The organism is Shewanella sp. BF02_Schw (assembly GCF_014596695.2).
Lineage (GTDB): Bacteria > Pseudomonadota > Gammaproteobacteria > Enterobacterales > Shewanellaceae > Shewanella.
In genome coordinates this window covers 114380-229722 of record NZ_JABKAW020000005.1, presented here as the reverse complement: position 1 = coordinate 229722, position 115343 = coordinate 114380, and the positions used below count along the sequence as shown (strand labels likewise).

Here is a 115343-nt window from a genome sequence, read left to right as displayed (position 1 = left end):
TATCTGATGGCATAAGCGAACAGCATCTATTTGCGCTCTATAAGCACTAATTAATTGAGCTCGCTGCTGGCAAAGCGATTCTATTATCTTAACTTCAATAATTTCATGCATTGGATTACCTCGTTTAAAACTGAGTCGCAATCAGCTTTTCAAACACTAAACCTGGCCATTCGTTTCTATAGTTAGAATTCAGTGTAGTTATGACATGTGCCAGAGGACTAGTCCTCTAGGCGTATAATTTCAGCGATTAACTGAATGAGTGAATTAGAGTGTGACATTCACAAAGCAAACAATCAATCCTTAATTGATATATTAACACACTAATTGACACCGGTGCAATTATATGTAAATCTGTTGCATATAATAAAATGTTAAGGCGAGATGAAATGACTAATCGTGCAATAGATCCAGAAACAGTTATACGCGGAATAACAATCAACCAAACTAGTGATGTCTGTGGATTAAGAGTTTTAGCCGAGGAAATCCAAATGGATCTGAGTCATTCACCAGAAAATACCAATTTTAAAATCGAATTGGCGTTAGTTAAAGAAGCCATTGCAGGTTGGGACCGTTGGGCCAGAATCAATTAATAGGCCAAAACCGCGATAATAAATATCACTTTAATCATCAGGAACGTTTTCTATGACAAATTCACTATCAGTAAATGCTGCTAAAGAGTTAATCGATTTTATTAATAATACTAATTACCAATTGGCGCCCTTTTGTGACGGGGCGTTTTCGTCTAAATCTGAGGCTATAGCCTACGTTGAAGGTGCTGAATACAACAGTGAAGAGCCTTTGAGTATTTGTTTTAATACCAGGCAGGGAAATTACTGGGATAGCGCTCAAGTCACCTTTAGTGATTCAGAATGGTTTATTGAAGACCAGGCTATGGGTGGTAAGTGGTCTAAAGGCGAAAGTATACAAAAAGCCATTGAAGCATTCAGACTTCTGCATAATCCAACATGTAATTATTACCCTGATGAATTGATTTTTAATGCACATTTATTCCAGTAAAAGCTTATCATTAGCATAGAAATGGAACTTAATTCAGGCCATCTAAAGGTTGATATAATGCGATCTACAATCATTCCCACTTACAATGAAGCCATCAGTTTTGAAGATTATGCTACGTTAATGCATGATTGGACAAAATGGGCTAATCAACATGGTTGCAAACTATCAACCGGTGAAAACATACCGATAACATTTTGGTTTGTTATGGTCGGTGGCACAAGGCAGTTACATCAAAGCATTCTATCGAATAAAAGGGCAAACAGCGGCTCAGTAACTGCGAACATAGCCAAAGTTGTCTATTACCTATCTGTCTTATCAGATGATCAATTCCTTGCGGAAATACATAAACATGTCGGTTATTTTGAAGCCAAGGTAAATGATGAAAATAAGCTAAACATAGAACGTCAAAGGTTAACTCACCAACTAAGCCATCAAGCTGCAAAGATAGCTTATGATGCTGGTGGCTTTGTTAAAATGTCAGACATTGCTAAGAAATTAGATATAACTGAATCAAGAGCGAAAACCGTCATTAATAACGTTCTAAAATTTGCTCAGTATGATGCGATACTCGATGCATCAAAGACAAAGCTAAAAGTAAAAGGCATAAGAAGTTAATGAGACTAATTGACAGTATCAATCGAATCAGCCTCGCGAATTAGCGAGGGTTTTATTTTCAGGTAACTTACTCAACGTTACCTTTATCAGCTATTAAGCTGCCTTATCTTGTTTTGGTAAGTGATACAGACAGTACGACAATGCACAATCATTATTGGTCCAACATAGTAACTATCACCGAATGTAGCTATACAAAAATAAGCGATTCCAAGGATCTGACAAACTTTAAAAGCTCATGGTGTATGTGCCTATCCAATTCCTATTTAACGCCCCTTCATAGACACATTCAGCGGGCTCACAGTTATTAATAATAATTGTGGCATTGTCAGTATGCAATGGAGGCGATAGGCCTACAGATTCCGGCATCTGATATAAACCCAGAATGGCCCCAGAATGACAGCTATTTTTAATCCCTAAAATATATGCTCAATCATATTTGTATCTCCTAAAACGCAATTTTATTATTGGGATTTGTGAATATTACTTGAGGTAGGCAATGCCAAAATTGTTTCGGATTATTCACCTTCACACTGGCCAGATAACAAAGAGTAAAAAGTTTATTTAGCTGCTCAATGGACGTTGCCATTGTGAGATACGATGAACAACTCGGATTTGGATTTCGTGTGAACTTGACTGGTTCGCCTATTGCCATGGCATGCAAGTAAATGGATTCTGCTACGGAGAAGACTGATAAGCTGAAATCGTTGATTGCATCAAAGCTTAATAATTTAGCGTTTATTAATAAAGTATCGATGTGAAATCTTAGCCCTTCTATTCCACCGATGAAATCATCGGATTGGTTAACGCCATCATCAAACCATTTGCCAGCAACACATATGTAATTTTCGATATCTGTTTCAGTGCCTATATAGTTGATATAAGTCTTATAGCGCACTGGATAGTCGTTGATGGCACGAGTTCGACTTAAAACCACATACAAGTCTTCACTAGCAGATGCGTTCATTAGGTTTGGTGGCAGTTTGAAAACTGCGAAGTTGTTAAAAATATCAGCGCTCATGGTGTAACCTCGTTTAATAATGTGAATGTATAGCGTTGTCGCAAACTCTATACACAAAATTATACTCAATACCCCTCATCACCAAAACCCTTAGCTGATATATTTGTTAACCTATTTCCAATGGCCCTTTAAACTTATCAGTAATCTCGCTAAACGCAGTACAAGCTCTATTAATATTCGGATAGGCAATAAGGTTTCCCAGTTTTGCTTGTGCCTCGGTCTGTGTTAGGCCTTTACTAAAAACGAGCATAAACACTTGTAAATAAGCATCTTTTGGTGGGCGCTTATGCAAGACGCAAATTGCATCAACAGCCGTTGAGCTTAGTTTGCCACTCAAATCACAAGCTTTGAGTGTCTGAATGTTTTGATATTTAGTGATAAAAACATTGAATGCTTTCTTAACATATTTGCTCATCGGATAGCGGATCTCGTTTAGGTCAATATCGCTACCTGTAGAGAATGCTTTATCAATAATATCGGCGCATTGCTGGTCTCTTGATTGAGTGATGAATTCACGTACAAACTGAATTTGTTCCTGTGATAATGCCGGTACTGTATTTTTTAAAATATCCACATAAACCTCTATTGTTCGTTAACCTGCTGTTAGCAGATTATTAAATTGATTGATATTACTCTTCATCAGTAATGCAAGCTTTGATGATTTCACTGAAGCATTAAGCTTAGTTTTAGCAGCACCGCAACCCTTCTCTGGATTGAACGCAATCATGCTGGTAAAGCATGAGTGAGTATCTAACTGACAAGCATTTTCCCCGACGCTCAACATGCTCATACTTTTAAGAAACCGGTTATGTTTCTTTACCTTAGTGTTTGCCATAGAAATGTCAGAAACAATGCCGTGTCCCAGGTAATCGCAATTGCCTGCATAAGCTAACACTCTCGTTAATTGCGCTTCCACCAGATAGAAGTTAGCCCGGTCAACATGCTGACTAATTAGTTGAGCAATTTCGGTTACCATGGTGTTAGTGCTTCCACCAGCAAAGTAACTGTTATCTTCTGAGCGTAGGCTTAATGCACATTCATGCCCCATTAAAGCCAGTGCCTTGATGTTATTACACGGTAGTTTACCAAAATTAAGTAAAGTTACTTTAATCATGTTGATTTTGTCAGAGTAATGCTTAATAAAGAGGCTAAAGTCATCAAAACTAGACATGATTTCATCTGCTTCTTGCTTAGTTGACAGCATTTTCAGCGCCGCATTAGGGTCTGATACGACATTTGAATATTCATTAAGCCAAATACTAAGCTTAGCGGCCCTTAATTCAGCCTCTGGGTTAAAAGAAGCAAAGATTTTTGCTGCGATAAAGCTTTTGCTGATATCAATGTGCTGGGTCACGAACTGATTAACTCTGTCAATAACATCCACAAGCGCTAGATTTGAGTTGAATGTATTGAGCTTATTATTCATTTCGCTTCGCTGAACGTTTTTTATAAAACGTATGGCCAGAAGATGATTAACTTTCTGTGCCCGATGCTTTTCCATACTAATAACATTAGGCATCTCAAGTAACGAACTACGGTCCATATTTGCAGCATTAAATAGCCCCGCTTGGTGAAAAACTTCAGTGCGTCGCAGTGTGCTGACAAAGTTTGTTTCTAAGCGCTTACTCACAGCTAGGCCTGTCGTGTTGGTGATCACATATACCGGTGCCGTCCCATAAAACTGACGAATAGGTTTTCTGTCTTGAATTCTGCTCGTTAACACAGCATCGTGAGTCTGTAATAAACGTTCTATGCCGCCGTCATCTAACCACATCTGGTATAGGTAATCATCAAAGATGAAGTTTAGAGCATTATCATTAACGTCCAATTCCGCGGTACCAACATTAACTGATTGCGTTAAAGCATAATCAGGCAACCAATAACTTATTGTGTTAATCCGCTGCTCCAATTCTAACGCTCGCTCATACGCGCTGTACATCTTCAGTGATGCTCTACCCGCAACATATGAACCAAGAGCTTTTACATACGTGCGCTTTCTTTCAGAAAACTGTCTTGTTTTAGACGCTCTAGCTCGTTTTTGTTGGCTATACGTAACTATTGGACTTGTAAACAACACCTGGTCTGACAATTCATGGTTTGAAATTAAGAAAAGCTGGTCCCTATCAATTTCAGCATTAGATGAGTTTTTATCAAAATTATCTCTACCAAGAGAAATAAACAACTCCTGCAGCTCAGGGTTGCCGTCTAAATCAATAGATTTGGCAAGTCCAAGGCATTTTGCATGTACAGTTTCTCGTCCTGTTATCGTGTTTACAGAGTACGTCAACCGTACTTTTCTAGTATTAGCACTAGCGCTATAACTCAATAACTGAAGGTCATGTTGCTGAGTAAGTTGCACTGATGCATTCACCCAGTAATCGGATAAAGTAAATGGCAGTAATTCCTGTAAATGTTTAGAACTTAATGACTCACCATGTTCTGCTTTCAATTCAGCAAAAGACTTTTTAGATGGCGTAAAAATTTGAGCTACTACAGCATCAGGAATTGATTGTGTTTTAAGTTCATCTTGGAATGAAATAAGGCCTTGCACAGCACGCTTAGCGTTCAATTCATTATTAGTTAATGGGTAAGGTATACGCTTCCCATTATCAACAGCATTAAAAATCGCAAGCGGGCGGTAAGGCAATGCTGTGATCCCATGTAAAGACCAAAGCAATGAAAGCAATACACCATGCTTGTGGCTGAATAATTCAAACATCGGCCCTTTAAGCATTCTTCTTTGGTACATAGCGATATACTGTTGGCGAACACTGGCCGTTAATGACTCATCGTTTTGAATATCGATAATGCCAATATCTTCGTGAGCTTTACCCATTTGATGTAATTTCACAAAGTCATCATGGGTTTTCTTACTATCTACGCTAATTTGAGATGCATACCAAACCAACTTTTCTAATACAGAGGCTTTGAGGACATTTGGCTGAAAGAAGACGTTATTATTACCACTGCGGTCATATGCTCTCGCGTGAAATGCTCTACAGTTAACATCATCACTTACACGAGTTAAATAATCTCGAAAGCGCAGTGTAGAATCACCGAAACGAGCCCATCTAAGGTATTCGTTTAACTCTTTTGCACTTTTATCTTCAGAGACCATCCCGCAAGTGACACAACCAAAACGTGCAATTTTGCCGCAACCGGTTTGTTTAGGCTTTTCATCTTCAGAAGCTACGATTTCACAACGCTCATTGCTTCCTTCACCATATATGGCAAGTAAAAGACCAAAGTTGGGGCTATAACATTTAATTTCAGTTCCTAGAGCACCTTTAGCAAGTGGTCTGTCTCCGGCGTGAGTTAAGTAAGTCATGACATCTTCAATTGTCCAATCGCTGATAGGCGCAAATCGATACACCTTACCAGGAAGCGATTCTTGCTGGATTAGAGCCAGTAAAATATCAGCCTTAACAGATTTGACGCCTTGTTTAGTCATATTGGCACTACGACGGGTTGATTCCTCGGAACGTTGCCCAGCAACCGAAACCCAAGTCGCTTGTTGATACTTGATGGCCAAGCTAGATTTAATTCTCTTTAAAGCTCTAACACTCGTGTCGACCTTAAAAATTTTTGAACAATCCGCTGAGCGACCAGAAGATGCAGTAGCAAATAGTTTCTGGGCATTGGCAAACAGGATCATTAATTGATGGTGAAATGGTGGCGCCACAACTTCAGCGTGAAGATTTATTCCTAATTCGTGGCAACGTTTTTCAATATCTAAATGAGCTTCATCAACATAACATTGGATAGGTTCTGGCTCTAAAAGTGTGTCTACGGTCAATATAACCAATGGACGTTCTTTTTCGACAAGGCCCAGTGCTATCGCCCTACCCATGGCTTCAATTGCAGAATTCGTAATTGACGTCGAATCTTTACCACATGATGTGGCAATCTGAAGGCAAAATCCTGCACGAAGTAATGTTAAATACTCAGCGATTAACCGTTCGCTCAGTAGATAGGCATTATTCGCTGACTCTGCTTTATATGATCCGATATCAAAAAAATTCATTTTTATTCGCCGTGGTTACCTGATGTAAAAATAGTATCACTATCAATTAAAGGTTGCAACGCAATTCAACCTTTAATTGAATTTAAATATCAACTAAAGGTTGTGCTATTTAGCGTGGTGTATTAGTATCAATTGAAAGTTGAACGTTAAACTAAACTAAAATTGAATTAAGAGAGTTATTTTATGGATGCATCAAACCAAGAGTTACACATTCCACAGTATTGCATTACCGCAAAAGACGACTTAACTATGGTGGTAATGGAAGGTATTGAGGGCATTGGCCGAACCTACAGCACTAAGCTAACCTATGCGCAGTGTGTTGAGTTTATTGATATCGAAGATGAAACAATCCCTGTGAGAGAGCGACTTCAGCGAAATGCTGACATGGCTAGGGTCAAGGGCGTAGAGGAATACCTACTGAATCGAGACAATACATTTTTCCCAGGTGTAATCCTTGTTGTATCTAAAATGGATTTAGAACCTCTAAACATTGGTTTTGGATCTGAGAAATTATTTCAAGCTACCCTAAAAAGCAACGCAGACCGACTAATGATCGACGGTCAAGGTCGGTTAAGTGGGATTATGCGAAGTCTGAAGTCAAAGCCAGCGTTAGCAAGTTATCACTTGGACGTTAAAATCATTGTCGTTAACACTGCCACAGTAAGAGAGTCGACAAAGTTTGTCACTCAGATCTTTGCTGACCTGCACTTGAATCTCAAGAAGCCCAACGCATCTCAGTCCATCTGGTTTGACAGTGAAAGTCATCTAAGCCGGTTGTCAAACGATGTCCTTGATACTGTTGAAAAGCTCAACATCCCTTTTGCAAATGCTATTGCCGTTAATGGTAAGTTAACCACTGGCCAGATTTATACTCTAGCTAATGTCACTGATTTTATATCCATCATTACAGCATCAAGTTCAAGCAAAAAGGCTGTTAATCTGGTTTTAGCTAATAAAGATAACTACGACCTATATAAGGTGTTAATCGCCCAATATATCATGGCTCTATATAATGTGGTTGCATTTGAAAAAATTCAAAACGCCAACATTACTGAATGGAAGCAGGAATTGAATACAAATATTTTTACCTGCGCTATTGGTTTGAAAGCATTGGCTTGGGTTGGTCGGTCAATCATTGAAGATGCCCTAGAGAACGAGTTGCCTGAGTTGAACTTCGCACCATTAGAAAAACTCTTAGATTTACCATTAAATGATAAAACCAACGATTTATGGTTCAAGAAGGAAATTTTTCACAAAATAGACGGCAAAGTGAAAATCGTCAAAGCTTCAGAAAAAAGGCTAGCTGCAGTGATATGTCAATCAATTCGTTTGCTACCAGCTGCGGAGTTGGTTTAGGAGAATATTATGGAGTTATTTGACTTAAAAGCATCACGATGTCCCGACGCAATGATTTATGTTCGCAGGGCTATAAGCGCTGCTGTGTCGGGTGATTTTAATGGTGATGTAGAAATTAGAACTATAGAAGGTTCAATGTTGCGGGATTTACCCCACTATCTAGCTCAAGTTGAAAATGTCACAATTATTGAGTCAACCAGCGTGATACTCACAAATGCGACCAGGGAGGATTGGGTTGCGAATGGTGAAGCGATCGATGATGATTTGATAAATATAAATCAACAATTAGTTTTTAGAATTAACATAAAAACGACTGCCTGCTCGTTACTAACATCTAAGTAATCCATCAAAGCACCTTCCCTGGCCTCTACATTGGACGGCCAACTAAACTTTAAACCAACATAATTGCTTAATAGCAATGATTTACTTCTTCCATGACTGAATAATCACCCCACAGTTTTTCGTTAAATTAACAATTTAGCTATCAATTAGTATTAGTACGAGCACTAGTTGACTACAAATGGGCTTGATCTGGCGCACATATTCATAACAATTTTGATTAAAAAATGCTTTTAGCTAACAATTAATGTACTTTGAAAGAAGTAGATAGATACATTTGGTGATAAGAAATGGCACAGGCGCACTTAAAATTAAAGAGAAAGCATGGTTCTGCCATAAAGGGTTTGATTGCCTTCTTCACACAGTCGCACTTAGTTTGTTTTGCTAAGTTGGCAAATAAGGACAAAACGATAGGGGTTTTATTTGGCCGTATTAGGTATTGTCGTCACTTGTTCGATGGTGATATGACAAAGGAAAATTATATTCGTAATTGGTATTTAGTGAGGCATTCACTGGATAAGCTGGTGGTCCTCATAGCGTCTATGAATAACACACAGTATGTCATTAACTTGCTTAGTGCAGTGATTAAGATTTATAGCGACTCTGAGCAGAATATAAAATCTGATATGAGTGAAGTACACTTGAAAAATGAATGGTTAACAATGAAAAAATCTCTATCAGAGATTTTAATCATGGAGCCCAGTGAATCTATGGACCTTGCAATACAGCACCTTAAGAAGATTCAAGTTGATGAAACTCAATTCTTTAAGCTTAATTATTTAAAGTTATTTTAGTCGTGTTCAATTGGATGTAGGCCACGACTAAACTCTGTTAGAAGTAGGAATGCTCTATAGCTAAACATTTAGGTGGAAGTGTCTTTTTTAGTGCTAATATTGTTTTAATGATGGGCGAAAGAACATCCCTCGCTACACATTCAAATACTCCTTGAGCCTGTCGGTAATCGACACCTTGGCCGAGCCCTTGGTAAGCTATTGTCGGAACAACCCCATCAATTAGATGAAGTGGAACGCTCTGCGCCTTTGCCAGTTCTTGCACAGTAAGCAATCTCGACAAATTATTGGGGCCAGCAATATGGCATTCAGTGGCACGATTTTTATTATAACCCTTTCCGCAAACCCCAATCTTAGACACAGTAGGTGAAACAAGGTTAAAGGCAAAGTTTTTGCCATTTGTTTTGTTTAACGCTGCTTTTCGTACTTTTTCATCTGATGATTTCCACATCTTATGTGCATAAGGTATGGTCTCAAGAATTGATGACAGATGTTGGTGAACTCTTTGGAATACCGGGAAGTTTTCGAGGTCAGGTATCGATAGCCCTGCTGAAGTTGCAACGAACCAATACCTTTCTCGATTTTCGATTGAGTGCGTATGGGTCGAATTAAGGACTTTCTCTGTTACGTTATAGCCATAGATTGCCAATAAGGATTTTAATAAAACATACGTGGCTGACTTCACAGCACCAACAACATTTTCACTGACAAGAATAGAAGGCTGACAGCGTTCTATCAATTTTACTAATCCAAATATCCCTGTCGCATCAGTTGAGTGCTCTTCAGGAATATCGATTTTGTTTTTTGCTTTACCGCTCGACCCCATTCCGGTGCAGGCTAAGCTGAAGGAAATGCAGTCTACAAAACCAACAAGCTCCGGCTCCATTTCTTCAAGAGTAGACTCAAAGATGACCGTTGAATCATCGATTGAATGATTATTACTGGAAAGTACATCTAAATATTGGCGTTCACGGTCTACAACAAATTCAGTACGACATTTAAGCCCAGATTTTGTTAGTACATCGTAACCAGCTGCAGCACTAATACCTATGCCAGCACATAAAACAGCTTTTGTAATAAAACCATTAGATAGGTTTTTTGCTAAGCGAGCTTCTCTTTCTTCAATTTTTTTATCTAAATGATGAATCGAAATATGGATTTCATTCTCGTAAAAATCAGCCCTAACTCTAGTTGATAAACCAGTAATTGTTACAAGTTCACTATTAGACAGCTCAACAATAGGTGTGAAGCTATCAAAATTGTGACGTTTACGACCAGAAACACACCGGCAATTGTCCACTACTTTATCTAATAACTTTAGAATAATTGTGCGATTAGTAACATTCAAAATAACAGTATACGGACGGCCTTTGATGAAATTAGATGCAAGCAAGCCGGCGCCTTGAAGCCAAATTCTGGGTAACCCTTTTGAAGATGTGCCAATTTTGTAGTAACGATGTTCAATAGCATTCATTAGAAATTCCAAAGAGTTGTCGAAAAACATAGAGGCATTATAAATTAACTTTCAAAATATATCAACTGAAGGTTGCGAGTTATCCAAAATATCTTACTTATAAATTTAAATATATGAATTTATATGACATATTTTTTAAGGGGGGAGTTGTTGATTTAATGAAAAAGAATGTGGCTATCATAAAAAGGGGAGAGAAACTTAGACAGCCACAATAAAATAACGATTTTAATTCACTTTACATATACATGATAAGTGATAGGATTTTGAAGTCAAGAAATTTCGATTTGGACTTGGTTTTTGAGGTTAGTGAGTGAATGGCTGCAGGGCAGGAAAATGTTTGCGACACCCTGCCCTGCATTGCTGGAATAAACGAGGTTTGAATGCCAGCAGGTTGATCATATTAAACAATTATAAATTGCGCAACTCTTATCGAATATTGGCTAATGCAACGATTTTTGATGATTTCATCAAAAAACGTAGCAAACGCAGCAAATAGTTGTTGCCAAGTTAATCGTAGTTAACTATATTATCTGAAATAATGCTGAATTTTATCCGTTTGGGGAAATAATGAAAAATAATACGCAACAAAAATTAGATGCATTGGCTAGAAAGTTTTCTCAAATAAGTGCTGATGATGTTGACGTTTATGGCAATGGAGATGCCCCAAATGGTAAATACTATCGCACATATAACCAGCGAGAAGCCTTAGCAGCAGTTCCTGAAGCCAAAACTAATAGAATCATTAATCGTATTTGTGATGAGCTCAATATTGATTACAAGATTGGGAACACTTGGAGAATCAACCAAGTTTACCTTAACCAAATTAAGCATTACCTCAATAAAGAACGAAATAAAGAAGCTCCCATCATTTCGAGAATTGCATCGGTTGTAATGATTGGCATCTTAAAAGGCGGGGCTGGTAAAACATCTGTTGCAACTATTTTGGCAACAGGAATGGTTTCACAGGCGAGCCGAATGTATAAGGTATTACTTATTGACTTAGACCCTCAAAAAACGGCTAGCTCTCAATTAGTACCCAACATCAGCAAAAAAGATATTTCAATTGGCGACCTAATGATCCACCAGGGTACTAACGCTGAATTCAATGACAAACTTAAACTTGCAATTAAAGAAACTAACTTCCCTAATTTGAATGTTATTACTGCTGCTGATAGAGATCGTCAATATGATATCTTTGTAAAAGAGCAAGAAATTGCAGCTGACAAGAAAGGCGAGAATTATAGTTGTTACAAAGACCTAGAAAGAGTAATCAAAGCAGTTGAGAATGATTACGATCTTATTTTGATTGACACGCCACCGCACTTTACAGCTTCTAATATGTCAGCCCACTTTGTCGCTGATAACATTGTTATGCCGGTTAAACCATCTGAGCTAGATTGGGATTCAGCTGGTATGTATATGAGCTTTCTGAGCCGTACTTACGATGTTTTTCAATATTTAGGACACGAAGGTTATAAAAATATTAAATTACTGATTTCTGCACAATCTCCAAACAGTAACGCAGAAAGCCGCTTAGCACACAAACTCCGAATGGCCGCGGGAATGGAGCATTGCTTTGTCACCTCAATACCACGTTCCGATGCGATTCTTGCAACGGCTGAACAACGCTGCACAATATTTGATATGTCTGTATCAGAATTTTCTGGTACCAAGACATCATTACGTAAGGCTCAAGAGTCAGCAAACGCATTAATCAACGAATTTGAATTGATGATAAACGAATAAGAGCGAGGATATATCAAATGAGCGGTTTCGTAATTCCCGGTGTGAACCAAGCACAATTAGATAAAATTAAAACTGAGAGTGAATCAAAACCAAACCAGAAAAAATCATCTGGCAATGGACGTCCTTCACCAAAAAATCGAGATTACACAAGCGTAATTAACCGAATAAGTGAATCTACAGTAACGGAATTAAAAGACGCTTCTGAAAATACTGTTAGTGAAGATAGCGATACAGACAATCATATTGATGTGAAAACTATCACGCTAAAATCAGGTGCTGAAATCGACTTTTATAGAGTGTTTATACCTCATGAAAAGTTGAAAGAGTCTGTGGTAGTTACAAACAGTAATAAGCGAAAGCAAGCTCTATTGTCTCGCAATAATACCTATAAATTAGCTCAAAGTTTAAGGCAAGAAGGCCAGCTGTATGACTGTTATGGGGAGCTGTTACCAGACAAACGAATTTCAAACTGGGATGGTTCTCGTCGTTTCTTCTCAGCGCTTGATGCAGGTATAGGCCTTTGGTTCCTTGTTACAAAAGAAAATAGTATTTTAGAAAGTGACAAGAAAAACCTTATTACGAAATTTCATTTGTATGAGCCGCCATCAATTATCGATAACGGGTATGAATACTTGGAGTTACAGCAAACGGGAAAATACAGTCACGCAGAGATTGCCGAATTATTTGATGTAAGTCGCAGTAATGTAACAAAATCAATTCTAGCAACTGAAATCCCGACATATATAGTTGCTTTGTTTCAGGTTACGAATGAGCTTTCATTCAGAGACCTAAGCTTACTGCGCACAATTTCATCCAAGCTAAACAAACAAGAGGATGATTTGGAGTCTTTCATTGGGGATATGGATCTTCAGCCAGGGACAAGCAAAAAAGAGATATTTAATTTTTTAAGCGAGGCCGTTATTAAGGATGCCGAAGATAGTGGTAAAGAACCATCTAGTAATGGAAATGTGCCTACATTCAAGTTGATTAACAAAAAGGAATTTTCGTATCAGATAAACCTAACTCAACTGACTGATGATAAGAAGATAAAACTCGAAGCTTTTTTAGCGGAATTAAATCTAATCGATTAATTGTGTGGGCATACGCCAATATGCCCACACGTTATAAAACCCAGTTGCCTAACAAACAAATCAGGAATTATTTTGAGAAATGTAACAGTAGAAAAAATTTGTGTCAAAGTAAATAAGGTTATTCTATGCAGAGCGTGTAGATTTTCCACATGGACTTCGATTGTTAACGATCTGAAAATTCAATTAAATAAGTGATAGCTATGACTGATGTTGAAAAGGTTCTGGACCTAGCAATAAACATTTCCGACAAAGAATTACCGATTATTTGTTTCGATGAAGAGTTTCTTGCAACATGCAAAGTCACACCAGACTTAACTCCCCTTTTCAATATCATCCCTAACAACCTATTGGTAGCATCAAATGGATTGCAATATTTTAAGTTAAAAGAAGATTTGCAAGTCGTTTACACTACCGCCTGGAGAATGTTATCTAAGTTAAAGAAAAATGGGCATTTACATTCACACAATTTCAATCGGTCTAAACTTAAATGTACTATCTGGTACCCATCAAGCTTTGGGAAACCTGAAACATTAAAAGACCTTGTGACCAAGAAACCTAGTAAAAGTGCTGAAAAAAAATCTAATAGCCTAATAACACATCATAAAATTCATGATGTTAATAACCTGTCATGGGCAAAATCACTAAATGTAAACCAAAATTCCATATTTATAACACGTACTATTATCAGCTTATTCCAAGCCCTTTTTTTACACGACGCTAAAGACAAGACTACAACCAAGGTTGAGCAGCAACTGCCCAGCATTAGCCCTCTTTATGATGTCCCTGTAAAAGTAACATTAAGATGCGTAGAAGATAGCCAGTTACCTTTAAGTGAGGATATAGTTATCTACGGTGCAGTAATCAAATGCGTAGTGCTAAGCAAGTTAGAGCATAAGCGAAGAGGTTCCAGACTGTCACCATCTGAGCAAATGTCATTTCAAGTACCGATTAACTCTATTATCGATGAAATTAATGCCACAGAAAAAATTTATAATCGAAATAGAACTTCAATTATTGCCTCGTTATTAAGGCTTAGTTATGCATCTATCACTATTAAACCAATTGATTCTGATCTATTTAATGATAGTGAAATGGAAGATGAGATAACAATCATCAACCCAATAAGCAATTTTTCAACAAACCTTAAGCGCACTGTAGATGGCGAAAACTATCGTGGACAGGGTTTGCTGGTCGCTAACTTCAACCTTCCCCTCATTGTATGCAAAGCGATAGACAACTTAGTCAATAGTGCAAATGAAGAGGAAGAAAATAGACGCCTACTAGAAAGTGATTCAGCAGAAAGGTTGCATGAGATATCAAGCTTATTTGTGAACACTCAAAACAAGTCTCTTTCATTGCTTGTGGTGCATTTACTCGCGAAATCAAGATATTCAAAAACAGTGGAAGAAAGTTGGATTCAAATTGCTACAGGCATTGAAAATGGTCTCACAGCGACAAGAATACAAAGGCAAATCACAGAGGTGTTCATTAAAAATAATGCTAAGAAGATTAATGACAATGGGCTTTTATTAGAAGACAAAAACCAAAAAATGACCGTTTACCCGAACAAAGTCGTGTATGAACTTAAAAAGATTGGTTGATCACTACCCTTCTCTTTCAAATTTGAAACGCTAGATATCTTCATCTCATCCATTTTAAATGTTGATACAAGAATAGGTATAGAGAATTCCTTACGCCTCTATACCTCCTTTTCTTTTTGTTCACGCGTGAACAATACGATAAAGAATTTTAATCCATTTACACACCATTAGTAGTGTGCTTTAATTATATTAAGCTTTGAAATTACGATCATCGTACAAACGTAAAATATAAATTAATTATATAACTAATCACTTTTTACCAAATGAGAGATATCTTATGAATTTAATAAAACGGGTCGTCTTTGGATTACTATTGGCAATTGCCATCTATTTAGTCTGTATGATAGTTACAGTTCCATTGATGTATGTCATGAATTATTTTGTTCCATCTCCTGAATTGACGAATGCTACAACAGGAGAAATGATTGTTCTAGCGTCGAAAATGTCAGGAGCTTTATTGATTCCTCCATTGCTTTTTTTCTGTCACTCTGAATTGCCTGATCACCTAAAACTGGAAACTGATGTGGTACTTGATACAATAAGCAGTTTATTTACAGATGCTGCATTCCTTTTACTAATAGCTTCGTTTGTTGCAATTTTCTTTTTTTGGTAAGCGTACATGCCCTTCTGTTCAAGAACGAACCATACATACAGTAGAGTACCTTACCTCAATATTTGCTTTACTAAACGTTCCGCGTTGGTTCACGCGTGAACGATACGGTAAGGCAATAAACTCCCCTCCACTACCTGTCTTAAAAATTAAAGCATTGTGCATGACTGTTACTATTGTTAGTGCGCGTCGCTAACTTTTGTGCGTTGGTTCACGCGTGAACCAAAGGTAAAGGCAGTAGCAATACCCTCCATTGTCGGTCTCTATAATTAGGTCTTTGAAAATGATTGCTATTATTGTGGGCTGAGTTGATAACTTTTGCGCCTTGGTTCACGCGTGAACCAAAGGTAAAGGCAGTTAAAATACCCTCCACTGTCGGTCTCTATAATTAGGTCTTTATAAATGATTGCTATTATTGTGGGTTGAGTTGATAACTTTTGTGCGTTGGTTCACGCGTGAACCAAAGGTAAAGGCAGTAACAATACCCTCCACTGTCGGTCTCTAGAATTAGGTCTTTGTAAATGACTGCTATTATTGTGGGTTGAGTTGATAACTTTTGTGCTTTGGTTCACGCGTGAACCAAAGGTAAAGGCAGTAACAATACCCTCCACTGTCGGTCTCTAGAATTAGGTCTTTGTTAATGACTGCTATTATTGTCGGTTGAGTTGATAACTTTTGTGCTTTGGTTCACGCGTGAACCTGATAGCTATACATTTTTCTTCAAAGGAACTGAACAATCAAACCCTGTTATATAAGCATTTTGAAGCAAAATATAGATAGTCTCGGCAACAAATGTAAATGCTTTTGGCATGTAACCTCTTAATATATCAGTATCACTTCTTTTCAGGCTTCCATGAGTTATCCTAGAGCGCAGACTGTATAATGCATTGAACTCCACCATTGGCTTGATGCCAAGTGAATATAAATCAGTTCGTCGAAAAGCATTTGTATTTAAAAAGCCCCTTAAACCCTCCAAAACTTTTTTTGATTCACATAGCTCACAGACTTTTTCTGGATAAAGCTCATTGGCGATAGCCTCCAAAGAAGAACATAAATTTACGATAGCCTCACAATCATCATGGCTTTCAATGGCTCTGTTGAACCTATTAAGGGCAAACCTTACATTGTTAGCCAAACTGTTATCTAAAAAAAATTGGGTCATCAGAGAGTCTAAGATGACAACCGAATTTACTGACTTAATCTTTTCCAAGAAGCAATGGAATTCTGAAGGAAGAAAATAGAAATAATCATTGTTGCTTATAGACTCATTTCTTGAAATATAAATTCTTCCTTTAGAACCATAGGACGTTTCCTGTTGAGAAAAGAACAGCATATGACGGGCATCAGAGTATCCATTAGCCACACCGAACACCCTGATAAAAGCTTGAAATATATCTATTACATCATTGGACCAAGATAGAAACTTGCTATAGCTAAATGAGTGGTAATTTATGATTTTAACAAAACAATTCTCTAATGCATTTGGTGGGCGAAACTCAATATTTAATGGAATTTCTGTTGGATCAATTATTTCAACCACAGACAACTCACCTTTAGGAATCAATCCTATCCTTGAGAACGCTGGATATAAAATGAAATCAGGCTTATCTTCTTTTAGCCTTTTTAATTCTTTCTTAACTAGCTTTTCAAGCCTGCCCGCGGTCTTTGCCGGAGATTCGTCAATTTTAGCTAGAAAAATATCTTTTTTAACAAGCGCGTTTTCGAGACATTCCATGATCTCATCACGCTTTAGGTTAACCAACTCATTCTTGAATACCGCAAATGCTTCGTCCAATGCTTCTCTGTAATCTCTTAGTAGGTTGTTCTCTATTGATGTGTGAATACCAAATAAAGAGTTGAATTGATTTTCCTTAACAAGATCGTAGCTAATGTAACTCAAGAATATTAAAGCATTCTGTTGGTTTATATTCATATTCGCTTCTATCTGCATTTATATGGTTCACGCGTGAACCATGGGGTCACGGAAGCAAAAATACTATCCACTGGTTATCTCTAAAATTAAATCTTATTGAATGACTTTCACTATAGGTAGTATGCTTTGCTAAAGTTTGCGTGCTGGTTCACGCGTGAACAATATTATAACGGCAATCCACAAAGTACCAACATCTGTTTTTCTATGACAATCAATTCCAGTTAACGCCTAGCAGCATAGGCAAATACTTTACTCTATTTTATCGATTGTTCACGCGTGAACAATCGAGCTGCAGATGCAAATAAACTTATTGATGCGGCACCATAAAGTTTGAAAATGTATGAACGAATGAATTTATAAAATTTGTACACTCTTTAGTATACAAACATTTTTCAAAACTCTTAGGAATAGGGCAGGGCGGTTATAGTTTATTAAGGCTTCATCAGAGACATTGTAATAGGTTATAAAGATAACAACCAAGTTATACGCTAGTTCACTAAGAAACGTACTAAAGCACTTACACTAACAAATAGACTTATTAGGTACCCGATAAACACATATAATAAGCCTGGATTATAAATAACATTAAATCCAATATTTTTTTAAATTTCGTTCTTGATTAAGAAAATCAAAATAAACTCTTTAAATACAGTGATATAGTGTGATTTCTGGTGGTAAAAAACTGGGCGAAACGGTCATTGATACAAAAATAGAGGCATTGTTAGACTTAAAATCATTAAAAACAGAACTTTATGGTGTTGAGAAAGCAGTCAAATTACATGCAATTTGAATGTATTGGGGCGCAATTTGATATTAAAGGGGCGCAATTTGATATTAAAGGGGCGCAATTTGATCGTTACAAAATCACAATTACAAAACATATCTATATATAACAGTAAGTTGCAATCAAATTGCAGAATAAGAAGCTCATTTATGAATGCAATTTGACGTTTAACGACTGCAATTTGACTGTTACTGGGTGCAATTTGTCTATAAGTAGGCGCAATTTGTTTCTAAGTAGGTGCAATTTGATATTAAAGGGGCGCAATTTGATATTTAAAGGACGCAATTTGATATCAAAGGGGCGAATAATCCTTTACAAAATGATAAGTGCATGAAGTAATGAGGTTTTGTATTTATTTTGGAGAGGTTTGATCTGTATTGATTGATCGAATAGATTAGATCGAAATTCGATCATACTCATCTAACTAATTGATTAATGAAAACAGATAACCAACCATCATTTACCGCACCAAAGTTAAACCATCGGTTAATTAACCGAATGGTAACTATGGCGTCCTCATATGATTGGCAATCTGACAGATCAATATTGGTGTTGAGAAATGTTCTGAACTTACGTAGTAGGGTGAGAACCCGATTTTTAGCGTCAATCTCCGCTGTTGGAGCATGTCTTGCGTTTCATGCTCAATTAACACCTGTAAAAGCAGCTGACGGGCAAAGAGTATTATTCGCAATGCCTGATTACGTCTATGTAAGTAATATCGCAGCACAATGCGGTATATCTCGTTACACCGTGTATAGAGTGTTGGACTATCTCGCTGCAATAGGAGATCTGATTACTCACACAAAGTTTGACCCAATAGCCAAAGAATACTCCCCAACGCAGATAATATTGACAGAAAACTTTTACATTAGGATTGGATTTAAATTTGATGAGCTAAAAGCTGCGGTCATTTCTGTGAATAAGGGCCAAGCTAAAAAAGAAACGAGTCAATCAAATCTTAAGTCAAAAATTGGTGAGTTCATTAAAGAGCTACGTCCTTCAGTAAAACGACGGTTAACAAAGTCGACTGAAGGCATTCTTACCAATGAAATCATTCAAGATGAAAAATCTCAAGTTATTAGCATCCCAAAAAGGAATGGCCTACTGGACTCCTTTATCAGTAAGGTTAAAGTAAACACCGGTACGACCTCTTCTGATTACATAAAATCAGAGGGATATAAAGGTACTCAAAATCCTATCGCTAATTATTCAAACAACCCTGAATACCTGAGTTTAATAAACGCTTTGAGGGAAGAGGGCGTTCCTATTGCTAAGCGTCATAGATTAGCGGTAGAAAGCCTTAACAAGTCTAGTTAACACCTCTCAGCACAGATCTATCAAAAATACGCCTAAGCCCGTTATACCCCCCCTAAACAAGCCATAAATCAGCTAAGTTCGACACATTTGGTCCAGAAATCCTGAATTACTTTATTATTGACTCAATCATACTGAAATCAGAATTTTATCCACAGTTATCTGAAACAGGTAATAATATAGGTAGAGAACACTAAATGCCCAAAGATCATTCTTCATAAATGAAGAGACACCCACCAAAGGTTGGGGTGTCATTTTCAAGACTCTTTAAGAATTTTTTTCAAACACTAAAACGATGAATCTATAAGGTGAGGGGATTTGGTTGATTCTATAAATTCAGTAATGTGGATTTTTACTTGTTCCATGAGCATTTTGTAAAAGGGGTAGTCTACAGATTGACCGACAATCTCTGTTGGAATCTCTTTGTTGTTGGCATCTAGAGTAAATGACTCTGGAATGCCCATAAGTTCTTTTAACAGTTCTTCATTTGGGAAAAGGATTTCTCCATTATATTCAACAACTAAACTGTCCTTGGCTTGGCGATTTTGACTTTTAAGTAACGAATTTGAATAAGTGCTTTGTTCATTGATTATTCGCAAACGGCCATCTGCCAACCCTTTTTGAACACTAGATGTATTAGTGATAACACGCATTTTATTTAAGTGCGGTTTGATGAACTTATTTCAAATAGGTGTGTTGTCGCGTGGAGACTGCTCTGGAAACTCAAATTGATTAGGTAATAGTGTGGCTACATGAAAGAAACGCTTGCGTGAAGTAATGCCATTGTAATCACGAGGATCAGCAATTAAAGAATGAGTTTTGTAACCTAATTTACGTAATCTTAAATCCCAAACTTTACCTAGATCTGAAGTTGTTGCAAAACCAGTGACTTGTTCAAGCACTACAAATGGAAATCTCATTGCTTCAACAATTCTTATTCCATCTATGATCATATCAAGAGAACTATCCATATTATCGAAACTAATATCTTTTAGAGATTTAGATTTGACGTTACTTAGCTCGTCACACTGAAGACTTAGAATGAAAACAGATGATGGATTCCTTTTAGTGGCCCATTTTATGTAATCCGTCTAGATGTACGTTATATCTTCATTGAAAATATGTTTTACAGGAACATTTGAAAGTAATGACATAATGCCTGTTTCTGTCTTATCTGTATGATCTCGTCTTTCTTGAGGACGATATTCAATCGCTGCATTAATTTCAAAGCCAGCAGACATAGCTGCATGAGCATCGACACCAGCAGTGCATGCAGAGAACACTGTAAAAGGATTAATGGCTCTAGTGAGCTTATGTCGCTGAACCCATACATTGACATAATGTACCCATAGTTTGACAAATCTAACTCATTCAATGACATAAAAATGGCTTTTGTAATTATATTACAAAAGCCATTTTCTTTAATATCAGTATCTTGAGTGATTAATAACCCATACATTGACAAATTTTTGCATGTTAGTACGCTAAACATACTGTATTTGTGCGAATTTAACTCATGTCCATTTTCAAGTTAGCTTTGCTAACACAGAACTGCCCCAAAGTTTGCTAGCACTCGTTTGTTCATTTGGGAGTTTACGAACGAGTTGCCTTACAAAATCTAATCTATTGGCCCGACTTTTAACGCTTCGCTATAACAGCCCAAATCTGGACAGGTATACAGTCATATCTTAAAACGCCTGTTTTTGAGGGCGTGGAGAGCAATATCCGTGCGAGATATCCCAATATGCATAATTTAAAGTCATTTAAAATCAGCGAGGTAAAATCCTCAACGGTTAGATAATAGGTTTGGAAAACGCTCATACGCGTTTGTACAGATGGTGTATTTGGCAGAAAGCTGATAAGTTCCTTACATACAGACAGTTAACTGCGCGTTCTTTCACGAAACTACGCGCATGCTCACTAATGAAATGTTATACGATTCGAGGGGTAGTATGCGGAAAATTGCTTTTTTCCTAAGAGTTTTCGAGAACGAACAATACATGAATGACTTTCTCGATGGTAAAATTTTTATGAACCGACTTTCATATTTTTCGGCCTTAGAAGGGGATGAGGAAGATAATCGGGCTGATCCTCGGGAAGCATTAGCTGCAATATGGCAACCAAAAGATGTGATTATTGAAGTTAATGGGCGTGTATTGACTTCGATCGCTGGCCCAATCGAATCACGACAAATCAAAAATACACATTTACATTTATTTTGTTTATTTACTGGTGCTACTTCAGAATCTCATTTATTAAATCCAGCAGATAACAGACAAGCAATGCAGGCTGATTTTAATGTTCCAGAAGAGTGTGCAAATCTTGGTGAATACTATGTTGTTATACATAACACACAAAAATTTATAGACAGAATGGTGGCAGCAATTAGAAAGGCTGGTTACGGAGATTCGGCTAAAGCAGGAATGGTAAAATACTATGACCCTGAAAGTTTTACTGGTGAATTTGGAGATCGAGCTGCATTTTCTAAAACAAAAAATTTCTCACATCAAAAAGAATATAGATTTGTAGTTGATACCAAAACAGAGGATGAAGCGCCATTAATATTAGATATCGGTGAAATTAGAGATATTGCTCATATTTCAGATACATGGGATGTAAAGGTAAATATTGAAACTATCCACGGCGAAAAAATCGTATAATCGGGTAGCCGGAGGTGTCTAGCCTCCAGCCCCCACACCACCCTGCATGCGGCTCCGCACAGGGCGGTTCATTTAGAACACCTGATCAAACTTTCTGATTAGGATAATGAACTGCGATCCATCCATCTCTTAATGAACATAAACCCGCTTTCTTAAGATAGTCATTATTCAGCGCTTGCTGTATCCCCGGTGTTTTCGAGCTTCGCCATGGGCCTTTGCTTGTAATACCACAACCAACAGCCACTTGAATCCTGACACCACGCTTAAGTAAATTCTGCACCTTAGTCCGTGGTTTTCGCCACTGACGCCAGTAGCACATACGTACGCGACGACGGATCCAATGGTCTAAATAGACACATCCTTGATAAGCATTGGCTATGCCGAAGTAGTTGATCCAGCCTTGCATGTACTGTCGCACTTTAAACAATTGATATCCCATACTAACGCCCCAATTTCGGTTCGTCAGCCGTCTCATCTTTTGTTTGAAAATATGCAACGTTTTAGCGTGCCACTGGATCTTACCTCGGTTAAATGTGAAACCGAGGAACTTGCTTTGACCTACCTTAACCACTTGGCTTTTCTGTTCATTAACAACCAGTTTTAGCTTAATGGCAAGGTAGTGAGTAATGCTCTTGAGTACCCGTTCTCCTGCTCGAATAGACTTAACCAAAATGATGAAGTCGTCCGCGTAGCGGGCGAATTTATGCCCTCGGCTTTCCAGCTCTTTATCCAGACTATCCAACATTATGTTTGATAGTAATGGCGAGAGTGGGCCGCCTTGAGGCACGCCTTCGAAACTAGCTTCAAATTGGTCGTTGACCATCACACCAGCACGAAGGTATTTACCAATAAGCGCCAATAGACGCTTATCCTGCACCTTGCTCCTTAACTGAGTCATTAATAGATCATGATTAACTCGGTCAAAGAATTTAGACAGATCAACATCGACGGCAAATTTGCGTTTCTGCTTAATGATATCCCTTACTTGCAGTACCGCTTGTTTGGCATTTCTGTTCGGCCTAAAGCCAAAGCTGTTAGCCGAGAAAAATGGATCAAACAGCGGTGTGAGTATTTGAGCTATCGCTTGCTGTATTACACGATCAATGACGTTAGGGATCCCCAATTTGCGTTTACCGCCATCGGGTTTGTCGATCTCTACGCGCCTGACCGCAGAGGGTTGGTACTCACCTAGCTCAAGTTGAGCTTTACACTGTTGCCAGCCGCCTTGTTGCATCCAGAGCGGGAAGGCTTCGATGGTCATGCCATCGATGCCTGCCGCGCCTTTATTGGCTTTAACTTGCCGCCACGCTCGGTGTAAATTCTCAGGTTCTAGTAGTTGTTGAAATAAATCGCTGTTGAAGGCTGGTTGCATATCAATACGCTGCCGATAGTAATCGTCTGGCGACGTAGTGGGTATCGACAAGTTTGACAAGACTCCTCCTTCTTCTAAATGTTCAGGCCTTCACCATGTCCCAACCATTACGATGGGCGTTGGGCTACTATGCCGTCTGCTGACTTCTGCTTAATCACATGCCGAGTTACCTTGTCATGCGCTATCGGTTTCCATCTGGTTCGCTCTTTTCAGTCGATGAGGTTGAAAAGCCAAGGCACTTATAAACCAGAGCCTCACTGGTTAATGACCGATCGCGTGTTAAACAGATCTCCCCAGATAAGAACATGAACTTTCTTTGCACTGCTGCATCATTTACGGTGGCCATTAGATCACGTGGTTTCGTCGTCTTGTGCCAACTCACCTCTAGCCTACGCCTCATATGATGTTCTTGTTCATCAGCTCGCAAATTTGCTAGCGGCTTCCTTCAGACCAATCCTCACGGATAAGCCCTTGCCATTCGCTAGTAGTTAACGTTTAATAACAGCACGTTATTGAACGGTGACCTTCCTACAGAGGACTTTCACCTCATTAGTTCATGCCCATGCTGGGCGTACATAAGGCATTTAAACTGAACAAAAACAGTGGGTTACGTTCCGCTTCGCTACACATTTTAACCCACTATTTTTGTCCGCTTAATGCGGCGTTAGGCATTCAGGAGAGTTAAGTGTTAAATCGTATTTTATTTGTCGCATTAATTATTTTTGGTGTTAGTGCTTGTCAAAGTACAGGTGTAATTCCAATGGATCATGGTACTTATATGATCGGTAAAAAAGATGGCTCTCCTGGTTTAGGTGTTTCACTTAGTAATAAAGCTGAAGTTTATAAAGAGGCTAATACTTTTTGTCACGAGAAAGGGCTTAAAGTTGAAACTATTAAAGTAACCGTTTCACCTGCTAAATTAGCAAAACTTGGCTCAACAGAGTTAGAGTTTAAGTGTATAAAAACAGAGCAATAAATGCCTAACTAAAACTAATAAGGATAGGCCGCGCGAAGCCGCGTCCTTATCCCAAGTGTTGAACAAGCCCGAACACCTGAGAGTGACTCTTTATTATGTAAATAACAGCTCGAGAAAACGCGCTGTTTGATGTGATAGTTATCGTGCTAATTTTCTGTAGTCAGCAAGCTACCTTAGCCTCTCGGCTAATTGTTTTAACGCTATATTTTCAGTATCTTAAATTATCTCTCTTCATCGTATTCATTAAGCCATTATCCTTATTATCATTTTCAACATTAGCTTGAGGGCATTAAGTTTGTCGGTCGTTTCACTATGCCCATAAAACGCATTGGTTGCTGACAGCAGGGGCAACTGCGCGTTGCTAACCTGCGCTTTATCTCGGGAATGATTGGAAACATTGCCCCTGCAACTGCTAGCATAAGCTGTATTTGTTGCCTGAGCTTTTTGGCATTTCCTCTGAGCAATCCATAGTCTCTTACTCGTCTTAATCCCTTCGGCAATACGTATTGCAGTATTAACCAGAGAAATTCTGTGGCGGGTAGAGTACGGACTTTCTTCGATTTGTTTTGGCTGTCTTCATACTCGAAACCCACTTGACCCTCGACATGACTTTTGATGTTTTTGTCAGCCAGTACGCCACGATACAGATAGCGTGATAGATACTGCAACGCAGGCAAGCCTTTGCCCACATGCTGGCAGTCTACCACCCACTTTTTGGGCAGTGAGGTTGGCAGTGTGAGATTTAGTTTTGCCAAATACTCCAGCAAGCGCGCACGCCAGACGTTGGCGAGATTAAAGGCGTTAAACAGGTATTTACCCTTGTTCTTTTTCCAGTGCTTTTGGGTTTTGTTAAAACTGCCCGCTGGAATAATAAAGTGAATATGCGGATGTAAATCCCGTCGCCGGCTGTGGGTATGCAGCACGCCGGTAAAACCAATATCACCAGCAAGCTTAGGTGAGTTAAGCGCAAAGTCTTTGAGCACACTGGCAGCGACGGAGAACATGGCTGGATAGAGCGCTTCTGGGTGATATTTAGCAACAACACGCAGGATTAGGAAAGTATGATTTAAGTGCTGCATGAATATTGAGAATATAGCTGATACGTATAAGCTGATCGCCATTGAGATAAAATGGATATTTTGCAGTTTTAAACTCAAGAAATGATGCTTTACTTATGTGTAATATCTTTACCATATCATCAGTCTGGCAGCCCCATTTTTTCAATATTTTAACTGCTGTATTGAAACCAACTTTAGATGTGAGCTTACGGCAGCATAGTTCAACTTCTATCTTGTAAACTGATTTAATGATCGCTACTCAATAATCAGGATGCAATCATGTCAACATTAGATCCCTTATCAACCCTCACAACAGCTTTTGAATCCTGGCGTACCAACAGGAATAGTCGTCAGGCTCCAACCCCCAATACATTGCGTGAACAAGCCGTCGGATTACTCGAACATTATTCTTCTAGCAAAATAACATCCGCACTACGGATTAGTGGCGGCCAGCTTAAACAGTGGCGAAATAGCGTAAATCCTCAACTCAGTCCCCACCAGTTTGTGCACCTACCCATTTCAACATCATCTGCTCAAACCACTTTTAACGTAGTCCTACAATTTGCTCACGGAGATACCATGTCTTTATCAGGCGTTGATGATCCACAAACCCTTATTTCGCTGATCAGGGCGTTGAAATCATGATACATCTTACCGCTGAGACGCATATCTTAATCGCCATAGCACCTGTCGACTTTCGTCAGGGAATGGATGGTTTAGCGGCACTATGCCGTTATACATTAGCGGCTAACCCTCGTTCTGGCTCGGTGTTCGTCTTTATTAACCGAAATAAAACCATGGTACGTGCATTATCATATGATGGCAGCGGCTTTTGGTTGATGACCAAGCGGTTGTCAAAAGGCAAGTTTGTACATTGGCCAGGCTCAAAGCAAAAAATTGAACCGTTCATCGCCAAGCAGTTACGGCAGCTGTTACTGAACTGCGATCCAATGTGGCAAAAACACGATCTTATTTAAGTCAAAAAACAGCAATATTAGTGCTTGATTTTTAATGTTATCGGATCATAATCCTCACTCAATAAACCCCGACGTCAGCATAAACTATCTGGATAAACCGTGAGTAAACCCTTTACCGATATTGATGGACCCGCACTTGAATCGCTGCTATCGCGAGTCAGTGAGGCCAAAGAGAACAACCTCGCCTTAAGTCCAGAGGATTGTCAGTTATTACTTGATGCGTTGCTGACGTTAGCGAGCATGCAAGACCGGTTAGCCCACCATGATGTCACAGTGCATAAACTGCGAAAATTGTTGGGTATTGAAAAGTCATCTGAAAAGCTTGCCAGCGTACTTAAGCAAGCGAGAGCATCCGGTAAGAAAAGCAAAAACCGTCAACACGATGAAGGTGAAGGTTTTACACCTGTTAAGCCCGTCGTTATCGTTCACGCAATGACAGATGTGGCTAAAGGTGATACCTGTACGGAGTGCTTAACCGGTAAAGTGTATAAAACTGAGCCGGGTAGCTTACTGCGTATTACAGGGCAAAGCCCGTTCAAGCCTGAGCAGCATGTGATGGAGCGTCTTCGCTGTAATACTTGCGGTGCTTATTTCAGTGCGCCTCTGCCGGATGACGTCTTAGTCGATGGTGAAAGCCAGCAAAAGTATGGTTACTCTGCGCGGTCATTGATGGCCATTTACAAATACTTTGCAGGATTGCCTTTTTATCGTCAGTGCAGTATTCAAAAGCTACTGGGGGTAAAAATTACCGCTTCAACGGTCTTTGACCAAGTTGAGCGGGTTTGTAATGATATTTACCCTGTGTACCAGCAGCTTTTTAATGTAGCCTCAGACGCCGAACATTATTATCTTGATGACACGACGCACCGCATTTTAGACGCTAAACCGGTCGAGAAAGCCGTCCGTAATAGCGATAAAACACGACTGCGTAGCGGTATTTATACCTCAGGGATTATCGCCACACTGAAAGATAATAATACCATCGTCTTGTTTGAAACAAACATCGGCCACGCAGGTGAATTCATTGACAGCATTTTGCATAAACGCAGTCAATCATGTGGCAAGCCCGTCATCATGAGTGATGCATTACCGAGTAATCGTCCCACGGCAAGAGAGGCAACAATGTCACTGTGTAACAGCCACGCCAGACGACAATTTGTCGATGTGATTAATCATTTTCCTGAGGAAGTTGAGTATGTGCTCAAACGCTATGGAGAAATATGGGGGAATGATGATTTTGCTAAAAGCGAAAAACTATCCCCTGTGGCTAGGCTTGCTTATCATCAAGCTCACTCATTGCCCATCATGGAGGAAATTAAATCATGGGGCGAAGCTCATATCGCCAACGAAACGGTCGAAGAAAATAGTGGTCTGGGCAAAGCAATCCGCTATTTCCTTAAACACTATGTTGGCCTCAGTTATTTTTGCAGCATGAAAGGCGTGAAAATCGATAATAACCGTATAGAATCGATGCTAAAAATCATCGTGCGAGACAGAAAAAATGCGATGTTCCACAAAACATTACTGGGCGCAACGATTGGTGATGTGGTTACCTCAGTTATCGCAACGGCAAGTGAAGCGGGTATTAATGTCTTTGATTACTTCACCACATTACAGCAGGAAAGTGCGCAGGTAAAAGCCCACCCAGAAAATTACTTACCGTGGAATTATATCACCAAAAGTTAAGTCATTTAGATAAACCCCACCTAAACAGATTAACGTAGGCTTAACCGCCTAGGTCAAACTGTGCCTGTAAATTGATGATGTCACGCTATACTGCCGTAAGCTCACAGTCTGGAAAGAAGCTCGATTGGCGGTTTGTGTGGGGATAGCAGAAACACGCATTTTTGCCCCAAAGTTGGTTAGGCTATGACCTGCGGTCACTAACGTCGTGGTGCTTCACCCACACCAGACCAAGAGGAAATCAACGGCTATTCCCTCTTGGAACTCCCAGCCGCCCCGCAACATTTTCAAACAGCGAAAAGGTCGCCATGGGGATTGATCCAGCTTTTTACTTCATTTGTAATCGTCATCGGACTTATTCGAAAATGCTAACGCTTCCGATAGGCCATCCCTGGGCCAACGAAAGCTAGCCTGACGTCCTGTCAGGCTCACGCTATTTTCTTCAACGCCCTCAAGTTCTGAGTTAAATTTGTACATTTTAAATCAAAAATCAACTCATTTTTGCCCCAAAATGATTTAGCCCTCAGGAAGGATTAGGCTCTAACGAATTATTTTTGGGCTACTTGAACTTATCTATAAACATCAGAAATGAACTACGCTAGCTACCGTGCAATAAACAGTGAATACAAATTTAAGTTGCATTCACTTTCACAGGCTTTCGTGGTATAAACAAACAATTAAAGTGCATTGGCATGAAGGCGGTAACGGCATCTGCTTAGCCTACAGCGTAGAAACACCATCGCCAATAAGCATAGAGTTAGAAGCATGTATACTTGGAAGTTCAAATCTTCCTGAAACAACAACCGTCCGTAAGGATAAAACAACAGTTCTGGAAACACCAACTAAGGGGAAGAAGCCTATGGATAATAGTCAGAAAGCCAAAATGTTGCGTTGGGTCAAGGCGATCGTTATTGCTGTTTCAATGGGGTTATCTGGTTCACCCAGCCTTCAACCCAATGCACTTTAATTACCTCAATTATATTAGTTCTTCCGCTCATCTGCTCTAGTTAGTACAGTTTATCTTTGATTCAATCTGTTCCGTGCAATGATGCTCTTGCCCCTTTATCTGTTTCAGGCGATAAGCTCACTGATTAAGTAACAAGCCTGTAGACCTACTTTTACTAATCGATAAATGGCTGTTACTGATTACTTTCAATAAGACATCAATATCAATGCTCACTTTGCAAATTTCGTGCTCGTTTATTCAGTACTGCTCTGGTAGAGTTCTTATAAATCAATGGCTTTACTTTAGTAAAGCTTAAATAACAGGTTTGTTAAATGGGCATGCGCGGTTTACTAAATATACGCGCGTGCGTACTATGCAAATGTTAGGCTTATGGATGAAGCATTATGATAACAATCTCATTTCCAGTTCGATTTGATCGAGATACTCTTTATGATTTTTTTGAAGAACTAGATAGTAATTTGGACACTCCAGAAGTTTGTTTGGATTGCTCCACTTTACGATACTCATTTCCCACCGCGATGCTGATAGCAGGCTCTAAAATCAGAACTTGGGTTAAAACACGCCACAAAAATAAACTCAAAACAAAAAAATCAGGAGTTCAGAGCTCTCATTCCGTACATTCTTATCTGTCGCATTTAGGTTTTTTCGATTACATATTGATGGGTGAAGGTAATTCCGTAGGTCAGGCCTCTGGCTCTGGCGCATATTTGCCGATTACTAGAATTGAGAAGCCTGATTTCAACTCAAGCACTCAGAGTGTTCAAGAATGGTATGACAAAATTATGTCTGTAGTTAGAAGCTTAGCTCGTGTAGTTTCTGGAACTGCTGAAGACACTGAAGAAAATAGACTCTATAACTATGCATTACGTGAAATCATTAGAAATGTTTTTGAACACTCAGGAGCAACAGAGTGTTATGTGTGTGGTCAAAGATGGTGGAATGGAAAAGTTGAAATAGCGGTAATAGATGAAGGTGTTGGAATCGCTGAATCGTTGAAAAAATCATATAGCCTTAATAGTGATATATACCCGTGATCATTGAAAATGCTTGATTTTGTCCCAAATGGGATCATCATAGCCCCATGAAACAAATTACACTCTCGCCAGAACAAAAAGTAGCATTGGAAACTCGACATAAAAGCTCGAGTGATAGGCGTGAGTGTGATCGCATTAAAGCCATTTTACTACGCGATGAAAATTGGCCAACGCCAATGATTGCCCAAGCGTTACGTATTCACGAAACGACCGTAGTTCGATACATTGATGCCTATGCTCACGACCAAAAACTCACGTGTAATAGTGGCGGCTCCTTAAGTTATCTGAGTCAAGAGCAAACTGAACTATTGATTGCACACCTGTGTGAGGTGACCTACTTGCATAGCCATCAAATAGTCGCTTATATCTCAGAACAATTTCAGATTAAGTACACAGTGTCAGGCCTCAATAAATGGCTGCATAAACATCAGTTCAGCTATAAAAACCCTAAAGGGGTTCCTCACAAATTTGATGAAGACAAACAAACGGCTTTCATTGAATATTATGAGCAACTAAAATCCTCGTTAACCCCTGATGAACCGTTATTATTTATGGATGCGGTTCATCCGACCCAAGCCACAAAAATCACCGCAGGCTGGATAAAAAAAGGCGTTGATAAACCGATAGAAACGACGGGAAGCCGAACCCGTATTAACGTGGTTGGTGCAATCCGACTTGGTCACTTAACAGAAGCGGTCATTGAGCAATATAGCAAAACGGTTAACGGTGCATCCATCATCGATTTTTTAAACCAAATTAGAGCGCGTTACTCAACAAGTGGTGTTATCCATTTGGTGCTTGATGGCGCTGGATACCATCGAAATGCCTTAGTGGTTAAAGAGGCTGAACATCTGAATATAACATTGCATTACCTGCCACCTTATAGTCCAAATTTAAACCCAATAGAACGATTGTGGAAGGTAATGAATAAGCATGCGAGGAATGGGCAATACTTCGCAACGACAAAAGAATTCCGACGAAAAATCAATGACTTTTTTAGCATCACCCTCCCCGATATTGCCGATACACTCGGTGATACAATTAATGATAACTTTCAGAAATTAAAAACTGCAGTTTGAATTCACTTGAGTATAGATGCTTTAAATATGGCTATTAAACCTGGTATATCGAGTACATCAAATATTGATCAATCGGAAAATATTTATGACAATTCTGGTTTTGGCCTTTATGTCTTGAGTGAATTGTCTTCAAGTTTTGGTTGGTATGTACTAGGCAGCGGGACATCGCGAATTGTGGGGCACTCTCAAGAAAAGTCAGAAGAAGAATTAAATTTTAGTGGAACATATTTTGGCATGCAGCTTTTACGTTCCCCGAGCCAATTTAGCGGAATTCTTAAAGATATAATCACCGCAGGCGAAAAAGAGGCTGAAGCAAGTGGTATTACTAAGAAAGCATCGGGAATGTCAAAGTTAGCATAAAGTAAGGCTAACCAGCGACTGAATGTGGATTCCATATACGGTCATATGTGTTGCGGAGCAAAAAGATGCGCCTATTTGGTCTACAGATTAGTCGGGCGTCAAATACTTACGTTGATAATTTGGAGCCCCTAAAATGACAAGTTATAAAGATATCGTGAGAAAAGACGATATTGTTGTTGATAGCAATTCATCTGGAAGTAATGAGTTTCGGTATTCTATTAGAATTCCATATACGAGGACTGGTAATCAAATTGCACTCGTAGTTATGATGAATCCAGCAACTGCAAATAAAGTAAAGTCTGATCGTTCTATTAACAATGTGCTGACCAGAATCCATGTAGAGCGCCCAGAAGTTAAAGAAGTCGTTATCGTAAACTTATACCCTCTTTACGAAACTTACTCATCTGAATTAGAGCTGCATCAACAGCAAAGCGAATTAAATTTTGAGAGAATATCTTCATTATTGACCGCTGTTGATTTCGCTATCTTAGGGTGGGGGAAGCCTAAAGGTGTATCAGCGAAAAAATTGAAAGAAATAAGATATCATACCCATGCACTAAAGGTTATTTCGATGCTTCAACAGGCAAATATTCCGGCATTCAAAGTTGGAGAGTTACGCGAAGATTTGTACCCTAAACATTTAGGTAGAGCTCCTTTTTCAACTTTGATATCAAAGATAGATCTTGAATCTCTGTCTAAAAAACTCAGTCATATTCTTTAGAACTCACTTAATTGGGTAGCTGGAGATGTCCAGCTTCCAACCCCCACTGCACCCTGCATGCGGCTCCGCAAACGACTAAATGGATTTAGGAGGTAGGGCGAAGCAGGGGGCCTGAGCCGAGGGTTATTCATTTAGAACGCCTAATTAAGCTTTCTGGTTAGCTTCTTATTCCGAGAGTGAACTGTGATCTATCAGTGAACATAAACCCGCTTTCTTAAGATAACCATTAGTAATGATAATGTGAATCGTAAATTTTAGAGCTTTAGCGCTAACAAGCTTTTGTCCAAAAGTAAGTTACTAAGAGATACGCTTTCAGTTGTAATAAAATGACAATTCATAATTATAGTGTCTAGGTGCAGTTTCGATTTGTCAGACTATGGGTACATTTTATGTCAGAGTATGGTTATATCTTTTCGGTAAGTTATTGAAAGCTGAAAGCTACCTATGTCAGACTTTGTTTCCAGCGACAGCTTAGAGAGTTGTTCTTGAGCATAATCAAGAATAGGTATGACTATCATTTTTCCATATACGAGTGTTACATGGACCATTTTGGCAAGCTTTGGTATGCAGTTATCTAGAATTTTCTTTGAAGACGTTTCGAAATATGTTTCAAGTGGGTTTGAACGTCTTGTTTTATATGACCGTTCATAAATTCTTTTAACATTATTATAAGGGATGCCGGGAGTAGCCAACTCAACAATATAACCTAAGTTTTGGCCTAGCGCGGTTTCAATAACGGGTACCCCTTTTTCAAAGCCACACAAAGGAAATAAATTGGTTGAAATCTGAACTTTCCGTTTATTTTCGTACTGCGTTATGGTTATGCGCTTACTAGCTGACTGCGGAGCTGAAACTTTTAGATTAATCATAAATCATCCTAGTGCAATGTATGTATATTTTACACATACATTAACACAGCGATGATATGATGCAACCTTTAATTGATATTTATTAAATCTTTCACGAGTTGTTGATCTTCAGGTCTATTAGTAGCGTCAAGTGATCTAACGTGTCGAGCTACATCAACGATTTCGTTTGTAGAACGTATTCTACAATCATTACCTATAATGAATGGCCTCATAGATAATTTAGATGATTTGTTTTGACGGTATAAATTAAACCCAACATGAAGGTTTTTTACGCCATCATTGGATACGTAGTTTTGCTTATATAAAGCTAATGTTTGTGTTTCATGTAAATAGCAATTCAACTCATAACAAAGCGCCCCTTGTTGACTGATGCTTAACCGATTATTTGACCAATTCAAAATTCTTTCAGAGATGGACCCAACCAGAGAAACCATAGGAAATGATTTGATTTCATCAAACTTAAGCTGGTTGAATAATATTAATTTTACTAACCCTAAACTGAAATCGACAATGTAAAAAACTACAGAGTCAAATGGCGTACTATCAGAATAATTAACTAGATCCCAACCAGCCGCATTTAAGTGTGCTTTTGATATTTCTTGATCAATATCAATATCCATAATATTCCTCTCAAAAAAGCCTCCATCTGGAGGCTTTTATAAAATAGTAATTAGGCTAATTCAGGAGCATCTTCAGTTTTACTGGCCTTAGAATCAGATTCATCGTCCATAGATGTCGCTTTTACACCGGATTTAAGTTTAGCCTTAATCTCATTAAGTAACTCTTTATCACTTTCTAAAACCTCACACGATTTTTTACGCCCTTGACCAAAATTGTCACCTTCATATGCGTACCATGCACCAGCTTTTTGGACAATACCGTTAGCTACAGCTAGATCGAGAATTTCAGCTGTTTTATTAATGCCTTTACCATAAATAATTTCAAATTCAGCTTGCTTAAATGGTGCGGCAATTTTATTTTTGACTACTTTTACTCGTGTAGCATTGCCAATAACTTCATCACCATCTTTGATTGCACCAATACGACGAATATCTAAACGTACAGAGGCATAGAATTTAAGCGCATTACCACCAGTAGTGGTTTCAGGGCTACCAAACATCACACCAATTTTCATACGAATTTGGTTAATAAAAATCAAAGTAGTATTAGAATTTTTCAAATTACCGGACAGTTTGCGCATAGCTTGGCTCATCATTCTAGCAGCTAATCCCATATGAGAGTCACCAATTTCGCCCTCTATTTCGGCTTTGGGAGTTAAAGCGGCTACAGAATCGACAACAATAACATCGACTGCGCCAGATCGAGCTAATGCGTCACATATTTCCAATGCTTGCTCACCAGTATCAGGTTGAGAGCAAAGCAGATTATCAATGTCTACTCCAAGATTACGGGCATAAATTGGGTCTAATGCATGTTCGGCATCAATAAAGGCACAGACCTTGCCTTCACGCTGCGCAGCTGCAATAACTTCCAATGTCAAAGTAGTTTTGCCACTGCTTTCAGGCCCATAGACTTCCGATATTCTCCCGATTGGGAGACCTCCACCACCAAGAGCGGCATCTAAAGCTAAAGACCCAGTAGAGATGGTTTCAACATCCATAGTGCGGTCATCTCCCAATTTCATAATTGAGCCTTTACCAAATTGCTTTTCAATTTGACCTAATACAGATGCTAAAGCGGCGTCACGATTTGATGCGTTCATAGTTTAAATTCCTAATGGTTATGGGTAGGTAACAAATCAACAATAGGCTTAAAGCCTACATGTTGTCAACTTTTAATTGATAATATTTTTTTGTTAAATATGTTGCTTTACACTTAAAGTTACTTTAACTTAATCATAGCTAGCTAACCTATGTAGTATCTGAAAAGTATAATTGAGGTGAAAAATGTATAATACAATTAATTCAAAGTTAGAGCCTTTAAAGGCTGCACGCTTGCGAGATATGTATAAGTTCGAAAAAGGCAGTTCTGTCCCCGAAGAAATGAAAATTTGCACTCTCAATTCATACGTCGTTACTACAGAAAAAATTTATATTGAGGATGGTTTTAACATTCGTGACTTAAATGAAGATCACGTAGAGAACTTTAGACTTGCATACGAAGCTAATAAAATAGTGCCGCAAATTATCGTTAAAGTCGTTTTGAATGAAGAAACTAATCAGTATATTTGCGTAGTTCGAGAAGGTCATCATCGTTTTGTCGGGGGCTGTAAAGCGGGGAAAACAGAATTTGAAGTAACAGAGTTCCAGGGTGATGCCGTTGAAGAGGTATTGCTGATGTTCGATACTGCGAATGCATTGCCATTGAATCAATTAGATTGGGCAAATGGTGTATCAAGATTAAGGGATCTAGGGTTAAACAATTCAGAAATTGGACGTCATATCAAAAAAAGCTCTGCTCACGTAGGACATTTGTTTGATTTACTCAATATGCCTAGCAAGCTAAAAGATATGGTTAGAAATAATCTTATTTCAGCAACGTATGCCCGTGAATTATTTAAAGACCATGGTCCTAACGTTATGAAAGTCATTGCATCTATTGATGAAGAAGAGCCCAAGGCTGCTGAAATTAAGATTGATGGCCCTGTTGATTATACTCAACAGACCAAAGACATCATTGCATTAGTAGGCACCTTTAAGAAACAATCTGTCGACATTGACCCTCGTCTTGAAACAGATTATAAGGAAGTACAACCTGAATTAGATATTGCTGAATACTCCGCAGAAGCAAATGAATCCAGCGTTTCTGAGCATGATGAACAGCAATATCTTAAACCCGAGCCGGTTTCTAATGATTCGCTTGATTCTACAGTACCAAGCAGAGTTACTAAAAAAGTGGTGTCCAGTGCCAAGACAATCCCTAAATCAATTAGCTCAGATGTGAGGATGTTTATCATTAAGTTGCTCAGCCAACTTAATGAACATGATGAAGAGCTAAATATCAAGATTGATGATGAAGATTACTTGACGTTGAAACGATTTGAAGACGTTTTATCCAAATAGCAGCTTATGTTCAATTTTTTAAATTAATGAACCATCATTACTGATGGTTCATTTTTTTATGTACTGAAAATGCCAGAAAGCAGGTAAATAGCAGCAACAAAGACCACGCGAGGATGCTCACATCTCTTAGTTCTATTGCAGTACAATTGATGTTAATCTACATTATACTTTTTATGTTGCAAATAAATACAAATAAGTTGACTGTAGGCTTTAAGCCTGCAATAATGGATTTAATTCAACTACACGCATAAGGGTTTTATTATGAAACGCACAAACAAATTAGCATTATCTACTCTGACATTAGCATTAATGATGGCTACAACAGCTCATGCCACTTCATTCAAAACTGAGGTGACAGATGAGCAGAAAGCTGAATATTTCACTCATGCTGCAAATCTCAAAGCAGCAAAAGAATCCAGCATTAATTTAAAAGCCAAATCACTGATTGAAAAAGGTGTAAAACCATCTGATGTTAAAAAGTTTTTGGCTGATTCGTTAACTAATGGTGATGATAAAAACCTAGAAATAAATACCGAAACATTTTTTAAGATGTATGGATGTGACTTGCAAACAAATGTTTGTGAGAAACAACCTAGTGATATGTCTAACAATGAAATTCATTTAGCCGTTGTCCATGATCCTATGTCACTAGAAAACCAAGTATCACTGGGTTCGTTATATAAGTTTGCATATGAAACCGTAGATCAAATGAATATTGCTTTCGCTGACTCCAAAGTTGAAACAAGAGTAAAGCTTGTTTCGTTTTCTGAATTAGATATCAGTGATTTTCACGAAAAACAAAAGCAAGCTTATATTGATGCGGGGCTGCAATATCTTTACGATTTAAGCCCGGAAGCATTTGCACCAGAAGCTCTTGATTGGAGTTTTCCTATCACTGAGTTCGTGAATAGTGATGGTTTTGTTCAAAAAGGTATTTCAGGGATAACCGCTGATATCGTTCAATCATGGAAAGGTTATCCTATTGCATTTACGACAAACTTCACCAAACGTCTTCAAAATACAGGTGCAGATGGCTATCAATATATTCGAATGAGCGATGCCCAGACTGTAACAATTTGTGGTTCAGGTGTGGGTGATTTAATGGGTGGTGACATTGTTGCTCAAGATTATATGAATACAGAGCGTCCTGATGGTTGTAAAAATACTTCTCTTCACGAACTTGGTCATGGGTTGTTAGCTGGCCATGAACGGACGGCGGGTAATCACACTGATACTTACAATCGTGCAGCAGCCATCAATGCCTGTTCAAAAGATGAATTTGGTTATGATATGCCATCAGTAATGAACACATCTCCAGCTGGTGCCAAATCTGTGTTTAGTTCACCTTTTGTTATTAATGATGGAGTAGTTTGTGGGGATGAAACAGAAGCTTATAATGCCAAGCAGATAGAGCTATCATCTCCATTTATGGCTAATCTTACGGATGAAATGACGGTAGTCGGTACCGTACAACTGAAAGGTGAGCTAACCAAATCAGTGAACATCTCAGATGGGGCTATAAGTGTTGTCATTGGCCGCAACGGTGATTTAACAATACCTACCGAAGTGAGTTTGTATCTTGACGGCAGCACTATTCTCGGTTTTGATGCGGAAAATGGCGGTACATATTATGGTACTAAGCCAACGTCAATCACGGAAGTGTTCAAATTTGATTATATAAGTGTTGAATTTGGAGCTGGTGAGTCTGAAAAAGTTGTGACATTAAATTTCAGTGATGATTTGAAGTTACAAGAAAACGTAGTTGTAAATGTTAACTTGGTCATGCCAGTTCAACTAGCTGTTGATGTTGATGCAGAACGTATTGCGCTTACCATTGTAGCTAATGATGCACCAGTTGAACCGACAGACCCAACGCCAGTTGACCCTACTGACCCAACACCAGTTGATCCTACTGACCCAACACCAGTTGACCCTACTGACCCAACACCAGTTGATCCAACTGACCCTACACCAGTAGATCCTGTTGACCCTACACCAGTAGATCCTGTTGACCCTACACCAGTAGAGCCTGAAAAAAATGAGAGTTCTGGTGGGTCATTAGGTTGGTTGGCTATCTTTGGCTTGGCTTTAGTAGCAAGACTTAGAAAATAAATTAATTATCTTGGGTGTAGAATTCCTGCGCCCAAGATGATTTAGGGTGATTCAATGAATATTGATAACAAAAAAATTAACGCACTTAGAAATGATGCGATTATTAGTAATCAAATTGTTTTGGCGTCAATATTGATGACTTGTAAGTTAAATAGCTTTAATGATTTTGTTCAAGAATTGCTATCAATTGCTTTGGAGGATGCAAATGCTTGGGTAAGTATGCATGTCAATGATAATGAATATGAAAGCTTTGCAAAGACTTTAGATAGTGTCAATGATGCCTCAGATAAGAATATAGCGGGCATGGATTTTGATGCAATAATTGATTCTGTAAACCAATACTATCGAAATTCCGAAGAGGATGACGATTACGACTATTCATTTGATTGTGATGATATTTGCGGTATAGAGAGATATTTAGAAAATATTAATGTTTCTAGAGACAACTTGTTAAGAGATATAGGCATAACAGAAGAGTTTACTAAATTTAAGCAGCTGCAAGATTTGGTGAATATATACCGAAACCCTTCCGAAATAGTAAGTATTGCAAGAGATGTTAATGGATTTACAATCAACTTTAATCATGATGCCATAAAAGTTAATTCATTGTTGAGTAATGGGCAGCATAATGACCTTACATATGGCGATTTATTGATAGAAGACATCTATTTGAATACCGAGTTGGAGTATATTAACGAGATATCGATAGCCAATAATAATGAGATAGTTTTCGATGATTATGAGCATTTAGACTTAACGAATGTCCTATCAATGCCAGCTATCGAACTCTTTAAAAGTGTATGCGTTCCAACTGAAGAACTTAGAGAGTATTGCAAGCAGTTTGGTGAGTACCTTGCAGGTAATAATCGAATGATATTGCAATCTGGAGCCTGGATGTATAATGCTATGACCGAAATCATAGAAAACGATACAGCTCTGCGAATCTTCACAGCTCAACTTAACAATGAAAATGTTGAAAATGTTTTTGAAATGGTAGCAACAATATACCCGTTAGAAATTTCACAGAAATATTTGAAATCCCAAATAGTGAGTTTAGGTGATCTTGTTTTATCAGATGAATTTAAGGTATTACTTTTTTATTGCGATGATATTAATTTTTTGATGGTATCACCATCAGTGAGCCAAGGAGTCTTAGATTTTGCTATGGCTAGTCGATTAGATGCAACGAAAGTGCCTTTGTTACTTGAACAGCAAGCTTTGCCTATAGAGGTAGATGAATATGCTTGCCGTTTATGAAGAATTAAATAAAGCAAAGCTAAAAGCGCTAATAGACCTTCGCCATGATATGCAGACAGGAAATAGTATCTTGACCTCTTTATCTAAGTTTATGGTTAGTAATATGGGGTTCAATCAATCACAAATAAATACACTAAGAAAAGTGCCGGTAACTCTGCCTATTGAACAAAAACCAGATATAAGCTGTTCTGATACTGAAAGAATGCTGGTGCTCGGTTTTCCTGAATTAATGCATTACCAAGTAGTGCAGCAAGCAACTCTAATTAAATTAGGTTATCAGTTTTCAAATGTAAGAGTGACTAGCGATTTAAATTTGTCCTTCGATATTTGTGGCCAAAATTACATCATGAATGTAAAAGCCGGAAACCTAGAAATAACAAATATAAGTGGCAATAAAATAGTAAATTACAAAGCTGTAACTGAATCGGATAAAAATTTACTTGAGCATATCGAATTTAATCTACCTAAATTTACCGGAACTGAGTCGCTATTAGACGGTAGGAAAGGGTTGTTTAGCGCTGTAGAAATGACATTTTTAGAGCAGTTAGAGAATGATTTAGTAAATTTAAGTCATTTTGATGGAATAGGAGCCCTTGTTTACGATTCTATTGGATTAGAACATGGCAACTTTCCCAAAGAGCTGAGACTGCTAATGAGCTTGGCCAATGTATCCAGTCACACAACTGAATATATTAATAGCGATGTATTAACGAAAGACGCATTACAGTGGCTTGATTTAGTCACAAATTCCATGCTTAACGAAGGCATTGAACCCACTAATTTGATAACAGATTATATAAAACAGTTTGATTATCAGTTAAGCAAAACTTGGGTTGTACGCGAAATGAATGCTGATGAATATCTGGGAATGTTGGTTGAAACGTCTACATTTCAGCATTTAACTCTAGATAAGCTAAATGAAATCGAACATAGCGAGTTCATTGAGCGTTTAAGGTCAGTAAAGTTCACATCTAACATAGATGCTGCAATAAGCCTAAATATCGCCAACAGTGAAGCTGTAGCCTTTAGTTATGAGCAAGAATCAGTTCTATTTAATAGTATCTAATTTACAATAGTGAGGTGTGATATGAGTAACCATCAGCATGAAAATGAAGAAAAATGTAAGGTATGCAATCACAAGTCATTTCATTCCCCTTGGTGCTGGGAAAAGCCGGTGCCAGAATTTAATAAAAAATGAGCTAATTATGAGCGATAAAGAAAATACACGCAGAAATTTTGCAGCCCTAATGTTACAGGCAACAGATAGTTTAGACGACTTTGCTCGGGTTGCAGGTCTGTCGAAACCTTTGCTGAGAAATACCAAAAATGATCTAGCTAAAAAATTAAGACCATCTACTAGTGCCTCTGCAAGAGGTATTACAAAATCAGATATGCTAAATGCACAGTTAATGGTGCTTTTAAATGATGTTGGTTTTGACTTCTCTACAGCTGAGTTTGATGAAGATATGATTATTACTAGAATCGCAGGTCCAAATAATAAGGTATATGGATTTAATTCAATAAAAGGAGATATGCCACAAAATGAAACGTTGGTAAGTCTGTTCGGAAAAGATGATTTTCAGAAACAACCGATAATCGATTTTTGTAGACTTATAAAGAAGTAATTGCCTGCCGTATCCCACAAAAAAAGCCATGCAATTATGTCATGGCTTTTTTTGTGGTTGAATTAAACATTTTGTTTAAAAAAGTCTTTAATATTTGAGAATGATACTTCCCGAACCCAAAGGGCAGTATTTCCATTAAATACTCGTAACCTTTTCCCTTCAGGGTCGTAACCTGTAATAACCATTTCAGTTTTATTGGGTTTAAATTTAACGCCAAGCCATGCCGGGTTAAAATCAAAAGTACAGCAATGCGATAAATAAGAGCGTCCGTAATGGTCTAAACCGAAAAAATTGACCGTAGATGCTTTCAATCCAATGTTCAATGTAGACTGGTCATCATTTACGTTACAAATGATATCTGTAACGCTTAGGCCCAACTTTAAAGCAAGTTCGACAGTCATGTGAGTGAGCAACTGCTTAAACTCTTCAGTGTGGTCCTGAGTAATTTTGTCAACACACAACACACCTTGAGAATTTCTATAGTTAAGCATTTCTGAATTTGATTCAATTCGTTTAGGGCTTTTGCTAAGAGATTCCTTTGCCATCGATAAAACATTTTGTTTACTTTCAGCGTTGTTATCAACAACAGATATTCTAGGTTGTTGTGTAGGGCTTTCCTGATATTTTTCAACGGTATTTGTCATGTTATTAGCCTTATATTAACGGTTAGTTAAATCTCTTTTTAAGTTTTTCAAAAGTTGTAGTTGTAGTTCAGGGTTAGACTGTAAACGTTGCTTACCTGGGTAACCGGAAACATCAGCAATATTTTCAATTGTCTTGCTAGCAATCTTTTTAATAACTTCAACCGGTTGCTCTGGTTGAATTAATGAGTTCATTGCCTCAAGGTCATTTGTAAGGTTTTGTTTGTCCAATATTCCATCGGAAAAAATATTTGTGAATATTGATTGGTGATCTAGTGCCGTTCTTACTGCTTCTTCTTCGATGTCACTAGCAAACTCATTAGCAGTGTTTGAATCAAATTCAGAGGTATCAAAATCATTGTTTTGAGCAATAATGTTGTCAACCTTTTCATCCTGATCACTAGTTTTCACTTGTTTTTCAATTTTAGGATTAGATTGAGCGTAACTAGCTGTGAAAATGTTGTTGTACTCTTGCTCAAGTCGATCCAAAAAAAGCATAAAAACACCGGCTGATTTATAAAGTGGCGGGATATTGGCTTTGGATGCTAATTTAAAATCGCGATTGAAGTTAAGCAGTTCGCTTTCAGATCCTCTAGAAACCGAAATTTTCGAATCGGCCTCTAAAATCTTTTTGAAAGCATCTCTATAAATGTTTACGCCATCAGCTAAAAAAGCTAACTCAAATGGGCTAAATTTGGGGCATGGTAAAAAATCATTTAAGGCTGTAATTTTTAATTCTTTAGCAGTGATTTGAGGCATGTTCACTTTGAAAAATCGGTCTTGTTGTTGAATAAAAACTTCACCTTCGATCAAGATGTTGAAGTCCCTGATATCAACTCGGCTTCTTTTTACGGTGTTAACTTGATTAGCTACTTGATTTCCATGAAACATCCCACCTTTTTCAATGTCTTTACGATCTTCTTCAACGGTGTATGCCTCTCCCATCTGCTCCTTAAACATATCAATAGACTGTTTATCCATTAAGAAGCCGCCTAGTTTAGTCACAGTGTTACCAATTACCGAGTCAGTTTCCTTGCTAGCCATTTCAGATAATCGACGCATACCAGGTAAATCCTGAGCGCTATAAATCATTGATATAAATAGACTTCTCGACTGGGCAGCGGTGACGGCAGTCCCTTCCACAAAATAATAACCCACTTCATCATTGATGCTTTTATAAGGAACACTAGCTGAAGTGGCCGAGTTTTTAATGTTAGTTTGTACATCACCTTCAAATCGTGAACCCAAAGATGAGCCCATCATGCTTTTTTGTGCAGCAAGTGATATACGACCTAAATTAGCTAACGAGTTACTTGATTTTTCAAGAGCAGGTAAAAGAATCATCAAGATCCGTCGGTTAATGACGCAATCCTTCATGCTTGTTTGACCTTGTAAGCATTGAAAAATGAAACCGTAGTCACCAACAAGCATGTTAAAAAGGGGAATAATTTGCATTGTAATAAAACCAAACTGGTCGTACACAGTTGTAGATTTTGGTGCTTCTCCCTTGAGTAATTGGGTAAATGACGCTTCATTCATACCAGGGATTGTGCGGATGAACTCAACTAACTGAGATGATGCAATAGGAGGGATATCACTTCTACCAGCAAGTTTACCAACTGTTTCAAGGCCCAAATATGGAATGAATGAAACAACTGATAATTGTAATTGCCCCATATCTCTCAAATAAACTAAAACCTTAGATAGTGCAGATAAAAAAGATTCTGCACGTTTAGCCCATATATCGTTATCACCGTCCAATAACGAAATTTGAAGTTCTGATATTTCAGAATAGCTCGAACTGAAATAAGGGTTAAATGTATTCGACATTTGGTGTTCAGTTTTCCCCCAAATATCCTGACCACCAGTTATATAGCTGATCATAAGGAAATCTAGAGCACGATTGAACCGCATTGCGTTTGATAGATGTTCAATACTAAGATCAAGTTGAGCCTTGCCATCGGTGAACGAATAGCCTGAACCCATAACCAAAGCGCCTGAAACCGTCATACTCGTCAAACCAACAGATTTACCACCACCGGTAGTTGCTAGAAAAAGCAAATGACGCCTTTCTTTTTCAATAGTATTCCAGACCTCTATACCTTCATCTGTAACGCCAAGGTAGTGGGTACCCGCTGGCGGTCCTTGAATTCTTCCATTCTTGCTAGGTATCCAATCATTAGGATCAATTTTTTGTTTTGAATGTGCAGGTACGTAAAGAGGCATACTTAGAAGTTCTGCCCTAGCAAATATTCGAATAAAAATTAAAAATGGAAACACAATTTTAGTAACAGTCGGGGAAATGAAAAGTAATAGACCAGTGATCATCATTACGTAACCAAATGAGCGGCCCCTAAATAGGGAGAACAATTGGGTAATAGGATCTTTGTAATTACGAATTACCTTTGATTTACTGATTTCATCTTTAGTCGAAATTCCAAATAAACTGCCCATAATGAATCCTATTTAATTGTAAATAGGTCAGCAGGTACCCATTTTTTATTTGCTGGAGGCGTTACAGGGGTGACATGTAGGTCAGTAGGTTTACTTTGAGAAGCTTCTTTACCTGAAGTCGTACCAATATTTCGAGGTTGTTGGAAGGTTGGGGTGCTTTGGCTTCTGCTAAAACTAGTGGAACTATATTCGCCATAAAAACCCATTAAGTCATTCGTGCCAAATCCACAAAACAAATCGGCACTGAAAGAGGGTAAAGATGGCATGTCAATGACAAGATCTCCGAGCCCACACGAGTCAAGAAGGCTAGGTACCTCACCAATCATGAATCGTTCAAATTTAGCCTGATGAGACTCTTGAGGGGATTGAGAACATTGATCTGCTGCCATCGACATGGATGAAAGAGACAATAAGCATATAGTTAAAGTAACTTTATTTTTCATCATCATTATCTTCTTTAATAATTTGAGTGTCATTTAAATCTATCCCTTCATCATCGAAATTTGTCTTAGGAGCTTCTTTGGCTTTTTCATTGGTAGTAGATTCGATTTTGCTTGTTTCTTTGCTTTTAACCACTTCTTGATTTGAACTTTGCTTAAGAATGTTTTCAGATAATTTAGACAGGATGATTTTTACACGTTCACGGCTGAATATTTTAATCATCAAGCAAGTTCGTGCAGTGTATGAAATTCGAACATACAACATCTCAATAAACAGTCTTGATTGCTCATCAATAGCAAGGGATCGATCAGTTAGGCTAGATAGCTTGTCTGGATCTGCATTGCCAAGGATGTTGATTAAGCGAAGTGTTCTTGGGAATGAAAATAGAGCTGATAATCCCAACAAATTGGAGTTATCTAGTGCTTTAATGACTTCAATGTCGTTTGATTGAATGATTTCATCAAGAGCTAATGAAATATCTTCAATTAAAATTTTAATGTCATCATGACCATCACAAGGCCAATCCTCACGAACAGAGGCGTCATGAGCGGCTTTTCCGGTTTTCCCCAGGGATGCCAGCCAACCATTTAAGCTTTTATCATCTAACATAATTCGCTTCGCACTTTACTTTACATGTATTTAATAAATATACTAGCACTTGAATTAGGCAAATGGAATAACTGAGTATTTGGTATGAAAAAACAACCAACAATAATATTAGTCTTAATATGTCTGTTATTTTCAGGAATGACATTTGCTGCTGACACAACAAATGACATCGCGATCAATCCTGCTGAAAAAATGGCAGCAGAAGAACCGATTGCGAATATCGTAAGTGCTAGTGATGCTGGACAAATACCCCCTGGGTTTTACTCAGGCCCGGCAGAAGGTGATTTAGCTCTAGAAATGTATCGGCAACTTCTAGGGGATACTGCCCTTATTGCAACCAAGTATTTTGAAAATGACCAGTCTTCAAGAGCTACTGGCGGTAACATAACAATTATTACGTACATGCTTTCTATCATGGCAGTGATGGGGATGATTGTAGGAGTGATACTAACCGCATATTGGATGTTGATAGGATTAGTAAAAACTAACGTAGAAGGCGAGTTTATGGGAAAAAAATGGAACTCGTATATGGTTCCATTGAGGTCTACATTTTCAATAGTCGGAATGCTACCTATGCCGGGGTTTGGCGGGCTTTCATTTATCCAAGTAATGGTTCTGTCTATTGCTCTATTTGGTGTTGGTGTTGGAGGTGCAGTATTAAAATTTACAACAGAAAGGACTGTCACAGCACCAATCATTAATAGTGTAAAGCCAGATTACATGAAATTTTTTGTAGCGCTTTTAGATTCGAAAATTTGTAACGAGTCTTCTATCTATAACGAAACCTATGATAGCTCATATCGCTCAATTAAAACGATGACCAGAACGTATGGAATTGTTGAGCTGTCAGAAAATCAACCAAGTTACGATAAAAGCGTTCAAAAATTCGCTGTTGGACGTGATGGTATTTGCGGGACATTTGAAATTGAGTTAGCTAATACATCTAGCGTTACGAGATTAAACCCAATCAATAACATCAAGGCGCAAATCACCCATAGAATGAATAGTTTGTTAGGTAATAATCTTATAAGTCTATGGAATGATTTTGATCAGGTAATTGGTACTCAAGGCTCAGATGATTGGTTGTTTGCCTACGATGCAGCAACTGATATGAATGAATCCATTAGGTCAGCTAAACAATCACAGTTAGAAGCTATATATATTAGGTATATGGCGACTATTGATACTACGATTGCTGAAGGGTTAAGTCTTGATGCAGCTGACGGAACTACAACAAGGAAATTCATTGATATGGTTGGTCAGTTGGGCTTTGCTTATACAGGGTCCATTCACTACCCACTTTTGATGAGGTCGAGCGCTATTGAGAATGCTATCCATGGGTTCCTCCCAGCAATCACAATCGACGAGCCCGTTTCACTTTGGTTTTGGGATGATGATGTTGATGCTTACAAAGAATTTATTAAGTACAGCGAATCAATTAAATATATTACCAAAGATTGGATTAAAGACCGGTCTACATACGATCACTTTAGTGCTATGGAAATTATGGCCCAAATACAAATAGGTGAAAATACTTCACAAGCATTGTCAATAGTCGGTAATGGAACTGTAAGCTATATATCAAACATGTTTAGAGACATCCCAGGGCATCCAGATCCGATATTGGAGATGGCTGCGATGGGAAGAACGATAGAGTCTGCAGCACTGGTATGGTTTGTCTTGGGCTCATCAGTGAGTGGTGCAGCAGGGGCTACAACGGCAGTTCCATTTTTTTCAGCAATCGGAGCATTTTTTACACCATTTATCGGCCTGTTAACTACCGGCTTCTACATGCTTATGGGTTTAGCATTCTTTTATGCTGAAATCATACCGGCGGTCCCTTACATTATGTGGCAAATTGCAATCATGGGCTATTTTATGTATGCATTAGCTACATTTTTTGCAGCCCCTATGGGATTTGCAATGATGAATCACCCAGACGGGGATGACGCATTTGGTAAAGCTGGTCAGGGTTTTGAGATTTTAGTCAATTTAGCGATTAGGCCATCATTAATGGTCATGGGTTTTTTTACAGGACAAGCTCTATTGAAGGTTATGGCTTGGTTTATTAACCTCACATTTTTCCCTACATTCGATGCTATAAGTTCGAATCAAGGGTTAGGTTTTATGACTGGGTTTGGCAAGCTAGCAATTTATGGATTGCTTATGTTAGTTGCATTCTACAAGTCAAATTCTATGACTTGGGAATTGCCGTCAATGATAGCGTCAATGATGGGATTGAATCAGACACATCGCGATATGGGTGAAGATGAAGCGCAGCAAAAGACTTTGGTTATGGCTGGTATGTTATCGAGTAACATTACACAACTAACAGCATCTTCGGCAAAAGCGCCGGAAAAAACAGGTGGTGACAAAGAAAAAAGCTAAAAAAAGCACTCCATTTTTGGAGTGCTATTAGGAGCAGGGCTTTATACTAGTACATTTAGTTTCACACCAACACCTTTACAAGTCTGCTGTAATTGAGCTATTTGCGAAGAGCAATCAGTTTTTATTGATCTAAAATCAACTTCAAGATCTAATTTGCCTGCAATGATACTCTCTGAAATATAACCAAAGCATTCCAAAAAACTTAACATGTCGCGATTTGAATCTTCCATACTTCATCCTCCATTTAACGACATAGTAGGTGTGGTTTTTTTATAAATTTTTCACACGCGGCTATAACAACAAAAAATTGACACAAATGCAAGCTAGAAAGGTAAATTTATCCCAATACCAACTCTAGACGATTCCGCCTGTAACTGGTTGTATTAATTGTGAAATATAAAGCAAGTAATTTGCATATTTGATATTAATGTGGAACTTATGAAAAAAAAACTTATTGTTTTAATGGTTTCGCGCCATAAATGTCACCAAAGACATAAAAATTGACGTTATGTTATTTATTTATTTAATTGGTTAATGTTAAGTAAATAGAACTCTGTATTCGATATAAGCAGTTAATCAAATATTTATAAGATAAATAAAGCATAAAAATACCATTTACTTACCCATAAACTAGAAATCAAACAAAATCATTTCAAAGTTGCTCCTGTCTGATATACTTAAAATGTCTTTGATAAGTTCATTTAAAGGAGTTCCATGATGTCGAGATTAAGAAATTTTGAACAAGCCGTTAATAGCGCTATTACAAGTAAGGCTTCTTCGGAAAAATTGACCGTTCCATTGAAAGTTGTCTCGTACAATATAGACAGTGTTAATCCTGAAAACTCTTCAGTTATTGGGCTTCATTATTTCACTAAAGCGCCATTAGAATTTCGATTAAATAAATCTACCAATGCTAATCAACCTTCAATTAATGGTTTTCAGTCATTAGTTAGTGGGGCTGATCCAAAGTTTGACTACAGTGTCCCCAAAAATGGTGTAATCATGTTTATGGATTGCAAAATGGCGAAAGACGGTTCATATACAGCAGAGTGGGGGAAATGTGCAGTTCGAAAAAACAATCAAACAATAGTTAACAACTTTTCAACAGTGAAAGCCGTCAAGCAATACGGCAATAGACCTCCATACATTGTATTTGAATCATATGTACCTACCATCGCAACAACACTTGAGCTAAGTAAGGTCAAAAGTAAGTCAGAAATAGAAGCGCTCATTATCGCAGCTTTGGAACCTAAAATGGGGCCAGAAGCTAATCGCTCAATCGCGTTGTTAAGAGTAATTTCACCAGATGCAACTGAAAACGTCTTATGTTTTGAGATAGGGGCTATTAAGAAAAGCAGTGATGATAACAAGCAAGTAAATTGCACTGGAAGTGAATCATTTGAAAACTTTACCAAAGATGGTATGGGTAAAGTTATTTTTAAAGATGGTGCAATAGAGCGTCTAATTGGTACTGACTTAACACTAGAAGTAATACCAGGGATGTCATATTACGCTGGCAAATCTACAGCAGAGGCTTACTTCTACACGAGCGAAGAGCTTAAGGCTCAAAACAAGAGTGCAGAACTGCAAGGTACTCTTAAGCCAAAAACGATCATTTCAGTTTGGTCAAACATGCTAAATAAAGTGGAATTGATTCAAGATGAAGCTGGAAATGAAAGTAAAGTTCGTAAACCTAAAGTAATGAATATGTATTTAACAGCAGCACAGCTTGATGATAACACCAAGCTGATCACTGCCTTTAATACTGAGACAACAAGCCAAACCGTTTACGATTTAAGTGAGATTCCTACTGAAGCATTGCTTAGAATACGCGGCACTAACGCAGTTAAGTCAACTCAATTAAATGAACAAGCTAGCCCAGACGCATCAAAACCATCTGCAAAAACTAATGAGCCTGCTCAAGCAGAAAAAACCAAGTCAAATGAAAAACAACCTGAAATATTAGATTTCGATCTTTCTGAATCCGATATCGCTGAGTTAACCGAAATAAGCAAAAACATGAACTTGGGGTAAATTATGAGCCAAAATAAAAAATGGTTACATTTCCATGAGCATAATTGTTATTTGGTCCCAACCATACTTCCTTCAAAGAAACCTGTCCTTTTAATGGTTGGAGCGCTTGCTGATTCACGCTCAATCGATGGTCTTGCTGAACTTGGTTTTAAAAAGGTTTCTGATAACACATATTACGCAACTAAATATTCAAAATCTGGTGGGAAAATCGAAGGGCTAGATATCAATGCTTTTAAACAATATTGGCCATCATTAACTGTGGAAGAAGTACCAATGGATTTTGTTTACCGTCCTTGGGTGCTAGTAAAAGAAACTTTATCATCACCTTCGAACAAAAAGACGGCAACTTTAACTAAAGTAAATAATAAAAGCACAAAGACATCACCACCACCAGAACCTACAGTTACACTTAAATCTGAAGCTATTCGGATGCAGCAAGCAACATTTCTAGGTCGAAATTACCTAGATGAAAAGGTGTATAAAGACCAAGATGGACGCTTCAGTACAAATAATGATGATGTCATTAGTGCTTGGTCACATGGGGATGATGATGGCCGGTACCTTTTTGCAATAGAGGCGATGCGTTATAACTCTACCCCTAAAATTGAATCAATTTTGCAATGTGCAGAAGGTTTTGTTAATGACCTCATTCAATCAAACCAAAAAGTTACTTTCGAGGATACTTTAAAGGTTGCGACGGTATGGTTCGATATCAGTGAACCTAAGCTAAAAGAAAGAAATGACCAGGGGGTGCCATTAATTATTGCTGTACAGCGCTCTGTAGAGACAGTAATTGCGGCAAGATTAGCCTCTGCAAAAGCTGGAGCAAAAGAATTTACTCATGAAGATTCTTTGGCCTTGGTAAATAAGTACACTTATCTTCATGCGATTAAACCAACCATATCAAATACAAAAATTCAGGAGTTAACAAAGAACGAACATATTGCTTTCACGCCAGAATCTCTCCCTGTAATAAGTAAGGTAGCAGGAGACTTTACAAGAGATCTACCTGAAGGTAGTAAAGTAGTAGTTCCATTTGCATCGGTTGGCGGTGCAATACCATTCCTTGAAGGCCATTTAAAAGTAGAACTTGTTGGCCAGAAGGGGGAAATGGGATTGTCAAAATTTGGCTTTCCATCGTATTTGGCCAAAAATATCAATTTTACCGAACGGGATCTCCACAACGGTGCAATTGAAAGTAAAAGTGCTGACTGTATGATTTTGAATGCTCCAATCGGTAATATGCTAGCTTCGCAAAACGTAGATGGAGTCAATTTAAATCGTTATGATCATAAGCTTGCAATTGAGCTGCTACGTTCAATAAAAGATGATGGTAAAGCTTTAATTTTCGTAAATGTGGATGGCGGTAGTTACATTGGTAATGTAAGGAATGAATCGAAGGAGTTTCATGATTTTTTATATCAAAATTACAATGTAACATCCTGCATAGATTTCGACCCAACGATTGCTAGTGCAAAACGAATTTACACAATCGACGGTAGAAAGCTTGCAAAGTCGAGCAACATTACTATTCCATATGAGTTGAAAACGCTTTATACAAATGAGCAGTTAATTGAATGGGTTGGTATTAAAGATAACTTTAAATATAACGAAGTTGATTCAATCGAATCAATAATTAACAATTTATCTTCAAAAGATATTCAAGTAAATGAATATCAATCTGAATACAATTCGTTAAGTAAAATTGGTGAATCTAGCTCAAAGATCCCTAAAAATATGACAGCTGCAGTAAGGCAGGGCTTCACCAGATTTCTTGCTACTCATGATGATATAGATGAGTTTGTTGGAAAGTCCCTGCAAATGTCCCAAGAGCAACTTGCACGCGTTTTCACTCCTGAACAAATTGATGCTATCGGTCTAGCAATTTGGAGAGATGAAAATGGTCTTGCTTTCCTTATAGGAGACAAAACGGGAGAAGGCAAAGGTCGTGTAAATGCAGCCATTATTCGATACAATATTCTTGCAGGTAAAGAAGTCATTTTCATGACATCAAAAGCTACTCTCTTTCAAGATATATGGCGCGACATTGTTAATATCGAGTCAGAATCAATCATCAAGCCTTTCTTAGTAAATGAAAAGTCGAACATTGTAGATAGCTCAGGTCAAATCATAGCTCAGGCCAATCAGCAACAGACAAATAATTATGTTCAACAGCATAAATTCCCTGATGATTGTAATTTATTAATGGTTACATACTCACAGTTGAGTCGTGCAACAAAGTATGAAAAGGTCGCAGGTACAGCTCTGCCAATTCGAGATAAATCATCTTGGTTGCAATCTGTATCATCTGGTAAGTTTGTCAATCTTGATGAGTCTCACCTAGCCTCTGGTAACTCCAACACTAATAAAAGAATACTAAAAATCCTAAATAACGCATCGAATGTTTTGTACTCTTCAGGCACATGGGCCAGAACAGAAAAAAACTTTGGTGTTTATTACCGATTGCTGAGGAATATAGAGCCAGAAATAATCCAACAAGCAGTTAAAAAAGGTGGGAATGTATTATTAGAAATTTTCTCATCGTCTTTAGCTTCTGATGGCGGTTTTATACGCCGTGAAAGTGATATTTCATCCATAACAATTGAGCCAAAGAAAAATACCGCTGATTTAAACAAGAACATCGCATTAAGTGATTCCTTTGCCAACGTCGCTCAAGCACTTGCGATCTTGAGCGGGGGCTTGAGTAGAGTTGTAAATGAATCAAACCAAAAACTGGCCGATGCGCTTAAAGTTAATGGCAAGTCACCAGGATCAACAAAAGATATAGGTTTGAACACCACGAGTTTTGGCTCGCTTTTGTCTAATCTGTCCAAACAATTTGTTTTATCACTTAACAGCGACTTTGCCGCAAATCAGGCAATTGAATCTTTAAAACGGAACGAAAAACCATTTGTTGCGTTGGAGTTTGCTGGTAATTCGTTTTATAAAATGATGTATGACGAGCAAAAGGACCTTATTGCCAACGGAAAGGCGCCTAGTGATTACTTATTAAGTGGACCGCTTCAATTCAGGGATATTTTTAAAACAGCTTTAAATCGCTTAACAACAGTAACAGATAAAAAAAATGGACATAAAGTGCCTGTTCAGCAATTGCTAGAAGCGCAAAAACTATCGAATTTTAATACATTGATTAAAGAAATAAAAATAGAAATCGATAAGATGCCGGATTTAGCATTTATGCCAGTAGACAACATTAGGCATAAAGTTGAAGCTGCTGGTTATTCGTTCGCTGAAGTATCGGGCCGAAATATCAGAATTGACCTCAGAAGCGATGGCTTATACCAATTTGTAAAGTTTGACAAATCATCGCCGTTGGAAGTCCGTAATGCATTTAATAACGGAGATTTAGACGTACTACTTGGCACTAAAGCGATGGTTGATGGTGTAAGTATTCATTCCGACGTAAGCTTTAAGGATCAAAGAGTTCGTCGATTAATTGAAGTTGAAGTGTTCCGTAACGTAACTGATCGGGTGCAATTGCTTGGGCGAGTCAATCGCCGCGGTCAAGTTACAAAGCCGGTGGTAAGCACGTTAAGTTGCGGTTTACCAGCTCAAGAGCGACTAAATGCGATGTCTAATTATGCATTAATTAAGATGAGCGCAAACATGACCAGCAACCGTGATAGTTCATTCTCACTAGATACAATAAACATACTCAACGAAGAAGGGGATATGGTTTGCCATAAGTACCTTGAAGCAAATCCAAGTTTAATTCATAAATTAGGTTTGAACCCAAGTGATATCCTCATTGAAAACATCACCAAGTCCAGTATCGACTCACTATCAAGAAAGTTGACTGGCCGACTAATATTACTCCCGTATTTGGAGCAAGAAAAAGTCTACACTGAAATTTGCAACGAATATAAATCAAAAATAATTGAGCTAAACAATCAAGGTATAAACCCGCTTAAACCAACCTACATGGACATACAAGCCAAAGAAGTTAGCCGTCAAATTTATAAAGGGGTACAACGTAACTCATATCCATCAATTTTTGATGAACCAGTGAGTATCATAGAGGTTGAATATCAAGAGATGATCAAGCCTTGGGATGCTGAAACTGTCCTTGATAAAATGGAATTAGCTGAAGAGTCATTAAAATTAGATGTGCGATTAAAGTCAGATACGTTAGAAGGAATGGCAGACATTGTAAAAGCTGGCCTCGATGGGTCGTTGCTTGGGGCTTGTGACAATGATCAAGCTCTGCTTGATGCCATCATCCTTGATAGAAATAATCGGCTTTTTGCTAATTCTTCAGGTACCCAGTACGTACCGTTGCCTTGGACACCAATAACTGATCTGGTTAATAAATCGATAGCACGCTCTGAATATTTAACAGAAATCTTACCAAAAATAAAAATTGGTTCGATTATTGAGTTACCAAATTCATTCTACTCAAGCTTTAACTTAAAAGGTGAGTGCGTAATAACGAACATTAAATTACCGTCGCCCGGCTCTGAACACAATCCATCACAATATTCATTCAAAGTTATCACGCCTGGTGACACTGAAGAAATGACATTGAATCTAGGTAGCTTTTTCAATTCTAGAGACAAGGAATTCATTAAAGCTACTGTATTTGATGAATTCTCTCAATTAGCAACTGAATTCGATACATATCAATTTGGTCAGGTTTACCGTAAATCAGTCATGTTAGAGGGGAACCTGTTTGCGGCAGCGCTTGAAGCTGCAGATGAAGGATTAGGTAAGCCTGTGACATACACAACTGAGGATGGCCATGAGAAGCGTGCAATTTTGCTTAAACATGACTTAACGGTCAAAGAAATGCTTCATAAGCCAGTTTATATTCATGATCATAAGACTGCCGCAGACCATCTAAGGGATTGCAAAGAGGGTTACATTTGCAATACAGATAAGCGAAGTGACGATGGAGCTATTACCATCCACATATCAGCTAGCCGTGATTCATATTCATTAATGCTCCCAGCTGGAGTAAGAAAAGTAAAACCCTTCCTAGAAAATGAGATGTTCGTTAGTGCTATCAACGGACGTAATCATGAGTCAACTAGGTCATTTAATAAATTAGATATTTATGAAAATGAATTAGATGACGCTATTAAGGCTATGTACAAGATGGGTATCAAGTTTAAGACCAAAGCTGATGGGGTTAGTTGGATAAATAAATATGAAAACCATCAATTGAATATTAAGACACCTTTAGTCAACCCTAAAACTCATAATCAACATGCTGCAAGCTTAAAGACAGCTTAGGAATTTAAAATGGAAAAGTTAATAAGATTACTTACATCGATGGGAATTAAGTTCGATGAGAGCTTTAATGGTGTATATCAAGTTGAAGAGAATAACTGCAGGTTAGCGCTAGATAATTGGGTCGATGATGAATCGCAAGTTTTCTCTATCGAGTACATAGATAGTGCACTAGATGAAACTATTTTTGAAGTTACTTTAAACTCAGATATTAAGCCAATAATCATTACATGTGCTGGGGAAAATATTTCTGAAGATGAGTTTGAAGATGAATTAGAAGAGCGTTTTAACTGAGGATAACTTATGACCAAACTAGTCTTTGTGGAATCACCCGGTAAGATAAAAAAAATTGAGTCTTATTTGGGTGATGGTTGGAAGGTAAGATCTTCAGTTGGTCATATCCGTGATTTGCCCCTGCGAGAGCTAGGGGTCGACACAATGAGCATGGCACCGAAATACCAATTAACAGAAAGGGGTAAAGAGGTAGTAGGAAAACTGAGAAATGATGTTGCTAAGGCTTCAGAAGTGTACCTCGCTACTGACTTGGACCGAGAAGGTGAAGCTATTGCGTGGCACTTGCAGCAAGTGTTTAACCTGCCAGTAAATTGTAAACGAATAGTATTCAATGAAATCACTGAGTCAGCAATTAAGAAGGCAATAAGTGAGCCTCGGCTAATAGATCTTAATTTGGTATATGCTCAAGAAGCAAGGCGAATTCTTGATAGACTGGTTGGCTATACTGTTTCACCAATGCTAAATCGGCTTAGGCTATCAAGTACAGTTAGTGCCGGAAGAGTTCAATCAATTGCATTAAAGTTGGTTGTAGAAAGACATTTGTTGATTGAAGAGCATAAGACTGAACGCTATTACTATATTGATGCTTTATTTGACGGATGGAAGGCAACATTTACTGGTGAGTTGAATGCCCCTACTAACTACAGCGAAAGCAAAGTACATAGGATGACAGATAAAGGCCTTTGTGTTCGATTAACCGGTGCATTAAATCAAAATCCAGAGCTTAAAGTCGTAAATGTTGACCAGAAAGTTAGAAAGAAAACACCACCGGCACCTTTCACCACTAGCGTGCTGCAGCAAGCGGCTAGCGTGGCATTAAAAATCTCGCCTGATGAGACTATGAAATTGGCTCAAAAGCTTTATGAGCAAGGTTTGATCACCTATATGAGAACTGATTCTGTGTTCCTCTCAAATGATTCAGTTAGCAACATCCGAAATTGGATCTCAAAGTTTCAAGACAAGAAAGGTATTGACTGGCTACTACCATCTACACCGAATTTATATAAAGTTGCCGGAAACGCTCAAGAGGCTCACGAAGCAATTAGACCGAGTGATATTTTTGATGTAAACCCCAACATAAGTGGGCAAGAGAAAGAGTTGTATCAGTTGATTTGGAAAAGAACTGTTGCAAGTCAATGTGGGTCAGCTGAAATAGACCAGTTAAAAATTCAGTTAATTTCAAGACTAAAAATTAATGAAAAGCCAGTGACATTTGAAGCTAAGGGTGAAACTGTAATAAAACCTGGTTGGTTATTAATTTCAGGCATGGATAAGTCAGATGAAAACGAATCAGTAGAAAACCAGAACTTACCAATCATCAAGAAAGGCGAAATAATTAACCCTGCTCAGTTTGATTTAGATGAAAAAAAGACTAAGCCACCAAAACGTTATACAGAAGCGGCTCTAGTGAAAGAGCTTGAAAGCAAAGGTGTTGGTCGCCCATCAACTTACGCATCAATTATGAAGACTATAATTTCAAGGAAATATGTCAAAATTGAGTCGAGACTTCTTGAGCCCACGGCTCTAGGGATTGAGCTATATACTGCAATTAAGGCGTCCAACTTCAGCTTCTTTGATTACACCTATACACAATCAGTAGAATCAAAATTGGACGATATAGCGTCTAACAAGTTGCAAAACAGAGATTTTCTTTTAAATGAATTTCGAATTTTAGAGAAAGAAATGGGTGGCCTTAAAAGTCAAGCTTCAGCGAATATGGAAAAAGGGTTTAAGTGCGTAAAATGTTCTGGAGATGTTTATATCTTACAGACCAAATTTGGGCTTTTCCGTACATGCGCTAGCTGCAATCAAGCTCATGATAGCGATGGAAACATAGTAGAAAAAAAACAAAAAGAATACATAACAACCTGTTGTAATATTTGTGACAAACCATTAATTAAGCTTAACACGGCGGCTGGAAAGCCAATTTTATTTAAATGCGAACGGTGTAATTATATGGTCGGGGCTGACAAGTCTGGAAATATAGAAGCAAGTCAGATGCCTAGATTGTCTGCAACAACTTGTGACACTCACAAGATGCCATTGATTATCAAGGTTACCTCTCAGGGCAAGGAATATTCTGTTTGTCTAAAATGTTCACAAACTAAAACCAAAACCAAAACTTCAAAATCTGCATCTGGCAGCAAGCCAAAATTCAATCAAACCAAAAAGGCCGGGTAAAGTTTAAAGGTTACAACTTAACAGTCTAATGATATATTGATTTAAAATGTACTTATCAAGTATTCGTTAAGGGGTTTATATGGCGACCATAAAAGTTGGTGAAATAAAGTATGATGATGATTTTGTCTGGGAATCATCAGTTGATATTGCGCTAGATACTGCCGCTGAATTAAATATCATGGCTGGAAGCGAAAATTTTCAAAGAGCAAAAGATCTCTTGTTGATGTCGTCGTTAACAATGCTTGCAGGGAGTGCCTTAGCATCAGTTACAGCTATGAGCACTAAAGTTGCGGCTTCATTTCTCTCAATGGATTTAGGAAACACAAAAACATCATCTTTGATGATGGTCAGTGATTATCTTAATAATGAATCCACGATGAATATGGTGGCTACTGCAGGCACTGTAGGCGTAATTGGGACCGTTGCAGCATTAAGCGTAAAGTCATTGGTTAGCGTAATTAATGATGTGGCCATTAAATTAGACCCGACATTAATTTCAAAAAGGCAAACTCTACTAGCTGAAGCATATGGTGAGGTCTTTGCCTTTGGTGAAAAGCACCGCAAAGATAGATCAAAACATAATATTGATGAAAGTTATGAAAAAATCCGTCCTATTGCTGAAAAAATCGGTTTTGAAGGTGATAGAAAAGGAGACCATGTGATCTACGAATGGCTATCAAAAGTGACTAATGAGCCGATGTCGCCAAATGATTTAGATGCACCAAAGATATTGAATACAGGTAAAGGTATGTAGTTGGTCATTTGATAATTGGCTGCTTTGCATAGGGAACAAAGCAACCAGATTTTATCATTTTACTTCAAGTTCGTCCGAGATGATTTTTCGCAGTTTTTTATCGCAAGATGTATTTACCGGGAATTTTAATTGCTTTGCAGAGGACTGCTGTTTAGTTATTACGTCATGTTTAGCTGGTTGACTCTTAATTGTAATTTCAGTTCCATCATTTATCCTGCGCTTTCCTTCTTTACGCGGCTTCTTAATTATACGCTGGTAGGTAATCAACCCCTCAATTCTAACGGTTGTCAGTTTTTCATTCATAAGTTGGAAGAAGATTGATCCGCTTAAAGCTTTTAAAGTATTGATAACATCTTGACGCGGTACGCCCGAAACATCAGAAATTATTGCAACCTGATCACGCATGCAAAGTGGCTTGTCGAGTTCGATCGATAATTTTGTTGTTGAATGCTTGAATTGTTCTAGTACATCTTTACCAAATTCTGCAATTTCCATGTTAATCCCTATTAAGTTAAAACTATCAAAATAGTATTATAATTTGACGTTCAAATCAACTTTTGTGATACTTGAAAGGTGCATTGATAAAGAGGGCTGTATGGCAAAGATTATTGTGGTGAATGGCAAGTTTTATCCAGTAAAAGATGAAACTGTGCTGGAAGCACTTGAAAGGGCGGGAGTCAGTGTTTATTCACAGTGTAGAGATGGCTACTGTGGAGCATGCACTTGCAAAACTAGTAATCCAGAGGCCGTAGTACACAAAAAAAATATCATTGCATCATTTGATAGTAACACTGAAATTTTAGCATGTTCATCAAACGTTATAGAGGGACAAACCCTCGTACTGAAAATGTAATTATGAATCAGGATGAAAAATATATTTTTGAAACAGAGCGCATAAATTCTGAACATTTAAAGCGCGTAACTTTAAGTCCATGCCCCAAATGGATGATAGATGCATGTGCTGAATTCAAAAAAGATGCTTATTGTCATTATAATACTATGCATTTGCAGCAGTTAATTGTTGATTTATTGCCAGAAGATCAGTCAGAAAAGGTCAAGTATGTTATTGGTTTTATTTTAAGGGGTGTACCAGTGGAACATGCCTTTTTAAAAATCGGTGACCTATACTTTGACCCAACCATAGATTTTGCAGTAACCGAAAATGATTATATCTATGAATTGCTCACTCTCACATCAAGCGAGGTGTCAAAGTTTACAGAAACTCATGGTACTCAAGACCATGGCGTCATAATGCTTAGCCTCAGAAATAGTGATGACCATAAACATTTGTTCAACTCCAATAACGAGATAATTATGCTCAACGCTATTCAGAAGATGCTTGATAGCGATATTGATGAGACTAATGACTTCACACCCAACAAAATGACCTTCTAATGAATGATATAAAGGTTTTAGTAGAAAGGCGACGCCACAAAGGAAGCACTGCAACCGAAATAAGTAGCATACCTTCTAGTTTAGTAGGCTTTAAGGTGTTCAGGGGCCATGTTGGGTACGAAGAAGATTTTGAAGTGGAGTTATCGATTCACCTAGAATTGCAACGTTTGCATCAATCAAAAGGTAACCATGGCAACGTTAAAATATGCCATCTCGATTCACTTGATGATTTACAGAATAAAGCAATTCAAAATGGGATTAGGTACCCAGTATCTTTTATAACAGGGAATGCTGGATCAGGAAAAACAAGGACAATTAAAGAGCTAGTTTTATCTCTGATCAATGAGGGTGTTAAAAGTAAAGAAATCGTAATTTGTTCGTTGCTTGGTGTTGTGGCAAACAAGCTAAAACATTTAACAGGTTTAAAGGCTTACACAGTGAATCGTCTTTTAGAGTACAAGGATGTAGAAGGTGCATTTAAGCCTCTTAAATCTGAGAGTAATAAACTAGACTGCAAATTTCTTATTGTTGATGAGGCAACGTTACTCTGTAACGAATTAGTTCTGGCGTTATTAGTCGCCATAAACTCAGGAACCCATCTAATAATGGTAGGAGATATATCACAAGTACAATCAATTCAACCAGGAGCATTCTTTTACTCAGTAGTACAAGCGAATGCATATCCCAAAGTAAATTTGAAAAGCAATTATAGAAACAACCAATCACAAATAGAAAACCTTTCCCTAGATATAATAGCTCCATTTGGTGTAAGTAACATATTTGATTACGTATCAAATAATCTATCAATTCAGCAAACCGATAGTGATTCAGACACTGCTCTCGTAATAGAAAAGGCGATCAGTCGCGCTGTTGATACCGGAATGGAACTTAACCAGATTCAGATTTTAACTCCAGTGCACCAGGGTTCTGTAGGGACTTTATCGATTAACAAGTTAGTTAGTAGCGCTGTAGGTAATCAAAGGGGTGGTCTTAAAGTTATTTTAAAGAAAACTAATTATAGGCTTGGGCTTTTTAACGGCCAAGTGGGGGTCTGTACCCGCAAGCAAGACTTGTTCAGTGTCATCATTCAGGGGAAGGAATTATGTTTCGATGGTGTTCAACATTTTGATAGCACATTTGAACTTGCTTATGCGCTCACCCCTCATCGTGTTCAAGGGGCTGAGTTTGATCTTGTAATTGTTGTAATACCGTTTAATTGCTCCTTAATAAACACTAATTGGGTGTACTCAGCAATAACTAGAACAAAGAAGAGTTTAGTAATAGTTGGAGATGCTAAGCAATTAGCCAAGATTAATGCCGATCACAGAACCACATTTCTAAAGTTGCTGACAGATTCTATAGAGAACGTTATTGAATAGTGTCCACCTTTCTAGTACATTATAAGTATAAATAATGCAAGCTTGGGAGATATACATTGTTGTCAGAATATCATCATAAAATTGATTTGCTCGTTTATAACATTAATGACAGTGTTTTGAATGTTGTTAGCTCATATTACAATCAGCACTTACCATCATTAAGTTACTCAGCATATTTGCCGGTTACCTATATTACGCTCTTCACCGTATTGGCACTTCTGTACATCAGCTATGGTGGTAAAACGAGCCGATGGAGAGTCGAAAGCTCGAAGTCAGCACTTAAAAAAATCAAATCAATCGAACTACCTGCTCAGGTCATAACTTATATTCGAAAAATGGACCCGTTCACTTTTGAAGAGATGATCTTAACATCAATAAATCGCAATACTTTTGTCAATATTGAAAGGAACAAGCGATATACAGGTGATGGTGGCATCGATGGGAAGTTCTACATAAATGGCAATTTATTCCTTATCCAAGCAAAGAGCTATCACGGGTTTGTAAAAACGTCTGATATAGAAGACTTACTTAAAAAAACAACCTCCCACAATGCGTCTGGTTCACTGTTTATTCACACTGGCAAAACAAGCAATGTAGCTTTAAAACGCTACAGTGAAGGTAAGGTATTTATCGTATCCGGTCATGCGATGGTTGCACTTATACAGAAGGGCAAGCTACCTCTAGGGCTATTGAATTTAGCCCAGCCGAAGGAACTTTAAGTATGCCTGCTTTCATTCCTGTGAGTGACCTCCTTTGATTATATCCAGTCGCTTAAGTTTAATGCTGATGATACTCGTCGCCGCACCCTGTACATCAAATGATTTTGTAGAGTTCGTAGATTCGCGAGAAGTTAAACATGCGAAAGAAGAGCGAGTGTTGTTTGAGTGTGGAAATGTTTCAACGATAGATAGTTTTTTGAACTCTATAGCCAATTGCCCGGCAGCAATTAAAAATATAAAAGATACGGTTAACGATTACACATCCATAGCGATTGAGTTCGAGAATCTAAGATTAACTTGCGCCATAGCCAGGTATCACCTTGGCCATTTCAATAAGCAACCTAATTATGCTGAAGCTCTAAGGCTGTTTGACATCAACTCCCGACAAGGAAATTTGAATGCTTTTTTCTATCTGGGAGAAATGTATCAGGAGGGATTGGGGGTAAGACGTAATGAAGAAGTAGCTTTTGCTTTTTATTCAGTAAGTCTTCTAAGGGGGGCTCGTTTTTCACAAGAAACAAGGTTGAGGCTTTCGGTTTTAAACAAGCTCATTAACCCAGATTCTACGGAAGAAATAAAAAGATTGATAACTGATAAATACGAATCGGCAATGATGGCTGATTCAATGAGATTTGAGCCTACCTTCATGATTGGCATTAATGGCAATTATCACAAACAATTTTGCGAATAAAAAAACCACCTGCATTACAAGTGGTTGGATGTAAAATTAATCACAGTGAACAGCAAAGTTAGTGAGGTTTTGGGTTGTTAAATTGGCTGTTTGAGCCATTTTTCATTAAGTCTTCAGCAATACGCTCTCTAACTTCCTCGCGTGTAGCTCTGTTACCTACGTCGGTTAGAGATGCAACAAGGAATGTATTTTGTGGATCACTTCTAAAGGCATGACATAAATCATCGGCAGTGGCGTCAATTGGTACCATTGATGTGATTTCTTCCATAACACTTTGTAAAAATAATGAGTGAGGGACGATAGAATTATTTTCATGCATAACTTCGTTTAGAGGTTTTATCTCATCGCCACCAAGTAAGTTTTTTATTGCCATGATTATTACCCTTAGCCTTTAGCGTCTAGAGATGCATGTATTAGCGGGATTTCATTCGAATTGGCATCTGCACCTAGAGTTCTAAATACTAAGGTACGTTTGCTTTTTAAGTCATTAGAGAGTTCTGGAGTAATTACAATTTGAATCCAGAAGCATTGAAAGTTGATCATTTTCTTTAGCAAAATGGTGTCTTTTACTACACGACATTCAAGCCACGCGACACGGCCAAACCACTCTAGTGCGTCAGGAACTATTATCGCACTATCATCAGTATCATAACCTAAAGTTTCACTTACATCCTTGGCGCAGCAAAGAACATGACCAACAGGGGTCACTTTCCAGTCAGCCAATTGAGCTATTAGTAGTTTAGTCACCCAGTCAGTAAGCATTGAATAAACATAAACACTTTGACTTTCTTTAGTGGATAAAGTCTGCAGCTTTTCACCATATGACTCAAGAAGAGTCTTATTCGGGTCAGACTTAATCAATGCTTCGTCCATATTTCTTCCTTACAAATATCGGTTGAGATGTTCTTTTATAAAAGGCTATACTGTACTATACTTATCGTATACCTTAACAGTTAACTATCGAGATTGTAGCATGGAATCTGAACAAAGTGTAAAAAGTCTTTTAGAGATGGCATTCAATATAGTTAATCCAAATTTAACGTCTTTTCAAATTAATGATGAGCTGTGGCCGATTAAATTAGGTATAAAAAAACTAGAGCCATTTATTATGAGTTATTCGCAAGCGGTTAACTCTCTTCTCAACATACAAACCCAAGTAAATAGCATTGTTTATGCTGCTTCGGATTCAGAATTCGGTGTTAAATATGAAGAGTGCGAGCTATTCGACAAAGGGACTTTTTTATTAATTGCATGTGATGCAGTAGATCAAGTTTTAAGCTGTTCATCTGTTAATGAAAATTGTTTAGATGTTTCAATTTTGATTAACGAGTTTAATCCGAAAAATCTAGACCTTAGTGTAGGTGAAGTGCTTGATAACAAGAAATTGAAGCAAGGGCTTATATCGAGCATCCTCAACGAGTCGGGTGTACTTCAAACTGGTGCCTCAAGAAAAGTTGCCCAAAATGTGATAGATGAATTCGATATTGAACAAAACAAAACTCCAGGACCGTCACTATGACTTCTACGTTGAGTCAGTTTGAATCTGCTATAAATAAAACAAATCAGTTGGTCTCGATACCGGCATCAAAATTAACATTTGAGACAATCAGTAAGACACTAATCTGTGCGATTGAATCAACTGAATGTCGCAATATAGAAGATAGAGTCTACCTATTAAAATCAATTATTAATGAGTCAAAGCGCCTTCAGATAAAATTAGCATCTGCTGGTGTAGATTTAGCGGATAATTTGGTCGCTGATGTTGTGTGTGCAGTTGGCAATAAGACAGGTGTCTACGATTGCGCCTCTATTTGTAGTATTTACCCGATAGTAGAATGCCTAAGTGAATTTGAAAGTGATAAAGATATTGCTGATAGTCGCTATTCATTTTCAAAGAAATTTCAACTAGAAACGGTCACTCGATTAATCCCTATTATCACCAAATCATTTTCAGATTATTCGAATGAAAGAAATCTTTTTTTAAGTGTTCTAGATGCAATTGAGCAGGCAATCAACTATCTAACAAAATCATGTAATCTAAATTGTGATTTAAGTGAAGAGGGGGATATTTACCTTGATTCATGCACAAATCTCTATATTTCGTCTATCAACGATTACTTGAGTGAAAACAGCAAAAAACATCTACTACAAGATGACCTAAAACAAATTAGAGTTCGCTACGGGAAAAATATAGGCTTGCTAATTTTAAGTCTTCAAAGTGCGCGTTTTTTAAAGGTGGCCAAATGAACATAAGACGCAAACTACTCGGCATGATGTTTGGCGGCATATTAGGCACAATGTTAAGTGTATATTCAAAGAAGGCTGAAGCTAATCTGGATGAAGATTTGTTTGAATATGCATTGCAATATATTGCTGAAATCATCATTACCTATTACGGAAATACCTGGTATCAGAATACTCAAGATCAAATTGGTGAGTGGGGCCAAAACAATGGCGAGAAAACAATTGAAGAAGAGAATACTTTACGGGTAGATTTTGCAAAGTTTGGTGATGCCATAAATGCTACAAGTAAGGAAGTGGCTAACAAAGAGTTAATGGCTGACACAGAACCAACTCCTTTAAATTGTACCGGCGGGCAACTCAACGAATTGAGGAATTATGGTGTAACAAACACCAAATCGCAAACTCAAGCTAGAGCGACATTAAGAAATACTGAAATAAAAAACTTTAGTTCAGGGACACCTCAAACAGACCAATTTGATGTAGATTTATCTACTGATGCGGAGATTTTAGCTTTAAGTTCGTCTATTAATGATGCCGTTAATCTATTGATGAATGGCTCTGGGTATACATCAGAAGAGTTAACTAAAATAGATGTGTTTTTTAACGCATCTTTACCTCAAATACCAGAGATCAATCTAAACGGTGAAGGGTTCAAGGCCGATAGGTCTAATGCTAAAAAAGCCACTCAAATAGCTCAAATAAACACAGCAAAAGTAGCGCTCGATTATCTAATATCGAAACGTACAAAGTTCAATGTTCCTACTTTAGATGCTGGATTAAATGAAGTATCAAGAAACTATAGGAAAGAACAAGGCCTAAGTGATTTTGAAATCCTTCAAATGAATGTCGATTTGTATACAAAAAACAAGGAGTTAAATTCTAAACTAAATGGAGAAAGCGGCTTCGTGAGTTTTGTGCCAGTAGGTATCGTACTTAGCGAGATTAAATCAATAGAAAACAAGATATTACTTGATATTAATGAGGTGGATAACACGATAACAAAGTTATTAGCCATACAATCATTGTCGGAACTCAGCTCATGATGAAAGATAAAATTGATAATTCACGTAGACGTTTTTTTAAAGTGCCATTTGCATTGGTGGCCGGAACCGCACTAGCTACCTACAGCAAACCATCAAACGCAGATCCAATTCAAATCATTGTCCAAGCAATGTCGGAAGCCGCTAAGTGGGCTTTAGATACTGCTATTCAACAAATTGAAGACATGATGGCAGAGCTATGGAATGCGTCATTTCAAACTGATACTACCAAAGTTGCCAAGGTGGGTGATGGTGTAAACGCTACGAAAGTTGAAATTCATAATCAAAAGATCTTGCGGTCCACCATGCCTGCCCCGAGAGCATGTGATATGGAGCTGGCCATAGATAATAAGCAACAAAGCGAAACTGATTTTAAAGCATCAATTGATGAGACAAAATCATCTTTTATTGGAAGTATTTTATCAGATAAGAGAAGTTATGCCGCTGGCATTAGGGATCAGTTAAGGCTGAATGATATTGAGTTCATAAATGCAAATAGTAGGGGCGGTCTAATATTAAGCCCGAATACTTTATTCGGTGATCTAACAAGAAAGCTGACAATAGAAGAAGAGTCAACTTACAGAAAAACGGCTACAAATCTAGTGGGTATTAACGGGAATCTTGAAGAAACACTTTCCACTCATGAAGGGCTGGCCGGAAAACTAAAAAGGAAAAAGTACACAGAAAAAGCCAATTCCAAGACGATAGCAATGAGTGTGTTCGAAATTGACATAGCTAATCTTAATTCTGGAGCATATACGTATTTTTATCAGCAAATTGATGAAACCTACTACAGTGATAAGTGGCGTCTTGATACAGCTTCAGTGGCAGATATAGTCCCGTCCGGGATTAATTTATTCAATCAAAGTACGATCAAATTGGACTTGCTCAATAACTTATTAAAGTTAAAAGAGCAAACCATGGTTTTAACTTTAATTAGAACCCTACAGGAGCTAAAATGAGCGAAAATTACATAGAAAGTGCTGATAATGTTAAAGCCAATTCAAATGAAGTCGATCCAGAAACTTCAAAGGTATTGGCAAGTTATATTAGCGAATTAGATAAATTGCAAAATGATAGTACGAAGGTCCATTCATCAAGAGAAATTGGACAATTAACTGCAATTGTAGCTGGCATGGCTCTATTGATGCAGTCAAATTCTGCCAGAGCAGCTAGTTTAACTGATTTGATTGAATCGTTTGCAGAAGAGATATCATCAACGTTAACTGATCAGCTTACTCCGATGTTTGAAAATATTATGGCTATATTTTCTGGTGATTGGGGTTCTCTCATGGAGTCCGAAGGAGATAAGACAACTGTAACGATTGCAAAAACAGGTGATTCCATAAACCAAGTAGCAAAGACACTTGAGCAAGAGAGAATTAAGCGTGAAACTGCACCAAGGCCTAATGCATGTGCATTAGATGAGGCAGCAAGTAATGAGTTGGCCAACAAAGAGTCAGCAAAGATTACATCTGCAAATGTTAATGAAATTGAAACAAAAAAATATTCAGAAGAAACACCTTTAGATCAGAAGCCTGGTTTGGCTAAAGTTTCAAAGCTTATAAACACCCAAACAGCAGACATTAGTAAGATATTAAACCCAAGTATTCATGTCCAAGAAAAACTCAATGCTGAAGAGGTAAAGCAGGCATATGATTATGTCGACATACTGAAAGCCACCGCTAGCGAAGGAGTTACAATTCGCAGGCACAATCCCGATATGAGTCAACCATCACTAATTAAACAAGCTAAAAACGCGAGTAAAATAACTCACATTGAAATAGCGACGTCTATATTCTCAAATGACATTCAGCGTAAAGCTATCGTAAATGGTACTGAATCAGAGTATTCATTGCTTCAAAAGCAGATTACTGACACCTATTACAGTGAAGATTGGAGGCGAGGTATTAATGATTTGGCTGCACCAACTCCTTTACTAATAGATATAGCAATGCAAACAGCTACTACAAATAAGCTTTTATTCGATATGACTCAAAATCAAGTCATGCAAAATAAGCTACTTGCATCATTAATTTTAAAAGCAAATGAGAGAGGCTAAAATGTCTACAACGATAGAGCAAGATGTTAATAAAATTACAATCGAAAATGTCGATAATGCTAACTACCTCGAATCTCTTAAAGCTCAGATGATAAAAGCTATACCTGAATCGGCAAAACTGTTTGAACCACGATATACCAAGGAGTTTGATTGGCAAAAAGAAAAGCCACATCCTGACGATCAAGAAGCGATTGATGAACTAGAGTTTAACCGTGAGTTGGTTGAAAAAAAGGCCGCTAAATCAGAGATCAACACTTTAGTTATTGCTGAAATAATGAATGTTTTATTGAATAAAACAGGGCCGCAGTTTAAAACCGCGAAACTTAAAAGTAATTATGACCAAGAACAGAATCTGCTTGATATGGCCTATGAAGCAAAACAATTACAGGCGATGAATGATTTTGCTAAAGGTAATATAAAAAACCATTTAATGGAAAACGGCATAGATTCGCAATCAGCTGTAATGGATGCTTTTAACGAACGTGGGCCTGGATCACTTCATGAGTTAACTAAACAGTTTGAGATATCAAGTGCTGGCATGATGGACCTGATGCAAGATTCATCTGCATTATGTGCAAGCAACCCATCAATACCCGACGGCGCTCTAGATTCTATTGGCGAGACCGTTGACTCTATGGCAGAGAATATGAAAGAAATGCAAGAGACCGTGATGAAAAATGTCATGGAAATGGTTGATGACATAGTCGCGCAATTTTCTAAGAGCTAAGAGGTATTAAATGGGAGTATTCAGTAAAGTTGGTAAGTGGATTATAAGGCCGTCAATTTTCAATTTGACGCCTGGGGCTTCCAACCCATTTTATGATGTACAAAAAGCCATGAAAAAAATGGCAAGTAACAAAAAGATCAATGTAATGGACCTCAATGAAACAGAGGTAGGTCGAAAACATTTGATAATGGTAAATGAGTTACAGAAGGTGCCATTAGATAAGCGCTATGCATCAGCACATTTGCAGATAGCATTAGCACTACTATATGGAATTATTTATATTTTTTCATTGATATTTTTCTTTGGGATAAAAACAGAAGTATTTGAGAGGATATCAACGCCATTCGTTCAAGTGATAAATGAAGACTTTGGCTTTGTTTATTATGTAGTCCTGATTTTTATAACTATCGGAATTTTCTCACACGTAATTAGTTCTCTATGGCGAGCATCTATTTTGAGAGATCCTGATAACTCGGTTCCATTCCCTGTGTATTTTTCAAGACCAAAGCTTTGGTTTCAGTCAATCATAGGGGGTACGCATGGAAAGTAAGGACTATGAGAAGGATGCCCAAGATACTCTGGCCATTTTTATAATAGTAATCGGTGGCGTGTTCGCACTGATTTACTATGTACCTGAAGTTTATCAATTTCCATGGTTTATCGTTAAAAAACTTGAATTGTACATCATAATGGGATTATCAATTTTAGATATTAACCACCATATTGTCAGCATTCAAATGGCTGAAAATATTAGTTTTATTGATGAAAAAATGAGTGAGATACCCATTGGGGATTTTTATTGGTCAGGAATGATAAATACTGATTCAGCAACAACCTATTTCGGATATATATTTAATGTATTGTTAATATTCTTCGGGGCAAAGTTGGCATTTGCAAATAATGAAGTATTCAATAAACGACATGACTTAGAAAGTATATTAAAAGTCACAAGCCAAATTTGGCGTACTCAAAGGTACTTAATTAAATACAACCCGTTAGAAATTTCTGGCTACGACGCAACAAAGTCGAAATTTAGGGTCAGAGATAAGCCAATACAATATTTAGTAGACAATGGGGTGCTGACCTTTGCTAATGATGACTACGCGATAAATAGGCAGTCACTGCAAGACCTATATAGAAAGCAACTTGGAAAAGAGTTTACATCAGTTGATAATTTGCGAGATTTCGAAAAGGTGCTTTTTGCTGCATTTGCACTTGTATTGTGTGGTGTTAATTTAAAATTAAAGAAATTAGCAAAGGTTAAGGATGCTAAGACTGAAGCAGAAAAGTTACTAGGTGATATGTCATATTACTATAATGATGAATACAGTCTTAAGGATGTCTTAAAATCCTCAAACAAGATAATCAAATATGCACTGAAGCAAGATGTGATTAAAGCTTTACTCACAAATCATGCATATAACTCAACCTTGTTGAGAGGTATGTTTTTTAAAGTCAGGAAGGCTTCAGGCGTTTTTCCAGCTTCAGTTTTCAGTTTTATAGCTTTAGAGGATAGATCTCAGTTTGTTTCTTTATTTGATGAAGGTATGCCGGAGTCGTCTGTAGAAACTTATGCGATCAGTACAAATTGTATGTATGAACTCCAAACAAACAAAAAATGTTTGCTTATTCACACAACAAGAATGGAAAAGTACATCGATATTTATTTAGCAAGGTCTAAATACACAAAGAGAAAATCATTAACAGCAAAAGTTGATGGTGATACAGGCCAAGTTAATAACGTGTCGATTCTATAGTAAACAACTAGGACTTATAATGGCTTATAAGTCCCAGATATTTATATTAATTGTAGATATCAACAATTTTCAATGTGTAAGTGTCAATGATTGCACCGGTAGGTAGGACTGTGAGGAAGCAAATTCTATTTATTCCAGAGGCAGAGGGTTCTTGCAAGCTGACATGAGTCCCACGAAACTCTCTTTTTAAAGTAACTTTAACTTCCTCTGCAGAATTGCAATAAACCTTTTTAGTAAATTGCTTGATCAAAAACAATGGTTGTTCCATCTAAGCTCCTTATCGCCCAAAGTTGACCGCAGCTTTCTTATCCTGATTATCCTCGTACATATCCTGTAGATTCAATTCTTTAGTCATATTGATAGCATGAACTTCTGCGTAATTACTGACGGCCTTTTTAAATCTAGGGTCGAAATCTCGCTCACGACAAATAAAGACAATAGGAGGTAAGTTATCATCCAAATTTGATTCCAATGGAGCGGTTGCTTCGAGATCAGTTAGGTAAATAATGCCGCCTGGATTTGATACATTTGAGTTTTTTCTACAATGCTCTAGAGCGGTGTTGATTGGCCCTGTAAACTCGGTACCTCCACTGCCACAAACATCAAGATTATGTACGCAATCATCAATAGTGTCTTTGGTTAATAGAACGGGTGTTCCACGAATTGCTGTGTCAGCGGAATACACCCATACTCTAGCTGAATCATCTTCCTCAACCATACCTGCAGCGATTGAAAAGAACTCCACCATGGTGGCTTTATCACCATATATACTCAAGTGAATTCAAACTGCAGGTTTTAATTTCTGAAAGTTATCATTAATTGTATCACCGAGTGTATCGGCAATATCGGGGAGGGTGATGCTAAAAAAGTCAGTGATTTTTCGTCGGAATTCTTTTGTCGTTGCGAAGTATTGCCCATTCCTCGCATGCTTATTCATTACCTTCCACAATCGTTCTATTGGGTTTAAATTTGGACTATAAGGCGGCAGGTAATGCAATGTTATATTCAGATGTTCAGCCTCTTTAACCACTAAGGCATTTCGATGGTATCCAGCGCCATCAAGCACCAAATGGATAACACCACTTGTTGAGTAACGCGCTCTAATTTGGTTTAAAAAATCGATGATGGATGCACCGTTAACCGTTTTGCTATATTGCTCAATGACCGCTTCTGTTAAGTGACCAAGTCGGATTGCACCAACCACGTTAATACGGGTTCGGCTTCCCGTCGTTTCTATCGGTTTATCAACGCCTTTTTTTATCCAGCCTGCGGTGATTTTTGTGGCTTGGGTCGGATGAACCGCATCCATAAATAATAACGGTTCATCAGGGGTTAACGAGGATTTTAGTTGCTCATAATATTCAATGAAAGCCGTTTGTTTGTCTTCATCAAATTTGTGAGGAACCCCTTTAGGGTTTTTATAGCTGAACTGATGTTTATGCAGCCATTTATTGAGGCCTGATACCGTGTACTTAATCTGAAATTGTTCTGAGATATAAGCGACTATTTGATGGCTATGCAAGTAGGTCACCTCACACAGGTGTGCAATCAAGAGTTCAGTTTGCTCTTGACTCAGATAGCTTAAAGAGCCGCCACTATTACACGTGAGTTTTTGGTCGTGAGCATAGGCATCAATGTATCGAACTACGGTCGTTTCGTGAATACGTAACGCTTGGGCAATCATTGGCGTTGGCCAATTTTCATCGCGTAGTAAAATGGCTTTAATGCGATCACACTCACGCCTATCACTCGAGCTTTTATGTCGAGTTTCCAATGCTACTTTTTGTTCTGGCGAGAGTGTAATTTGTTTCATGGGGCTATGATGATCCCATTTGGGACAAAATCAAGCATTTTCAATGATCACGGGTATAGACTGCCGGATGAATCTACGATAATGATAGTAGGGAGCGTTTCAATTTCGCGAGGCTGCATACTTTCTTCATAAACGGCATATTCAACTCCCATTGTGGATGGGTCTTGGAAATATAGATCGGTAGGAATATCGGCATCCATTTGCCACTCTTCGCCATCTCCGACAATAATATCTCTGATAACTGATTCGATTTTCATTAGAGGCTTTTTAAGCTCTCCCAATGAATAACCTACTGCTTCTTCGATATGTTGACCGGGCATTTTGTCTGAAAAAGGATTATTACGACGTATGTCCTGAATACGTTGAAATGATTCCAAAACCTGATCTTGAAAACGGTCTTTCACCTCTTGGATTTGTGCCGGAGTAGCATCTTTATTTAAGCCTAATTTATCAAGTACACCATCAAGATTATTCGCCTTCAATGTATTGATAAAATCCTCAAGCTGCATTGTATGGTTCATATCACTGTTGGGCGATTTTACGATCTTGCCTAAATTACCATATTGCTCAAGATTCGGGATTTTTGGGTTGAATACATGCTGTTGCTGACCACTTTGAGATTGTCCATTATCAGGCTTGCCGTTATCAGACTGGCCACTTTGAGGCTGGTCATTATCCGGCTGGCCGTTTTCAGGCTTGCCGTTATCAGACTGGCCACTTTGAGACTGGTCATTATCAGGCTGGCCGTTATCAGGCTTGCCATTTTCAGGCTGACCATTTTGTGGTTTTTGTTGAGCGTCCTGCTTATTCGCTTCATCTGTCAACATTGCACAAATTAATTCTTCAGGGAAATATCCAAACTTAGTTGCTTCTTCATCGGTCAATCCCCATCCACCAAGTTCATTGCGTAGATAAGTACCAGGTTCTAATTTTAGGTCACGGATTTTGTCCATATTTATCCGTATATCTTGCGCAATATTGGATATCTCTGGATTGTATTGAAGGCATCTAGAAAAGTGATCACGGCAGATGTGGTCTAATTCATGAGTCAACATAAAGATTACACCGTCACTATTCTTACCTTGTGATTTTGCTTCTGAATCAGCAGAAAGTAGGTTAATAAAAGTATTGGCATGTACAAATACTCCAGCTTGGCAAGCAAAGGCTGTAGAGCATTGGGCAGTAATCTCTGGGTGGTCATAAATAAACATAGGTGTTTTTTCTGCGAGAAGTGAAAGCAGCCCAAATGAAGGAAGTCCATATTGGTCAGAAGCTGTTAGGACAGCTCTATATTTATTTAGGACACCTTGTAATTTTGGTTGTGAGTTAAGTGTGTTTTGTGTGCTCATGATTAACCCCTACAAGCTGTTGTTGATTGATTGTGTGAACTCTTCGATTTTATCTTTATTGACAGATCTGGATATTATCTCAGCCTCTCTGTCGATGATCTCAGAGAAGAGTAGGCTTGCCGTTCTCTCGTGACCAGCTGCTCCTAAAAAGTCTAAAACTGATTTTCCGTACACTTTTATTGAATTAGGTTCAGCTAATGAATTAGTGAACTTGTGAATTAGTTTGTATTGAGAAGATTGCTCAGGCTCTGTTGAAATTGAGGCAATAAATTCGATATATGCTTTTTGTAGATCATTATCATTACGATATAGGTCATTGAATAAAAGAAACTCAATTCCGTTTTCATCGTTGAACTCACACCTTTTAGATAATGGATTGTAACTTGATGCAATTATGTTTTTCTTCATAGAGTCGACATTACCCTCAACTCTTAAAAACGATAAACCTGCAGATGACTTGATTTGTGATGATAAGAGCCAAACCCCTAATGTTGGGGGCGATTCGGTTTTTCTAGCTTGACGCGAATGAATCAACTCATCGCGGAGAATATGAATCGATTCAATAGAATTTGAAATCAAAAATTTGATGTCACCTTGAGATGCACAGTTCGACACTTCATTAACAATGGTTTCAGCTCTCTGCCAAGTGGGGATGTCAGGGTTCTTGGCAACTTCAATAGTATCTTGAATGTTATGGCCTTTAGACCTTAACTCTAATAGGTACCCGCTAGCCCGTTCTTTAGTCATCACGCCTCCTTGTAAATCTACTTTTCATATAGTAGATTAGTATAATTGCGTAAAGCATAGAAAACAATGTTAATCAGGTACCATTATGGTAGAGGTGTATATGAGTCAATCGGTTTCAGATGGAGTGTTTGTAGGGCATTTGCCCAAACAACTTCTTATTTCAGATATGTTCACTGAGTTTTCTTTTGAAGATCATTTGAACTGTCCATTTGCGCAAGCCTACGAACAAGTGAAAGGAGTACCTTTTTTTAAAGGGGCGCCTACACCAATGACGCTTGTTTATAATGAAAATTGTGGATTTCAGTTGCCAAAAGATACATTGGACTTCGTATCGGGCCTAACTGGATATCATGTTACTTCAAATGCAGATTCACTTGATGAGTTATCAATATTACATATTAAAGTTGATGCAACTGATTACTCTTCAGTCTGCGCGGCCTTAGAAAACTTGACCAAAAGTAAACGTACCGTCCTCGAAATCATTAACTTCAAAAACATTGACCATCCAGCATTCGTTGCACTTGATACCTTAATAGACCTAAAAACAGTTAATGGTAAACCCTGACTCTTCTACACAAGTATAAAAAATATTGAACTTCTGGGGTGAACTGTGATCAGATCAAGTAACTTCAGTTACTTAGAGAAAAACCATGTCAATATTCAACCCAGAGCAATGGTCATACAATCACTTTAAAAACGGTTTCTTTGGTGACCCGCGTCGCACAGATCGTGTCATCGAAGTCGCTGCAGATATGGCACGTTGTAGTGGTAAGTCTATCGCTTTATCATGTCAAGGTAATGAGGCTAAAGTTGAAGGGGCTTATCGATTGATCCGTAACGACAACATTTCTCCAGAAGTAATTAGAGCTTCTGGTTTTCAACATACTGCAGAGCTTGCCCAGCCCTATGCTGAGATATTAGCCATTGATGACACCACTGCGCTGAGTTACAAACATCAAGTAGCAGAAGAGCTTGGCAAACTGGGGACGACGACAGATAAATCACGTGGTTGGTGGGTTCATTCAACCCTGCTATTAGACAGCTTCACGACTCAGACTATCGGGCTCATTCATCAAGAATACTGGCTTCGTCCTAATAATCCTGAAGATGCTGACGAAAAAGAAAGCGGTAAGTGGTCAGAAGCCTCTTATTTCTGCCGTCAACGCTTGGGAAAGCTCATGTCACGGGTAATTTCAGTGTGTGATAGAGAAGCAGACATACTGAGTTATATTCAAGATAAACAGAAGCATAATGAGCGTTTTGTCGTTCGAGCGAAACATTCTAGAGCGCTGATAGAGACTGACTCTACGTTATTTGAACATCTTGAATCACAAGCCGAACGGGGTGAATACACTATCGATATCGCCCAGAAGGGGACAAAAAATAGTAAAGGGAAGCCTGTAAACCGCGTGGCAAGAAAAGCCAAGCTAACCATTAAAGTGGCACAGGTTACGTTCAAAACGAAAGGTGAGACTAAGCCAGTAAACGTGGTGTACGCTCAAGAAAAAACATCAAAAAGCGTTACTGAGCCGTTGCGCTGGGTGCTATTAACAACAGAGCCAATCGATACGTTAATTCAAGCACTTCATATTATTGATATTTACACCGCAAGATGGCGAATTGAGGATTTTCATAAAGCATGGAAAACGGGTGCAGGAGCTGAGCGCCAAAGAATGACAGAGCCTAAGAACTTAGAAAGAGCGGTTTCAATCTTAGCTTTTATCGGCGTCCGTTTACTGCAACTCAGAGAAGCCATCACCATCCCTTATTATTTACGTAAAAAAGGGCTGGTTGAGGAGGCCAAAGCAGTGGAGGCTCAACGCTGTGACACGGTACTCGAAGAAGATGAATGGAAGGTGCTAATGCGGTTTAATAAGCCTAGAGGGCATAAAGATAAAGGCGCGCCGAGTCTGAAATGGGCGTATCAATCAATCGCAAAGTTGGGTGGTTTCACCGATACCAAACGAACAGGGATCGCAAGCTGGACGGCGGTTTGGGAAGGTTGGAGTACATTGCAGTCTCATGTTGTAGGCTACCGAGTCGCGAAAGAAATGATTGCTGATGGCGAGAGCTTATGAAATCTGATCAAGAGACAGTGGTAAACCCGTAAAAGGTGTATCTGTCGTGCTACAAGAAAGTCGAGGCGATAAGAGTGGAGAAAACCTTCTTGCTCAAAAGCTGAGATCCAAAACAATCACAATTAACGAGCAGTAGGGGGCGCTATGAATTTAGATAATAACAATGAATTAGCAATCCCACAGGTAAGTACCAAAAAGCTTATCGAATTGCTAAAGCAAGATATGCTCGCCAATTTTTATGTAGAGAATCCATCTTCCGAAGATCAATCAAAACGAAATGCGCTGATTGAAGATGTATATTCACGCGAATTTGAAAAACCATTTTTCTCATATAAAGTTGAACCTCATCACGCTGCAGGCAGGCCAGGTGTTGGTAAAACTACATCATTCATGATCGCAGGGGATTGGACAGCCAAGCAATTGGGATTAAATTTTGTACCAAACCCAGTCGGTGAATTTAAAGCCAGTAAAGATGATTTTGTTATTGTAACGCTGGAATTAAGTGGTGAAACATCCAAGACAGTGGTTAGTGGGGTTCCAGTAGTAGTCGATTTGGATGGTGTAAAATACACTATGTCAGCGCCACCATTGGCATCTGAAAACCTTACGAAAGCTGGTGGAGCTATGTTGTTGCTCGACGATTTGCCTAATGCGCTTCCCGGCATCCAAAATATGTGTCTCTCTTTGATGGAGCGTAAGGGTTTCCAAACGATCAGTATTGGTGATAATACTTTTGTTGGTTCAACAGGCAACCTCGGTAAACTTGATGGTACAAACATCTCTAGTACATCATCAGCAAATGCCTCAAGACGCCAAAATTGGATGGTCTTTGATACAGCTGAAGATTGGGTTCATCGAGCAAATACTGCTACTGGACCTGCTCATAGACGCGGGGATGCCTATCTAGGTGGCTTCTTTGAGCAAAATCCTGAGTTTTTTTCAACTGTAACAAAGAGCAAGAACGGCGAGCCATTTGCAACCCCACGTACATGGTCTAAGTTTCTAGGTTATTCTCAAGTCGCGTTTGCTCAATATGAAAAAATGTTAGATATGGGCGAATTGAAATCCAATGTTCACTTCGATTTGACTGAAGTAATGTTAAGAGCGCAATCTCTAGTTGGTATGGATGCCTCAAGCAAGCTAAAGGGTTATTACTTAAGCATTACCAATAATGTAATGCCTATAGCCAAAAAGTTGATTACAGGCTCACCACTGCTTCCTAATCAAGTTGCGCTAATTAAAGAGCACTCAGGAAAAGTTGGAAATGAAAGTGAGTTATTTTTCTCACAGTTAAATAGAACATTAGGCGAGTTTGCTGCCCTTGAAGTGTCTAAAAAGGTAGCTTCAAACCCCAATGATTGGGTAGAGCAATCAACACCCGTATTAGACAGATATACAAAGGCTTTAGTTGATAATATTCTAAAGTTGAATCGAGCTGATAAAATTGGGTCTAGCTTCGTAGCCTTTTCAAATAAACTTTGTACTCTTCATAATAGTGAAGAAGTTGCACAGTATTCAAAGGTCACTAACGCTCCTAAATTAAAACCGGATTTAGCACTTGCTTTGATCAAGTCATTCGCTAAAAATCCTGAAACACACGCAAAGCTAGGTGATAAGCCAATATGGAAGGTGTGCGGTTCAGATGTTGTTACAAACATTGCTAACTATGAGACAGCAGACTCAAGAGTCGCCGGCATCCAAGCGCAACTTAGTTCGTCTGATATCGCCGACCTGCTTACTGCTAATAAGGCAAATGTAGCTAAACCTAAAAAGGAAGTGGCTGAATCTAAAAGTGCCAATGCCGCTGAAGAATTTGAACCACCGCAGCCCAGCATGTATTAATATTTTCTATAACCGAAAAGACCGACTCGATGGAGTATATAGTGAAAACTGTGTACAACTGCGAGTGAGTGAGTTCTAGCCCAGCAATACTGGGCTTTTTTTTGCGCCGAGAATGCACACAGTGTGTACGCTCGGTATGTATATTCTCAACAGAGAACGGTTGTTGCTTTGTAATAGCCGCTGCGCGGCGGTTTAGCAGGATGAAGGCTTGGTCTGATAATACACAGCACACAGAATACACTATATATTTAGCCATGTTTTGCCCGTAAAAAGGCCACTAAAAGTGACCTAAGTACACATTATACATAGTTAAAACACCTATATATAACCATGCTGTCGGTCTTTTTTTGGCTAACTCTTAGCCATTAAATGGGATAAAGTAACTTTAAAAATCCAATTTACTGTGTTTTAATATACTTATTGGGTACATAATTAGAGGCGGTAGTATTTCATGTATCAATTTTTCAGAGGCTATAGCCAGCTGCTCTCAACACAACAAGCAAGAAGCAATCTAAACGAATTCGATAGTGTGAATGCATCTATATCCAAAGATATCACGGATGTTAAACATTCCATTGGTTTGATACACAGCAGAATGACTCTGATGAATCAGATCGTGGATAGTGTTGTAGATAAAGCGAAAATCACTGATGCGTCAACCTATGCCAATCAAATATTTAAAAGGTATGCATATGCACATCAATCTTCGGTGACTGAGTTATCACATGCAGAATTCCTAAATCGCTATTGTTATGACTATGCATTCACTATTGAGTTAGCTGGGCGCTATCTGCATAGGTTATCCAGTTTTGCCGAGATGCAATTGGTTGGGTTCGACCAAGCAAATACTTTTAATATGCAATTGTTCGGTGAGGTTCAAACCCACATAAAAGCCACTAAAGATAGGCGTGATTTTGCCTATTTGAGTGCTAACTTGCTAAAGTTAAAACCTGATTTAACAACTGAATCATTCAAAAAATGTAAACAAATTCTGGGTGATATTAAGTCCATTATCACAGATTATAACTTTGTAACTCTTGCAAGGCAGAGAGCGAGAGCCTTAGTGAGTGTTCAGGGAAGTATTAGCTCGTTTAAGCAAGTACCAGATGACTTTTATCTATCGCAGATATTTGCAATAAAATATGGTTTGGATTTAAATTTCGAAAAGGTTACTGATATAAAAGCATATTGCAGAAGTCTAGACCCTTTGAAGATGCTCGCAGGAGAAAAGCATTTACCTTTTGAGTTTCTTGCATTTTCACCAGAGTTATTGTCAATGGCAAAAAAAGAAATGCTAACTGGCTGTGATGTACTTTCCGTTATCACTAATTGTATAAAAGATGAACCACCGCTAATCGATTGTATGCCCAAAGAGCTAATTGCGAACGAAAGCACCATCACTCAAAATTTACTAGAACTAACTGTAAGGGTGTAGTAATGGCCAAGTTACCTATCGGTATTGTTGATACAAATAGAATTGTTCATAATTTAATTAACCTGGCAGACCAAAAGATTGCAGCCAGAGAAAATATGAAACTGAACAATGAACTTAGTTCAATTTATCAGCGAGTAAATAATTTTAATCGTTTGCTAGCCAGTCAAGCTCCGTATATAGCGGGTCGTGTTTCGGACCTTACACGTAAAGTGGGTGAGTCAATGAAACACAATAACCCAGTAAGACCTCACTATGGGTCGTCAGTCTTGCCCATGGAAATTAAGCCATACGATCTAATAAAAGCGACAGACAACACAAGGAGCTCATGTTTTTTGCATTCAACTGAAGAAATGTATTCATGGTTTAGATTTCAAGTAAGTTTTCCGGTATTTAATGAAGCTGATAGCATTGTTGAAAAACGCGATCAATATATAAGCGCTCTAGCATGGAGCACTTTAGCTTATATAAAAAATTATGATGTTGATTACATTGATGCAGCTGTAGATTTTGCTCTTGAAGAGTTAAACGCTACATCACAAATAGATTTCTCTACAAGATTACAAAGAAGGATGCATTTAATCCATAGTGAGTCTTTAGCTGGTGGTCATCATTGGATACAAGGCGTTTTGAAGTACCATGCTAAGTATGATTCATCAATGAGTGTGGCGCCACAGCTTCGCTCGTTACCAGACATGAGCATAGTAGGAATTGTTGCACGCAACTATGAGTTCGATTTGGTCAACAAAAAATCTGTTAGTAAAGAAGAGTCAATAGCAGTAGCAGATACTCATCATCCAATGAACCAAACCAAGTGTCGTTTACCCCCCAAAGTTCTTGAGATGGTTAATTACAATCAAACACCATCAATGTCGCGATAAGTCTTTAGATATTTAATTTTTAGTCCCTTCAAAACCTACTAATAATCTAAATTCACGTAAGATTTTTAATTTGAATCCGATATAAATCATGTTGACCCTAAGTATTAATTCTTGAAAGCAATCCACTTATGATGTATAAGTTACGTATATTATTTGAGTGGTGGATTTATGGGAAAAGTAGAAAAGAAAGCTCCTTCAACGAACCAAGCTTCAAGCTATTCAAGTCAAAATGCTCAGATTGCACTAAAGCTGATAATGTTTGACCAATTGAAGGGAGATAATTTATTTCTTAAGAAAATTATTAACTACCTTTCAGTATTTGCAGCTGGTCTAGTTGTGGCTGTATTAATCCTTATAAACAGACCTGATGCTGTTGCAAAATACTTTACTGTTGACGCAGCAGGTAGGCAAACAGAAGTTATTCCATTAAGTGAACCTGTTCTATCGAGGGCTGGAATTGGCGATTGGGCTTCAGATTGTGTGCGCTCAAGTTATACCTTTATGTTTGCAACATATAAGGAAGAATTGAATAGGTCGTTAGAGCGTTGTTTTACAGCTGACGGGATCTTGAAATTTAAAGAACAGCTTAACCGAGTTGGCATTCTAGAAGAAATCGGAAAGGGTAACGGTGCAAACATAACTCAAGTTGATGGAGTTGCATTGATTAAGAAGGAGGGTGAGATTGACGGTCAAAAGGCTTACTTAATCGAAATACCAGTCTTAATTTCACAGAAGTTCCCTAACAAAGTATCCCCAGTTCGTCGTTGGACTGTAATTATTACAGCATTAAGAGTTGATAATACTGAATACGACAAAGGGATGGCTATTCATGTTTGGGATATGGAACCTCGGGATTAGCGATGAAAGTAATTAAATGCACTGCATTACTATTAACCTTACTAGCAACCGGTGTCTCAACTGTCGCAGTCTCTGGTCAGGCACAGCCGACATCAGATGTTGTCCTCCCAGAAGAAGTGGAGCTTAAGCCAATTTCTTCGGTGGGAGGGCAATCAGTAAATTCAACAGAAACAGCTATTGCCATAAAGAAAAATGATAATCCCGACACTAATGAAAATGTCGAATATCCAGTAGCAGAATTTTCGGATGATGGCGAAATTCATGCGGAAGCGCTTAAAGTATTATTTTCAAATATGAATCCAGACGCGATTAGACAAGTTAAGCTCATGTCAGAATTAATGCTTGAGGCGCAAAGCAGTCAGGTTACACCATTAGACCCATCACAAAATGTTTTCGTATTAAGTCTATCTCCAGGGGGGAGACCTCCGACTATTAGGACTCGTGAGGGGTTTAATACCGTTATAAGTTTTTTAGATACTCTTGGTAAGCCTTGGCCTATTGAATGGTCGCTACCAGGTAATGACGCATACGAAGAAATTGATTCTCAGGGCGATAAACCCGTCACACACACGATTGTGTTAAACGCAAAAGCCAAATACGAAACAACAAATTATACTGTTAAGTTGTTGGGTCTTGATGATCCCTTGATGTTTATCCTGTTGAATACTATTCACGGTAAAACCGATTTTAAAATTACGTACAAAATCCCTAAGATTGGTCCCAACACGCAATATGAATCTGCAACAGGAATAGGTACTCGTGGTGCGTCCAGTTCAACTAATTCAATCCTAGATATTAACATGGATGAATTAGACCAGTTTTTTGCTAACCCTCCAGCGAAGGCAAATGTCATTCCTGTTTCCCTACCTCAAGTTGCCAGTGTTTGGTTTTATAACGGGCTTTTTATTGTAAAAACAAGACACGAATTAGCGGAAGATTATGAGCGCATAACTTATGGCCCAAATGGGTGGAAGGTATATGCAATAAGAGAAATTGATTATGAAATGGTTGTTGTAACTGAAGATGGCATGATCCAAGTATCTTTGCCTGCTGAATTAATTCATAACTACTCAAAGATGGACTCAAAATAATGAAGACGTTTTTTTTAGGCATAAAAAAGGCGTGGATGACACTGCCTATTAAAGCTAAGAAGGTTTATAAGCTATCTGGAGCCATTGTGTTAATTGGTGGTTATTATCTTTATACGTTGTTTGCTGGGCCTGAAGATACTTTGTCTTCAACCGTTTCGATTGGTAAGAACCCACCTTCAGTTGATGCCTCAAGTGTTGAAGGGCAGCAGTTGGATTACGAGCAGGCACAATATTTAAAACTAAAAGAAGCTGAGCTGGCAGAAAACAAAAGAGAATCAGGTCAGAGTTATCTTCCAGACTTTAAAGCACTTGAAACTGAAACTTCAACTGGTAATGATTTTCTCCAAAAGCCACCAGAAATTAAGCCTGAAGAGCCTCCAGCAGATAATGGAAATGGCCGTCGGAATTTCCCTTCAGAAAAAGACAATACCCGAGCAGAAGAATCACAAAAGCAACAACTCAGGGATGAAGAGCGGAAGTTGGCGATTGAGGCTAGAGTTGCAGCATATTCAAATGTAGTCGGAATGGTAAAGACGCCAAAAATTGCTGGAACCCTTCAGCAGCACTATAAGCCAGTGGAAGTTAATAAGGACCAAGTAACAGCAAATGCTGCTCAAAATTTAGCAAATGGCAGCGGGAAAGTGATGGTTGCAAATAGGCTTACAGTGGGTGATACCGTTATGGCCAAGATAGATAACTACGTCAACTCGGATAACAGTTCTAAGTTTGTGAGGTTGACACTGTTAGAAGGAGAGCTTGAGTCGGGAATAGTCATGGGAGAGTACGAACGGGTTAATGGGGTTATCACCATCGTTACTAAAACCCTTTCTAAAAATGGGGTTACCACTCCGTTTCCAGGTATCGTTGTGACTTCTGGAGGGAGAATGGAAACAGGACTTTCTACAGATACTGATTATCACACTTTATATCGTTGGAGTGCTTTAGTCTTCAGTGGTGCTTTAAAAGGCGCTGGAGAAATGTACTTAACAGCTACTGATGAGGTAATTACAGATAATGGGACGGTCATCAAGGTAAATGAAAAAGATCCTTTAGATATAGTTATGGGAGTGGCTAAGGGTGTCGGTGATGTAACGGCCGATATTGCGCTGAAAGAGTTTGCTATACCTCCAACTGTGATTGTTGACCCAATAGAAATGCCCGTTGTGGGGATTATGTTAACAGGTGATGCGGAAGCGCCGTGGTTTTCGTCTGAAATAAGAGAATTTGCCCGTTAATTTCCATTTTTTTAAAAAAACGATTTAATTTAAGTTGAATATGATTTATATTTCAATATACCTAATAGATAGTAAATAAGTAGGTTCTTGTGAGTAGAAATATTGAGGCGGGTAACTTCCCTGATTCGACCGAATACGTTGATGATGATGAAATTGATGCAATGCTAGGTAACACAGTCGGTAATCACCGTGAAGAAGATGAAGCTGCAGCTTTAATAACCAATGATGGAAGACCGGCAACGGACACTGTTCCTGGTGAAACAAAAAAGAAAAAATTAACAAAAAATCAAATTGCGTTAATTGTTGTTGTCGCCACATTTGGTTTTTTTGCATTGATGTTGTTTATCCAAATGCCCAGCAACCCAAATACTGCCGTCAAAAGCAGTTCTGGTTTTGTTCCATCACATACAGCGCAACTAGAGCCCATTTTGGATAGTGAGGTTGTCTTAGAATTAAAACAAGATATATCAGACCTGAAAGAGTCGATAGGCTCCACTAAGGATTCTGCAAATGAAGCTTTTGAATCGATAGCAATTTCCCTGAAAAACCTTCAAGCGTCTAACAAAGCTATTATTGAAGAAGTGACCACTGTTAAATCAAAATATGATGATTTATTAAGTAATGGCAACAATAAATATGTGGACCAATCAAACAAAATTGGCTCATTACAAAACGAATTCAAGAATCAAATCGCGAAGGTTAAAGCTGAGCTAGTGACGTTCAAAAACGAACAAAACAATAAACTAGATATTGCAAAGAGAAAGCAATATGAAGTGGTTAGTGTAGTAACCGGAAAAGCACTGCTTAGAGAAATAAGTAGTGGTAAAGAGCTTCGTATTGAAAAAGGTGTAGCACTTGATGGGTTTGGTTCTATAAGTGAAATCAACATTACTGGCTGCATCACTTTTGAATCAGGTGAGCGCTACACTCCGCTGAAAGGCCGTTGTAGTTAATATGAGGATCTTCAAGTGCAAACAGATGTAGTAATAGGCTGGATACAGACAATTCATACGGCAGGTACGGTTTATATATCGTTCTTCTTCGTAGTTGGTATCGCCTTTGCCGCAATGGTGTTTGTAAATATTAAACAGTTATCACAGATGGGTTCTATGCAAACGAGACAACCGCCAAGTGTTACCGCGACTATTGCTTTTGCAGTTGGATCTGGAATGGCTATTTACATGGCGGGGTATATAAATGCATTAGATGAAACAATTTTTTCAGGGGTTATGAGTGTAGGGACTAATGACCCATTATCTTGGAGAGTTGACGATACAGTCAGTGTTGGAGGCGGTCATGAAGAAGTAATTATGTTATTTTTGAAAACAGTAATTAAATTTTTCGGGTTAATTGGAGTTGGTAGCTCCATTAACTGCGTTCTCAAAATTGGTACTCAATATGAGAAAGAAGACACAAAAAAACAAGCAATTGTTTTTGCCCTTGGTGGAATAGCTTTCATCCGTATTGAGCAAACAACACAACTTATAGCAGATCTAATACCGTTATTCGGTGGAATTGCAGAAATATTAGCTTAGGAAAAAATATGAAATCAATAAAAGGTTATTTAACTAAATTTACTAATAAAATGAATGCTACATATTTTGCATTTGTCGCGCTAATGCTAATGCCAGGCACTGCGAATGCAGCTGGTACTGGCGTACAAGGTATATTGGTAAACATACAAAATCTATTTCAAGTCGGTGGCCAAACTATTATTGCCGGTTCGTTTGTGGTGGGCCTTGGTTTCGCAGGGATGGCATTCTTCTTGTTTAAAGGAGCTGGAGAGCCTAATGGTCAAAACAAAGGCGTGTGGTTGTCGATTATACTTTGTGCATTTGCTGCCGGTGGTTTGATGTATCTTGGCGCTTCAGCATACACGTTCGGCGATACCCTTTTTAATAGCGATGGTTCAGCTAGTTCAATCGATAAAACAAAATACGGTCTGTAAGACGCACTTGGGAAAGGGGGGTTTATGAAGTTATTACGTTCAAAGTTGTCAGTAGCTCGTAACATCCCTTTTGACCGAGGCGATTTACTGCTCGATCATCAACAGATAAGCTTAGCAGCCAAAAGAGATAAGAGTGTGTGTTTGTTTTGTGGCTGGCAAGAGCGTTCTAGCTCAATGCTAAGGTTTGTTTCAGTTAATGGTGACTACGATAACCAAGTTAAATTTAGTAAAATTGCAACAGCCTGTGAGATCTGTTTTCAGGGATCAAGATTAGGCTATTCTGCATACGCATCAGCTGGGCAGATAATGTATTGCCCTGAACTTGAGCAAAAGGACATAAATTCATTAGCAAGGCTATACTTTTCTTTACCAAACAATGATTCAACAACCGAAGAGTATGTAGATCTTTTAAACAGTTTCGTATGTCTAACGACCTATTTTGATACACGATGTAGAGAGACACCCGTTTATTTAAACATCCAAGGGTATAGCCTAGAAAACTTTGCAAATAGCTTGTGTGAAATGGATGACGACCTGTATAACAAAAGATCGGAGTTTTTAAAAAAATTAAGATATTGGCCTAACATCAGTTTTTTACAATCCAAAGCAGGTAACAATTGGGACTATATAGGAAAAATTAATTCACTAGAAAATTGGGAACATATAAAAAATCAGATAGAGAAGTATACAAATGAAAATAATTCTATTTGATGAATCAGATTATAAAAAAGAATTTTGGTTAATCGATTCTGATTCAGTTTTAAGATATGACAGTATTGAGAGTGTTAGCGCTGGTTCATTCCTTACAAATTTATCTGCAGTTAATTCTATCTTGTTTCAATCACAACACCCAAGATTTAACGTGATGTTTGATGATTATTTGGGTAGCAATATCAATAACCTTTACACTGAACTGGTTGGTGGGTTGCTTGATTTGACCGATTTAAGTCAAATTCAAAATCTGTATAAAGTTATTTTAAATACATGTCAAAAGCTCAATTCTAATAGCCAAAAACAACAATCTGGTAATGCACTCACATTTCCTAAACTAAGCTTGACAAAGTATTCAAAAAATTACATTTCCGATGATCTTAGTTCAGGTATCAGTAGAGCTTTAAGATTTAGTAGTGTTGAAATAGCATCAATAATTAATACTCTTGGTAGTTACGCTGGAACCTTTAAAAAAGCCACAGAAAGAGAGGTACCTAATTTAAAGGGTTTCGATGGAGAATTAGCAGATTTTTATACAAATCATAGTCGATTCTATTTCGCCAAAGTTAAAGTGATAAATCCAGACAAGCGTCTGGCCATGTACTTCCAGTTTGGTTTGGATGGTTTAGCTGTCTTGCCAAAAAGTCTGCTAATTCTTTTAAGTGAATTAGATGATTGTGAGATAAAAATACTAGAGCTTTATTTGTATGACCAAGATATGAATTCAAGTGAGCCAGTATTGCTTAACAAAATGGCAATGCACTCTATAGCGGGTTGGTTTAGTAGCGGCCTTATAAATCGAATATTTTGTAATGATGCATTTTCTACTAAAAATACATCATCTGTCTTTTATATGGACACAATAAGACTTCAAACCATATTGCGAGCTGAAATGCTGCATAGTAATGGCATAAAAGTAAATTCAATCGGTCCATTCGAAATAAATTGTTCAATTAATAATGATGAATTAGAACTCCTAGAACTTAGAGCATTTGAAGTAGGATTATATGTCTGCTAAAAATTTAAAAAATCTAAATAGTTTGATCAGGGATGAATTAACTTTAAGAAAACTTAAGGATATTGAGTTTAAGGTTACGGTAGATTTGATGGATAGTGATGGTTCCCCGAACGCTCAAGTAAAGGCGATGGCAATAACAAAAAAAATCAATGAATTAGAGGGCGATGGTATATGATTTTAGATAAATTATTGAAGTTCGTAAGCAATTTAAAAAAAGAGCATGCATTCAATTACATAGACCTTTGTCATAACACTGAAGCCGCAACGTTAGTGACTGACTCCGGTGCATTGGTGACTATATTTAAAATCAAAGGGTTGCAAGCCATCCCTGGTGATCTCGAATGGAGAAATGCAGCTACCAATTTGTTAACCGCATTTCAAACACTCTTTAAGTCAGACGGGCTAACAGTACAATGGGTTTTTGAAAAAGACGATAATCAAACTGTCCGTGAATTAGTTCGTCATACGAAACCATCAATAGCAGCTATGGAATCTATCGGTTTGGATTTAAAAGACATCTATAACGAAAATATTAAAGTAAATCGTGATTTCGTTTGCTTTGAATCTTCACACATAGCTATTTGGACTGACTTTCGACTAATTGAGCCCCAACTTTTAAAAAAACGGCAGATAGAAAATGCGTCTAAGGCAGCAGATATTGACTTGTTTTTAGCAGATGTACCAAATATTTTTATGGCGATAAAAGAATTAATAGTAAAGCATAAAAGTATCGTTGATGAATTTAGTTACAATCTCAGTCGTGCTAAAATTTTAGCTAGCGTGCTAAGTGCTGAAGAAGCATGTCAGATTATAAAGGTTCAGTATGATAAGGAATCATCACCGAACTGGCTTGCTCAACTAATAGGGCAGCTTAGATATATTAAGGCACCCCGTAACGGTGAACCAAATACTGACGGAAGTGAATTGTTTTGGACAAAACTAAATCAACAGATAGCTAGTAAGCCATTTGAGTATAAACATGGCGGTATTGAGATAGGGCAAACTTTATACAAAAGTGGAATGATTGAAACCTTCCCTATAACAGTTAAACCATTTAAAGCCCTTGTCGATGGTATCGACAAAAACTTGCCGTTTAGAATTTCATTTAAAATTATGTCCGGAAAGGGGTTTGATTGGTCGATTAGACAAAGCCTTCTTGCGTTCACATCTTTCCTAAGCTCCGACAATGGTAGGGTTCAAGATGAAATGCAGTATCTAGAAAAGTATCATGAGTCAGATCCAATGGTTCGATTTTCTGTTTCATATACAACATGGTCAAACGAGCAAGAAACGTTGATGTACAATTACTCCCGTTTAGATCAAGCGGTCCAAGGTTGGGGCGTTTCGCAAACAGTAGAAGATAAAAGTGATGAAATGGAATTATACGTTGACACTGTAATAGGTGCTAACTCAAAAACACCATCGTCACAAACGTATGTTCCTATCAGTGAGTGTATTAAGTTTCTACCAATTGATAGAACTGCTTATATTTGGGACAAGGGCTTTTTGTTATTTAGAACTTTGCAAGGTGTGTGTTTTCCTTGGACACCAATAAGTCCGTTACTCAAACCATCGATAGAACTCTATATAGCGCGTTCTCGCCAAGGAAAATCAGTTTTAAGTAACTCTATCCTTGCGGCCCTTGTTTTATCACCAGGCAATAAGAAATTACCGTTAGCGGCAACACTCGATGTGGGACCATCATCAATTGGCATTCACCGGATGATTAGAGACCGGTTACCTGATAGTGAGAAGTACAAAGTTGTTACTTATGCTTTAACTCTTGATGGTGATGATTACATTAACCCATTCGAAAAGAATCCATGCCTAGATTCGTTGTTTACTCATCAGCGCTCTTTTGTGGCAGGTTTTCTTTTATTACTTGCCCAGGATAGTCGAGGGCAAATGCACCAGAACATGGAAGGATATGTTGATGCACTTATTGATGAGGTGTATCACTTTAAGTCAGGTGATGGTGATGGCGCTAATGTTTACAATCCGGGTCTTTTACCTGAAGTTGACTTGTGGATTACAAAAACAGATTACAAACTATTCGAAAATACAAAATGGGTCGAAATTGAAAAAGAGTTAGGAAGTGCCGGCGAGTGGAAGTTAGCGCAAGAATGCTGTGTTTTATCATCACCAATTTTGAATGATTTCGTAACAGTAGCTAATCAGTCAGGATCTTTGCTACGAATGTATGGTGATAGTAATGACCCGGCATCACCGAAAAAGGAATTTGTCTTACGCATGACTGAAACAGCCAAGAAATATCCACTGTTTACTAGTCATTCAACAATTAACTTTAGAGCTGCACGTCTTAGAAGTATTGATTTGCAGAATGTTATTACAAAAGATGAAATTATTGGTCCTCGCCAAAATGGAATTATGTTCATGCTGGCCCTATACCTAGGTAGTGGAGATTTTTTCATGAATCCAGACTGTTTAAAGTCTGTCGATGAAAAATATCTTGCTCACTATAAAGAAGTAGTTAAAGAAATTAGATCGTCTGATTGCAGATTATTCATGGATGAGTTTCACCAATCAAGTGGATTAAAACAAACCATTGTCAATGTGGAACGTTACATGAGAGAAGGGGGGAAATGGGGTATAAACTCAGCTCTTGCATCACAGCAAGCGTCAGATTTCACACCAACAATGGTCGCGCAAGCTACTAGTTATTTCTTCTTGGGTGGTAATTCAATTGAAGCTGTAAAAGCGTTAAAAGACCAATTCAGTTTGTCAGAATCTGATTTCACTGTCTTAACTAATAACACAGTACATGGGCCTAAAGCTGGCGGCAGCTCTCTCTTATATGTATACAAAACTAATGAAGGGCAATTCAGCCAGGTGCTTAAATTCCCCGTCGGGCCTCAAATGCTTTGGGCAAACAGTAGTAACCCTGATGATTTGATCATCAAAGATGAAATATATTCCGTTATCGGATCTCATTTTGGGTTGTCGGTGCTTGGTGAATTGTATTCTGGAGGTACAGCGGAAAGCGAGATTCAAAGAAGACGTTCTGATGATGAGTATGTGAGTAAGGATATCGTTAAAGACATAATCACTGAAATCTTAGAAGTTGCAGGTAAAAGAGGTATTCCATTCATCAGCAAGAAAATTGCTTAATAAAATAAAAAGCCGCTAAGATTAGCGGCTTTTTTTATCCCTCATCAACAAAAAGCTCCTGAAATAACTTCAATGTTTGTTCCGTACTGTCTATATCGATTACGCCTGATTCCCCATGTCTCTTAGCACCATAAGAGTGCCTGGCAGTGGTGTTGTCATTATGACCCATGAGTAGTGCAATCGATGTGGCTGATAAATTTGATTTTTTTAAATTTGCAGCGAATTGATGTCTACCGGAATAAAGATTAATTAGTGGGAGTTCAGGGAATAGTTTCTTACTGGTATGGTAAAGTTTTGCTCTTGTCGTTTGGTAGCAGGCTTCGTAAAGTCCTTCGATTAAAGTAATTTTAATATAGGCTAGGTGGCGCTTAATGCATTCAATATCCGCTTTGTCATAGTTCATCAATGGAATTATACGGTATTCAGGAAGAGTGTAGGTGTCGCCTGTAACAGAGGTAGATGCTTTCACGGTGTTCTTTGCCCTAAGAACTAACCTTCCCTTAGTATCATAGTAAGCACGGGCTGAGCACCACTCCTTTGGCCTTAAGCCTGTAAGTATTGAACATCGAAGCCAGTCACTAATAAATAGTTGTTCAAGTCCGTTTTTCGTCAATTCCTCATCAATAGCTGCAAAATGTTCCCAGCTAATACTTTTGGACTTTTTTTTGGATTTATCTTTATGTTTATATTGGACTTCAGATGCTTGAACGTGAAGGTAATTAACGACGTCTTGCTCTTTAAGGCACAAAATTAAACTACGTAAATAGTTTCTGCCTGAATTTGATGTGACATTTGGAAGAATAGAAACAACAAACCAATCAATGAATGAGTAAATTGATTGGTCATCATTTTTATTCAAGTATCTGTTAATCCAGCGGTTAGCTCTCTCTGAATGGGTATTACACTCATCTGCAAACTTAAAATGTTCATTAATATTTTTCATAGATGTATTCGCATTGCAACAGAGTAAAAATTATATTAAAGTATACGTAATTTATACATGATAAGTAGGTTTTAGGCAATGAGACAATCAAAATTGGCAGTGTTTGCTCTAGCTGTATCAATCCTTAGCGCCGGGTGCGCCACCACAAGCAAGGATGCTAATGAGTACAACACTGTTGATATGTCAGAAATTGATGTGGCACTGCTGCAAAGCGCTAAAGCTATACAGTCTTCAATAAAAATCATGGAAGAAAACAAAAACTTCCTAGCGTCAAAGAGTAAGAGCGAGGAAGAAGTTAATGATTATGCTGAACAGATAAATACTATTCCTAACGGTTTAGATGTCCCGATAAACATGAATGATAGGTTACCTCTTCAGAAAATAGTCGAGCTAATTGGTTACCTAACAAATTATCAAGTGCTTACTGTGAACCCCCCGCAATCCGACATCTCAAAATCAGTTCGAGTTTATGGTCGTCCTGCAATTTATGTTTTAAGGGATCTGGGTATGTCATTAAAAAATGATGCTCACATAGCCGTAATGCCATTTCCTAAGCCAAAGCCGGACGGAATGCTTGGCATTATTACAGTTACATATTCTGATGTACTGGGGGCTGGAAGATGATAAAAAAATGGGTAGCTCTAATATTTCTACTTTCAACGGTTAGTTTTGTCACGGTTGCAGAACAAGCTGGAGATGATAAGTATCCTGAGTTTCTTAAATATTTACTCTCACTAGATTCAGATATGAGCATAGGAGAACAGGACCGCCCAACTGAGTCACTTAGGATCAGGCTAATTAAAAGCAAGGGTCTTAGTTTTGGGCTTCAAGCTGGAAAGTTTTGGGCATCACAGGAAATAATGAAACACCTTATTTCAAAGGATGCGATTTTAAGTAAAAACTATGATGCAAGCCCTTTAGTTGTTCCGTACAAGGGCTTTTTAATTTTGCCACCGGTGATAGATGAACTCGATGGTAAAACAGTTTACAAACACAACGGATCACAGATAAGAACAGCTGAACACCTCTATCAAATTAGGACATCTCCGCGTTTTATCAGCAAAATACCTACATGGAAAGATTATATAAAATTTGTAGTAAGAAACCCCAACATTAAATACGTGAATGTTCTCCCAAGTGCAGACAATGAACATGAGTTAGCAGTTTGGAAGCAGTCGGTTTTGGATGGATGGCTCCAAGGAGTTGAACAATCAAAGCGTATGGCTATATCTCAAATTGCGATGTTAACTGCTGATATGCAAGGACTCGTTAGGTTTCACCTTTTATCAGACAGAAATATGATTGAACAACTTGATGTAAGTGAGCAGTTCAATGAGGTGGTAGCTAATGGGACTGACATGTCAGTAAACGATGTAATAATCAATATAAAAACCAATCCAGAGCTCTTAACCAATCGGTTTGAATGGAAAGCAATTCCACAGCTCCCAGCCATTAAAGGCATTTTCCCTGACGGCGTAATAATGAATACAACTGAATTGGAGATGAAGTAAATGAGTAAAAAACTCGATAGGTCCGTTTACGCCTTGCCCATAGTAAATGTTTATGGACCGGAAGATATTCAAAAAATATTACTCCATTTAGAGTCTGTAGGCGGCTTCTCAGATGTTGTTTTTTTAACTGATAGAGAAATAACGGTAAAAGTTGATGGGATACCATTTCAGATTACTACCAAAAAACTTACGTTAACTGAAGTTGAAGGATTTCTATCATTTATTACAAGAGATAAATCTGCATCGATGTCGGTATATTCAGGTGTTGAGGTTGATGAGGCCGTATCAATTCCTGGTCAGGATAGGGGGCAGTTCTACCGGTACCGGATTAATGCAAGTGCATTCAGTGTTCCGTATCGAGGGCGAGGCATTGCTATCACACTACGCTCTATTAGTAGCGAAACTCCATTACCAAAAGACATTGGTCTTGATGAAAGTATTGCAGAAGCGTTAATGCCCAGACAAGGGCTAGTTCTAATTGGAGGTGAAACTGGAAGTGGTAAAAGCACCACTTTGGCAGCATCAATTAGATTCAGAGCACAAAATGAAGATCCTGACAGTGGCCTATTTATATTAACTTACGAAGCACCTGTTGAGTATGTTCATGATTATAAATGTGTGAACGGCACGTTAATAATACAGGCTTCAGTTGACGAAATCCGAGGTGACACTAAATCATTTGAATCAGGCTTACGGAATGCGTTACGTCGTTCGCCAGAAGTAATTGTTGTTGGTGAAATTAGAGATTTGGTGACAGTAGATATTGCCATTAAAGCCGCTGAGTCTGGTCACTTGTGCTTGGGTACTGTGCATGTCAATAAAGTCAGCGGCGCCTTTACACGCATTGCAGATTACTACCCAAGTGATGTACAAAAGTCAAAAGTCCTTCAGTTAATTTCTTCAGTCAAAGCCATATTAGTACAGTACCTTGCTCAACGTGTAGGTGGTGGGCGAATAGCCGTTCAAGAGTATTTACCGCTTACTACTGAAGTAAGACTGGAAATTATGACTCGCATAAAGGATGAAGGCATGCAGAACGTCAGCGTGATTATCGACGAAGCAGTAGATAAATACGGTTTTAGTATGCTTACTTCAGCTAATCGGTTGTTAGATAGCAATAAAATTAGTCAAATCGAATTTTTAAAAGTTGAATCAGGGATCTAATTATGAGTAACAATGTTTATGAGAATTATGATTTAACTACCGGGAATACAAATAATTGGCGCATGTCTGCAAAATGGCCTAAAGCCGGTAAAGGAGGGGCTTCAGTGTGGGGTGTTCATGCAATTCTTTTGCTAGTTAGCTTGTTTTTTGGTGGCTTCATTCCTTTCTTGTGGGAGTTATTTTACCTCGTCGTCATATTGAATGTTATATGCATATTTAAAAGTATGAATTTATTGCAATTTAAAAGACTTGTACTACAGAAAATGGGTGTAAAAGCGAAAAGGGCTACACCATTTTGGAGGCATGGCAGTAACTTTGGACTTGTTTTATGCGTCCTAGCCTCTTCAGTGATGATGACGCCACCTGTTAACGCATCGTTTGAAATTATTGTCCCTAAAGCAAGCCCACAAGTTGATCCAATGATTGCGACTGGGGAGCCTCTAATCGAAGGTGGTTTCGGGCGTAATGTGAAAATGGTCGATTTATTGTTTCAAATTCTTCCAAAGCCATATGAAGCGGAATTTTACAATTCTGAAATTCAAGATATGAAGGTTAGTTGGTATGCAAAAGGTCGCGTTTATCTAAATGCAGTCTTTGCTGATATAAGCAGACGTCATGGATTGCTTTTTACTTGGAAGCCATCTAGCGGGCTCTTGAATGTAAGTTGGGATACCGGTCAGTGCAGAAAAGTAATCGCGGAACATGATAAACAACGAGCAGTAGATGCAGACACTTACAAAACCAAAGAGCGAGCTAGGCCTGCATTCATTAGGCAGGTAATTAACGATGTTACAGGGGAGGTAATCGTATGTTGATCAGTGCTTTTAGCAAAGTTACTTTAAGCTTCGGCCTCTGTGCAATTTTGTTTTTTTCAGTTCCAGTTAGCGCCAATGCCAATTCAGCTCATCCAGTAAGGGACATGCTTTACAAGCAGACAGCGTTAAAAAAATACGAGAAATTCAAAAACTGCATTTTTTGGCAATCCAAAAACTTTAATGTAAACGAGCTGGTTTTGATGTCTGTTTTGTTGGCAGAACATGGTAATGAAGATTCAAAGATTAAAAACCAAAATAAAACATACGATTATGGATTGATGCAAATAAATGATGCCAGGACGGATGAGCTAGTTGCATTGGGATATGACTTAAATGAAGTACGAACTGATGGGTGTAAAAATATTGAAGCTGCCACACACATTATATCTTTAGAGATAGAACGTGCAGGTGACGTTTGGTTAGGTGTGGGCCGATATCATTACAATGAAAACGGTAAATACCCTAAACATCATTATAAGTACCGGGCAAGGGTTAACAAAAAGCTCGATTCTTTATTAAAAGTGGCAAAAAGATCTCTTCGGCTAATGCACTTATCAAGTGGACAATAAGTTGATTGTGTTGTAGTGTTGCAATCAAGTAATTAGTAAGGATTATTTATGAAAGTCTTGGGTTTAATGTTTGTTGTTCTGGCATTGTTGTCGCCACACGCCAGTGCACAACAAGGAGAGGTCAAAGAGGCAGGTTACAAAATCCCTGTTGGCTTGGCAGTTACTAAAATAGTGCCAGATAACTGGAAGGTTATGTTTACCGATAACACTATGCGGAATTATCAAGTCACATGGAGTAAAGGCGAGCGCTGGACAAATATTTTAGATCAAATTGGTATGCAATATGACCTCGCATTTGTAGCTGATGCTCAAACTAAGGTTTTGTATGTGTCTGACACAAAAGACTTGCTGGTTCGCGGTGTAACTCTAGTCGCATCAGAAGGTGAAGCTAAAAAGATCAACCTTGCAGATGTCGAGTTTGCAGCACTTGATGCCGAATACGAACTTCAGACGGTAGCAAATGATGTTAAACAATCAACAGTAGCCGTTATCAATATAGAGAACGAAATTTATCAGTCAGTATCAAATTTAGAGAGAGAGTCAGAGCGATTAACTGCAAGTCAGTCTAAAAGTGTTGCGCTTGGCAATCCAGTTAACAAATCAATAACTATGGACTTAATGAACCCAAGTGAAGCACAAGAAATTGAACTTTACGTGTCCAGTAATGATGACGAAAGCACTTTGATCGAAGCCGGTGAATTGTTGTCCACAACAAATAATTACTTCACAAATAAATGGAATTACGAGGTCGTCTTTAGCAAAAGGTCGCAACCTCTAGTAGTCACTCTTCCTCACAGTCTAAGGATGCCATCTCTGTCAATGGAAGGTGATGTAAATTCGTTTTCGTCTGCAATAAACAATAAAAAGAATTCGGTTAATCTTTTTTTTAAAGTATTAAAAGGTCACTCCATTGACGGTACTCGCGACGGTCAAATCCAAATAACAATTGCAAACAAGCAGTAATTTTAAGGAGAAATAAATGAAATATATTACCGCAATTATCATATTGCTTGTTTGTGCCAGTGCTGGTGCGAACTCTTTTGTGGAAATTATTGGAGAGGATAGTGATTCATATTTGCAAGTCAAAGAGCAGCCCGTCGTAGTTAGAGAAACGATTTCGGAGTCCATGCCAAGTTTTGATTTAGAACAAGGGTTATTGAAAACCAATATAGAAAGGCTCACTTCGCAATACATGCCTTTATATGAGCTGGTGTGGTCCCTTGATGATCGTTTAGAACAATATAGCAACGTTGCAATAGTGGGCGATTCATATGAAGACCTTTTAGAGCAGATTTCGCGTCAATACATAATTGGTGCCTGTATTAGACCTAATAATGTTGTTGAAATGTATGACATTCAAGCAAACCGATTTTATTGTGAGGATTAACTATGAATATTTTTAATAAAGCTGCGATGGCCATTGCAGTTGCCACCATAATATTAGTTTCAGGCTGTCAGACTAGAAGTTTTAAAGAGTCGGTAGCTAAAACAGATTCGCTTGAAGTTCAAGTTCGCGAGCAAGATAAAGCAAATGAGTACAAGTTTGTAAAGCATTCTGGGAAATGGTATGTGCCTAAAGTAAGGCGCTCAAGAAAAGATACACCTGATTGGTGTTATAGCCCTCAACAGTTAGGCGTGTTTAAAGACGCACCAATCACGTTAATCATGCAAGAGTTAACTAGAAATATCCCAGTTAATGTCGTCTACAGTAATGACGTTGACCCAAACAAAAGGATCACACTAGCTGATAATCGTGATGTTTGTGATGGTTTGGAAAAGGTGCGATTAGCGTCAGGTTATTCATACGAAATTAACGACTCAAAAATCACATGGAAAGCACTAGAAGATAAAGTAGTACAAGTTGCATTCTCACCTGGAGTGAACAAATATTTTCTCGGGAAAGATAAAAATGAATCAGCTAACTCAAGCCAGCAAAATACTGGGGGTGTTACTACGGTTTCAGTTACTAGTGATACGTTAAATAATGCATCAGGTTTTAAGGGGATAGAAGCAGAGTTAGATCCTTGGACTAATTTGGTATCAGTTTTAGCTCAAATGAAATCAGCTAAAGGGTTCATTGGTCCTAACCCAGTTGCTTCCAATATATTGCTTAGAGATACCCCTGAACATGTCAGTGCAATGGAAAAATATATTGTTGGGTTAAACAGAGCAGTAAACCGAGTTTTATCAATTGAGTTTCAAGTTATTGAAGTTACGACGAACGATGGAGATGAAAACGGGTTAAATTTACAAAACATAATTAAGCAATTTGATGGAGGCTCAAAGGCTGTCAGCATTGGGACAAACTTTGCTAGCAATATTTTGACTAGCAACAATTCACCTCTTATAGATATTGCTTTTACTCAACCATCAGAGGGGCAGTCTAAGTCTCTACTAGTTAAGGCGTTGTCGCAACATGGTCGTGTTTCTGTATCCCGCAGTCAACGAGTAATCACGTTAAATAACCAAGTTGTCAGACTTAAAAAAGTTACACATGACACGTATTTAGCCCAATCAAAGAAAGACTCCACTGCAAACGTAGGAGCTACTGATGAGTTGATTCCAGGTCAAGTTCAAAGTGGCCTGGATATGTATGCGTTAGCACGAGAATATGATGGTTATATTCAGTTGCATTTATCAGCGAATATTTCAAATCTACTCAGTATCGGTGAAGTTACCTCTGGTGATGGTAATAGTAAAATTCAAACTCCAAGAGTTGATGAGAGTGAGTTTGATACGATGGCTTATATACCACCCAATAAATCTTTACTCCTAACAGGCCTTGCTACATCAAGAAATGAGTCCTCATATACCGGCACATTGGACGATAAAAGTTGGTTCTCTCCATTGTCTGATCTATTTGGCTATACCAGAGGTGGCAATCAAACCAGAACTGAAACGATCATCCTTGTTAACGCCAGCGTAGTTTACAAGGAGTCATAGAATGGGTATGGCAAAGCAGGTTGTACGCTTTTCTTCACGCGATTATGACCCAAAACAAATTAAATTTTTAAGTAAACAGTGGGGGGAGTTCGTTTACCGATCCCCTTTAGGGATCTGCTTTGCTGATGAGCGATTTTTAGCTACTCAAGAGTATTTGATTAAGAAACATAAAATCAAAAATGGTTACTTAATCATACAAACTGGACAGAATTCATTTGAATTTAACCGTGTTACAGGCTCTTTTATTGATGAGGCACAAACCTATCTGACTGAAAGTGAGTCATTGGAAAATACCCTTAAAGCAAGATTGCCCATTGACCGTACTCTGTTAAAGATTGTTATCAGGTGTGAGAAAAGTCTAGAAGTAAATACTGATGGCTTTGACATCATTCTTGATACCGATGATGAAGAAGTGCCTGAAAAATTCGAATATACACTAGCTTCTATTGCAGAAAAGCAATCTTTCGGAAAAACAAAAGAAATAGTAGTGGTGGCGGTATTTTTAGTTGCCATCGGTGTTTATTTTTTTCCACAGATTTTTGAAGAAGAAGAAGTGGTAGTTCAACAAGATATAGTTAACCCAGATAAAGAGTTTATCAAAACTTTGAATGGTGGTGAGGCTGACGTTAGGCATACATTATTAGCCGCTCATAAATTGATTACCATTCTGGATAAACTACCTCAATGGCATTACACCCAGATTAATTTCACCCGATCTGCTGGCAGCATGATCATAGCAGCTGAAGTTATTCCTAAAGAAGAAGGGGATAAACCTCTAAAAATCATGCTTATCGACGCTATGGGTCGAGATGGTTATTCAATAGATTTACAACAACAAAATCCCGTGATTTTTACTAATGAACAAAACAGGCCAGTATTCAACCAAAGGTATGAAAGCGCCTCGTTAGTAAATATAGATCAGGCTATCGCATATCTTTCTGATTCAGTTGGCACATTGGTTGAAAATGGAAGTTTGCAAGTCGCTTCCACTCAAGTAACACAGGTTAGTAACAAATATAAGCAGAAAGACATTCAGTTAGTTTTAGGTGGAAATTACATACAACATCTAGATTTTCTTTCAATAATTTTTAGTGGATGGCCTGTTGTTCTTCAATCTGGTCGTATCGAAAATCTGGGTAAAGGTAAGTACCGAGCCCAATTTAATTTGGCAATCCTTGGAGAATAAAATGAATTTAGACATTAGAAGCTGGGATATTAAGAAAAAAATTAAAGTTACTTTACTTATAGTTGTTTTTGTTGCTTGTGGTATTTATTTAATGCCACAAGACGAATCGACCATGGAAACTGTTAGTTTCGGGGAGCCAATAAGTCGGTCATATGAAGACAGTCAGGCCGAGGTTGCTGATGGTGAAATAAAATGGGAAACAGAGGGGCAACATACAACAACACATGATTTTGACCTACCTGAAAAAGTGACAGTGCCTAAATTCAATTTCATTGTTGAATTGGCAAAAATTATTGAAAATGTCCAAAACAAACCCGAAGCAATGCTTTACTACAAATATACCCTTTCTGAGCAAATGCTAGAAAAACGGGCGAATTTGCAAGAGTTGTTAGCAAGGGAATCAACTGCAAAGTTGAATGAATTAACGTCCCAAAAAGAAATTAATGCAATTACAAATGGTGTGTCATTGGCATCATCATCACCTGTTGACGACATAACCGCTTCAACAGTGAATAAAGCATTGTTTGAGTACAATTATCAACCTTCAGATTTCTCATTAAAAAATGTTAAAAAAACTGTAGATGGGATTGAAGGCATTATTGAGTATCGCGGTGAGTTTTATGCTGCTCATAAAGGCCGGGAGCTACTAACAATGGTTAGAGTTTTAAATGTGACAGCGGATCGCGTTGAGTTAGCAACACCTAACATTCCTTCCTTCAATGTAGTTTTGAAATTATAAGGTGTTGTCATGTCAGGTGAATATGAAAAAGCATTAGCACTAGATGAGCTTTCCGTTATTACCAAATATGCAGAAGCATGTGAGCAACAATCAGCATCAGGAATAGCAATCGCTGTCTGTAATGATGGTTTAATATTAATTGAAAGTGGTGCAGAAAATGAAAAAATACTTATCAATAGATTTACTAAATTAGCTGAACGTGAGGGGTTTGATAGCATCACGATTAAGGAAGCTGATCGTGCTGATCTCTTAGTATTGATTGGTCGGTCAGTGCAATCGACAATATCAATCGAAATAGACGACGAAACTAGTAATGATGCAAAAGTTACATTGGAGCGTATTTTAACAAAGGCAATTAAGATTAGGGCCAGTGATATTCATATCCGTAAGGCTGGTCATGACTCCTGTGTATATTATCGCGTCGATGGAGTGCTTACAAAGCCAGAGTCATATTCTCAAGACTTGCTCAGCCTGTCTGTTAGTCGCTTGATTAACAGGGATATTAGCAATATTAAAGAGATGAGTGACGATAACAACATCGAAAACGGTACAGTTAACGACTACCCAATTAAAATTGATGGTTTGGTTGTAAAGAAAGAATTAAGACTATCTAAAATTCCAACTATAAATGGAAACAAGACGGTTATCCGTATCAATGATTCAAATGCAAAATCAAAATCCCTAGACGATTTTAATTATGACGAAAAAACTTTGGAATTTCTAAGAGCCGAAGTAGCACAGTCCTATGGTTCCACCATTGTCACAGGGCCAACAGGTTCGGGTAAAACAAATCTTTTAGCAGCGCTGACTTCCGCTATTGACCCATCCAAAGAGCGACGAACTATTGAAGACCCAGTAGAGATAAGAATACCAGGGGTTGACCAGTCAACGGTCATTGAAGGTTCTAAAAATGCAACGTTTGAAAAATTGTTGAAGGCTATGCTACGTCAAGACCCTGACACCTTAACTCTTGGTGAAATGCGCGATGCAGAAGCGGCTAGACAACTTCTGGGTTTTGCGCGAACTGGCCACTATACGTTAAGTACGTTACATGTAAATTGTGCAGCGTTAACTCCAGAGCGGTTAAATGATATGGGTGTTGATTTATCTGAGATGAAGTCAACTCTGTCATCAGTAATTGCTGTCAGATTGGTACCTCTGCTATGTGAAAAATGTAAGTTGACTGTCGATGATGCGATGATAGACACAAAACAAAGAAAGCGGTTGTTAAGCATCACTTCTGATTTAAGCTTAATTCGTTTAATCAATCCAATTGGATGTTCTGCTTGCTCCGGTTTAGGTGTTTACGGACGCCAATCAGTAATTGAATACATCAAAATTGAAGAGTCTGATTTTGAATGGATAGAAAAGAAAAACATTTATGCTTGGATGCGACATTTAAAAGAAAGCCGTGACTGGCAGAGTATGGGGGATAGAACAAGAACTATCGCACTTAACGGCTTAGTTGATCCACTGCATGCTGAAAACTTTGTCAATGGAATATTTGATATGGAAGAGGCGTAGTATGGGTGTAAATAGGTTTCAAAATAATAAAGATAGGTTGCTAGTTGTAATCAAGTCTTTCTTTGAGAAAATAGATCTTGCTGTTAATTTCAGCCAACCAAAGCAAATCGAATATTTGTTAGAACTTAGTACCTGGATGGCTGATGGCGTTAAACCTATCGATGCACTAACCGGAATAAGCGAAATTTATGCTTTGTCGGGCAAAAGCGATTCAATACCAAGTAAAGCCACTGCTTCAATAGTGAAGGCAATGAGTGCGGGCCAGCCTATGTACGTAGGCATGACTAAGTATTTTTCTCGGTACTTGGTCACCATTTTTAAATCTGCTGAAGAAACTGGCACAATGGACAAAGCCCTAAAATTACTAGCAGAAGACGATATTCAAATTAAAGAGCTTAAATCAATCTTTTTTAAGCCTGTGATCCCAGTTTCAATGTATTTAATTCTAATGTTGGCCAGTGCCGTAAATATCGTAGAAAATGTTTTCCCGCCAATTTCTAGAGGTAAACCATTTGATGAATGGCCTGAATCGGCTCAAAATTTCAGTAATATGATGAATATGTTTACAAGCTATTGGATATTTATTCTTATTGGGTTAATTGTCCTTGGCACAGCAATCATGAAGGCTTTAGAGAACAACACTTCACCACTTAGAATGGAGTTAGATACCTTCCCCATTCTGAATTCCTACAGAACATTCATCGCTAATCAATATCTAAAGATGCTGTCGGTTTTGATGCTTTCAAATATTAAACCAATTGAAGCTTTAAAGATTATTGAAGCAAATGGAACTCCATACCTAGCTTGGCATGCTAAAGAAGCGCAAAAAAGATTAGATCTTGGTGAAACCGAAATAGGTAGAGCTATTGATACTGGAATTATTGCAGACGATGTGCTTGTGAAAATGCAATACCTTACCAGCGTAAGCACTAATGAAGGCAAGGTTAAAGGTTTAAGAGTCACTGCTGAGCGATCGATTGGACTTGCGATGAAGTCATTGAAAAGGTCAGGTCTATTTATCGCTGTAGCAATCGGTATTTTACTAGTTTATATACTTCTTTCTGCTGCAATGGCTTTAATAACCTTGTCAGTGGCAAAATAATTCATTACAATCAAATTCGAATAAATGCACTTATTATATACCTATAAAGGATTTGGAAAATGTTTAAAAGTAAGTTTGGTATAGTTCAAAAAGGTTTTACACTAATTGAACTCGTAGTTACGTTATCAATTTTGGGTATTTTAATGGCTGTCGCTGCAACAGCATACAATGACACCTCACTTGCAGAATCAAATCGACTACAATCTGATGTCGATAAGATTTCAAAGCAGGCAGTTAAATACGCAAGCGGCGGGGTCTTCACTGGAATTTCAATGGCACTTCTGTGTGCTGATGAATATTTAAATTCAGATGTCTGCGGTACAGCTGGAGATGGAACTGGGGCAAACCCATGGGCTGGTAATTATACAATATCAGTGGCAACAACAAGTCCAAATCGATTTTCAGTTAAAGCAACAGCAGTCCCGACAAATGTCGGAACAAGTGTAGCTAAATACTACAAAAAGACAGCTCGTTCAGTTCAATACACACCGGGTTCTAAATTATTTGAATTAATATTTGGCACTTAATATGTATCCTATCAAACATCTAAAAGCTAGCAAAGGCTTCACAATGGTCCATTTGGTGATCCTTGTTAGCCTAATTGGTGTTATTTTGGCTATGCAAGCTCGCCAAACAATGGACGAGTTTTCAGATGATCAAATATATATGAGCAAAGAAGCTATTGAAGAACTAAAGATCTCGTATAGTGATTACTATGCAGGGCAATGCAGTTCGTTCCTCAATGCGCCTTCTATTGCTACATTAAAGTCTATGGGTTATTTGTCAGCCTCATTTAATGAAACCATACCTAATGCTGGACCAATCTATCTAGGCGCTACTAAAAGCATAGATAATATCCAAGTTTTATCGGTGACAATTAAATTTGCTACACCAGCTATTGCTAAGTCAGTTTGGAATGAATTTTCTGGTGAAGGTGAAATCCTAACTGATAAATTAACTTACCGCCTTTCATTTTTCCCCTATTCAATTGGTGAGCGAGGTGCCAGTTATACGTGGTTCGCAGCACCAAATTGCTAAAATCAACAATTACTTTCAATTTACCAGCTTTAAACTAATTCATTTTATGGATTGCTTGAAATTTAAGCCCCAATAACTTACCTTACTAGTATATGAAAAGTGAATTTCTGGTGAGTTATGAAAATAGCAGGTAAATTGAAAGTCGGCTTGTGCTTAATGATATTGATTTCTGGTTCCGCAAATGCGCAAGACCCACAAGAAATCGCAAACATAGATGCTGAGATGGCGGCTTCAAGCATGAAGCAGTATAAGGAAGCTGCCATCGCCATATATCAGTCAACAGGTTTATGGCCAACTAGCATGGCAGCTCTGAATGGGCAAATGCCAGCACAACCAAAGTTAAACGGCAAATATGTAACACCATCTATAACCGTTAACTCTAATGGTTCAATAAATATCAACATTAAAGCCGCTACGCAGGACCAAGCCAAAAGGTTAGCGGGAGTGAAGGGTGAAGTGTTCACTCAAAGTGGCACAAGCGTAAGTATGCTTGTAACCCCGCCTGCAGGTTCAAATCTACGCTCAGTCTATAAAGAGCAAATTAACGGTAGTAACACCTCAAATTTCTCAGTGCTTGATGATGTTTCACTTAATGGCAAACAAATAGTCAATGCACAATCAATCACCGCAAATACAATGGAACTCTCTTGTTTAGAACTAGGCTCAAGTAAAGTTTGTGAATCAGCCACTGGTGAATTAACTGTAACTACAGATTTAGCGAGACTTTCACAAAACGGGCAGGTTGATGAAAGTGTTACGGCTGATGTTGTGGCAGTGATAAACAAACTAAAATCAAATGACATGAAGTTAACAGATTTGATTGCTGCCAACTCAGTTGCATCGGAGCTTATTGTCACAGCAGCAAATATAGACCAGGGGCAAATTGAAACGCTTGATGCCATAGTCGCGACAATGAAATCCGTTGCAATTAGTGAATTGAAGGTAACCGGTTCTACCACGCTAGCCGATATTATTGCATCAAATGGCACTCTCACTTCAATTACCGGATCTGACATAAACGTATCTGGTAAAGCGATAATGAATACTTTACAAGCTAATGGTTTGTTAGCGGGTAACGCGTTTGTAGATGTGGCAAATGTCCAAGCTTTGGTAACTAATATAGCTACGATAGTTAACTTAAAGAGTAATCTACTTCAAACAAATAGAATAATCGCCAAACAGGGATTGCTACAAGATATTCAATCAATAACGGCAAACTTTGATAATGCTGTTATTGAAGGTGGTAGTTCATTAACGCTAAATTCAAATTCTTTCAAAGGTAAAATAGTTGAGCTAGGTGCCGCAGTAGTTAAAGCAACTTTAACTGTTAACGAGCTGAATGTTAAACAGATCAACTCAGACACTGGCAATTTAAAAAATTTAATATCAGATTCCCTTACAAGTGAAACCGTAAACGCAACAAATACAACGGTTGCTAATGCAACAAATACAGGCTCATTAGATGTCAGTAATGATGCAATATTTAACGCTAACGTCATAGTAGGCGGCAATGTTAATACTAAAGACTTAAGCGTAACATCTGCCTTTAATGTGTCAAATCTGCTTACGACCATGCGGTTGCTAGTCAATAATGACGCTATTATTACGGGACTTCTCACAACAAGTGGTCTAGTTGTCAGCCAAAACGCCAATATTAGTAAAATTATGACGGTTACTAATTTAGCGGCTTCGACAAATATGAATGTAAGCAGCAATACAGCCGCTAAAACAGTGAGTGTGAGTAGCGATGGCAACGTAACAGGGGGCGTTAGCTTGGGTGCGTTAACAGCGAAATCTGCTAGCGTACAAGGGATAACAAAAACTACAGAGGTTCAGTCAGGTAGCCTCCTCACTGATACTTTAAACACTACTAATTGGGTGTCAGATTCGTTGACATCAAAATCTATAATCTCACAGTACAACTCAAGCCTAACTAAAGCGGTTGTGCAAAACCTGAATGCGCAAAACTCGCAACTAGGCGCTGCATCGGCTTCCAGCTTAAGTTTAATAAATGGTATAACAGCCAAAGATGGCAAATTTGAAACTCTACTGGTGACAGCTAAAGGGTTGCTAGGTTCTTTTGAGGCTGGGTCTGCAATTTTCAATAATGATTTATCTATTACAGGTAAAGTGACTTCATTAAATTTAAATGCTAATACCATCAATGCATCGAAATCAAATATCGCGTCATTAAACGCAGCTAGTGTTACCGTTGCAGGGCTGGTTACTGGCTCTACAGTGAGGACTTCATCCGGCAACAGCCTTGCCAGTGTGAATAACATCTACGTAAATCATGAAGGGCGGATAATATCAATTGAACAGTTTAAATCGGACTGTATTAGTAATTGGGTTTATGCATGCTCAGGCACCATCCCACGAATTACTAGTCCAAACTGCGTTGGTTGTACTCAAAATAGCTATTCGACAGGTGTATTTAGTGCGACAGCAGCTGCCACAATTCTTGATTGTCCATCTGGTTGTACTTATGCATGGACGGTAGGTGCTGGCCTTTCAAAATCAACATGTGCAAATGGCAGCGTTCCAGCGGGCCAGTCAAAAACAGTCAATTGCATAGTAACTAGCTCGCCAAGCGTAGCAATAAATAAGACACTAATTACGAATGTTAAACTTGAAGTAAAACATTCAATAAAAGGGTCGATCAATACAGGTAATAACTACCCAATCAACTGGACTTTTACTGGTGAGACCCCGCTAATTAGTAGTGTTTCATGCCCTAACTGTACCGATGTGCAAATTGACCTAGGGACGTTTAATGCCACTTATTCAGCTAACATTAGCAATTGTTCTGCGGGTTGCTCTTATCAATGGGTTTTTGGTAATGGTGTAAGTGCTGTTACATGTCCAACAGGGACGGTTACTGCCGGTGCAAGCAAATCAGTTGTCTGTAAAATTGGCTCTAACCCATCGATAGCATCTGGTACAAAACTTAATAGTACATTACAGTTAAATGTGATTAACAGTCAGCTTTCTTCTTTGAATTCTAATAAACCTACAGCAGTACAGTGGGAGAATCAGAAGGCAGAATATACGCCGACGATCATAGCAACATCATGTAAATTTTATAACAATAATGGTAGCTGTGATTTACCAGGCGCAGGATCTGGTGGCTATTTAGATGTGCTTTTGACACACACGATTGAAAACTGTTTACCATCCTGTATTGTGACCACAACGCTTGGTGCAGGGCTTACGCCTGTAAGCTGTTATCCTGCTATAGCAAGTGGAGTTCTGACAACAGCAACTTGTCGAGTGACAAACACTAACCCACTTGCTCTGGGTCAAGTTTTATATACCAATATTCCGGCCATTCGTGCTGAAAATTCAAGTAAATACCATCAAATAGCAGGGCCATCACTAAGTCTTCAAAACGGTAATGCGTCAGTTGCTGCTCCATCGGTTTCGTTGAGTTGTAGTGGTTGTGTCGATTCTGCTGCAGCAAAAAGCAATTTTACAGCTACAGCGAATGCCACAGTTAACTCATGCACTGGAGGTTGTACTTATTCTTGGTCATTAGGTAGTAGTTTAACAAAAAACATTTGCTCAAACGGCTCAGTAAACTCAAACGGGTCTGCTTCGCCAAGCTGTTCTTTTAAAAATACAACTGCTTTAGCCTCTGGTGCAAAGATAGCAAGCTCCGTGTCACTAATTGCTACAAACATTGCAGATACAAGCAAGAAAACAACTAGGTCTTTTAATGTGAGTTGGGAGAACGCAGCCCCTAACTTCATGAGTTCGCAAAACGTGAATAGTGTTGGTGGGTCGTCTAGTGGTGAACGAGTGGAGGCCAGTTTTACTATTAATGGAAATGGTACATATTCGGCTTTCGCTGGTCGCACTGCAGGTGGCAATTGGGTTACAGGAGTAAACGCTACTGACTATGAATACTCGGTTAGTTCACCATATTCAGTAACGGAATCAGGTGGCAACAAAGGCGGGTCTGCATCATTCACTACAAGTGGTGCATTTAATGTTTGGACTTCAAATTCAATCACAATGACAAGTGTAGCTAAAGCAGGCAGTCGATACGGATCAACATCAAGATCTGGTGGAAATGTAGACATATCATTTAGAAAGAAAGGCACTACTAATGTGATTTCAACAATTACCATCTCAGTAAGGGCTCTTTCAGAAAATACCTAATGCAATACTTAAAGAAATTCCTAATGAAATGGTGAAATAAATGGTGAATGAAATGATTAATAGAAAGAAATTGATACCAGCAATTATAATTATGCTTACCTTTAGTTTACAGGCAAGTGCGAATGTTCTGAGCCCTTCGTCAATGCATGTGTCTGACGCACCATCATCTGACGATATTGCTCAAGAGAGAATCGACAAGACAAAGCAAATGTTCAAAGATATTGAGGCTGCAGCGTTAAATGATTATGTAAACGCAGGTACTTGGTCCTCAAGTCTGAATGTTATGGCTGCACAAGGAAAATACTTAGGTAAAGTAGTTGGGCCATACGGGAGCAATATTCAATTTATTCCGCAATCTGACGGTACAAGCTTAATTGTAATGCAGGCTGAAACAAATGTTCAAGCAAAGCAGATTGCTAATCTTGTTGGTGGTGGTGTAGCAACTGGGAATACAGTTACTAAAAAGCTTGGTACTCCAGCTGAAGGCGCGTTGAGAAACAGCTTGCTGAGTGATTATGTTGATATCGACACAACTAATCGTCTTAAGTATCAGGTTGATATAGATTTAAATGGCAACAACCTAAATAACGCTGATGCAATCTACACAAATAAATTAAACATAGGCTCTGGTGGTGTAGATTTTGGGACAACCTCCATAAATGAATCGTCTGCAGGGCAGCTAGCTTTTAATGCCAATAATGCTCGTTTTTCAAAAAACCTAGATGTCGTTGGAGCTCTGTCTTCAAAAGACATGACTGTTTCTAACAAGGTAACATCGAAAATTGGTGAATTTACAAATCTAGACGCTCTAAAGGCCAAATTTACAAATTTAGATTCCCAAAAAGCTACAATCCAAGAAGCCGATATTGAAACGCTAATCGCGAATACTGCAAATTTTCAAAATGCAGCAGCTCAAACACTTAATGTCAGCGGTTTAACAACATTAGCTGGATTAGTGGCTAACAAAGCCATTTTCAGTGGGCTAGTGAAGTCTGGAAGCTTGCAAATATCAGGGGCTGCGGTTGTTAGCTCTCTTGAGGCTCAAGGGGTAACTGTATCAAATGCCACAATTAGTAAGGCAGAAGTGACTAATTTGGTCTCTGCACTAGCTAATATCACAAATGTTTATAGTGACTTGGTTGATTCGCAAAAGTTAATAGCTAGTTATGGCCAGATTAATGATTTGTATGGTACGAATGCAAATATAAAAACATTAGTCTCAGATGTTGTAACGGCTACAAATTTTGATGTTAACGTGTTAAAAGCTCTGAATTCAGAATTGGATAAAGCGACAGCTAATACTCTTAGCGTTCTTGGTTCAGCAACAATCAAATCTTTAACTGCCGATACCGGTACGATAAAGGTTCTAGTTTCAGATGTGGCTACTATTAAAGATTTGAGAGCAACGACACTGGCGAACTCAGGCAAATTGACCACTGGTACGTTACAAGTAAACTCTGATGCGACAGTTAATGGGAACATGACGGTAGTAAAAACATTAACAAGTAAGAACGTTAACGTGTCCAATTCGGCGACTATAGCGGGAACAACTACGACCAATACCATTAGAGTAAACTCTAACGCTGATGTGCTAGGCACTACAACAACAACTAATCTAAATGTAACTAATTCAGCCACGGCTAAAAACTTAACCGCAACGACGCTTAATGCATCGACTGCTAGTGTAGCTAATGCCCTGACCACAAAAACATTGACGGTATCTGATTCGATGAGTGTTGCTGGTGGGTTAACAGCAAATGCTCTAACTGCTGGCAGTGCCACAATAAACGGTAAGTTGGTTACTCAGCAAATAGAGTCTCAGTTGGGGCAAATTAATACATTAACAACGACAAACGCATCAGCATCAAATCAATTAACAACACGAGACTTAGTTGTTTCATCACTTGCGACGCTGAATGCCGCAAATATTAACAACCTTGTGGCAAGTATCTCGAATATCGGAACCGCTGCAGGTTCAAGTTTGTCGTTGACGGGCAATTTGAATGCTAAGAGTGCTACCCTTCAGACGCTTAATGTAACAGGGAAAGGATCTTTTGGTTCGTTAGAGTCTAGCGGGAATGGTATCGTAAACGGTGATATGTCAGTTGGGAGGACATTAACTGCGGGTACGGCCAATGTAACAGGGACATTAACAGCAACCAATGCGAATTTAGGAACTACCACAGCAAGCTCTGTAACGGCCTCTGGTATCATCCAGGGAAGTGATATCCGTAACACTGCCGGTGTATCTTTAAATGCTTTAGATGCAGGGTTTGACGGTCATGGTGGCAGGATTGGCTCAATGGAGCGATGGATTGCAGATTGTAAAGCTAAAACAGTGGCTGAATGTAATCGTTAAATAATTCAATAACAGTTAAGAATCCGCATTGTTAAAGCAATGCGGATTTTTTTATGGATAAGAGTTATTGATGAAAAAAAATAACTAAGCTACAATATACCAAACAGGTACTTAATAAGTGGGTTGATATGAGTAGGAAAAGAATTGTAGGTTGTGATAATGGACATTTTGGAATTAAGGTTTATGCAGGATTAGAACATAAACATTCAATTACATCTAGATGCCGTATTGGTGGTTCATCTCAAACCGAGTTTGGGTCGAGTGGGCAAGATAGTGCTGAAATGATATTCAGTACAGAAAATGAGCTATATACAACTGGATCGTTACAATCAGAAGTTACCACATTTGCCGATTACCCATTAAGCCCAATCAATCGAGTTCTTGTTAATTCATGCTTGCACCAAGCAGATTTCACTCAATCATCTGAGTTCCGAAATTTAGATTTGGTGCTAGGTTTGCCATATGCTCAATATTATAGCAAAAAGCATAAGTCGGGTCGTAATGAGGATCTGATATCAGGCATGGAAAATAACATTCTGATTCCTGTCACAAATGTTTCAAGTGACCTCCGTCAATTCAAGATTGAATCTTGTATGACTGTGCCGGAAGGTATGGCAGCTTGGTTTAGTTATATTGTTAAAGAAGAATATTCAAACGGCAAAGTTAAGCCTGTGTTTGATGAATTAAAAGGCCAGCAAACAACCGTTTTTATCGACATTGGAGGCGGGACGACAGAAGTGGTCACAGTTGCTGATAAAATGATCCAAAAGGACTATAGCGGCACGATAAGCCAGGGGTCTCACCGAATAACAGAAGACCTACGTCGTTATATATATGAACAAACGGATGTAAACAGCATATCGGAACGAAAAATCCATCAGTCTCTTGCCACAAAGAGAATAGTCATCAATGGTCAAACGCTTGATCTAACACAAGCTATAAAAAGTTTTCAAAACAAGCTTGTCCATAAAATAAACTCATTCACAGACAGCTTGTTACGCGATATTAAAGGTGACATAGACGCCAAAATTCTAGTGGGTGGAACATCAATAGACTTACAAGAAGAGCTAATGCAATGGCAAGGCGTAACTCTAAGTGAAGACCCTTTGTATGAGAATGCAAAGGGTATGTATCTTTTCAAAAAATATTTAGCATAGAGCAATAATTTTGACTATACCTCGCAAAGCAAGTTTAAGGGTTCAACTCTCAAGTTCACGCAAAGATGAAGTCGCTTTTATAGAACATTTGAATCTATTGCGTAAACAAAAGAACCAAGATATGCCAGATTTTATTTTGAAAATGGCAATGCTAGGTATGTCTACGAGCCATAAGCCAGTAATAGAAAGCCACGAGGTACCGCAAAACATCAATTTCAGTGAAGAACAGATTCAAATGCTAGCAAAAGCAGTTGCAATTGAAATGAATAGAATGAAGATTACCGACGGAGTAAGCACCATTTTAGCCGGAGTAGAGGGAATTGCTGATGTATCCAATTTGGAATTGCAGGAGCCAGAGGTTGTTGATGAAAACCTAAGTAAATTAAAGGGTGGTCAATTTTTTTAGAACAAAATGCATAAACTCAACTCAAAGGCTGTTACTCATATCGGGTGCAGCCTTTTGGTTTTCTGCAGGTAAAATACAATCATTATTCTTAATGAAGTTATCGATTAAATCAGAAACAGCCAGAGAAAATAATCCATCAGATAGTTTCGAAAGGTTAAAAGCGGGGAATTCCCTTATAATTTGTTCTAGTTGGCTTCGTTTGAGGTGAGCAAGGCAGAATAAGGTTAATTCTTCTACAGGGATTTGTTCTGAGTTAGAAGAAATGAACATCGCTATCCGTTCCCCAATAGCCGATTGAATTGGATTAGATTCATCATTATTTATGGCCCTTGTCAGCCCCTCAAGACAAGCATTAAATATAACTGGAGGAAAGCCACTAGCTTTGCATAGTAATGACGGGTAGTTACGCGTGGATAGCTCAGAAATCTCGGTGATTAGCTTAAGGTCTGTTTCGCTCATTGGGTTTCGAAGTTGACTTATAGTTGAGTAAAACTTTTTAGATAGTCCGATGCTACTTGGAATTGAGGGTAAAAGGCCCATTGATAAATCTGGGGCTCTGTTCGAACCTGTCGTGTATGATTTTCTATCGTCATAGTCCATCTTGATATTCATTGACCCGTAATTATCAGTAACGAATATATTTTTAAAACTATTTGAGCTTGGTCCACTACCAAAATGAGTAAATGCAATAGTCTTTATTGATAGAGACCTCTTGTTAAGGCTACATTCAATTAACAAGACATCATCATCAAAGCTTGAAGTAACTTTAAAGCTGGTTTTAGTCGCATTTGTAATGGAAATATCGTCAAGAGATATTTTTGCAGATTTAATTAACCAAAATGCAGCGGATGCTTTTGTAAATTGATAAGCGTTTACTACACGAGATTCATCACTCATGTACTTCACATTCTCCCCACACATACTCGATCGGTATTTATTTATAAGTGTCGATTTACTTTGCGATGCCATAACCAACGCCTCAATTTGATCTACTGTGCCTGTGTCAAAGCAATCAACATCAAAGATGTCACGGATATTAAGTTGATTATAATCCCAACCCACGTCAATAGCCTTCAATGCGTGATTTAGGATAGATATTCGGTATTTTGCTTGTTCGAAACTGTTTAATTCTCTAACAAACTTACTTGCTAAATATTCAGTTAACATAATTAACTCTTCAGAGACCTGATAGGTATACTTGATGATAAGGTTTTTTCAAGTTCAATAGAAGGGGAATAGATAATTAAGGATTTTAAAAGGCGGGATTAAATTTTATAAAAATAAAAAATGAACAAGCATAAGCTCATTCATTTTGAGATAGACCATAAGTGTACTTTTATTTTTTCTTCTTTGGTGTCAATACCGCAATTCTATGTTCGATATACTTTTGACGGCTATGCATATCGACAAGCTCTTTGTTCATATCGCTGAGTTTTTCAATTACACCGTTATAGACTTCTTTTGGGCTAGATCGCTTCAGTAATAGCTTGCTTTGGGCATTTAGTTTATCGATAACTTTGTTGGACTCTTTTATTTTAGCTGCTAAAGATGTCCATTCTGCGGTGATTGTGACTACCTCGTTCATGTCTGCTAGTGCTTGACCTTCAAAACTGCCTTCATCGATATCTTTGGTCATTTTGTTATGTAGGCGCTTAATCCGAAGTTTGATTTTATCTTCAGGTGTTTTCCAAGTACCAGCTTTAAGAATGTCACCTAAACCACGTAAGTGGCTAACAGTATTTACAATTTTAATGTATTTATTAGATAGATTAGATTGACACATAAGAAAAATTGCAAGAGAAAGGCGTCTAGTTAAAGGTGTTTGGTTCTGGCCATTACTCCTGTCACCTGTTTCGTACTTGATCCAGCGGTGACCAGAAATCTCTTCCTTACCGAGCAACAATCCTAGTTCACGCATTTGAACATCAAGAGACTCCCGCAGCTTTGTAGCAGTAGTAACCGGTGGAAGGGGAATTAGGCTTGGGTAACGGTCCCAGAGGCGAATAAGAATCTCAACATCAGGTGGAACATTAGCTGTTTTATTTTTATTTGTCATTTCACCCCATTTTGAAGATGGGGTAATAAGTAGCCAGCAAATGTCAGCAGAGCTTATTTTTTTAAAACTGCGCCAATTAGCTAAGTCCTCACCAGTAAGAGGGCGATTATCAGGCAAAATTGACTGTCGAGAATCATCTTCTCGATCTGCATCGGCTGTTATCTGACTAGTGTATGCAGTTAACATAAATTTAGGGAAATCTTCCATAACATAATTCTCATGTTTTTTTTGACAGGTGACAGAAATTTGACGAATCTCACTTCGTTGTCTATTTTATTAGTGATAGATAAATACATTTTAATAGAATTTATTTGTTACATATGATATTTTGCGTCTAAATATACCTGAGTTTGGTTAAATAACTAAAAATAATAATCAGGCAACAAGAAGCAATAAACAAAAAAACAAAGGTTTTAGTAACCTTATCAGATACTCGATAAGTAGTAAACAAATTATTTATTGTTTCACCTCTAAAAACTTATCTCACAATCTTTCAAAAGTGGTGAATTATGGAATTAATTTTAACTGGCACGTTATTAACCAAGAAATTAGACCCTGAAATATCATATGTGCTTGAAAATGTCTTGGCACCAAAAGGAATTAAGTACCCCACCCTGGGAGTAACGCTTTACCACGGATTTACAACGTCAACGACATCGATGGCGCATGCGTTTAAAAAGGCAGTTTCTCAAGGTTTAGAAATTCACGCAGTTAGCTTGGAACTAAGTGTAGAAAGAAGCGAGTCGCTTTGCTCATTGGAAGATATCGGCGAGCGTTCAGTGCTAAACGTCACCAAGATGAAAAAGGATTTGAGTCACTACCTTAAGGATCAGTGGACGAGTTATTTAAAATTAATTCCTGGCGCTTGGACTGATGCAGTTGAGCGTGGGCATGTGAATAGTTCAAACGAATTAAAGATCAATGGATTTATCGCGTCAATCGGAGAACATCCTTATTTGTTGGATTCTATCTGGCAACTCCCAGAGCTAAAA

The 115343-nt window shown here is 38.2% G+C and carries 107 protein-coding genes and 1 pseudogene (1 of these 108 cut by a window edge); 80 read left to right on the top strand and 28 right to left on the bottom strand.

The genetic code is table 11. From position 1 onward, the window contains the following. The first annotated feature begins 386 nt into the window (after positions 1-386). From HNW13_RS18540 to HNW13_RS18530, 3 genes are read left to right on the top strand one after another with little or no spacing between them, the layout of a single operon-like run. Complete coding sequence (locus tag HNW13_RS18540) at positions 387-590, top strand: hypothetical protein (protein WP_192114731.1); 204 nt, start codon at positions 387-389, stop codon at positions 588-590. Positions 591-642: 52 nt separating this feature from the next. Next, positions 643-1017: a hypothetical protein gene (locus HNW13_RS18535; protein WP_192114732.1), complete on the top strand. Its 375-nt coding sequence runs from the start codon at positions 643-645 to the stop codon at positions 1015-1017. Positions 1018-1038: 21 nt separating this feature from the next. Further along, a complete protein-coding gene (locus HNW13_RS18530) occupies positions 1039-1632 on the top strand; it encodes a hypothetical protein (protein ID WP_192114733.1) in 594 nt (197 codons plus the stop codon). 445 nt (positions 1633-2077) lie between these two features. Here the strand turns inward: HNW13_RS18530 and HNW13_RS18525 are convergent, their stop codons facing one another. The 3 genes from HNW13_RS18525 to HNW13_RS18515 all read right to left on the bottom strand — a co-directional run bounded on the left by HNW13_RS18525 (position 2078) and on the right by HNW13_RS18515 (position 6674). Next, positions 2078-2650: a hypothetical protein gene (locus HNW13_RS18525; protein ID WP_192114734.1), complete on the bottom strand. Its 573-nt coding sequence runs from the start codon at positions 2648-2650 to the stop codon at positions 2078-2080. 106 nt (positions 2651-2756) lie between these two features. Beyond that, entirely contained in the window at positions 2757-3224 is a 468-nt protein-coding gene (locus tag HNW13_RS18520) for a hypothetical protein (protein ID WP_192114735.1), read from the bottom strand. A gap of 18 nt (positions 3225-3242) precedes the next feature. Then, positions 3243-6674, bottom strand: coding sequence for a phosphoadenosine phosphosulfate reductase family protein (locus HNW13_RS18515; RefSeq protein ID WP_192114736.1), 3432 nt, complete (start codon positions 6672-6674; stop codon positions 3243-3245). Between the two features lie 258 nt (positions 6675-6932). Between HNW13_RS18515 and HNW13_RS18510 the strand changes: the two genes are divergently transcribed. From HNW13_RS18510 to HNW13_RS18500, 3 genes are all read left to right on the top strand, one after another. Then, positions 6933-8030 (top strand): DNA sulfur modification protein DndB, encoded by a 1098-nt coding sequence (locus HNW13_RS18510; RefSeq protein WP_192114737.1) that lies wholly within the window; start codon positions 6933-6935, stop codon positions 8028-8030. A 9-nt stretch (positions 8031-8039) separates the two neighbouring features. Continuing rightward, positions 8040-8372 carry a hypothetical protein gene (locus HNW13_RS18505; RefSeq protein WP_192114738.1) on the top strand — a complete coding sequence of 111 codons (333 nt, stop codon included), beginning with the start codon at positions 8040-8042 and terminating at the stop codon, positions 8370-8372. Positions 8373-8659: 287 nt separating this feature from the next. Beyond that, positions 8660-9163: a hypothetical protein gene (locus HNW13_RS18500; protein WP_192114739.1), complete on the top strand. Its 504-nt coding sequence runs from the start codon at positions 8660-8662 to the stop codon at positions 9161-9163. 37 nt (positions 9164-9200) lie between these two features. On the opposite strand, the gene HNW13_RS18495 is transcribed toward HNW13_RS18500, so the two are convergent. Further along, on the bottom strand, positions 9201-10634 hold the full coding sequence (locus HNW13_RS18495) for a DNA cytosine methyltransferase (RefSeq protein ID WP_192114740.1): 1434 nt from the start codon (positions 10632-10634) through the stop codon (positions 9201-9203). A 567-nt stretch (positions 10635-11201) separates the two neighbouring features. Here HNW13_RS18495 and HNW13_RS18490 point away from each other — a divergent pair. The 4 genes from HNW13_RS18490 (at position 11202) to HNW13_RS18475 (ending at position 15685) form a co-directional block, all read left to right on the top strand. After that, positions 11202-12380: a ParA family protein gene (locus HNW13_RS18490; RefSeq protein ID WP_192114741.1), complete on the top strand. Its 1179-nt coding sequence runs from the start codon at positions 11202-11204 to the stop codon at positions 12378-12380. Positions 12381-12397: 17 nt separating this feature from the next. Then, on the top strand, positions 12398-13471 hold the full coding sequence (locus HNW13_RS18485) for a hypothetical protein (protein WP_192114742.1): 1074 nt from the start codon (positions 12398-12400) through the stop codon (positions 13469-13471). 200 nt (positions 13472-13671) lie between these two features. Next, entirely contained in the window at positions 13672-15072 is a 1401-nt protein-coding gene (locus tag HNW13_RS18480; RefSeq protein ID WP_192114743.1) for a hypothetical protein, read from the top strand. Between the two features lie 277 nt (positions 15073-15349). After that, complete coding sequence (locus HNW13_RS18475) at positions 15350-15685, top strand: hypothetical protein (protein ID WP_192114744.1); 336 nt, start codon at positions 15350-15352, stop codon at positions 15683-15685. A 703-nt stretch (positions 15686-16388) separates the two neighbouring features. Here the strand turns inward: HNW13_RS18475 and HNW13_RS18470 are convergent. Then, entirely contained in the window at positions 16389-17615 is a 1227-nt protein-coding gene (locus HNW13_RS18470) for a HEPN domain-containing protein (protein ID WP_192114745.1), read from the bottom strand. Positions 17616-18276: 661 nt separating this feature from the next. Between HNW13_RS18470 and HNW13_RS23675 the strand changes: the two genes are divergently transcribed. Next, the gene (locus HNW13_RS23675) at positions 18277-18405 is read left to right on the top strand and encodes a hypothetical protein (RefSeq protein ID WP_279575211.1); all 129 of its coding nucleotides are present in this window, start codon (positions 18277-18279) and stop codon (positions 18403-18405) included. A gap of 684 nt (positions 18406-19089) precedes the next feature. Further along, on the top strand, positions 19090-19716 hold the full coding sequence (locus tag HNW13_RS18465; protein ID WP_208062936.1) for a hypothetical protein: 627 nt from the start codon (positions 19090-19092) through the stop codon (positions 19714-19716). Positions 19717-20000: 284 nt separating this feature from the next. Here HNW13_RS18465 and HNW13_RS18460 read toward each other — a convergent pair whose 3' ends face one another. Together HNW13_RS18460 and HNW13_RS18455 are read right to left on the bottom strand one after the other, a co-directional pair. Beyond that, complete coding sequence (locus HNW13_RS18460; protein ID WP_192114747.1) at positions 20001-20366, bottom strand: hypothetical protein; 366 nt, start codon at positions 20364-20366, stop codon at positions 20001-20003. 30 nt (positions 20367-20396) lie between these two features. After that, entirely contained in the window at positions 20397-20666 is a 270-nt protein-coding gene (locus HNW13_RS18455) for a DNA cytosine methyltransferase (protein ID WP_279575214.1), read from the bottom strand. Between the two features lie 999 nt (positions 20667-21665). Here HNW13_RS18455 and HNW13_RS18450 point away from each other — a divergent pair. Continuing rightward, positions 21666-22373, top strand: a complete 708-nt coding sequence (locus HNW13_RS18450) for a hypothetical protein (RefSeq protein WP_208062934.1) — start codon at positions 21666-21668, stop codon at positions 22371-22373. A gap of 85 nt (positions 22374-22458) precedes the next feature. Here HNW13_RS18450 and ltrA read toward each other — a convergent pair whose 3' ends face one another. Further along, positions 22459-23805 carry a group II intron reverse transcriptase/maturase gene (gene ltrA / locus HNW13_RS18445; RefSeq protein WP_192114750.1) on the bottom strand — a complete coding sequence of 449 codons (1347 nt, stop codon included), beginning with the start codon at positions 23803-23805 and terminating at the stop codon, positions 22459-22461. Positions 23806-24430: 625 nt separating this feature from the next. On the opposite strand from ltrA, the gene HNW13_RS18440 reads away from it, so the two are divergent. Next, positions 24431-24721, top strand: coding sequence for a hypothetical protein (locus HNW13_RS18440; protein WP_243756334.1), 291 nt, complete (start codon positions 24431-24433; stop codon positions 24719-24721). A 275-nt stretch (positions 24722-24996) separates the two neighbouring features. Here the strand turns inward: HNW13_RS18440 and HNW13_RS18435 are convergent. After that, positions 24997-25770 (bottom strand): annotated as a pseudogene (locus HNW13_RS18435) (transposase); the annotation flags it as partial. A 288-nt stretch (positions 25771-26058) separates the two neighbouring features. On the opposite strand from HNW13_RS18435, the gene HNW13_RS18430 reads away from it, so the two are divergent. The 8 genes from HNW13_RS18430 (at position 26059) to HNW13_RS18395 (ending at position 32600) form a co-directional block, all read left to right on the top strand. Beyond that, positions 26059-26424, top strand: a complete 366-nt coding sequence (locus HNW13_RS18430) for a hypothetical protein (protein ID WP_124011538.1) — start codon at positions 26059-26061, stop codon at positions 26422-26424. After that, positions 26421-26756, top strand: a complete 336-nt coding sequence (gene tnpB / locus HNW13_RS18425) for an IS66 family insertion sequence element accessory protein TnpB (protein ID WP_124011537.1) — start codon at positions 26421-26423, stop codon at positions 26754-26756. Before HNW13_RS18430 ends, tnpB begins: the two co-directional genes overlap by 4 nt. A gap of 99 nt (positions 26757-26855) precedes the next feature. Beyond that, complete coding sequence (locus tag HNW13_RS18420; RefSeq protein ID WP_208062932.1) at positions 26856-28442, top strand: IS66 family transposase; 1587 nt, start codon at positions 26856-26858, stop codon at positions 28440-28442. Between the two features lie 616 nt (positions 28443-29058). Further along, complete coding sequence (locus HNW13_RS18415) at positions 29059-29406, top strand: hypothetical protein (RefSeq protein ID WP_192114752.1); 348 nt, start codon at positions 29059-29061, stop codon at positions 29404-29406. 383 nt (positions 29407-29789) lie between these two features. Continuing rightward, positions 29790-30440, top strand: a complete 651-nt coding sequence (locus HNW13_RS18410) for an ATP-binding protein (RefSeq protein ID WP_208062930.1) — start codon at positions 29790-29792, stop codon at positions 30438-30440. Between the two features lie 47 nt (positions 30441-30487). Next, positions 30488-31519, top strand: a complete 1032-nt coding sequence (locus HNW13_RS18405) for an IS630 family transposase (protein WP_192114497.1) — start codon at positions 30488-30490, stop codon at positions 31517-31519. A gap of 6 nt (positions 31520-31525) precedes the next feature. Beyond that, positions 31526-31879, top strand: a complete 354-nt coding sequence (locus tag HNW13_RS18400) for a hypothetical protein (RefSeq protein WP_208062929.1) — start codon at positions 31526-31528, stop codon at positions 31877-31879. 133 nt (positions 31880-32012) lie between these two features. Then, the gene (locus HNW13_RS18395; protein ID WP_192114498.1) at positions 32013-32600 is read left to right on the top strand and encodes a DUF1643 domain-containing protein; all 588 of its coding nucleotides are present in this window, start codon (positions 32013-32015) and stop codon (positions 32598-32600) included. A 392-nt stretch (positions 32601-32992) separates the two neighbouring features. Here the strand turns inward: HNW13_RS18395 and HNW13_RS18390 are convergent, their stop codons facing one another. The 3 genes from HNW13_RS18390 to recA form a co-directional block, all read right to left on the bottom strand. Next, positions 32993-33469 carry a hypothetical protein gene (locus tag HNW13_RS18390; protein ID WP_192114499.1) on the bottom strand — a complete coding sequence of 159 codons (477 nt, stop codon included), beginning with the start codon at positions 33467-33469 and terminating at the stop codon, positions 32993-32995. A gap of 68 nt (positions 33470-33537) precedes the next feature. Next, positions 33538-34089 carry a hypothetical protein gene (locus HNW13_RS18385; RefSeq protein ID WP_192114500.1) on the bottom strand — a complete coding sequence of 184 codons (552 nt, stop codon included), beginning with the start codon at positions 34087-34089 and terminating at the stop codon, positions 33538-33540. 50 nt (positions 34090-34139) lie between these two features. Further along, positions 34140-35192 (bottom strand): recombinase RecA, encoded by a 1053-nt coding sequence (gene recA, locus HNW13_RS18380; RefSeq protein ID WP_192114501.1) that lies wholly within the window; start codon positions 35190-35192, stop codon positions 34140-34142. 184 nt (positions 35193-35376) lie between these two features. On the opposite strand from recA, the gene HNW13_RS18375 reads away from it, so the two are divergent. From HNW13_RS18375 to HNW13_RS18355, 5 genes are all read left to right on the top strand, one after another. Further along, positions 35377-36492, top strand: coding sequence for a hypothetical protein (locus HNW13_RS18375; protein ID WP_192114502.1), 1116 nt, complete (start codon positions 35377-35379; stop codon positions 36490-36492). A gap of 261 nt (positions 36493-36753) precedes the next feature. Then, positions 36754-38604, top strand: coding sequence for a GlyGly-CTERM sorting domain-containing protein (locus tag HNW13_RS18370; protein ID WP_192114503.1), 1851 nt, complete (start codon positions 36754-36756; stop codon positions 38602-38604). A 54-nt stretch (positions 38605-38658) separates the two neighbouring features. After that, the gene (locus HNW13_RS18365; RefSeq protein WP_192114504.1) at positions 38659-39861 is read left to right on the top strand and encodes a hypothetical protein; all 1203 of its coding nucleotides are present in this window, start codon (positions 38659-38661) and stop codon (positions 39859-39861) included. Further along, positions 39839-40927, top strand: a complete 1089-nt coding sequence (locus tag HNW13_RS18360; protein ID WP_192114505.1) for a hypothetical protein — start codon at positions 39839-39841, stop codon at positions 40925-40927. Before HNW13_RS18365 ends, HNW13_RS18360 begins: the two co-directional genes overlap by 23 nt. A 37-nt stretch (positions 40928-40964) precedes the next feature. Next, positions 40965-41486, top strand: a complete 522-nt coding sequence (locus HNW13_RS18355; RefSeq protein WP_192114506.1) for a hypothetical protein — start codon at positions 40965-40967, stop codon at positions 41484-41486. A gap of 62 nt (positions 41487-41548) precedes the next feature. Here HNW13_RS18355 and HNW13_RS18350 read toward each other — a convergent pair whose 3' ends face one another. The 4 genes from HNW13_RS18350 to HNW13_RS18335 all read right to left on the bottom strand — a co-directional run bounded on the left by HNW13_RS18350 (position 41549) and on the right by HNW13_RS18335 (position 45631). Continuing rightward, a complete protein-coding gene (locus tag HNW13_RS18350) occupies positions 41549-42130 on the bottom strand; it encodes a hypothetical protein (RefSeq protein WP_192114507.1) in 582 nt (193 codons plus the stop codon). 15 nt (positions 42131-42145) lie between these two features. Continuing rightward, entirely contained in the window at positions 42146-44581 is a 2436-nt protein-coding gene (locus HNW13_RS18345) for a hypothetical protein (RefSeq protein WP_192114508.1), read from the bottom strand. A gap of 8 nt (positions 44582-44589) precedes the next feature. Further along, on the bottom strand, positions 44590-44847 hold the full coding sequence (locus HNW13_RS18340; RefSeq protein ID WP_208062928.1) for a hypothetical protein: 258 nt from the start codon (positions 44845-44847) through the stop codon (positions 44590-44592). 166 nt (positions 44848-45013) lie between these two features. Beyond that, positions 45014-45631, bottom strand: a complete 618-nt coding sequence (locus HNW13_RS18335; protein WP_192114510.1) for a hypothetical protein — start codon at positions 45629-45631, stop codon at positions 45014-45016. Positions 45632-45715: 84 nt separating this feature from the next. Between HNW13_RS18335 and HNW13_RS18330 the strand changes: the two genes are divergently transcribed. Further along, positions 45716-48019, top strand: coding sequence for a DotA/TraY family protein (locus HNW13_RS18330; protein WP_192114511.1), 2304 nt, complete (start codon positions 45716-45718; stop codon positions 48017-48019). A gap of 41 nt (positions 48020-48060) precedes the next feature. Here the strand turns inward: HNW13_RS18330 and HNW13_RS18325 are convergent, their stop codons facing one another. Beyond that, positions 48061-48249 carry a hypothetical protein gene (locus HNW13_RS18325; RefSeq protein ID WP_192114512.1) on the bottom strand — a complete coding sequence of 63 codons (189 nt, stop codon included), beginning with the start codon at positions 48247-48249 and terminating at the stop codon, positions 48061-48063. Between the two features lie 484 nt (positions 48250-48733). On the opposite strand from HNW13_RS18325, the gene HNW13_RS18320 reads away from it, so the two are divergent. The 5 genes from HNW13_RS18320 (at position 48734) to HNW13_RS18300 (ending at position 58532) form a co-directional block, all read left to right on the top strand. After that, positions 48734-50053, top strand: a complete 1320-nt coding sequence (locus HNW13_RS18320; protein ID WP_192114513.1) for a hypothetical protein — start codon at positions 48734-48736, stop codon at positions 50051-50053. Positions 50054-50056: 3 nt separating this feature from the next. Next, positions 50057-55306: a strawberry notch-like NTP hydrolase domain-containing protein gene (locus HNW13_RS18315; RefSeq protein WP_192114514.1), complete on the top strand. Its 5250-nt coding sequence runs from the start codon at positions 50057-50059 to the stop codon at positions 55304-55306. Between the two features lie 9 nt (positions 55307-55315). Beyond that, complete coding sequence (locus HNW13_RS18310; RefSeq protein WP_192114515.1) at positions 55316-55597, top strand: hypothetical protein; 282 nt, start codon at positions 55316-55318, stop codon at positions 55595-55597. Positions 55598-55606: 9 nt separating this feature from the next. After that, entirely contained in the window at positions 55607-57778 is a 2172-nt protein-coding gene (gene topA / locus HNW13_RS18305) for a type I DNA topoisomerase (protein WP_192114516.1), read from the top strand. A gap of 79 nt (positions 57779-57857) precedes the next feature. After that, a complete protein-coding gene (locus HNW13_RS18300) occupies positions 57858-58532 on the top strand; it encodes a hypothetical protein (protein ID WP_192114517.1) in 675 nt (224 codons plus the stop codon). A gap of 54 nt (positions 58533-58586) precedes the next feature. Here HNW13_RS18300 and HNW13_RS18295 read toward each other — a convergent pair whose 3' ends face one another. Further along, a complete protein-coding gene (locus HNW13_RS18295; RefSeq protein WP_192114518.1) occupies positions 58587-59027 on the bottom strand; it encodes a hypothetical protein in 441 nt (146 codons plus the stop codon). Positions 59028-59127: 100 nt separating this feature from the next. Between HNW13_RS18295 and HNW13_RS18290 the strand changes: the two genes are divergently transcribed. The 5 genes from HNW13_RS18290 to HNW13_RS18270 are packed head-to-tail and all read left to right on the top strand — an operon-like array spanning position 59128 to position 62716. Next, on the top strand, positions 59128-59385 hold the full coding sequence (locus HNW13_RS18290) for a 2Fe-2S iron-sulfur cluster-binding protein (RefSeq protein ID WP_192114519.1): 258 nt from the start codon (positions 59128-59130) through the stop codon (positions 59383-59385). Between the two features lie 2 nt (positions 59386-59387). Then, complete coding sequence (locus HNW13_RS18285; RefSeq protein WP_192114520.1) at positions 59388-59927, top strand: hypothetical protein; 540 nt, start codon at positions 59388-59390, stop codon at positions 59925-59927. Next, positions 59927-61306 carry an ATP-dependent RecD-like DNA helicase gene (locus HNW13_RS18280; RefSeq protein WP_192114521.1) on the top strand — a complete coding sequence of 460 codons (1380 nt, stop codon included), beginning with the start codon at positions 59927-59929 and terminating at the stop codon, positions 61304-61306. The genes HNW13_RS18285 and HNW13_RS18280 overlap by 1 nt, the downstream gene beginning before the upstream one ends. A 56-nt stretch (positions 61307-61362) precedes the next feature. Continuing rightward, positions 61363-62025 (top strand): restriction endonuclease, encoded by a 663-nt coding sequence (locus HNW13_RS18275; RefSeq protein ID WP_192114522.1) that lies wholly within the window; start codon positions 61363-61365, stop codon positions 62023-62025. 34 nt (positions 62026-62059) lie between these two features. After that, positions 62060-62716 carry a sel1 repeat family protein gene (locus HNW13_RS18270; protein WP_192114523.1) on the top strand — a complete coding sequence of 219 codons (657 nt, stop codon included), beginning with the start codon at positions 62060-62062 and terminating at the stop codon, positions 62714-62716. Positions 62717-62774: 58 nt separating this feature from the next. Here the strand turns inward: HNW13_RS18270 and HNW13_RS18265 are convergent, their stop codons facing one another. Then, positions 62775-63089, bottom strand: coding sequence for a hypothetical protein (locus HNW13_RS18265; RefSeq protein WP_192114524.1), 315 nt, complete (start codon positions 63087-63089; stop codon positions 62775-62777). An 11-nt stretch (positions 63090-63100) separates the two neighbouring features. After that, positions 63101-63589: a hypothetical protein gene (locus HNW13_RS18260; RefSeq protein ID WP_192114525.1), complete on the bottom strand. Its 489-nt coding sequence runs from the start codon at positions 63587-63589 to the stop codon at positions 63101-63103. A 100-nt stretch (positions 63590-63689) separates the two neighbouring features. On the opposite strand from HNW13_RS18260, the gene HNW13_RS18255 reads away from it, so the two are divergent. The 8 genes from HNW13_RS18255 to HNW13_RS18220 are packed head-to-tail and all read left to right on the top strand — an operon-like array spanning position 63690 to position 70546. Continuing rightward, positions 63690-64235, top strand: coding sequence for a hypothetical protein (locus HNW13_RS18255; RefSeq protein ID WP_192114526.1), 546 nt, complete (start codon positions 63690-63692; stop codon positions 64233-64235). Then, entirely contained in the window at positions 64232-64963 is a 732-nt protein-coding gene (locus tag HNW13_RS18250) for a hypothetical protein (RefSeq protein WP_192114527.1), read from the top strand. Before HNW13_RS18255 ends, HNW13_RS18250 begins: the two co-directional genes overlap by 4 nt. Beyond that, positions 64960-66003: a hypothetical protein gene (locus tag HNW13_RS18245; RefSeq protein WP_192114528.1), complete on the top strand. Its 1044-nt coding sequence runs from the start codon at positions 64960-64962 to the stop codon at positions 66001-66003. The genes HNW13_RS18250 and HNW13_RS18245 overlap by 4 nt, the downstream gene beginning before the upstream one ends. Then, complete coding sequence (locus HNW13_RS18240) at positions 66000-66962, top strand: hypothetical protein (protein ID WP_192114529.1); 963 nt, start codon at positions 66000-66002, stop codon at positions 66960-66962. Before HNW13_RS18245 ends, HNW13_RS18240 begins: the two co-directional genes overlap by 4 nt. Beyond that, complete coding sequence (locus HNW13_RS18235; RefSeq protein WP_192114530.1) at positions 66959-68062, top strand: hypothetical protein; 1104 nt, start codon at positions 66959-66961, stop codon at positions 68060-68062. Before HNW13_RS18240 ends, HNW13_RS18235 begins: the two co-directional genes overlap by 4 nt. A gap of 1 nt (position 68063) precedes the next feature. Then, complete coding sequence (locus HNW13_RS18230) at positions 68064-68789, top strand: hypothetical protein (protein WP_192114531.1); 726 nt, start codon at positions 68064-68066, stop codon at positions 68787-68789. A 10-nt stretch (positions 68790-68799) separates the two neighbouring features. Then, entirely contained in the window at positions 68800-69339 is a 540-nt protein-coding gene (locus HNW13_RS18225; RefSeq protein WP_192114532.1) for a hypothetical protein, read from the top strand. Continuing rightward, positions 69329-70546, top strand: a complete 1218-nt coding sequence (locus HNW13_RS18220; RefSeq protein WP_192114533.1) for a hypothetical protein — start codon at positions 69329-69331, stop codon at positions 70544-70546. The genes HNW13_RS18225 and HNW13_RS18220 overlap by 11 nt, the downstream gene beginning before the upstream one ends. 46 nt (positions 70547-70592) lie before the next feature. Here the strand turns inward: HNW13_RS18220 and HNW13_RS18215 are convergent, their stop codons facing one another. The 5 genes from HNW13_RS18215 to HNW13_RS18195 are packed head-to-tail and all read right to left on the bottom strand — an operon-like array spanning position 70593 to position 74455. Beyond that, the gene (locus HNW13_RS18215; protein WP_192114534.1) at positions 70593-70814 is read right to left on the bottom strand and encodes a hypothetical protein; all 222 of its coding nucleotides are present in this window, start codon (positions 70812-70814) and stop codon (positions 70593-70595) included. Between the two features lie 9 nt (positions 70815-70823). Beyond that, on the bottom strand, positions 70824-71321 hold the full coding sequence (locus tag HNW13_RS18210) for a hypothetical protein (protein ID WP_192114535.1): 498 nt from the start codon (positions 71319-71321) through the stop codon (positions 70824-70826). Between the two features lie 6 nt (positions 71322-71327). Next, positions 71328-72359, bottom strand: coding sequence for an IS630 family transposase (locus HNW13_RS18205; protein ID WP_124011554.1), 1032 nt, complete (start codon positions 72357-72359; stop codon positions 71328-71330). 47 nt (positions 72360-72406) lie between these two features. Continuing rightward, a complete protein-coding gene (locus tag HNW13_RS18200) occupies positions 72407-73708 on the bottom strand; it encodes a hypothetical protein (RefSeq protein WP_192114537.1) in 1302 nt (433 codons plus the stop codon). A 9-nt stretch (positions 73709-73717) separates the two neighbouring features. Continuing rightward, on the bottom strand, positions 73718-74455 hold the full coding sequence (locus HNW13_RS18195; protein ID WP_192114538.1) for a hypothetical protein: 738 nt from the start codon (positions 74453-74455) through the stop codon (positions 73718-73720). A gap of 100 nt (positions 74456-74555) precedes the next feature. Between HNW13_RS18195 and HNW13_RS18190 the strand changes: the two genes are divergently transcribed. From HNW13_RS18190 to HNW13_RS18120, 15 genes are all read left to right on the top strand, one after another. Next, positions 74556-75020, top strand: coding sequence for a hypothetical protein (locus tag HNW13_RS18190; RefSeq protein ID WP_192114539.1), 465 nt, complete (start codon positions 74556-74558; stop codon positions 75018-75020). A gap of 85 nt (positions 75021-75105) precedes the next feature. Beyond that, positions 75106-76533 (top strand): IS4 family transposase, encoded by a 1428-nt coding sequence (locus tag HNW13_RS18185; RefSeq protein ID WP_192114076.1) that lies wholly within the window; start codon positions 75106-75108, stop codon positions 76531-76533. A gap of 144 nt (positions 76534-76677) precedes the next feature. After that, complete coding sequence (locus HNW13_RS18180) at positions 76678-78375, top strand: hypothetical protein (RefSeq protein WP_192114540.1); 1698 nt, start codon at positions 76678-76680, stop codon at positions 78373-78375. Positions 78376-78826: 451 nt separating this feature from the next. After that, on the top strand, positions 78827-79810 hold the full coding sequence (locus HNW13_RS18175) for a hypothetical protein (protein WP_192114541.1): 984 nt from the start codon (positions 78827-78829) through the stop codon (positions 79808-79810). Positions 79811-79812: 2 nt separating this feature from the next. Next, complete coding sequence (locus HNW13_RS18170) at positions 79813-80688, top strand: hypothetical protein (RefSeq protein ID WP_192114542.1); 876 nt, start codon at positions 79813-79815, stop codon at positions 80686-80688. A 168-nt stretch (positions 80689-80856) separates the two neighbouring features. After that, the gene (locus HNW13_RS18165; RefSeq protein WP_192114543.1) at positions 80857-81546 is read left to right on the top strand and encodes a DotI/IcmL family type IV secretion protein; all 690 of its coding nucleotides are present in this window, start codon (positions 80857-80859) and stop codon (positions 81544-81546) included. A gap of 2 nt (positions 81547-81548) precedes the next feature. Beyond that, positions 81549-82637: a DotH/IcmK family type IV secretion protein gene (locus tag HNW13_RS18160; RefSeq protein ID WP_192114544.1), complete on the top strand. Its 1089-nt coding sequence runs from the start codon at positions 81549-81551 to the stop codon at positions 82635-82637. Then, entirely contained in the window at positions 82637-83872 is a 1236-nt protein-coding gene (locus HNW13_RS18155; RefSeq protein WP_192114545.1) for a hypothetical protein, read from the top strand. The genes HNW13_RS18160 and HNW13_RS18155 overlap by 1 nt, the downstream gene beginning before the upstream one ends. A gap of 89 nt (positions 83873-83961) precedes the next feature. Further along, positions 83962-84825, top strand: a complete 864-nt coding sequence (locus tag HNW13_RS18150) for a hypothetical protein (RefSeq protein WP_192114546.1) — start codon at positions 83962-83964, stop codon at positions 84823-84825. Between the two features lie 15 nt (positions 84826-84840). Beyond that, positions 84841-85407: a hypothetical protein gene (locus HNW13_RS18145; protein WP_192114547.1), complete on the top strand. Its 567-nt coding sequence runs from the start codon at positions 84841-84843 to the stop codon at positions 85405-85407. Between the two features lie 8 nt (positions 85408-85415). Then, on the top strand, positions 85416-85820 hold the full coding sequence (locus HNW13_RS18140) for a hypothetical protein (protein ID WP_192114548.1): 405 nt from the start codon (positions 85416-85418) through the stop codon (positions 85818-85820). Positions 85821-85844: 24 nt separating this feature from the next. Continuing rightward, positions 85845-86531, top strand: a complete 687-nt coding sequence (locus tag HNW13_RS18135; RefSeq protein WP_192114549.1) for a hypothetical protein — start codon at positions 85845-85847, stop codon at positions 86529-86531. After that, a complete protein-coding gene (locus tag HNW13_RS18130; protein WP_192114550.1) occupies positions 86512-87549 on the top strand; it encodes a hypothetical protein in 1038 nt (345 codons plus the stop codon). The genes HNW13_RS18135 and HNW13_RS18130 overlap by 20 nt, the downstream gene beginning before the upstream one ends. Further along, positions 87539-87724: a hypothetical protein gene (locus HNW13_RS18125; RefSeq protein WP_192114551.1), complete on the top strand. Its 186-nt coding sequence runs from the start codon at positions 87539-87541 to the stop codon at positions 87722-87724. Before HNW13_RS18130 ends, HNW13_RS18125 begins: the two co-directional genes overlap by 11 nt. Then, a complete protein-coding gene (locus HNW13_RS18120; protein WP_192114552.1) occupies positions 87721-90678 on the top strand; it encodes a hypothetical protein in 2958 nt (985 codons plus the stop codon). The genes HNW13_RS18125 and HNW13_RS18120 overlap by 4 nt, the downstream gene beginning before the upstream one ends. A 34-nt stretch (positions 90679-90712) precedes the next feature. Here HNW13_RS18120 and HNW13_RS18115 read toward each other — a convergent pair whose 3' ends face one another. Next, a complete protein-coding gene (locus HNW13_RS18115; protein WP_192114553.1) occupies positions 90713-91621 on the bottom strand; it encodes a hypothetical protein in 909 nt (302 codons plus the stop codon). Between the two features lie 78 nt (positions 91622-91699). Here HNW13_RS18115 and HNW13_RS18110 point away from each other — a divergent pair, with 78 nt between their 5' ends. The 18 genes from HNW13_RS18110 to HNW13_RS18025 all read left to right on the top strand — a co-directional run bounded on the left by HNW13_RS18110 (position 91700) and on the right by HNW13_RS18025 (position 112295). Next, the gene (locus HNW13_RS18110; RefSeq protein WP_192114554.1) at positions 91700-92245 is read left to right on the top strand and encodes a hypothetical protein; all 546 of its coding nucleotides are present in this window, start codon (positions 91700-91702) and stop codon (positions 92243-92245) included. After that, positions 92242-93132: a type IV secretory system conjugative DNA transfer family protein gene (locus HNW13_RS18105; RefSeq protein WP_192114555.1), complete on the top strand. Its 891-nt coding sequence runs from the start codon at positions 92242-92244 to the stop codon at positions 93130-93132. Before HNW13_RS18110 ends, HNW13_RS18105 begins: the two co-directional genes overlap by 4 nt. Continuing rightward, entirely contained in the window at positions 93133-94296 is a 1164-nt protein-coding gene (locus HNW13_RS18100) for an ATPase, T2SS/T4P/T4SS family (protein WP_192114556.1), read from the top strand. It begins immediately after the preceding gene. Between the two features lie 2 nt (positions 94297-94298). After that, positions 94299-95111 carry a hypothetical protein gene (locus HNW13_RS18095; protein ID WP_192114557.1) on the top strand — a complete coding sequence of 271 codons (813 nt, stop codon included), beginning with the start codon at positions 94299-94301 and terminating at the stop codon, positions 95109-95111. After that, a complete protein-coding gene (locus HNW13_RS18090) occupies positions 95105-95680 on the top strand; it encodes a lytic transglycosylase domain-containing protein (protein WP_192114558.1) in 576 nt (191 codons plus the stop codon). Before HNW13_RS18095 ends, HNW13_RS18090 begins: the two co-directional genes overlap by 7 nt. Positions 95681-95728: 48 nt before the next feature. Then, entirely contained in the window at positions 95729-96643 is a 915-nt protein-coding gene (locus HNW13_RS18085) for a hypothetical protein (protein WP_192114559.1), read from the top strand. 16 nt (positions 96644-96659) lie between these two features. Beyond that, complete coding sequence (locus HNW13_RS18080; RefSeq protein ID WP_192114560.1) at positions 96660-97067, top strand: hypothetical protein; 408 nt, start codon at positions 96660-96662, stop codon at positions 97065-97067. A gap of 2 nt (positions 97068-97069) precedes the next feature. Next, positions 97070-98623 (top strand): hypothetical protein, encoded by a 1554-nt coding sequence (locus HNW13_RS18075; RefSeq protein WP_192114561.1) that lies wholly within the window; start codon positions 97070-97072, stop codon positions 98621-98623. Between the two features lies 1 nt (position 98624). Next, positions 98625-99809: a hypothetical protein gene (locus HNW13_RS18070; protein WP_192114562.1), complete on the top strand. Its 1185-nt coding sequence runs from the start codon at positions 98625-98627 to the stop codon at positions 99807-99809. Position 99810: 1 nt separating this feature from the next. Next, entirely contained in the window at positions 99811-100548 is a 738-nt protein-coding gene (locus HNW13_RS18065; RefSeq protein ID WP_192114563.1) for a hypothetical protein, read from the top strand. A gap of 9 nt (positions 100549-100557) precedes the next feature. After that, positions 100558-102072 (top strand): ATPase, T2SS/T4P/T4SS family, encoded by a 1515-nt coding sequence (locus HNW13_RS18060; protein ID WP_192114564.1) that lies wholly within the window; start codon positions 100558-100560, stop codon positions 102070-102072. A 1-nt stretch (position 102073) separates the two neighbouring features. Beyond that, positions 102074-103174: a hypothetical protein gene (locus HNW13_RS18055; protein WP_192114565.1), complete on the top strand. Its 1101-nt coding sequence runs from the start codon at positions 102074-102076 to the stop codon at positions 103172-103174. A 59-nt stretch (positions 103175-103233) separates the two neighbouring features. Beyond that, entirely contained in the window at positions 103234-103701 is a 468-nt protein-coding gene (locus HNW13_RS18050; protein ID WP_192114566.1) for a type II secretion system protein, read from the top strand. An 85-nt stretch (positions 103702-103786) separates the two neighbouring features. Next, the gene (locus tag HNW13_RS18045) at positions 103787-104212 is read left to right on the top strand and encodes a hypothetical protein (protein ID WP_192114567.1); all 426 of its coding nucleotides are present in this window, start codon (positions 103787-103789) and stop codon (positions 104210-104212) included. A gap of 117 nt (positions 104213-104329) precedes the next feature. Continuing rightward, on the top strand, positions 104330-108373 hold the full coding sequence (locus tag HNW13_RS18040; protein ID WP_192114568.1) for a hypothetical protein: 4044 nt from the start codon (positions 104330-104332) through the stop codon (positions 108371-108373). A 40-nt stretch (positions 108374-108413) separates the two neighbouring features. Next, positions 108414-110732 carry a hypothetical protein gene (locus HNW13_RS18035; protein WP_192114569.1) on the top strand — a complete coding sequence of 773 codons (2319 nt, stop codon included), beginning with the start codon at positions 108414-108416 and terminating at the stop codon, positions 110730-110732. A 128-nt stretch (positions 110733-110860) separates the two neighbouring features. Beyond that, the gene (locus HNW13_RS18030) at positions 110861-111889 is read left to right on the top strand and encodes a ParM/StbA family protein (protein ID WP_192114570.1); all 1029 of its coding nucleotides are present in this window, start codon (positions 110861-110863) and stop codon (positions 111887-111889) included. Between the two features lie 10 nt (positions 111890-111899). Further along, positions 111900-112295: a hypothetical protein gene (locus HNW13_RS18025; protein ID WP_192114571.1), complete on the top strand. Its 396-nt coding sequence runs from the start codon at positions 111900-111902 to the stop codon at positions 112293-112295. A 21-nt stretch (positions 112296-112316) separates the two neighbouring features. On the opposite strand, the gene HNW13_RS18020 is transcribed toward HNW13_RS18025, so the two are convergent. Beyond that, positions 112317-113462 carry a hypothetical protein gene (locus HNW13_RS18020; protein ID WP_192114572.1) on the bottom strand — a complete coding sequence of 382 codons (1146 nt, stop codon included), beginning with the start codon at positions 113460-113462 and terminating at the stop codon, positions 112317-112319. Positions 113463-113631: 169 nt separating this feature from the next. Further along, positions 113632-114558, bottom strand: a complete 927-nt coding sequence (locus HNW13_RS18015; protein ID WP_192114573.1) for a hypothetical protein — start codon at positions 114556-114558, stop codon at positions 113632-113634. Positions 114559-114860: 302 nt separating this feature from the next. On the opposite strand from HNW13_RS18015, the gene HNW13_RS18010 reads away from it, so the two are divergent. Beyond that, a protein-coding gene (locus tag HNW13_RS18010; protein ID WP_192114574.1) for a hypothetical protein crosses the window boundary here: on the top strand, positions 114861-115343 show its 5' portion. It continues 168 nt past the right edge of the window; only the first 483 of its 651 coding nucleotides appear in the window; the start codon lies at positions 114861-114863; its stop codon lies beyond the right edge, outside the window.

Coding starts and splice junctions, on each gene's coding strand:
- HNW13_RS18500 (WP_192114739.1), top strand. CDS start 8,660: ATGGCACAGGCGCACTTAAAATTAAAGAGAAAGCATGGTTCTGCCATA.
- HNW13_RS18490 (WP_192114741.1), top strand. CDS start 11,202: ATGAAAAATAATACGCAACAAAAATTAGATGCATTGGCTAGAAAGTTT.
- HNW13_RS18130 (WP_192114550.1), top strand. CDS start 86,512: ATGAAAATAATTCTATTTGATGAATCAGATTATAAAAAAGAATTTTGG.
- HNW13_RS18050 (WP_192114566.1), top strand. CDS start 103,234: ATGTTTAAAAGTAAGTTTGGTATAGTTCAAAAAGGTTTTACACTAATT.
- HNW13_RS18470 (WP_192114745.1), bottom strand. CDS start 17,615: ATGAATATAAACCAACAGAATGCTTTAATATTCTTGAGTTACATTAGC.
- HNW13_RS18515 (WP_192114736.1), bottom strand. CDS start 6,674: ATGAATTTTTTTGATATCGGATCATATAAAGCAGAGTCAGCGAATAAT.
- HNW13_RS18205 (WP_124011554.1), bottom strand. CDS start 72,359: ATGAAACAAATTACACTCTCGCCAGAACAAAAAGTAGCATTGGAAACT.
- HNW13_RS18035 (WP_192114569.1), top strand. CDS start 108,414: ATGGTGAATGAAATGATTAATAGAAAGAAATTGATACCAGCAATTATA.
- HNW13_RS18055 (WP_192114565.1), top strand. CDS start 102,074: ATGGGTGTAAATAGGTTTCAAAATAATAAAGATAGGTTGCTAGTTGTA.
- HNW13_RS18090 (WP_192114558.1), top strand. CDS start 95,105: ATGTTGATCAGTGCTTTTAGCAAAGTTACTTTAAGCTTCGGCCTCTGT.
- HNW13_RS18060 (WP_192114564.1), top strand. CDS start 100,558: ATGTCAGGTGAATATGAAAAAGCATTAGCACTAGATGAGCTTTCCGTT.
- tnpB (WP_124011537.1), top strand. CDS start 26,421: ATGATACATCTTACCGCTGAGACGCATATCTTAATCGCCATAGCACCT.
- HNW13_RS18385 (WP_192114500.1), bottom strand. CDS start 34,089: ATGGATATTGATATTGATCAAGAAATATCAAAAGCACACTTAAATGCG.
- HNW13_RS18315 (WP_192114514.1), top strand. CDS start 50,057: ATGAGCCAAAATAAAAAATGGTTACATTTCCATGAGCATAATTGTTAT.
- HNW13_RS18095 (WP_192114557.1), top strand. CDS start 94,299: ATGAGTAACAATGTTTATGAGAATTATGATTTAACTACCGGGAATACA.
- recA (WP_192114501.1), bottom strand. CDS start 35,192: ATGAACGCATCAAATCGTGACGCCGCTTTAGCATCTGTATTAGGTCAA.
- topA (WP_192114516.1), top strand. CDS start 55,607: ATGACCAAACTAGTCTTTGTGGAATCACCCGGTAAGATAAAAAAAATT.
- HNW13_RS18240 (WP_192114529.1), top strand. CDS start 66,000: ATGATGAAAGATAAAATTGATAATTCACGTAGACGTTTTTTTAAAGTG.
- HNW13_RS18125 (WP_192114551.1), top strand. CDS start 87,539: ATGTCTGCTAAAAATTTAAAAAATCTAAATAGTTTGATCAGGGATGAA.
- HNW13_RS18360 (WP_192114505.1), top strand. CDS start 39,839: ATGAATATGCTTGCCGTTTATGAAGAATTAAATAAAGCAAAGCTAAAA.
- HNW13_RS18450 (WP_208062934.1), top strand. CDS start 21,666: ATGCGGAAAATTGCTTTTTTCCTAAGAGTTTTCGAGAACGAACAATAC.
- HNW13_RS18460 (WP_192114747.1), bottom strand. CDS start 20,366: ATGCGTGTTATCACTAATACATCTAGTGTTCAAAAAGGGTTGGCAGAT.
- HNW13_RS18475 (WP_192114744.1), top strand. CDS start 15,350: ATGAATTTAATAAAACGGGTCGTCTTTGGATTACTATTGGCAATTGCC.
- HNW13_RS18225 (WP_192114532.1), top strand. CDS start 68,800: ATGGGAGTATTCAGTAAAGTTGGTAAGTGGATTATAAGGCCGTCAATT.
- HNW13_RS18410 (WP_208062930.1), top strand. CDS start 29,790: ATGATAACAATCTCATTTCCAGTTCGATTTGATCGAGATACTCTTTAT.
- HNW13_RS18260 (WP_192114525.1), bottom strand. CDS start 63,589: ATGGACGAAGCATTGATTAAGTCTGACCCGAATAAGACTCTTCTTGAG.
- HNW13_RS18180 (WP_192114540.1), top strand. CDS start 76,678: ATGAATTTAGATAATAACAATGAATTAGCAATCCCACAGGTAAGTACC.
- HNW13_RS18165 (WP_192114543.1), top strand. CDS start 80,857: ATGGGAAAAGTAGAAAAGAAAGCTCCTTCAACGAACCAAGCTTCAAGC.
- HNW13_RS18495 (WP_192114740.1), bottom strand. CDS start 10,634: ATGAATGCTATTGAACATCGTTACTACAAAATTGGCACATCTTCAAAA.
- HNW13_RS18290 (WP_192114519.1), top strand. CDS start 59,128: ATGGCAAAGATTATTGTGGTGAATGGCAAGTTTTATCCAGTAAAAGAT.
- HNW13_RS18355 (WP_192114506.1), top strand. CDS start 40,965: ATGAAAATGAAGAAAAATGTAAGGTATGCAATCACAAGTCATTTCATT.
- HNW13_RS18265 (WP_192114524.1), bottom strand. CDS start 63,089: ATGGCAATAAAAAACTTACTTGGTGGCGATGAGATAAAACCTCTAAAC.
- HNW13_RS18245 (WP_192114528.1), top strand. CDS start 64,960: ATGAACATAAGACGCAAACTACTCGGCATGATGTTTGGCGGCATATTA.
- HNW13_RS18070 (WP_192114562.1), top strand. CDS start 98,625: ATGGGTATGGCAAAGCAGGTTGTACGCTTTTCTTCACGCGATTATGAC.
- HNW13_RS18370 (WP_192114503.1), top strand. CDS start 36,754: ATGAAACGCACAAACAAATTAGCATTATCTACTCTGACATTAGCATTA.
- HNW13_RS18480 (WP_192114743.1), top strand. CDS start 13,672: ATGACTGATGTTGAAAAGGTTCTGGACCTAGCAATAAACATTTCCGAC.
- HNW13_RS18080 (WP_192114560.1), top strand. CDS start 96,660: ATGAAATATATTACCGCAATTATCATATTGCTTGTTTGTGCCAGTGCT.
- HNW13_RS18170 (WP_192114542.1), top strand. CDS start 79,813: ATGGCCAAGTTACCTATCGGTATTGTTGATACAAATAGAATTGTTCAT.
- HNW13_RS18310 (WP_192114515.1), top strand. CDS start 55,316: ATGGAAAAGTTAATAAGATTACTTACATCGATGGGAATTAAGTTCGAT.
- HNW13_RS18135 (WP_192114549.1), top strand. CDS start 85,845: ATGAAGTTATTACGTTCAAAGTTGTCAGTAGCTCGTAACATCCCTTTT.
- HNW13_RS18465 (WP_208062936.1), top strand. CDS start 19,090: ATGCCTGATTACGTCTATGTAAGTAATATCGCAGCACAATGCGGTATA.
- HNW13_RS18140 (WP_192114548.1), top strand. CDS start 85,416: ATGAAATCAATAAAAGGTTATTTAACTAAATTTACTAATAAAATGAAT.
- HNW13_RS18405 (WP_192114497.1), top strand. CDS start 30,488: ATGAAACAAATTACACTCTCGCCAGAACAAAAAGTAGCATTGGAAACT.
- HNW13_RS18100 (WP_192114556.1), top strand. CDS start 93,133: ATGAGTAAAAAACTCGATAGGTCCGTTTACGCCTTGCCCATAGTAAAT.
- HNW13_RS18375 (WP_192114502.1), top strand. CDS start 35,377: ATGTATAATACAATTAATTCAAAGTTAGAGCCTTTAAAGGCTGCACGC.
- HNW13_RS18190 (WP_192114539.1), top strand. CDS start 74,556: ATGAGTCAATCGGTTTCAGATGGAGTGTTTGTAGGGCATTTGCCCAAA.
- HNW13_RS18295 (WP_192114518.1), bottom strand. CDS start 59,027: ATGGAAATTGCAGAATTTGGTAAAGATGTACTAGAACAATTCAAGCAT.
- HNW13_RS18030 (WP_192114570.1), top strand. CDS start 110,861: ATGAGTAGGAAAAGAATTGTAGGTTGTGATAATGGACATTTTGGAATT.
- HNW13_RS18155 (WP_192114545.1), top strand. CDS start 82,637: ATGAAGACGTTTTTTTTAGGCATAAAAAAGGCGTGGATGACACTGCCT.
- HNW13_RS18530 (WP_192114733.1), top strand. CDS start 1,039: ATGGAACTTAATTCAGGCCATCTAAAGGTTGATATAATGCGATCTACA.
- HNW13_RS18175 (WP_192114541.1), top strand. CDS start 78,827: ATGTATCAATTTTTCAGAGGCTATAGCCAGCTGCTCTCAACACAACAA.
- HNW13_RS18525 (WP_192114734.1), bottom strand. CDS start 2,650: ATGAGCGCTGATATTTTTAACAACTTCGCAGTTTTCAAACTGCCACCA.
- HNW13_RS18215 (WP_192114534.1), bottom strand. CDS start 70,814: ATGGAACAACCATTGTTTTTGATCAAGCAATTTACTAAAAAGGTTTAT.
- HNW13_RS18250 (WP_192114527.1), top strand. CDS start 64,232: ATGACTTCTACGTTGAGTCAGTTTGAATCTGCTATAAATAAAACAAAT.
- HNW13_RS18220 (WP_192114533.1), top strand. CDS start 69,329: ATGGAAAGTAAGGACTATGAGAAGGATGCCCAAGATACTCTGGCCATT.
- HNW13_RS18325 (WP_192114512.1), bottom strand. CDS start 48,249: ATGGAAGATTCAAATCGCGACATGTTAAGTTTTTTGGAATGCTTTGGT.
- HNW13_RS18040 (WP_192114568.1), top strand. CDS start 104,330: ATGAAAATAGCAGGTAAATTGAAAGTCGGCTTGTGCTTAATGATATTG.
- HNW13_RS18065 (WP_192114563.1), top strand. CDS start 99,811: ATGAATTTAGACATTAGAAGCTGGGATATTAAGAAAAAAATTAAAGTT.
- HNW13_RS18110 (WP_192114554.1), top strand. CDS start 91,700: ATGAGACAATCAAAATTGGCAGTGTTTGCTCTAGCTGTATCAATCCTT.
- HNW13_RS18320 (WP_192114513.1), top strand. CDS start 48,734: ATGATGTCGAGATTAAGAAATTTTGAACAAGCCGTTAATAGCGCTATT.
- HNW13_RS18015 (WP_192114573.1), bottom strand. CDS start 114,558: ATGGAAGATTTCCCTAAATTTATGTTAACTGCATACACTAGTCAGATA.
- HNW13_RS18185 (WP_192114076.1), top strand. CDS start 75,106: ATGTCAATATTCAACCCAGAGCAATGGTCATACAATCACTTTAAAAAC.
- HNW13_RS18255 (WP_192114526.1), top strand. CDS start 63,690: ATGGAATCTGAACAAAGTGTAAAAAGTCTTTTAGAGATGGCATTCAAT.
- HNW13_RS18115 (WP_192114553.1), bottom strand. CDS start 91,621: ATGAAAAATATTAATGAACATTTTAAGTTTGCAGATGAGTGTAATACC.
- HNW13_RS18350 (WP_192114507.1), bottom strand. CDS start 42,130: ATGACAAATACCGTTGAAAAATATCAGGAAAGCCCTACACAACAACCT.
- HNW13_RS18160 (WP_192114544.1), top strand. CDS start 81,549: ATGAAAGTAATTAAATGCACTGCATTACTATTAACCTTACTAGCAACC.
- HNW13_RS18510 (WP_192114737.1), top strand. CDS start 6,933: ATGGAAGGTATTGAGGGCATTGGCCGAACCTACAGCACTAAGCTAACC.
- HNW13_RS18120 (WP_192114552.1), top strand. CDS start 87,721: ATGATTTTAGATAAATTATTGAAGTTCGTAAGCAATTTAAAAAAAGAG.
- HNW13_RS18085 (WP_192114559.1), top strand. CDS start 95,729: ATGAAAGTCTTGGGTTTAATGTTTGTTGTTCTGGCATTGTTGTCGCCA.
- HNW13_RS18340 (WP_208062928.1), bottom strand. CDS start 44,847: ATGCCATCTTTACCCTCTTTCAGTGCCGATTTGTTTTGTGGATTTGGC.
- HNW13_RS18075 (WP_192114561.1), top strand. CDS start 97,070: ATGAATATTTTTAATAAAGCTGCGATGGCCATTGCAGTTGCCACCATA.
- HNW13_RS18195 (WP_192114538.1), bottom strand. CDS start 74,455: ATGACTAAAGAACGGGCTAGCGGGTACCTATTAGAGTTAAGGTCTAAA.
- HNW13_RS18430 (WP_124011538.1), top strand. CDS start 26,059: ATGTCAACATTAGATCCCTTATCAACCCTCACAACAGCTTTTGAATCC.
- HNW13_RS18105 (WP_192114555.1), top strand. CDS start 92,242: ATGATAAAAAAATGGGTAGCTCTAATATTTCTACTTTCAACGGTTAGT.
- HNW13_RS18505 (WP_192114738.1), top strand. CDS start 8,040: ATGGAGTTATTTGACTTAAAAGCATCACGATGTCCCGACGCAATGATT.
- HNW13_RS18455 (WP_279575214.1), bottom strand. CDS start 20,666: ATGATCATAGATGGAATAAGAATTGTTGAAGCAATGAGATTTCCATTT.
- HNW13_RS18285 (WP_192114520.1), top strand. CDS start 59,388: ATGAATCAGGATGAAAAATATATTTTTGAAACAGAGCGCATAAATTCT.
- HNW13_RS18365 (WP_192114504.1), top strand. CDS start 38,659: ATGAATATTGATAACAAAAAAATTAACGCACTTAGAAATGATGCGATT.
- HNW13_RS18390 (WP_192114499.1), bottom strand. CDS start 33,469: ATGATTAATCTAAAAGTTTCAGCTCCGCAGTCAGCTAGTAAGCGCATA.
- HNW13_RS18345 (WP_192114508.1), bottom strand. CDS start 44,581: ATGGGCAGTTTATTTGGAATTTCGACTAAAGATGAAATCAGTAAATCA.
- HNW13_RS18280 (WP_192114521.1), top strand. CDS start 59,927: ATGAATGATATAAAGGTTTTAGTAGAAAGGCGACGCCACAAAGGAAGC.
- HNW13_RS18230 (WP_192114531.1), top strand. CDS start 68,064: ATGTCTACAACGATAGAGCAAGATGTTAATAAAATTACAATCGAAAAT.
- HNW13_RS18300 (WP_192114517.1), top strand. CDS start 57,858: ATGGCGACCATAAAAGTTGGTGAAATAAAGTATGATGATGATTTTGTC.
- HNW13_RS18485 (WP_192114742.1), top strand. CDS start 12,398: ATGAGCGGTTTCGTAATTCCCGGTGTGAACCAAGCACAATTAGATAAA.
- HNW13_RS18540 (WP_192114731.1), top strand. CDS start 387: ATGACTAATCGTGCAATAGATCCAGAAACAGTTATACGCGGAATAACA.
- HNW13_RS18335 (WP_192114510.1), bottom strand. CDS start 45,631: ATGTTAGATGATAAAAGCTTAAATGGTTGGCTGGCATCCCTGGGGAAA.
- HNW13_RS18330 (WP_192114511.1), top strand. CDS start 45,716: ATGAAAAAACAACCAACAATAATATTAGTCTTAATATGTCTGTTATTT.
- HNW13_RS18535 (WP_192114732.1), top strand. CDS start 643: ATGACAAATTCACTATCAGTAAATGCTGCTAAAGAGTTAATCGATTTT.
- HNW13_RS18200 (WP_192114537.1), bottom strand. CDS start 73,708: ATGAGCACACAAAACACACTTAACTCACAACCAAAATTACAAGGTGTC.
- HNW13_RS18235 (WP_192114530.1), top strand. CDS start 66,959: ATGAGCGAAAATTACATAGAAAGTGCTGATAATGTTAAAGCCAATTCA.
- HNW13_RS18395 (WP_192114498.1), top strand. CDS start 32,013: ATGACAAGTTATAAAGATATCGTGAGAAAAGACGATATTGTTGTTGAT.
- HNW13_RS18020 (WP_192114572.1), bottom strand. CDS start 113,462: ATGTTAACTGAATATTTAGCAAGTAAGTTTGTTAGAGAATTAAACAGT.